This is a genomic window from Streptomyces sp. NPDC038200, assembly GCF_055600785.1.
The window spans coordinates 1-112,442 of the sequence record NZ_JBVJYH010000021.1; the positions used below are offsets into that span (position 1 = coordinate 1).

A 112,442-nucleotide genomic window follows, 5' to 3' on the forward strand; every position below is an offset into this window, starting at 1 on the left:
TCCGAGAACCCCTTCTCCTTCATGGAACTCCAGGGCGTCCAGGAACTCACCAACTTCTTCGAACGCCGCCCCTCCGCCTACCAGGTCGCCGTGGAAGGCACGGTCGACCTGGACGAGGACTTCTGAGCGACCCCTGCTCGCGCACCGCGTCCCCGGCCGAGACGACCCGCCAGGTCGTCGTCGTGCCGGGGACGCACCGTTTTCCACGGGGTTCGAGCTCGTCCCTCTGCCGGGGCGACCGCGTCGCCGTCAGGCGGGACGGGCCGCGCCGTGGCGCCTCCGGGCGGGCTTGCGCTCTTCCGCCGGCTCGGGGGACGTCCGGGACCGTCGGGCCTCCCTGATCTGCCGGTCGATGCGCCGCTCGCGCACGGCGCCGAGCACGGACGGGAGGACCAGGAGGACCAGGATCCCGAAGGTGGCGAGCATTCCGATCAGTCCTTCGATCTCGTTTCCGTTCATGGACACCACTGTCCCGCTGGATACTCCTTACCGTGAGTGGCAGTACTGCCGTAGACCCTCGAATTGCTGCCATCCCTGAGGCACACTGGCGGCATGCTGAAGAACGTGGCCGCCGTCCTGCTGGACGGAGTGCATCCCTTCGAGCTGGGTGTCGTGTGCGAGGTGTTCGGCATCGACCGCAGCGACGACGGACTGCCCGTGTACGACTTCGCCGTGGTCTCGGCCGAGGGGCCTTCCCTCGGCACCCACTGCGGATTCACGGTGTCCACTCCGTACGGCCTGGAGCGGCTGGAGGAGGCCGATCTGATCGCCGTCCCGGCCGGCGAGACCTATGCCCACCGCGAGTATCCGCACGAGCTGCTGGCCGCGCTGCGGCGGGCCGTCGACCGGGGCTCACGGGTGCTCAGCGTCTGCTCCGGGGTCTTCGTGCTGGCCGCGGCGGGGCTGCTGGACGGGCGGCGGTGCGCGGTGCACTGGCACCACGCCGATCAGCTCGCCCTGCGCTACCCACGGCTCACGGTCGAGCCGGACGTGCTGTACGTGGACGAGGATCCCGTCATCACCTCCGCCGGCACCGCCGCCGGGATCGACGCCTGTCTGCACCTCGTGCGCAAGGAGCAGGGCCCGGAGGTGGCCAACAAGATCGCCCGCCGGATGGTGGTGCCGCCGCACCGGGACGGCGGGCAGGCGCAGTTCATCGAACGGCCGCTGCCGAAGGCACCCTGCGACACGGTCGGTGAGGTGCTGGCCTGGATGGAGGCGCACCTCGACCGGGAGGTCACGGTCGAGCAGCTGGCCGCCCGCGCCCATATGGCACCGCGCACCTTCGCCCGGCGTTTCCAGCAGGAGACGGGGACCACTCCCTACCGCTGGATCCTGCGGCAACGGGTGCTGCTGGCACAGGAGTTGCTGGAGGGAACGGACGAGACCATGGACGCCATCGCCTGGCGTACCGGGTTCGGTACGGCCGCCGCGCTGCGCCACCAGTTCGTCCGGGCGCTGGGCACGACGCCGAACGCCTACCGGCGCGCGTTCCGGGGCCCGCAGGCCGCCTGAGCGCGCGCCGGTACCAGGTGACCTACCAGGGCAGCGCCCGCAGCAGCAGGTTGTGCGGGCGGAGCGTGATACCCACCCGGGTGGTGTCGTCGGACCCGCCGACCTGCTCGAAGCGGTACTTCGCCGAGATCGCCGCGGTGATCAGGCTCAGCTGGGTCATGGAGAAGTGGTCGCTGGGGCACTTGCGGTTGCCCACGCTGAACGGGCTCATGGCGTACTTCGGCACGTCCTTGACGCGTTCGGGCAGCCAGCGGTCGGGGTCGAAGTCGAGGTGCCGGGCGTAGGAGCGGCCGTCGCGCTGGATGGCGTACGGGCTGTAGACGATGTCCGCCCCGGCCGGAATGCGATAGCCGCCGAGGGCGGTGTCGCTCACCGCCCGCCGTGTCAATATCCATACGGCCGGCCTGAGCCGCATGGCCTCGACGACGACATTGTTGGTGTGCGTGAGTGAGCGGACATGCTCGAATCCGACCGGTCGACCACCCGTCACGGATTCGACCTCGGTCCGTACCTTCTCCGCGTGTTCCGGGTGTTCGGCGAGGACCTGGAGCAGCCACATGATCGTGGACGCGACTGTTTCGCTGCCAGGGGTGAGTATCGCGACGACCTGGTCGTGGATCTCCTGTTCCCCGATGGGGTCGCCATTGTCGTCCTTCGCCTCCAGCAATGCCGTCAGCAAATCGTCCGGCTTTTGACCAGATGCCCTGCGCTCGGCGACGATCTCGTCCACCAGCAGATGCAAATCGGCCAATGCCCGGTTGAATTCGCGGTTGGCCGGAAACGGCAGCCGGTAGAGCGGGCCGAGCGGGATGACCATCCTGCGGTACATACCACGGAAGACGGTGGCGAGGTCGATGCTGAGCCGTTCCGCGCGCTCGTCCATGTAGTCGCCGCGCAGCAGACAGCGGGCGGCGATGCGGACGGCGACGCGGAAGGACTCGGAGGTGCAGTCGACGGTGTCGCCGGGTTTCCAGCGCTCGGTCAGCGCGTGCGCCTCCTCCTCCATGACCGGGCCGTAGCCGGGGATCGCGTCCAGCCGGAACGCGGGCTGGATGGTGCGCCGCTGGCGGCGGTGGCGGGGGCCGTTCGCGGTGGCCACGCCCTCCTTGCCGAGCAGTCCTTCGAGGGACTCCCACAGCGGGCCGTCGATCGTGAAGTCGGGGCTCAGTGCCAGTGCTCCGGTGAGCGCCGGCGTGGTGACGGCGTACACCGTCTTGGGGCCGAGCTTCAGCCGCACGACCTCGCCGTGCTCGCGCAGCGCGGACATGAAGGCGAGCGGGTCGCGGACCAGTCTCAGGCCGTGCCCGAGGACGGGTACGGCACCCCCGGCCAGGGGCGGTTCGCGCAGTTCGAGCGTGTCAGGGGTCCCGGGGACCTGGGGCTGCACCGACTCGACGGTCATTTCTCACCTGCCGCTTCGTTCGTGACGTACGGGGGCGTGGACCGGTCGTCCCAGCTGTCGACCATGTACCGGCCGGACTCGTGGTGGAACCAGTAGACGGAGCTGAACCAGTTGCGCATGGTGCCGACGCAGGCCCGGACCGCGGCGCTCAGTTCCTTGCCGCGGACCGTTCCGTCGTCGATTTCACGAGCGAACCTCAGGGCGTTCCGTTCGGCTTCGAGAAATTCACTGACGCACTCCTCGACACGTCGCCTTACTTCGTCCACCGCCTCTTCCAGGGTCAGCCCGGCATGAGTGATGAGACTGATTCCCAGATTGTGCACCTCGTCGCCCGCTATTTCCTTCGGCAGCGAACAGAGGTCGTTGTACCAGGCGGCGAATTCCTGACTGAGGAGCGCCGCCCGGCGGTACGCCGGGTTTTTCCTCACGCCGTCCGGGAGTTCGCATCCGACACTGGGTTCGAGGAGGTCGGTCCACACCCAGTGCGCGAAGGTGAGGCGGCGCAGGGCGAGGTACTCCTCGACGCCGGGTATGCAGCCCTGCGTGCGATTACGGAATTCCCGGTCGTATGCCTCGATCACCGCATGGAAGTGCCGGGCGAACCGCTGGTTCCAGGTGTGCGGCAGAAAGCCGTACAGCCGCAGCACGCTGTCCGCGAACCCCGCCACCAGTGGGTCGGGATGGTGCAGGTGGTGCCTGGGCGCGTCGAGAGCCGTGTGCAGCCGGTACCGCAGCTGTCGCCAGTCGCCCGCCCGGCCGTGCACGATGTCGCGGTCGTGGCGGTCGTCCCAGACGAAGAACCAGGCGCTGAAGTCGGCGATGGCCTGCAGGACCTCGTCGGGGGCCGCCGTGTAGTAGCCCGCCATGAGATCGGTGTAGCAAAGTCCGTCGGCATATTCCTGCACCTTGACCGGCGGCATGAGCCGCTTTTCCAGGAGCCAGAGGCGGGTCTTCTCCTGGAGTCTCGGCCAATAGGGATGCAGTTGCCGGGGAAAGGCGGACTCGATCACCGGGAGTGCCAGTGAGGGTGGGACTACGACCGCCGTCGGCGCCGCTGTGGTGCTGCGTGGGAAAGCTTGCACGAACAAACCCCTCTCAGCCGCCAGGAGCGCACACCCCTCCCGTTGTGCCGGGCGTGCGCCGTTGCGTATCCCCGCACTTCCATTCAGCACCACAACTGACCGCCGTGGGAACGGATTTGCTTCACTCACTACCCCAAGGTGCCGAGAATCCCCCCTTGTGTGACTGATTAAGGATCACCAGAAGCGCACAAGGGATCGGTTGTACGACGCACGCATGAGCGAAGAAGGGCAACGCGAAGGCGCCCGGCCAGGAAGGATCCCGGCCGGGCGCCCCAAGTGACCCGTGCGGATCAGTCGTTGGCGACCACGGGGTAGCGTGGCTCGTTCTCGGCCATCTGCCGCAGCGCGTCCTTGCGCTCCCGCTTCGACAGCCGGTCGATGTAGAGGTAGCCGTAGAGGTGGTCGGTCTCGTGCTGCAAACAGCGCGCGAAGTAGCCGGTGCCCCGGACCTTGATCGGGTTGCCCTGCTCGTCCTGGCCGGTCACCTCGGCGTAGTCCGGACGCGCGAGCGACGCGTACGCCGTCGGCACGGACAGGCAGCCCTCGTTGCTGTCGTCCAGCCGGCGCCGCTCCGCGGGCAGGTCGACCAGCTTCGGGTTGCACACCACGCCCACGTGCCGGACGCCCTCGTCGTCCTGGCAGTCGTAGACGAAGACCTTCAGGTCGACACCGATCTGGTTCGCGGCCAGGCCCACGCCCTCGGCGGTGCGCTGGCTGGCGAACATGTCGGCGACCAGCTGCTGCAGCTCCTCGCCGAACTCGGTGACGTCCTTGCACTCCTTGTGCAGCACCGGGTTGCCGACGACCGTGATGGGCCGGGAGGTGCCGCGCTCACGCCAGGCGGTCTCGCGCTCCTCGCAGTCCTCCGTGTCGACGACGAAGCCCTCGTCGTCGACGGGGAGCACGCCCGCGTGCTGCTGATCGGTGTCCTGCTGCGCCATGACCGACGTACGCCTTCCTGCAAGCCTGGAATATTCTGCGAGTACAGCCTAAAGGTGGCCGGTCACCGGTGGCTCAGCAAACCTCTTCCAGATCCCGCCAGTCCCGCGAGTCCGGGCTGTCGGCGACCCAGCCGTCCAGCAGACCTCGCACCAGCGACGCCGGCGCGGCCACCCCGCACTCCCGCTCGGGCACCCACAGCTGCCCGTCCGTCCGGTGCCCCAGCGGCCCGGGGTGACCGGGCTCGCTGTGGTCGTGGGGGTCGAGGTGGACCCCCTCCCCCTCGTCGGACGGCATCCGGGACTCGCTGCACATGCGGCACAGCAGCCGCACCGACGACGACCAGTCCTCCGCGGCGAACCCGGCGTCCGCGGCCAGCTGCTCCAGCGCGTCCCGGTCGGCCTCGGTGGCCGCCTCCAGCAGCACCACCCAGGTGGGGACGGGGGACGGCGCCCACAGCTCGATCTCGTCGAAGACCGGGTAGGAGTGCCCGGTGGAGGTGGTGCGCTCGCCGTGCGGGACGCCGTCGTGCAGCACGACCTCGCCCCAGCGCCGCCCCGACGAGGGAAGCGGGATGGACAGCACCTCTATCCGCGCGGGGTCCAGCCTGCGGCCCCAGACCACCTCGGCCTCGCCCTCCGGGGAGAGCCGTACGGCCGCGCTGCCCAGCTCCATGCCGAGCGGTTCACCGGACGCGTGGGGACCCGCCCCGGCCTTCGGGCGGGAGCCGCCGCCCGGCACCTTCAGCCCGTACGCCTGCCAGGCGCGGCGGGCCAGCGGCCAGTCCTGCAGGGCGGTCGCGGCGATGCCGACGTTCCACCAGTCGGGCGCCCCGGTCTCCCGGTCGAGCAGGGCGACCGCACGCAGTCCGGCCGCGCGCGCCTGCTCCCAGTCGTGCCGGAACTTGTGCAGCAGAGCGAGGTTGAACCAGGACTCCGACAGCCACGGTTCCAGATCGGCGGCGCGGGTCAGCAGCTCGCCCGCGTCCTCGTACCGGCCGTCGCCGATGAGCGTGAATGCCCGGTCGGTGGCCTGCCGCCAGGAGGCGGAGGGCCGGTGTCGTCCCTTGCCGAAGATCCTCACGATTCCCGCCTGCCAGTTCCAGTTCCGCTCAGTGGGCTGGCTTGTGCCCCCGGACACCCTCTCCCTCGCATCCAACCACGTGCGGTGGGAAAGGCGCTCATTACCCATGGGTTACCCAGCCGGGAGCAGGGTCAGACAGTCCTGTTCGCCGCGTCGACACGCGCTCCCGGACCGCCCAGGGCTGGGCCAGCACCCGGGCGAGCGACTCCACGACTTCCGGAGCGTAGTCCCCGGCGGTGCCGAGCCGCAGTTCCTCCAGCGCACGGAGGGGGCCCTCGGGGCCGGCGTCCCGGGACTTCTCCTCGTAGGCGTTCACGGCCCGGACGATCCGGGCGGCGAGCGGCTGCTCCGGACAGGGGTCGGCCTGCCGCTCCACGACGACGGCGACGGCCGGGTCGACCCCGGTCTGCCGGACGACGGCCCCGCCGAGCAGGGCGATGCGCCGCTGCTCCGCCGCGGGCAGGGCGGCGGTGGCACCGGCCGGGACCGGGTCGACCAGGCTGAGCTGGCCGATGTCGTGCATCAGGGCCGCGTACTCCAGGACGGTCAGTTCCGGGCCGGTCAGGCCGAGGTCCCGGCCGACGGCGAGGCCGAGCGCGGCGACCCGATGGGCGTGCCCCGGAGGGGTGCAGCCGGCGATCTCGGTGGCGCGGGCGAGGGAGGCGATGGTCTGCCGGTAGGTGGCACGGATCGCCGCGTACCGCCGCACGGACAGCTGGACCAGCAGCAGGGGCAGGCAGAACACGGGCAGCGCCCACAGACCGGCGACGGCGACCGCGAGCGCCATCACGGCACCGGTCGCGCAGACGGCGGAGCCGATGCCGAGCAGCCCGCGCAGCTCCTCGCGCAGCAGCGGTCCGAACGGTCGGCCGGTGCGGCAGTGGGCCAGCGCGGCGGCCAGGACGGCACCGCACAGGGAGGTGAGGGCCAGCAGGACGAGCAGCAGCAGGGCGTAGGCGGAGCCGTCCCAGGAGGCGAAGACGCCCCTGTTGTACAGGGGTTGGAAGCAGACGGCGGCGAAGCCGACGGTGAGGACGCGCCGGGCCAGGTGGTCGACGGTGGGGGCGGTGCCGGACCAGATGTGCGGGACGGCGCCGAGCAGGGCGGCGACGAGGACGACGGTGACGACCTGGGCGGCGTCGTGCTGGCTGGGGCGTCCGGCGTCGGCGCCCAGCAGGGCGTACGACAGGGAGCCGGCGGCGCCCAGGGGAGCGGCCTGGCGGTCCTGGGCGTCGCTCCACCGGGTCAGTTCGCCGACGGCTATGAGCACCCCGAAGGCGAGCGCGTCGCCCCGGTCGGCCAGGCCGCTCCACAGGGTGAGGGCGAGGGAACCGGCCGCGACGAGCGCAGCGGTGCCGTGGATGAGCCGCAGGACGGTCATCGGCGCGCTCCGGTGCCGGAGGCACGCTCGGTGGCCGGGGTGCCGTGGGCCGGTTCGTCGGCGGTGACCGCCGGATGCCAGCCGGAGCGGCGCACGGCGCGGACGAGCGCGGTGACCATGCGGGGGTCGAAGTGCGCGCCGGCGCAGCGCTCCAGTTCGGCGACGGCCGCCGCGACCGGGCGGGCCCTGCTGTAGGAGCGGGTGGAGGTCATGGCGTCGAAGGCGTCGGCGACGGCGACGATCCGGGCGCACTCCGGGATCTGGCTGCCGGCCAGGCCGTACGGGTAGCCGCTGCCGTCGAGCCGCTCGTGGTGGTGGAGGATGGCCGCGCGGGCCTCGCCGAGGAAGGAGATCCCGCGGACCATCTCGTGGCCGTACTCGGGGTGCAGCTCGATGATCCGCCGCTCCTCGGGGGTGAGCGGGCCGTCCTTGCGCAGCAGCCGGGTGGGGACGCCCAGCTTGCCGACGTCGTGCAGGATGCCGGCGAAGCGCAGCGTCTCGACGCGTTCGTCGTCCATGCCGAGTTCGCGGGCGATCAGCACGGAGGCCTGTCCGACGCGTTCGCTGTGGCCGCGGGTGTAGCCGTCCTTGATGTCGACGGCCTGGACGAGGGCGCGGATGGTGGCCTGGTGGGCCGCGCGTTCGCGGTGGTACTGGGCGAACACCCACCCGGAGACGCACATCGGCAGCAGCACGAGCAGCGCGGACGCGGGGCCGTACGGGCTGCGCCACAGGACGGCCGTCATCAGCCCGGCGAGTCCGTGCACCGCGACCGGGGCGAGGGAGCGCGCCAGCAGGCCGCGCCAGGCCCGGCGCAGCGGCACCAGCCCGGTCGCGGCGCGCAGGCCGCCGTCGAGCGCGGTGAGCACCAGGCAGCAGGCGAGGACGGCTGCGCCGGTGGGCAGCAGGACGTAGGGGAAGTCGGATTCGGTGACGGCGTCCCCGCCGCCGAGCGCCTCGTGCACCCGGGCGGCGCCCCACACGGCGAGCGCGGGCTGCGCGGCCCGCCACAGGCGCCGGGGCAGCGCGGGCCGGTCCTCGACCGGGGAGAACAGGGCGGCGGGCACCGGGACGAGCGCGGCGGCCGACGCGGGCAGCAGGAACGCGCCGGCGAGCAGGACGGGGTAGAAGGGGCCGCAGGAACGGCGGCGTACCACGTGCTCACAGGCCGCGTGGAGCGCGGCGAGCAGGGCCAGGGCCGACCAGGGGGTGGGGGTGGCCGGCAGGGGCAGGAGAGTGAGCGCGGCCAACAGGGCGACGGCGGCGGCGTAGCCGCGTGCCCTCGCCGGTACCACGTCCATCGGTCCCCTCCCCGATCGTGCCTGTCCAGGCTCGGAGCCTAGGACGGGGATCGGGGGATGCGGGGCTTATGACCTGAGGATTAGCACGTTCGGGTGATATGCCCCGGCGTGTCAGGACTCCTGCGTGGCCCTCGGGGCCTTGGTCACCTCGTGCTCGGGCACGGTCTGCCCGGAGCGGATCAGGTCGATCCGTCCCATGACCTTGGCCCGCAGGTCGGCGGGCACGTCGTCATGGCCGCAGCACCGCTTCACCAGCTTCTTCACGGCCTGCTCCAGGCCGTACTTCTCCAGGCACGGCGAGCATTCCTCGAAGTGGTGCTGGAACTTGTCGCGGTCGACGTCCGGCATCTCGCTGTCGAGGAACTCGTACAGGTGGTCGAGGACCTCACTGCAGTCCGTCTCATGCGGCTCTCCGCAGCTCATGAGCCCGAGCCTTTCGCTTCGTTCGACTCTCCGGCGCCCGCCGGGACCAGCCCGCGCTCCCGGGCGTAGTCCTCCAGCATGCCGCGCAGCTGACGGCGGCCCCGGTGCAGCCGGGACATCACCGTACCGATGGGTGTCCCCATGATGTCCGCGATCTCCTTGTACGCAAAGCCCTCGACGTCCGCGAGATAGACGGCGATGCGGAACTCCTCGGGGATCGCCTGCAGCGCTTCCTTCACGTCCGAGTCGGGCAGGTGGTCGAGCGCCTGCGACTCGGCGGAGCGCAGGCCCGTCGACATGTGCGACTCGGCACGCGCGAGCTGCCAGTCCTCGATCTCCTCCGCGGCGGAGCGCTGCGGCTCGCGCTGCTTCTTGCGGTAGGAGTTGATGAAGGTGTTGGTGAGAATCCGGTACAGCCACGCCTTGAGGTTGGTGCCCTCGCGGAACTGGTGGAAGGACGCGTACGCCTTGGCGTAGGTCTCCTGCACCAGGTCCTCGGCGTCGGCCGGGTTGCGCGTCATGCGCAGCGCGGCGGAGTACATCTGATCGAGGTATTCGAGCGCGTCCCGCTCGAAGCGCGCGCTGCGCTCCGTGGTCGTCTCATCGGACGATTCCGCGCTGACGCCCTGGCCCTCGGGCAGCTCCGCCTGGCCGTTGTCGGTCCCTGCGTCGGTCCCAGTGACCGGACCCACCTCCTCAAGATCCCGGGCAGGACCAAAACCGATCCCACTCGTTTCGGAGGATAGAACACGACCCGTGCCTGCCGCCGCTCGAATAGGAGCGGTCTTCGCCGCGTGCAGCACCGACCAGTCCAGGTCGGCACGGCGCTCACGGCTCGGGCAGATGGTCGAACCCATGCGGCGGACTTCCTCTCCTACGACGTCGGTGCCGAGGCCTTCAGCACTTCTGTCCGCCTCAACAGCGGGCCGCCGCGGGACATTCCCGGGTCATCCGAGTGACGCGATCCACTCCGCGACCGCGCCGGTGACGGTCTCCAGCGCCCGTTCCGGGGTGGTCTCGGCGCGCTTGGGGACGGCGAACCCGTGATCGCCGTACGGCACCTCGACGAGCCGGTAGGAGCCTTCGGGGAACTCCTGCGGCCTGCCGAAGGGGTCGTTGCCGCCCTGGACGACCAGCGTGGGCACGCCGGCCCCCAGCAGTTCCTCCGCCCGGGACTTCTCCGGCCTGCCCGGCGGGTGCAGCGGGAAGCTCAGCGCGAGTACGGCGTGCGCGCCCAGCTCGGCCGCGGTGCGGCAGGCGACCCGGGCGCCGGCGCTGCGCCCGCCGGAGATCACCGGCAGGCCGGGTGCGGCCAGCGCGGGCCACACGCCCCGCCACCCGGTGTCCAGGGTCTTCGGCGCGGGTGCGACCTTCTTGCCGGCGACCCGCCAGGGCTGTTCGACGAGGGCGACGCTCACTCCGCGCGCGGGGAGGGTCTCGGCGAGTGCCCGGAGGTCGCGGGCCTCGATGCCGCCGCCGGCCCCGTGGCTCACGGCCAGCACCAGCCGGGCCCGCCGCGCCGGGTGCCAGGTGATCCGGGCGTCCCCGGCATCCGTGGCGACCGTCTCTGTAGTAACGCCAGTCACATCAGTCACGTCAGAAGAGTGTGCCCTCTTCCGGTGCCGTCAGTTCCTTCAGCAGCTCCGCGCCGTTGTTGCGGACGTTGCTGACGGCGGTGGAGACCGGGTAGGCGCGCATCAGGCCGGCCGGGGGCGGGGTGAGCAGCTCGCGCAGGTCGTCGGGGTCGGTGCGGGAGGGGTCGAGCCAGGCGTCCCAGCGGTCCGGGGTGAGCATCAGCGGCATCCGGGGGTGGATGTCGGCGAGGGAGTGCGGGCCGTCGGCGGGGGCGACGGCGAGGGGGGTCGTCTCCGCCTCGGTGGTGATCACCGAGCAGGTGACCCACCAGGCCCGGGGGTGGTCGTCGGGCAGGGTGCGGTCGCGCCAGAACTCGTACAGCCCGGCCATCGCGAAGACCGAGCCGTCGGCGGGCAGCACGAAGTACGGCTGCTTGCGCGGCCGCTTCTTCTTCCCCTCGACCTCCAGCTCGCGCTCCTGGCTGCCGGTGACCCACTCGTAGTAGCCGTCGGCCGGCACGATGCAGCGGCGGGCGGCGAAGGCGCGGCGGTAGGAGGGCTTCTCGTGCACGGTCTCCGCGCGGGCGTTGATCATCCGGGCGCCGCCCTCGGGCGTCTTGGACCAGGACGGGACCAGACCCCACTTCAGCTTGCGCAGCTGGCGAACCGGACGCGGGGAGTCCGCGTCTTTCAGCGGACGGTCCAGGACGGCGTAGACCTCCTTGGTCGGCGCCACGTTGTAGTCCGGCTCCAAGGTCTCCTCGGGCTCCCACTTCTCGACCTCGAAGATTCCCGCGAGATCCTCGGGCCCACGACTCGATGCATACCGTCCGCACATACGTGCAACACTGCCAGACTCCGTACTACTGCAGGGAGCCACCGCGAGATATGAGCAGCCTCGCCGCCACCGCGCTGCCCGACCTGTGGGACCGGCTCACCGGCACCCAGCCCGATCCCGACCTGTGGGTGGTGCTGGCCACCGTGGCCGCCGCCCTCGCCGTCGTCGTCCCGCATCCGCTGTGGCGGATATCCCGCAACGCGATCACCATCGCGCACGAGGGCGGCCACGGCCTGATCGCCCTCGTCACGGGCCGGCAGCTGACCGGTATCCGGCTGCACTCCGACACCAGCGGGCTGACCGTGAGCCGGGGCAAGCCGTACGGGGTCGGGATGATCCTGACGGCCGCCGCGGGATACACGGCCCCCTCGCTGCTGGGCCTGGGCGGGGCCGCGCTGCTGGCCGCCGGCCGCATCACCCTGCTGCTGTGGGTGGCCACCGCGCTGCTGGTGGCGATGCTGGTGATGATCCGCAACGCGTACGGCGTACTGACGGTGGTCCTCGCGGGCGGGGCGTTCCTGCTGGTGTCCTGGCTGGCGGGACCGCAGGTGCAGGCGGCGTTCGCGTACGCGGTGGTGTGGTTCCTGCTGTTCGGCGGGGTCCGGCCGCCGTTCGAGCTGCAGGCCAAGCGGTCGCGCGGCGGGGCCGGGGACTCGGACGCGGACCAGCTGTCCCGGCTGACCCACGTACCGGCCGGCCTGTGGCTGTTCCTGTTCCACGCGGTGTCCCTGTGCTCGCTGATCGGCGGAGGCCGCTGGCTGCTGGAGGGATGAGGGTGCGCCCCGAAGGCGCGGGCTTCCGGGGCCCGGCGTCCCCGGAACCGGGCGGGCGGCCGGCCTCCACTCAGCCGCGGGCGAAATACGACCCCACGGCCCTCCTTATAAAGTGGCCCCATGGCCGCGAACAGCTCCTCCCCCGCCCTCTGGCCCGCCCCGTCCGCGAGCGGGGCCGTCGACGCGACGGTCCACGTGCCGGGCTCCAAGTCGGTCACCAACCGCGCACTGGTCCTCGCCGCCCTGGCCTCCGAGCCCGGCTGGCTGCGCCGCCCGCTGCGGTCCCGGGACACCCTGCTGATGGCCGGGGCCCTGCGGGCCATGGGCGTGGAGATCGAGGAAGGCGTCGGCCCCGACGGCACCGGTGAGGCCTGGCGGGTGCTGCCCACGGAGCTGCGCGGCCCGGCCGCGGTCGACGTCGGCAACGCGGGCACGGTGATGCGGTTCCTGCCGCCGGTGGCCGCGCTGGCCGACGGTCCGGTCCGGTTCGACGGCGACCCGCGCTCGTACGAACGTCCTCTCCACGGGGTGATCGACGCGCTGCGGGCGCTCGGTGCCCGGATCGACGACGACGGCCGGGGCGCGCTGCCGCTGACCGTGCACGGCGGCGGGGCGCTGGACGGCGGCCCGGTGTCGGTCGACGCCTCGTCGTCGTCCCAGTTCGTGTCGGCGCTGCTGCTGTCCGGGCCGCGCTTCAACCAGGGCGTCGAGGTCCGGCACACCGGCGCGTCCCTGCCTTCCCTGCCGCACATCCGGATGACGGTGGACATGCTGCGCGCGGTCGGCGCGCAGGTGGACACCCCGGAGTCGGGCGGTGAGCCCAACGTGTGGCGGGTGACGCCGGGCGCGCTGCTCGGCCGGGACCTGACGATCGAGCCGGATCTGTCCAACGCGCAGCCGTTCCTGGCGGCGGCGCTGGTGACCGGCGGCAAGGTGCTGATCCCGGACTGGCCGGCCCGTACCACCCAGCCGGGTGACCGGCTGCGGGAGATCTTCACCGAGATGGGCGGTTCCTGCGAACTCACCGAGTACGGACTGGAGTTCACCGGTTCGGGTGCCATCCACGGTATCGACGTGGACCTGGGCGACGTGGGCGAGCTGACGCCGGGCATCGCGGCGGTGGCCGCGCTCGCCGACTCGCCGTCCACGCTGCGGGGCGTGGCCCATCTGCGGCTGCACGAGACGGACCGGCTGGCCGCGCTCACCAAGGAGATCAACGAGCTGGGCGGTGACGTCACGGAGACGGCCGACGGCCTGCACATCCGCCCGCGGGCGCTGCACGGCGGGATCTTCCACACCTACGAGGACCACCGCATGGCGACCGCCGGTGCGATCATCGGCCTGGCGGTCGACGGCGTGCAGATCGAGAACGTGGCGACGACGGCCAAGACCTTGCCGGACTTCCCCGGGTTGTGGACCGGGATGCTCGGGCAGTAGGGACGTACGCCATGCGCCGCTACGGCAAGCACACCGACGAGGACGACATCCGCAGCCGTCCCAACCGCAAGGGCAACCGGCCGCGGACGAACATCCGGCCCAAGCACGAGGACGCGGCCGAGGGGATGGTCCTCACCGTCGACCGGGGACGGCTGACCTGCCTGGTGGAGGACCGGGCCGTGACGGCGATGAAGGCCCGCGAGCTGGGCCGCAAGGCGGCCGTGGTCGGCGACCGGGTGGCCCTGGTCGGTGATCTGTCCGGCAAGAAGGACACCCTCGCGCGGATCGTCCGCATCGAGGAGCGGTCGTCGGTGCTGAGGCGCACGGCCGACGACGACGATCCGTTCGAGCGGGTGGTGGTCGCCAACGCCGACCAGCTGGCGATCGTGACGGCCCTGGCCGACCCCGAGCCCCGGCCCCGGCTGATCGACCGCTGTCTGGTCGCGGCCTACGACGGCGGGCTGGAGCCGCTGCTGGTGATGACCAAGTCGGACCTGGCCCCGCCCGACAAGCTGCTGGAGCTGTACGGCGCCCTGGACATCCCGTACGTCGTCACCAGCCGGGAGGAACTGGAGAGCGGGGACGCGGCGGACCGGGTGCGCGCGCTTCTGGACGGCAAGATCACCGCGTTCGTGGGCCACTCCGGCGTCGGCAAGACGACCCTGGTCAACGCGCTGGTCCCGGAGGAGCGCCGTCGTACGACGGGACATGTGAACGCGGTGACGGGCCGCGGCCGGCACACCACCACGTCGGCGCTCGCGCTCCCGTTGTCCGGCGAGGCCGGCTGGGTCGTGGACACTCCGGGCGTCCGCTCCTTCGGGCTCGCGCACATCGACCCGTCCCGGGTGATCCACGCCTTCCCCGATCTCGAACCCGGCACGGAGGGCTGCCCGCGCGCGTGCAGTCACGACGAGCCGGACTGCGCGCTGGACGCGTGGGTGGCGGACGGGCACGCGGACCCGGCGCGGCTCTACTCCCTGCGCCGGCTGCTGGCCACGAGGGAGCGCAAGGAAGGCGACTGAGCCTGGCGTTGTTTGCCCGGGCTCGAGTCCGGCAAGTGCATAATCGCACCGAGCCGGAGATCCGGACCCAACGGGAGGACCGCACATGGCGTGGCTGCTGGTCATAGTGGCCGGGATTCTGGAGACCGGTTTCGCCGTGTGCCTGAAGCTCTCCCACGGGTTCACGCGCTTGTGGCCGACGATCGCCTTCGCGTCGTTCGCGCTGGGCAGCTTCGGGCTGCTGACCCTGTCCCTGAAGAAGCTGGACGTCGGCCCCGCCTATGCCGTGTGGACCGGGATCGGCGCGGCGGGTACCGCCATCTACGGCATGGTCTTCCTCGGCGACCTGGTGTCCACCTTGAAGATCGTCTCCATCAGCCTGGTCATCGTCGGCGTGATCGGGCTTCAGCTGTCGGGCTCCGCCCATTAGGAGTTGGCGCCGGTCTCCGGGGGGAACAGCCGGCTGGGGGTTCCCCGCAGGGCGTGAGCACGGCTGCTCGGGCCTGGTACGACGACAGTGACCACGGCGAAGCGGTCCGGCGGGCCGAACGAGCGACACGGTTCGGCTGGGCGGCGATCGCCGGGACCGCCGGCGTGCTCGGCTGTGCGCTGATCGTCCTGGCCGTCTTCTGTGCGGCCGTGCCGCTCGCGTGCCGTGACGTCGTGGTGGCGACGGATCACTAGGACGCGGGCCCCCGCCTCCCGCGCCGCGTCCGCGCGGGCCCGCTCACCACACCGTCCGCGGACGGGGGAAGTGGCAGGCGGCGCCGTCTTCCTCGAAGCCGGGGACGTCGTGGGCGCACCGCTTCTGTTCGTCCACGGTCAGCTCGGTGTAGAGCGGGCAGCGGGTCCGGAAGCGGCAGCCGTCGTAGCGGCGGGTGGGGCTCGGCGGGTCGCCGGCGAGCAGGATGCGTGAGCGTTGCCGCTCCCGCTCGCGCTCCGGGTCGGGCAGCGGCACGGCGGACAGCAGGGCCTGGGTGTAGGGGTGCCGGGGGCGGGCGAAGACCTCGTCGACCGGGCCGGCCTCGACCGTGCGGCCGAGGTAGACCACGCTGACGCGGTCGGCGATGTTCCGGACCACGGACAGGTCGTGGGAGACGAAGAGGTAGGCGAGCCCCAGTTCCTCCTTCAGCCGTCGGAGCAGGTCGAGCACCTCGGCCTGCACGGAGACGTCGAGGGCGGAGACGGGTTCGTCCAGGACGAGCAGTTCGGGGGCGACGGACAGGGCGCGGGCGATGCCGATGCGCTGGCGCTGGCCGCCGGAGAACTGGTGCGGGAAGCGGTCGGCGTGGGCCGGGTCCAGGCCGACCTGGGTGAGGAGTTCGGGCACGCGGCGGGCGATCGCGGCCCGGTCGGCGCCCTGGGTGCGCAGCGGCTCGGCGATGATGTCGCCGACCGGCATCCGGGGGTCGAGGGAGGCCATCGGGTCCTGGAAGACGATCTGGACGCGGCGGCGCAGGGCCTTCGCCTCCGCCGGGGTGAGGCCGCCGAGCCGCTGCCCGAACAGCTCGACGGTGCCGCCCTCCGGCGCGGCGAGTTCGAGCAGTTCGAAGAGGGTGGTGGACTTGCCGGACCCGGACTCCCCGACCAGGGCGAGGGTCTCGCCGCGGCGTACGTCGAGGTCGACGCCGTCGACGGCGTACACCGTGCCGGTGCGGCGCTTGACGACGGTGCCCTTCAGGACGGGGAAGGTGCGGGTGAGGCCGCGGACCTTCAGCACGGTGCCGCCCGTCGGCGGCCGGGGTTCGCGCGGGGTGTCGATGCGCGGGACGGCGGCGAGGAGCTGCCGGGTGTAGGGCTCGCGCGGCCGGTGGAAGACCTCCGTGGCCGTGCCCTGCTCGACGATCCGTCCGTCCCGCATGACGACGACCCGGTCGGCCGTGCCGGCGATGACCCCGAGGTCGTGGCTGACCAGCAGGACGGCCGCGCCGGTCTCCCGCTGGGCGGTGCGCAGCACGTCGAGGATCTGGGCCTGGATGGTGACGTCCAGGGCGGTGGTGGGCTCGTCGGCGAGGATGAGGTCGGGTTCGCCCGCCATCGCCATGGCGATCATGGCGCGCTGGCGCATGCCACCGGAGAACTCGTGCGGGAACGCCCGGGCGCGCAGGGCGGGTTCGGGGATGCCGACGAGGTCGAGCAGTTCGACGGCGCGGGCCCGGGCCTGTTCGCGGCCGATGTCCCGGTGGGCGCGGACGGCCTCGGCGATCTGGTCGCCGATGCGGTAGACCGGGGTGAACGCGGACAGGGGGTCCTGGAAGACCATGGCCACGCGGTTGCCGCGCACCCGGGTCAGTGCCCGTTCGCCCGCGCCGAGGAGTTCGGTGCCGTCGAGCCGGATCGAGCCGCGCGCGGTGGCGTTGCGGGGCAGCAGCCCGAGCACGGAGAGGGCGGTGACGGACTTGCCGGACCCGGACTCGCCGACCAGCCCGAGGACTTCACCGCGTTCCAGCGTCAGACTCACGTCCCGTACGGCCGCTTCGCCGCCGAAGTCGACGTCGAGCGAGGTGACTTCGAGCAGCGGGCTCACCGGGCGGCTCCCTCGGCGGTGGGGTCCAGGGCGTCGCGCAGGCCGTCGCCGACGAGGTTGACGGCGAGGACGAACACGACCAGCAGTCCGGCCGCGAAGAAGAACATCCACGGGTAGGTGATCGCCGCGCCGGTGCCGGAGGCGATCAGCGTGCCCAGGGACACGTCGGGCGGTTGCACGCCGAAGCCGAAGTAGGACAGCGCGGTCTCGCTCATCACCGCGCCGCCGACCTGGATGGTCGCGTCGATGATGAGGAAGGAGGCCACGTTCGGCAGCACGTGCCGCCAGATGATCCGGAACGGTCCGACGCCCATGTAGCGGGCGGCGCGCACGAATTCACGCTCCTTGAGGGACAGGGTCATCGAGCGGACCACCCGCGCGGTGATCATCCAGGCGAAGACGGTGAGCAGCGCGACGAAGGCGAACCAGCCGCCGGAGCGCAGCCGGGGCGAGACGATCGCGATGATGAGGAAGGACGGGAAGACGAGGAGCAGGTCGACGCAGAACATCAGCAGCCGGTCGGTCCAGCCGCCGAAGTACCCGGCGCAGGCCCCCACGAGCGAGGCCATCCCGGTGGCCAGCACGGCCACCAGCAACCCGATGAGCAGCGATTTCTGCAGCCCGCGCACGGTCTGGGCGAAGACGTCCTGCCCGATCCGGTTGGTGCCCCACCAGTGGTCGGGGCCGGGCGCGGAGCGCAGGGCGCCGTAGTCGATGTGGCTGTAGGACCAGGGGGTGAGGTACGGCCCGAGGAAGGCGAGCAGGAAGAGCAGCACGAGGACGACGGCTCCGCCGAGCGCCGATCTGTTGCGCAGGAAGCGGCGCAGGACGAGGGCGGAGCGGCCGGTCGGGGTGGCGGCCGGCGCCGGGCGGGTGGCCGTGGTCATGAGGTCTTCCGGATGCGCGGGTCGAGGGCGGCGTGCAGCAGGTCGGCGAGGAAGCCGGAGAGCAGCACGGTGACGGCGGCGAAGATGTTGACGGCGACGACCGAGTTGACGTCGTTCTTGCCGATGGAGTTCACGAACCACTCGCCCATGCCGTGCCAGCCGAAGATCGTCTCGGTGAAGGTGGCGCCGGTGAACAGGGCGAGGAAGCCGTACGAGAAGTACGTCGACATGGGGATGAGGGCGGTGCGCAGCCCGTGCCGGAGCAGGACGGCGCGGCGGCCGAGGCCCTTGGCGCGGGCGGTGCGCAGATAGTCGGAACCGAGGACGTCGAGCATGCTGCTGCGCTGGTAGCGGCTGTAGCCGGCGATGGCGAACAGGGCCACGGAGAGCGTGGGCAGCAGCAGATGCACGGACCGGTCTTTCAGGACCGCCCAGAATCCGCCGTCCACGCCCGGGCTCTTCTCGCCGGTGAACCGGATCAGTTCGGTGCCCGTGGTCTGGTTGAACCAGATCGCGCCCGTCTTGAGCAGGATCGCCAGCAGGAACACCGGCGTGGACAGCAGCGCGAAGGAGATGACGGTGACCGCCCGGTCGCTGAAGCGGTACTGCCGGACGGCCGTCCAGGCGCCGGCGAGGACACCGGCGACGGTGCCGAGGACGGTGCCCGCGAGCAGCAGCCGCAGGCTGACGCCGATGCGCCGGCCGAACTCGGCGTCCACGGAGGTGCCGTCGATGGTCCGGCCGAGGTCGCCGTGGAGGAGCGCCCGGTCCGCCCAGTGCAGGAAGCGCTCGCGCAGGGGCTGGTGGTCGTTGACGCCGAGCGCGGTGAGGTGGTGGTCCACGGCGGCCGGCGACAGGGGCGGCTGCCGGCCCTCGTAGTAGGACCGCGGATCGAGCGCGAGCGAGGCCAGCAGGTACGACAGGCAGACGGCGGCCAGCAGCAGCACGGCGTGGTAGCCGAGGCGTTTGACCAGGTAGGAGGGCACGAGAGAAATGGTCCAGTCCTCTTGTTGCAGCAATATGAAGAGAACATGTCAGTAGCCCGGTAGTCCTCCCGCGACCGTCGTGGGCCGTTCTACGTTCGGCGCATCCACCGTCGACCGTGCAAAGGACATCGACATGCGTCAGACCACCACCGCAGCCTGGATCGCCGCCACCGCGGCCACCGCGTTGCTGGTGACCGGCTGCGGCTCCTCCGGCTCGGACAACGAGCCGAAGAAAGCGGCGGCACCCCGGGTCGACGGCCAGGACATCAACGCGCGCCCGCTCACCGACCTCCGGCAGGGCGGCACGCTCAAGGTGGCGATCAGCCAGTGGATCACCCAGTACAACATCAACACCGTCGACGGTGCCCAGGGTGACGCCCAGGAGATCGCCAGGACCGTGCTGCCCGACCTGTTCGACTCCGACGCCAAGGGCGCCCACCACGTCAACCCGGACTTCCTGCTCTCGGCGAAGGTGACGTCCACCAGCCCGCAGATCGTCGAGTACCGGCTCAACCCCAAGGCCAGATGGTCCGACGGCAGGGCGCTCGGCTGGCGCGACTTCCAGGCCCAGTGGCAGGCGCTGAACGGCACCGACAAGGCGTACGAGGCCGCCGACACCTCCGGCTACGACCAGATCACCAAGGTCGAGCAGGGCGGCGACGCCCACTCGGTCAAGATCACCTTCAAGTCGCCGTACGCCGACTGGCAGCGGCTGTTCGACCCCCTGTACCCGGCGCGGTACATCGACAGCCCGGAGAAGTTCGGCACGAGCTGGGCCGAGAAGGTGCCGGTCAGCGGCAACGCGTTCCGGATCGGCCGGTACGACAAGACCGCCCAGACCATCACCCTCGTCCCCGACCCGAAGTGGTGGGGTGCCAAGCCCCGGCTGGACTCGGTCACCTACCGCGTCCTGGACTTCCCCGCGCGCACCGACGCCTACCTCAACAAGGAGATCGACTACACCACCGCGCTGCTGCCCGAGGACTACAAGCGGCTGGTCAAGGCGCCGGACACGGACATCCGGCGGGGCGCGCGCTGGGACGAGGTGCACATCACGCTCAACGGCGGCCGGGGGCCGCTGAAGGACCTGCGGGTGCGGCAGGCGATCCAGCACGCCATCGACCGCAAGGGCATCAACCAGGCGTTCGCCCAGGACCTGTCCTTCGAACTGAAGCCGCTCGACAACCACTTCTTCATGCCCAACCAGCAGGGGTACGAGGACACCACCGGCGGATACGCCGCCTACGACCCCGACGCGGCGAAGAAGCTGCTCGACGCGGCCGGCTGGAAGGACAACGGCGAGGGCAAGCCGCGCACCAAGGGCGGCAAGCAGCTCACCGTCGACTACGTCCTCAGCTCCGGCAGCACCAGCGCCCAGCTCGACCAGGCCGAACTCGTGCAGCAGCAGCTGGGCCTCGCCGGGGTGAAGGTCGAGCTGAAGAAGGTGCCCGCGAACGACTACTTCAACGAGTTCGTCAACAAGGGCAACTTCGACCTGACGAGCTTCCGCAACGTCGACGCGGTCTACCAGACCATGCTGAGCTCGACCTTCCGGCAGCCCAAGGCGGGCAACCTCTTCCAGAACTTCGGCTCGGTCGGCTCCCCGAAGATCGACGCGCTGCTGAAGAAGGCCGGCGGGACCACGGACGCGGCGGCCGCCGCCAAGCTCTACAACGAGGCCGACCGGGAGATCTGGCGGCTCGGCCACTCCGTCGAGCTGTATCAGCGCCCGGAGATCCTCGCCGTCCGCACGGGTCTGGCGAACTACGGCGCGGAGGGGCTGGCCGACGTGGACTACACGAAGGTGGGCTGGCTGAAGAAGTAGGCCCGTCCGGCGGCGCTCACACCAGGTGCCGCGGGAGCACCGCCCGCACCAGCTCCGCCATCCCGCCCTCCCCCGGCGGCGCCGCGACACAGGACAGGGCGAGCCGCACGACCAGCTCGCAGGAGCGCAGCAGTTCGGCGGTGTCGGCGGGGGCGGCGCCGGGACCGGCCAGCGCGGTCGCGGCGCGGTCCCGGACGATCCGCACGAAGTCACGGGGCGCCGGCAGCGGCCCGTCGGCCATGCGCTGCGCCGGCACCGTGGAGGTGGAGGGGAGGGCGGTGAGCCGCGGGGCCGGCAGCCGCTCGGTCCAGCAGCCGGTGAGCAGGGCCCGGACCAGCGCGTTGTCCCGGGCGGCGGCGGCCGTCCACTCGGCGGTGGCGGTGAGCCGCTCCCGGGCCTCGGCGGCGCCGGCCAGGGCCCGCTCGACACCGGCGAGATATCCGTCGGCCTCCCGCCGCACCAGCGCCCGGGCCAGCCCGTCCTTGCCGCCGAACTCGTTGTACAAGGTCTGCCGGGACACCCCGGCCGACGCGGCAACGTCGACCATCCGCACCGCGGACCACGGTCGGCGCACGAGCGCCGTGTAAGCGGCGTCCAACAACGATTCCCGGGCAGCAGGCATCCTCGCCTCCCTGGGCCACAGCGGCTCTGCGCCCAGATTTGACGCGCTCGTACGCACTGTCAAGGGGGCGCGGGGAAGCACGGGGTGGTGTTCCGGCCGTCCGCCGGCTGCGGGTGCGCGGTGCCGGGTGTCCCGGAGATCCGCCGCGCCACGCACGCGCCGAGACCGCACCTGCTGGCCCCGTACCGACCATGGCGGATACCGTTCCCTCCATGCCGGACTATCTCGACGACCTCCGTCTCGCCCATGTCCTCGCGGACGCGGCCGACGCCGCCACCATGGCCCGTTTCAAGGCCCTCGACCTGAAGGTGGAGACGAAGCCGGACATGACGCCGGTGAGCGAAGCGGACAAGGCGGCGGAAGAACTCATCCGCGGCCAGCTTCAGCGCGCCCGCCCCCGGGACGCCGTCCTCGGCGAGGAGTACGGCACCGAGGGCACCGGCCCGCGCCGCTGGGTCGTCGACCCGATCGACGGCACCAAGAACTACGTCCGCGGCGTCCCCGTCTGGGCCACCCTCATCGCCCTGATGGAGGCGGAGGACGGGAGCACCTCCCGCTCGGGCGAGACCGAGAGCGCGGCGAGCTACCAGCCCGTCGTCGGCCTCGTCTCCGCCCCCGCCCTCGGCCGCCGCTGGTGGGCCGCGAAGGGCCACGGCGCCTTCACCGGCCGCAACCTCACCTCCGCGTCCCGTATGCGCGCCTCGCGCGTCAGCCGGCTCGCGGACGCCTCCTTCGCCTACTCCTCGCTCTCCGGCTGGGAGGAGCAGGGCCGCCTGAACGGCTTCCTCGACCTCACCCGCCAGGTGTGGCGCACGCGCGCGTACGGCGACTTCTGGCCGTACATGATGGTCGCGGAGGGGTCCGTGGACATCTGCGCCGAACCGGAGCTGTCCCTGTGGGACATGGCCGCCAACGCGATCATCGTCACCGAGGCGGGCGGCACCTTCACCGGCCTCGACGGCCGCCCCGGCCCGCACAGCGGCAACGCGGCGGCGTCCAACGGCCTGCTCCACGACGAGCTGCTGGGGTATCTCGACCAGCGCGGCTAGGAACGACGAACACCCCCGGCACGCCCTCAACTGGCGCTGCGCGCCCTCTTGTTGACCCTCCCTTTACCTGGCACTCTGGGCCCACCCCACTTGTGAACTTGTGAATCCCTGTTCGGTCAGGGATTCCTAGGAGGTGGCCCATCCATGCTCGTCCGAGACGCCATGAGCACGGTGATCCTCACCCTCGGCCCCGCTCACACCCTGCGCCAGGCAGCCGCCCTGATGTCCGCCCGCCGCATCGGCGCCGCCGTCGTCCTCGACCCGGACGCCGGCGGCACGGGCATCCTCACCGAACGCGACATCCTCGATTCCGTCGGCCTCGGCCAGAACCCGGACACGGAACGCGTCCACGCCCACACCACGAACAACGTCGTCTTCGCCGCCCCGGCCTGGACGCTGGAGGAGGCCGCGCGCGCCATGACGCACGGCGGCTTCCGGCACCTGGTCGTGCTCGACCGCGGCGAGGTGGCCGGGATCGTCTCGGTCCGCGACATCATCCGCTGCTGGATACCGGTCCGCGAACCCACGCCCGTGCCCTGACACACGAAGCGGGCCGGACCCCGGAGCACCGCGGGGTCCGGCCCGCCCGGCCGCGACGGCGACCGGCTCAGCCGCGCAGCGCCCGCACCGCCTCCTCCAGCCGCTTGCCGAAGTCGGCGTCGGCGTTGCGGAAGTTGCCGATCGCGCGCTCGGCGATGTCCTCGCGGGAGACCTGGGAGATCGCCCCCGCCAGATTGGCGACCAGACGCTCCTTCTCCTCCTCCGACATCAGCCGGTAGAGGTTGCCCGCCTGCACGAAGTCGTCGTCCTCGGCGTGCGCCGGCGTGGGGTGGCCGCCGGTTCCGCCGGTGAAGCCGTCGACCGGCTGCCACAGCGCGCGGCCGGTCTGCCGCGGCCCGCCGAAGCTGTTCGGCTCGTAGTTCTTCGCGCCGCCGTGCCGGCCGTCGTAGAGGAAGCCGTCACGGGAGTGGGTGCGTGCCCCGGCGGCGTGCGGGCGGTTCACCGGCAGGTGGTCGGCGTTGATGCCGACGCGGTACCGGTGCGCGTCGCCGTAGGCGAAGAGCCGGCCCTGGAGCATCTTGTCCGGGGACGGGCCGATGCCGGGCACGAAGTGCGCCGGGGAGAAGACCGACTGCTCGACCTCGGCGAAGACGTTGCGCGGGTTGCGGTTCAGCTCCAGCTTGCCGATCTCGACGACCGGGTAGTCCGCGTGCGGCCACACCTTGGTCAGGTCGAACGGGTTGAAGCGGTACGTCGCCGCGTCCGCCGCCGGCATGATCTGCACGCCCACGGTCCAGCTCGGGAACTCGCCCCGCTCGATCGCCTCGCGCAGATCGCGCTGGTGCGAGTCGGGGTCCTTGCCCGCGAGGACCTCGGCCGCCTCGGCGGTGAGGTTCTCGATCCCCTGGTCGGTCTTGAAGTGGTACTTGACCCAGAAGACCTCGCCGGCCTCGTTGTTCCACTGGAAGGTGTGCGAGCCGAAGCCGTCCATGTGGCGGTACGACGCCGGGATGCCGCGGTCGCCGAACAGCCAGGTCACCTGGTGGGTCGACTCGGGGCTGAGCCCCCAGAAGTCCCAGACGTTGTCCGCTTCCGTGGAGCCCGTGTACGGGTCGCGCTTCTGGGTGTGGATGAAGTCCGGGAACTTGATCGCGTCCCGGATGAAGAAGACCGGGGTGTTGTTGCCGACGAGGTCGTAGTTGCCCTCCTCGGTGTAGAACTTCAGCGCGAAGCCACGCGGGTCGCGGACCGCGTCCGGCGCGCCGAGGTTGCCGGCCACGGTCGAGAACCGCAGGAAGACCTCGGTCTGCTTGCCGACCTCGGAGAGGAACGCGGCACGGGTGTACGGCGTGACGTCGGCGGTCACGGTGAAGGTGCCGTACGCGCCGGCGCCCCGGGCGTGCACCACCCGCTCCGGGATGCGCTCCCGGTTGAAGTGGGCCAGCTTCTCCAGCAGGAGCTGGTCCTGGACCAGGACCGGTCCGCCGACACCCGCCGTCTCGCTGTTCTGGTTGTCGGCGACCGGAGCGCCGGCCTCCGTGGTGAGCGGTCCCTGCGTCACGTGCGCCTCCTGCGTCATCCCTGACTGGTCCTGTCCTGTAGCCAAATCCGGTCTCGATCCTACAATGGACATTGTCTAAGTCAAGCGACGATCCAAACTCACACCCATTCCCAATCTGGGACCTCTTCCTGTTAGGCTGGTGGCCATGAGCGACCTTCTGGAACGGCTGCGTGGACGCGGATGGCGGATGACCGCGCAGCGACGCGTGGTGGCCGAGGTCCTGAACGGCGAGCACGTCCATCTGACGGCCGACGAGGTCCATGCGCGGGCCGTCTCGAAGCTGCCGGAGATCTCCCGGGCGACCGTCTACAACACGCTGGGCGAGCTGGTCTCCCTCGGCGAGGTGCTGGAAGTCACGACGGACAAGCGCGCCAAGCGGTACGACCCCAACGCGCACCAGCCGCACCACCACCTGGTCTGCGCTCGGTGCGGCGCGATCCGCGACGTCCACCCGACCGGCAACCCCCTCTCCGACCTCCCCGACTCCGAGCGCTTCGGCTTCACGGTGTCGGACGTCGAGGTGACGTACCGGGGGCTGTGCCCGGACTGCGCGGGCGCGTAGCGCATCCCCTTCCGAAGAGCCCCGGCATCCGCCGGGGCTCTTTCGCGTGTGCGCGCGGAAATCGCAAAAACGCCGAGGGCCGGAATCCATCTCTGGATTCCGGCCCTCGGCCTTCAGTAGCGGGGACAGGATTTGAACCTGCGACCTCTGGGTTATGAGCCCAGCGAGCTACCGAGCTGCTCCACCCCGCGTCGGTGAACACGACATTACGCGAGGCCGGTGCCGGGATGCAAATCCATGGGCGGCGACGTGGCGCGGGTCACCTTCCGGCGACGAGCGAGCCGGGTGGGCGCACGGGCCGGGACCGTCGAAGCCCGGCGCGGCGCCCCGCACCGTCCCGCCGACAGCCCTACCCGCGGCGCGCCCCCGAGCATCACGCCGACAGTTCTTCCCGCGGCGCGCCCCCGGCGTCACACCGACAGCGTCTCCCTCAGCCTCACGCCGACAGTTCTTCTCGCAGCGCGTCCCGCAGCCGCCCAGCTCGTTCGGCCACCTCGGCGGGCCCCAGCGCCACCGCGCGGTCGGCCCACCGCTGCCCCTCCGCCAGCTCGCCGCGACGCGCGTAGACCAGGGCCAGCCGCAGCGCCGCCCGTCCATGGCCGGCATCGGCGGCCCGGGTCCACCACACCGCGGCCTCCGGCTCGCTCCCCTCGCGCGCGAGCAGCAGACCCAGGTTGAAGGCGCCGTTGCGGGACCCGGCCTCGGCCGCCGCGCGGTACCACCGGGCCGCCTCCACCACGTCGCCCCGGGCCGCCGCGAGCATGCCGACCCGCACCTGGGCCCTCCGGTGCCCCTGCGAGGCGGCACGCTCGTACCACTCCTCGCACTCGGTCTTCTCCTGCACGATCTCCCCCAGCTCGTGCGCGGGCTCCGGCGGCCGGCGCGCGTCGAGCAGGGCGGCCAGCCGGTACGCGCCCTCCGGGCTGCCGGCGCCCGCCGCACAGCGCAGATGCCGTTCGGCCGCCGGCTCGTCCCCCTCGCGCAGCCGGGCGATCCCGACCTGGAGCGCGGCCTCGGCGTGCCCGGCGGCGGCCGCCCGCTCGTACCAGCGCAGCGCCATCACCTCCTCGCCGCGGCCGGCGTAGAGGATGCCGAGGTTGAACGCGGCGTCCACGCTGCCGGCCTCGGCGGCCTTGGAGAACCAGGGCTCGGCCCCGGTCGTGTCGCCGCCCTGGAGCAGCAGGATGGCCAGCGCGTTCGCGGCCTCCCGGTGTCCGGCGTAGGCGGCCTGCCGGTACCACTGCTCGGCCTGCGCGGTGCGGCCCTGCTCGGCGCAGAGCAGCCCGAGGTTGTAGGCGCCGTTGTCGTCACCGGCGGTCAGCGCGGCCCGGTACCAGCGCTCGGCGGTCTGGGTCTCGCCGCGTTCGGCGTGCAGCGCGCCCAGCGCGTTGGCCGCGTTGCCGTCGCCGTCCTGGGCGGCGCGCAGCCACCAGACGGCCGCGCTCTCGGTGTCGCCGGCGTCGCGCAGCAGGAAGCCGAGCGCGCAGGCGGCCCGCGGCTCGCCGTCCTTCGCGGAGGTCAGGTACCAGCGCCCGGCCTCTTTCAGCTCCCCGCGCCTCTCCAGGATCGCCCCGAGGTGCAGCGCGGCCCGCCGGTGTCCGCGCGCGGCGGCCTGCCGGTACCACTGCTCGGCCTCGGCGACAGCGTTGTCGGACCCGTTCTCGTCCCCGGCTCCGGCCGTGCGGTCGAGCGCGCGGGCCAGCCGGTAGGCGGCCTCCCGGTGTCCTCGCTCGGCGGCGGCGCGCATCCAGTGCTCGGCGCCGACGTCGCCGCGGTGCTCCAGCAGGTCGGCGAGCGCGTAGGCACCCAGGACGTGGCCCTGCTCGGCGGACTGGCGCAGCCAGTACTCGGCGGCCGGCTCGTCCCCGCGCTCCCGGTGGTACCGGCCGAGCGCGTGCGCGGCGGCGGCGGAACCGGCCACGGCGGCGATCCGCCACCAGCCGGCCGCTTCCTCGGGGTAACCGCGCTGGTGCAGCAGGACACCGAGGTTGTTGGCGGCGGCCCGGTCGCCGGCCGCGGTGGCGGCCCGCAGGTGGTGTTCGGCTCCGTCGAGGTCGCCGCGGCGCAGCAGCATGGCCCCGAGGACGCTCGCCGCTTCGGCGTCACCGCTCTGTGCCACGAGCGCGAGGCGCGTCTCCTCGGTGTCCTCCCCCATGTCCGTCATCTCGTCGCGGGCCGGCTCCGTATCGGAAGGCTGCACAAATCGCCCTGTCTCACACAGAGTTGCCTTGTCCCCCATAACGTCCATCGTCGCACCACCTGCAACCTGGGTACACCCGGTATACCGCAGCCCGTGAGGTCACTTCAGCGTTTTGTCGACATGCCCACAGGGAGACAAGTCAAACACAAGGCGCCCAACTCCCCACGGCGGCGCGGCCGTCCCTCCCCCCAGTACATGAGTTCGCACACCACGAAGGCCCGGATCCGTGTTGGATCCGGGCCTTCGACTTCAGTAGCGGGGACAGGATTTGAACCTGCGACCTCTGGGTTATGAGCCCAGCGAGCTACCGAGCTGCTCCACCCCGCGCCGTTGCAGGTCAACCGTACCACGGCGCGCAGGCGTCTTGATCAACTCTTGTCCGTTTCGCCGCTCTTGTCTGTTTTCTTGTCGGTGTTCTTGTCTGCGGCCTTGTCGCCGTTCTTGCCGCCGTCGGCCTTGGACTGGGCTTCCTCGGCCTGCTTCAGCGCGTCCTTCAGGTCCTTCTGCGCCTTCGCGTACGCGTCCCAGTCCGGCCCGTCCTTCAGTGCCTGCTGCCCCGCGTCGAAGGCCTTCTGGGCGTCCTTCAGAGCCTGGTCGACCGTCGGGTTGCCGGTGCCGGGCGGGTTGGTGGTGCCCGTGTCCGGCGGCGGGGTGGTCGTCGGGCCCTTCGTACCGAAGACCTTGTCGAGCGCCTCGCCGAGCGTGTTCTCGAACGCCGTCTCGCCCTCGTAGGTGACCAGCACCTTGCGCAGCAGCGGGTACTTCAGTCCACCACCGCGTACATAGACGGGCTCCACGTACAGCAGTCCGCCGTCCAGTGGCACCGTCAGCAGGTTGCCGTACTCGATGTCGGAGTCGCCGCCCTTGAGGAGCTTGATCGCGGCGGCGATGTCCTGTTCGGAGTTGAACTTGCTCTGTACCTGTTTGGGCCCGTCGACCGTCGTACTGGTCGGCAGTTTCAGGATTCTGATCTTGCCGTAGTCACCGGTGCCGGCCTCCGCGTCGACGGTCATGAACGCGCTGAGGTTGTCCCGCCCGTTGGGCGTGAACGTCGTCGACAGCGAGAACGCCTGCTGCGCCTGGTCCGGCATCTTCATGCTCAGGTAGTACGGCGGCACCGCGTTGCCCGACTTGTTGGTCGGGTCGTCCGGCACCTGCCACACCTCGCTGCCGGTCAGGAAGGTCTCGGCGTCGGTCACGTGGTAGCGGGTGAGCAGCTCGCGCTGGACCTTGAACAGGTCCTGCGGATAGCGCAGATGGGCCATCAGGTCCTCGGAGATGGCGCCCCTCGGCTCCACCGTGCCGGGGAAGGCCTTCATCCAGGTCTTCAGCACCGGGTCCTTGGTGTCCCACTCGTAGAGCTTGACGTCGCCGGTGTACGCGTCGACGGTCGCCTTCACCGAGTTGCGGATGTAGTTGACCTGGTTCTGCTGGGCCACCACCGCGCGCGAGTTGTTCGTCGCCGTCAGCGAGTCGGCCGTCGTGTCACCGAGGGTCGTGCGGGAGGAGTACGGGTAGCCGTTCGACGTCGTGTACGCGTCGACGATCCACTGGATGCGGCCCTTCACGACCGCCGGGTACGCGTCGCCGTCGATGGTCAGCCAGGGGGCGACCGCCTCCACGCGCTCCTTGGGCGTGCGGTTGTACAGGATCCGCGAGCCCTTGCCGATCGCGCCGGAGTAGAGGATCTGCGGCTCGTTGAACGCCACCGCGTACGCGGCCCGGTTGACCGGGTTGTCGAGGTTGACCCCGCTCTTGCCCTCGTAACTGGTGGTCTTCTCCCGGTCGTTGTCGGAGTAGTCGATCTCCTTCTGGGGACCGCCGACGATCGAGTAGGTGGTGGTCTTCTCGCCGTAGTAGATCTGCTGCTGGTACGTGCCGAGGTCGCCCCTGGAGGGCAGGTCGTACTCGGTGAAGACCGGCTCTCCGTCCTTCGCCTCGGTGCCCTTGGCGGCGACCACGCCGTAGCCGTGCGTGTAGCGGAAGTGGTCGTTGATCCAGTTGTTCTTCGGCACGCCGTCCAGGTTCAGCTCGCGCAGCCCGAGGACCGTGTCCTGTTCCTTGCCGTCCTTGGTGGGGTACCGGTCGACGTCCAGGTTGGTCGGGAAGCCGTAGTAGTTCTTCATCTGCTGGAGCTGCTGGAACGTCGGCGAGACGATGTTCGGGTCCATGATCCGGATGCTGGCCGCGTCGTTCGCGTCGCTGCGCAGCTCGGTCTTGTCCGAGGTCGTGGACCGGCCCGAGTACGCGCTGACCTTGGCGTCGTCGATGCCGTAGGCCTCGCGGGTCGCCTTCAGGTTCTTCTGGACGTACGGCGCCTCCTTGGCCTGCTCGTTCGGCTGCACCTGGAACTTCTGCACGATCGCCGGGTACAGGCCGCCGATCAGGATCGCCGACAGGACCATCAGGCCGAAGCCGATGACCGGCAGCTGCCAGGTGCGCCGCCACAGGGTGGCGAAGAACAGCAGGGCGCAGATGACGGCGATGCAGAACAGGATCGTCTTGGCCGGCAGATAGGCGTTGGCGTCGACGTAGCGCAGGCCGGTCCAGTTGCCGGTCGCCTTGAAGTCGCTGGACTTCACCGCGAGGCCGTACCGGTCGAGCCAGTAGGCGACCGCCTTGAGGGCGACGAAGATCCCGAGCAGCACCGACAGGTGGCCGGTCGCGGCCGCGGTGGCGCGGGCGCCCGGGCTGGTGACCCGCAGGCCGCCGTACAGGTAGTGGGTCAGCGCGGCGGCGATCAGGCACAGGATGGCGGCGGCGAAGCCGAAGCCCAGCAGGAACCGGTACCAGGGCAGATCGAAGGCGTAGAAGGAGATGTCGAGGTGGAACTGCGGGTCCTTCTCGTGGAAGGGCACGCCGTTCACCCACATCAGCCAGGTCCGCCACTGGCTCGACGCCGAGGCACCCGCGATCAGCCCGACCAGCGAGGTGACGGCGAGCAGCAGCCACTTCTTGTAGGGCGCGATGCCCATGCGGTAGCGGTCGAGGCTCTGCTGCTCCATCGACATGGCGCTGAGCGGGGGCCGCAGCCGGTGCGCGAGCCAGATGTTGAAGCCCACGGCGAGAGCCATCAGCAGACCGAAGACGAAGAACAGCCCGATCTTGGTCGACAGGGTGGTGGTGAACACGGACGAGTAGTGCACCGACCGGTACCACAGCCAGTCCGTCCAGAAGCCCGCGAACATGGTGAACGCCATGCCGAGAACGGAAAGGACGCCCAGTGTCACGAGCAGGGTCCTCACCCGCCGGGACGGGCGGCCCGCTCTGATCCGTGGCCCCGTCGGGCCTCCGCCGCGGTCCGGCATCTGGAAAGCCAAGGTGCGCACCTCGAAGTTCGCTGTCGATCCGTCAGACCCTCGGGTTCGCGGGCCCGCCGTGGCCCCCCGTGATCGCGGGCCCACACATATGCAACTTACTCACCGTTTACTCGGTTCCCGATTCCGGCCGGGAACGAGGCAGGATTGTGACCATGTCCAACACTCCCATGGCAGCGAGCCCGCTCACCCGGGCCGTACTCGAGATCGACGAGTACGTCTCCGGCCTCGGCTGGGACCAGCCCGCTCGCCTCTTCGCCCTTGTAGACACCGCACGACTGCGGGCTCAGGAACCATCGCTCGCGGCTCAGCTGGGCCTGCAGGACGAGTCCGAGACCACCGGTCTCACCCCGATCGAGCAGGACGAGATCCCGTCCGGCAAGCCGCTGGACGAGTTCCTCGGAACCATCGCCTGGCCCGACGCGGTCGTCGGCTGCGCGCTCACCGTGGAGCGCCTGATGCTGCCGCCGTCCGCCGAGGCCCAGGTCCCCTCCGGTCTGAGCGAGGCCGGCCTGGCGAAGTGGGTGGCCCAGCACCCCGAGCGCCAGGAGGTCCGCATGACGGTGGCCGTGCTGCGCGACGGCAGCCGCGACTCGGCGGTGCGGCTGCGCGAGAAGGACTCCCCCACGGAGGTCCTGACCGGCCCGGACCTGGTGCCGGGCCTGGCGGAGGCTCTGACGGCGACGTTCGCGGACTGATCCCGTCCGCCGTGGTACGGCACCGGGGGCGCCCCCTGCCGCGCAGGGAGCGCCCCCGGCCGTGTCACGGCCGGCTCAGCCCTTGGTGGTGCACTTCGGCAGGGCGGCAATATCCCCGCCGCGGATGTCCTTCAGCGCGCCGAGCGCGTCGCCGATGGTCTTGACCTTGACCAGGGTGAGCCCGTCCGGGGTGTCCTTGGCGGCTGCCGCGCAGTTGTCGGCGGGCGTCAGGAAGTACCGGGCGCCCTTGTCGCGGGCCCCGACCGTCTTCATCTCGATGCCGCCGATCGGGCCGACCGTGCCCTCGTCGTCGATGGTGCCGGTGCCGGCGACGAACGTGCCGCCGGTGAGGTCGCCCGGGGTGAGCTTGTCGTAGATGCCGAGCGCGAACATCAGGCCGGCGCTGGGCCCGCCCACGTCGGCGAGCTTGATGTCGATGGTGAACGGGAACGTGTGGTCGGTCCCGGCGGAGATGCCGACGATGGCCCGCTCGGCCGCGCTGTCGTCGGAGGTCGTCGTGGTGATCGTGATGTCCCGCGTCCCGGTCGCCGTCTTGTGGGCCTTCTCGGCGGCGGCCTGGTCCTTGGCGGGGACGACCGTGAAGACGACGTTCTGACCGGGCTTGTGCTTGGTGACCAGCTTGGCGACATCGGCCGGCTGCTTGACCGCCGTGCCGTCGACGGCCTTGATCACGTCACCGGCGTGCAGCTTGCCCTCGGCCGGGGAGTCCTTGACGACGGTGGAGACGATCACCCAGGACCGGACCGGGATGCCCAGCTTCTTCAGGGCGGCGACCTTGGCGCTCTCCTGGGACTGGCTGAACTCCTCGGCGTTCTCCTGGGTGGACTGCTCCTCCGTCTTGCCGTCGGGGTAGAGCGTGTCGTGCGGGACGATCTTGCTGTCGTGCGCCAGCCAGCCGTAGACGGCCTCGACGAGGTTCATCCGGTAGTCGGCGCTGGTGACCCGGACGGTGGTCATGTTCAGATGGCCGTCCGCCGGATAGGTCTTGTGCCCGGCGATCTGCAGCACCGGCTCGCCGTCGTGGTCCCCGAGCGTGTTCACGGTCGGGCCGGGGGACATCTCCGCGTACGGCACGGGGATGAGCACTCCCGCGCACAGGAGCGCGATCAGCATCAGGGTCGAGGCGAGCATCGTCGCGGTGCGGCGTGGCATGCCTCGACAGTACGGGACGCGTCTGTCAGCGCACCGTCAGGGCACCCCCGTCACCCGCCCGGCGTACCCGAGCGGGGCTTTTCCATGGCCGCCCGGAAGCGCGCGTATCCGTCCAGCTCGGGCCCGTCACCGCGTACCTTCCGGGTCCGGTTGGCCCAACTGCCCCACAGTCCACCGCCGATCGCAGCCATAAGCGGAATCAGCAGCCAGACAAGCACCCCCATGCCGACCTCCCTACGCCATGAGCGTCCGCAACTGACTGATCAGCAGATTAACCATCCGCACGGACAACGCTCACGCGAGGGTGCCGGTTACGCAACCGGAGGGCCACGGTTGGCCGAACGTGAACAGAGATGCGACGGAGGCGGCGGGCCCAGGCCGAGGCAGGCAGGCACCGGCGGGGGCCCGCACGGGCGCCGAACGGGGGCAGAACCGACGAGGGCAGCAGGCGCCGGCCTGGGTCAGGCGGGCGCCAGCCCGGGTCAGCAGGCGCCGGTCTGATCAGCATCAGGCAGGCGCCGGCCCGGGTCAGCAGGCGCCGACCCACTCCTCGGTGCCGTCGGAGAACTTCTGGTGCTTCCAGATGGGCACCTCGTGCTTGAGGTCGTCGATCAGCTTGCGGCAGGCGTCGAAGGCCTCCGCGCGGTGCGGACAGGCCACGGCGACGACGACCGCGAGGTCCCCGACCCGGAGGTCCCCCACCCGGTGGACGGCGGCCAGCGCCCGCACGGGGTGGTCCGCGACGACCTTCTCCGCGATCCGCCGCATCTCGGCCTCGGCACTCGGGTGACAGGAGTACCCGAGCGCGTCCACGTCGGCACCCCCGTCGTGGTTCCGCACCGTCCCCACGAACAGGGCGATGCCCCCGGCCGCGTCGTCCCCGACCGCCCGGAACACCTCGTCCACGGAGAGCGGGGTCTCCCGGACGGCGATCAGCTTGATGGGCTCCTGGGCCGCCTGCTCACCGGGGTGCTCGTTCGTCTGTGCCATGCCCCCCATCGTGCCGCATGCGTGTGACACCACGGAATACGAGTTTCACCAGGCACGCGCGAGGAACGTTTTGGATGCTTCTACAGCGGACGCGGCGCGCCCGCCCCGCCGCCCCGCGGCTCAGACGCGCCGCCGGGCCTTCCGGGCCCGCCGTACGACGGCCGCCGCGCCCAGCAGGGCCACGGTCGCCCCCGCCGCACCGGCCGCCGTGGCGTCCTTGCGCCCCAGCCGCCGCCCGGCCACCGTGTGCCGCCCGGACACCTCCTCCAGCAGCTCGGCCAGCACCTCCTCGTTGGTCCACTGCGGCCGCCACCCGGCATCGTGCAGCCGGCTCCCGCTGACCACCCAGGGGTACATCGTGTACGCCAGGTCCCCGGCCGGCGACGGAGTGAGCCCGATCCGGTGCAGCCGGGCCGCCGCGCCGAGCGCGACCGCCGACGGCAGCTCCATCCGCCGGATCCCGCTCAGCTCCTCGACCTCCTCCTGCTCCAGCCACCCGTCACAGCCGACGGCCAGCTCCCCGTCGACCTTCTCCAGCACGGCGTACTCCAGGGCGCTGCACAGATCCTCGACATGGCAGAACTGCCACGCGGGCCGCGAGCCGGCCACGACGAGCAGCCGCGGCGACTCGAAATACCTGGTCAGCGCGGTGTCCGTGCCGCCGCCCACGAGCACGGCGGGCCGTACCACGGTGACGTTCAGCCCGGGATGCGCCCGGGGCGCGCGCCGCGCCAGCCGCTCGATCTCCAGCAGGTCCCCGACCCCGGTGGCCTCGGCGGTGGCGCGCAGCTCGGCGTCCTCCGACAGGGGCAGCTCGTTGTCCGGCAGGGCGCCGTAGACCATCGCCGAGGTGCACAGCACCACCCGGTGCACGCCGGCCGCCGCGGCGGCGGTCAGCACGGTCTGCGTCCCCCGGACGTTGTAAGCCGTGCGCGCCGCGGGATCGGTCTCCAGGTCGAGGTCGAGCGCGAGGTGGACGACCACGTCGACGCCCCGCAGCTTCTCCGCGATCGCGGGGTCGCGGACGTCGAGGATGTGCCACTGCGCGCCGGCGCACTCGCCTCGCCGCTCGTCGAGGGCCACGACCTGTTTGACCTCGTCGGACGCGGCCAGCCGCTCGGTGAGCAGGGCACCGACCCCGGTGGCGGCTCCGGTCACCGCGACGACGGGCCCGCGCACGGCGGGATGGGTTGACGGGTTTCGCGCTGCGCGAACCTGTGGATCTGGGGAACTCACCGGGCGTCTCCAGCGGTTGTCTTCAGTACGGGCGCGAGTGACGCGTACGTACCAGGTGCATCCATCCTGCCGCAGGCCTTCCGCGGGCGGAGCACCGAGGCCCGATCGGGTCCGGGTGTCTACGCTGGGTGGTGTTGTCGGGCAGCCGCGCCGCCGGAGCGAAACCGGTGGCCTTACCAGCCGAGGATTCCCGTGAGTAACACCCCATTCGGTTTCGGCCTTCCGCCGGAGGAGCCGGAGGACGGCGACGAGGGCAAGAAGAAGGACCAGCAGAGCGGTGGTGGGCAGGGACCGGCCAATCCGTTCGGTTTCGGCGATCTGCCCGGAGCCGGCGGCTTTGGCGGCCCCGGCGCCGACAACCCGCTCGCAGCCATGTTCGGATCCCTGAACCCCACCGACCTGGGCGCCGCCTTCCAGCAGCTGGGCCAGATGCTCTCGTACGAGGGCGGCCCGGTGAACTGGGACATGGCCAAGCAGATCGCCCGCCAGACGGTCGCCCAGGGCACCGCGGACGGCACCAAGGACGCCAGCGTGGGCGCCGCCGAGCGCAAGGCGGTGGAGGACGCCGTCCGCCTGGCCGACCTGTGGCTGGACGACGCGACGTCCCTGCCGTCGGGCTCCGGCACGGCGGTGGCCTGGTCGCGCGCGGAGTGGGTCGAGGCGACCCTGCCCGCCTGGCAGGAGCTGGTCGACCCGGTCGCCGAGCGGGTCGGCGCGGCCATGGGTGACGTCCTGCCGGAGGAGATGCAGGCCATGGCGGGCCCGCTGATCGGCATGATGCGCTCGATGGGCGGTGCCATGTTCGGCACGCAGATCGGGCAGGCCGTGGGCGTGCTCGCGGGCGAGGTCGTCGGCTCGACCGACATCGGTCTGCCGCTGGGCCCGGCCGGCAAGGCCGCGCTGCTCCCGGCCAACGTGGAGACGTTCGGCAAGGACCTGGGCGTGCCGCAGGACGAGGTGCGGCTCTACCTGGCCCTGCGCGAGGCCGCCCACCAGCGTCTGTTCGCCCACGTGCCGTGGCTGCGCTCGCACCTGTTCGGCGCGGTCGACGGCTACGCCCGCGGGATCAAGGTCGACACGGCCAAGCTGGAGGACGTGGTCGGCCAGTTCGACCCGCAGAATCCCGAGCAGCTGCAGGACGCGCTCCAGCAGGGCATGTTCCAGCCCGAGGACACGCCCGAGCAGAAGGCCGCGCTGGCCCGTCTGGAGACCGCTCTGGCGCTCGTGGAGGGCTGGGTGGACGCGGTGGTCCACACCGCCGCGAAGCCGCGCCTGGCGTCCGCGGACGCCCTGCGCGAGACGCTGCGCCGGCGCCGCGCCACCGGCGGCCCGGCGGAGCAGACGTTCGCCACGCTGATCGGACTGGAGCTGCGCCCGCGCCGGCTGCGCGACGCCTCCCGCCTGTGGGCCTCGCTCACGGACGCGCGCGGGGTCGACGGCCGGGACGGCCTGTGGGCCCACCCGGACATGCTGCCGACCGCGACCGACCTGGACGACCCGGACGGCTTCGTCCACCGCGAGCACATGGACTTCTCCGAGCTGGACAAGTTGCTCGGCGAGGCGGCGGGCGGCCAGGAGGGCAAGCCGGACCTGCGCAAGAAGGACGACGACGCCGAGGGCGACGACGCCGAGTGAGCCTGTACGACGACGCGGTCCTCGTCCTGAAGGGGTACGAGGACCAGGAGAAGCTGCGCCAGGCATACCTGGACCACCTGGCGGCCCATCCGGACGGCATGTGGAAGGCCTGTCCGGCGGGCCATCTCACGGCCAGCGCCCTGGTGATCGATCCCGAGCACGGCCGGGTGCTGCTCACGCTGCACAGGAAGCTGCGGATGTGGCTGCAGATGGGCGGTCACTGCGAGCCGGGTGATCCCACGCTGGAGGCGGCGGCCCTGCGCGAGGCGACCGAGGAGTCCGGCATCGCCGGGCTGACACTGCTGCCCGGCGGCCCGGTGCGGCTGGACCGGCATCCGATCCCGGCGCCGTGCCACTGGCACTTCGACGTCCAGTACGCGGTCCTGGCGCCGCCCGGCGCGGTGCAGGAGATCAGCGACGAGTCGCTCGACCTGCGCTGGTACGCGTACGACGAGGTCGCGGACGTGGCGGACGAGTCGGTCGTACGCCTGCTGGAGGCCACGCGCTCCCGGCTCTGACCGAGTCGCGCCCGGCTTCGACAAGGTGAGGGGGTGGCCGCCCGGGCGGCCACCCCCTCACGTGCGCCTTCTCGTCCCGTTCGGGCCGTGGCGCCGGCTCAGCTCCAGACGTTGCCCTGGTTCTGACCGCGTGCCCCCTGCTGCCCCATGCCGAACTGGGCGGCGAGGCCCTGCCCGATCTGCGCGTTCTGCGGCGGCAGCAGCTCGCTGGGCTGCACGAGCGCGAACCCGGAGCCCATGAAGCTCAGCTCCCAGCCCTCGCCGGTGCTGCCGCGCCGGCGCCACACGCCGGACGAATGGGTCTGGGCCTGCATCTGCACGCGCAGTCCGGTGGACCAGGCGACGATCGCGTCGGCGTCGCAGTTGACGTACTTGTCGGGTGTGACCTGCATCAGCAGCGGCGCGCCCGAGGTCATCAGGGCGACCCGGCCGCGTCCGGTGATGTTCAGCTGGTACTTCCCGGAGCCGGAGATGCCGTAGAGGCTGTCGACGGCGATGACCTCGTGGTGCAGCGAGGAGTCCATGGCGAGGACGTAGGAGCTGTCGACGGTCAGCCCGTCCTGCTCGACGTCCATGATGTGCACGCGCTGGGCGAGGTTGGCCAGGTAGACGGTGCCCTGTCCGTGACAGCGCATCAGGTCCAGGCCCTCGCCGGTGTGCGCACGCGCGCGTGCCTGGCCGTTGCTGCGGTACTCGGCGTCGAACTCGACGAGGCCCTGGTAGGCGACCATGGTGCCCTTGCGGGCGAGGATGTCGTCGTGGCCCTCCAGGGTGACCCGGAGCATCTGCGCGTTCTGCAGACTCCAGCGCTCCTGGGTCTGGAGGTCGTTGTGCGCGAAAAGCGGGCTCTGCATGGTGTTCTGGCTCCCCCTCAGCCCCGGAACCGGAGGCGGTCGGTGCTGTCCTCGCTGGGCTGGACGACGACGATGCCCTGTCCGGAGAAGGCCATCTGGTAGGCCTCGCCGCTGCCCCGGCCGATCAGCGACTGGGCCTTGAAGCTGCGCTTGCCCTTCACCTTCAGGTTCGGCGACCAGGCGACGAGCGCGTCGGGGTCGACGTACGTCTCGTCCTCGCCGCCGCCGCAGTCCACGACGATCGGCTTGCCCCGGGAGGTCAGCGCGACCCAGCCCTGCCCGGAGATCTTCGTGTTCCACAGGCCCTGTCCGGCGAACTTCGCGAGTCCCTTGACACGCTCCACGCCCCAGCTGAGGTGGGCGTCGAAGGCGAGCAGGTTGGTGGCGTTGACGGAGATGCCGTCGCCGTTGAGGTTGATCACGACGACGTCGGCGCCGTAGTCGGCGAGGTAGAGCAGGCCGTCGCCGGAGCACTTCATCAGCGGCGCCCCCTCGCCGGTCACCCAGTCGCGGGCGATCTGCCGGACGGCCGGCGGGTTGGGCTCGTACTGGATGAAGCCTTCGTAGGCGACCATCGAGCCCACGCGCGCGAGGAGGTCGTTCCCGGTCTGCATGGCGACCTTCAGCATGTGGTTGCCGTGGTTCTCCATGCGGGCGGTGACGGGTGCGGGGGCGAAGCCCGCGAGCGGCTGGTTCATGACGGGCTCCCTCTAGACCTCGTAGGGCTGGACGACGATGAAGTTGCCGGGCGCGCCCCGGAACTGGAGGTTGACGCTCTCGCCGGTGTCGCCCGGGTAGGCGTTGCGGCGCATGCGGACCTGGCTGGACACGATCACCTGGGAGGCGGCCGACCAGGCGACGACGGCGTTGCAGTCGGCGAAGGTGGTCGGCGTGACCGGCAGCACCACGGGCGTGCCGTGCGTCTTGACGACGATCGTGCCCGTGCCCTGGAACTGCATGGTGAACAGCGCGCCGCCCGGGATCCCGTGCCCCTCGATCCGGCGGACCTCGTACTGGAGGCTCTCGTCGAAGGCGAGGACGTTCTCCGCGGACACGCAGATCGCGTCGCCCTGCAGCTCGACCGGGTGCAGATGGGTGGAGTCCTCGGCGAGGAACACCTGGCCCTGGCCGGTGCAGCGCATCAGCTGCATCTCCTGGCCGGTGGCGTTGCCCACGACCCGGCCCATGAAGCCGGCGCCCTTGTAGCCGAAGTCGACCTTGCCCTGGTAGAGCACCATGCTGCCCTGCCGGGCCAGCACCGGCTGGCCGCCGATGCCGAGGTCGACACGGATCAGCTTCTTGTTCTGCTGCGTCCAGCGCTGGCCGGTCGGCGTCTCCTTGAACGCCTGGAGCGCGGCCGTCACACCGGCACCGCCCTGGGGCGCGCCCTGCGGGACTCCGTAGGACGCGGGCGGCTGGCCGGGGACCTGTCCGTAGCCCGGGGGCATGGGCGGGGTCGGCTGGCCGCCGTAGGACGGCGGCTGCTGGCCGTATCCGGGGGGCATCGGCGCGCCGGGCTGGCCGCCGTAGGACGGCTGCTGGGGCGGCTGGCCGTAAGGCGCGGGGGCCGGGGGCGCGGCCGGCGGCGGGACGGTGCCTCCGGCAGGCGGGGCCAGAGGCGCGACGACCGTGGGCGCGCCGTGCACGTTCGGCGCGGACGCCGGGGGCGGGGTGTGGCCGGGCGGCGGGGCGAAGCCCTGCGGTGCCGGAGCGGGCTGCGGTGCGGGAGCCGGGGCGGGTGCCGGGGCGGGTGCCGGAGCCGGGGCGGGTGCGGCCGGGGCGCCGAACGCGGGCGCCGGGGCGGTCTGGGCGGGCGGGGCGAAGCCGGGGGCCGCGCCGGGCTGCGGCTGCTGCGGGGCCGCGGGCGCCTCCTCCTGCACCTCGCCGCCGAAGTTCTTCAGCAGCGCCTCCAGACCGCCGTCGAAGCCCTGTCCGACCGCGGCGAAGCGCCACACGTCCTTGAAGTAGAAGTCACCGAGCATCACGGCCCGCTCGGTGGAGAACTCCGAGCCGTCGAAGGAGTACCGCGCGACCTCCTCGCCGCCCGCGACGATGCGGAGGTATCCGGGAGCGATCTGCGACATCTGGCCGGCGCCGTCGACGGTCGCGGTGAAGGACAGTTTGCGGATGTGCGAGGGGATCCGGTCGAGCGTGACCCGGAACGACTCCGTGTCACCCGCCTGGGCACCCAGCAGCTGGACGGACTCCTCCGGGGACTTCGGCTGGTTGAAGAAGACGAAGTACCGGTCGTCCGAGAGACGCTCGTCGGCGTCCAGACCGAAGCAGCTGATGTCGAAGGTCAGCCCGGGGGCGGAGATCTGCACGCCTACGTACAGATCGGTGCCCGCCGTGAGGTCACTGATCCTGGCCTTGTGGCCGCGTTGGAATTGCCTGGCCATGCGTTACGACCGTCCCCCATCCCGAATGTGAGTGCGTCGCGCCAGGCTAACGGCAAAGACCGGCATCGGCCCCGACAGGGCGTGGTCGGTACAGAGCCGGTACACAACCGCACCCGGCCGCTCACACGCGACGACGCACGGCCACGCCGCCGCGCGGCACCCCGGACACGCGTGGGCGCGCGGTGACGGACGCGCCGCCGGGCGGCACCCCGCACGCGTGGGCGCACGGTGAGGACCCGTTCGGGCGCGCGGACCGGCGCTCAGTCCTCCCGGTCGTCGTGGGCGCCCGGGAGATGCGGCAGCCGTGCGGCGGCGACCACCCCTTCGAGGTAGCCGCGGGCCCGCTCGGTGCGCGGATAGGCCTCCAACAGCCGCCAGAAGTCGGCGCCGTGGCCGGGGACCAGGAGATGGGCCAGCTCATGGCAGAGGACATAGTCGATGACGTACTCGGGCATCCCCTGCAGCCGGTGCGAGAGCCGGATGCTGCCCTCGGCCGGGGTGCACGAACCCCAGCGGGTGTTCTGGTTGGTGACCCAGCGCACGGTGGCGGGGCGGGCCCGGCCGTCGAAGTACTGGGCCGACAGCCGCTCGGCGCGCTCGATCAGCTCGGCGTCGCCCGGCACCCGCTTGCTCTCTTGGGCGGCGAGCTTGGCGAGCATGACGCTCACCCAGCGCTGCTCCTCCGCCTTCGACATCCGGGCGGGGATCAGCACGACGGTGCGATCGCCCTCGCGGTACGCGGAGACCGTCCGGCGGCGCCGGGCACTTCTGCGGACCTCGATCGCGCTCGCCCCCGAGGCGCCGGGCGGCGGCTGACTCGTCGTGCTGCGCTGTGATGCACCGGCGCGGTGCAGAGGGTCGGCGGGCACGCCCCGACGTTACCCGGTGGGCCCGGGCAAAGTCCCGGCCCCCGGACGGTTCACCGCCGATCCCCCACCATGTGTGGGATTCGTACGACCGATCCCGCGCTCGGATATGCGTGGATTCTCCTGACCGGTTGGTGTTTGACGTGCCCTCGGTTTGTACGACGAATTCCTCAGCCTGTGGACAACTTTCGGCGCGCGGCGCACGGGCCGGGCATGCTGGCAGGCGTCGGGCGGAACGCAACGGGTTCCGCCGTCCGACATACGGGGTGTATCAGGCGTTCAGGACGTCTCGCCGGACGTCTGCAGGGATTCGGGGGCTCAGTCATGCATCCGGTGGTGAAGCCCGCGCTGCGGCGCGGCTGGCGGGACCGCAACACCGTGCAGTTCGGGATGACTCCGGCGCACGCACTGACGCTGGGGCCCGTGGACACGGCCTCGGGCAGCTTCCTGGACCTGCTCGACGGCACCCGGGGGCTGCCGCTGCTGCGCGAGGAGGGCCGCCGGATGGACGTGCCGCCCGACCGTGTCGACGCGCTGGTGGCGCGGCTGGCCCGCGCGGGTCTCGTCGACGACGCGCGCGGTGGCGGACCGGCCGCGGACGCGCTGCGGGAGAAGCCGGACGTCCTCGACCGGCTGCGCCCCGACCTCGCCTCGCTGTCCCTCGTCACCCACGAGCCGGGCGACGCACCGGCCCGGCTCGCGGCCCGGCGTGCGCTGCGGGTGCGGGTGCGGGGAGCGGGCCGGGTCGGCGCCCTGCTGGCGTCGGTCCTGTCGGGTGCCGGCGTGGGCGAGGTCGACGTCCGCGACGTGGGCCGCGTGGAGCCGTGGGACGTGGCGCCGGGCGGTCTGCCGGCCGAGTCGCTCGGGGACCGCCGGGACGCGGCGGCGCGGGCCGCCGCCCGCCGCGCCGCGCCGGACCGCCCGCCGCGCCGCGATCACTCCCCCGGGTCCGGCACCGACGACCCCGGCCTCTCCCTGGTGATCCTCGCGCCCCGGGACGACGTCGCCGTGCACGCCCCGGATCCGTTCACCGCCGAACCGCTCATGGCCTCCGGCACGCCCCATCTGTATGCCGGTGTCGTGGAGGGCACGGGAGTCGTCGGCCCGCTGGTCCTGCCCGGCGAGACCGGCTGCGCCGGCTGTCTGGACCGGGAGCGCGCGGAGCGGGACCCCGTCTGGCCCCGGCTGGTCACCCAGTGGCGTTCCGGCCGGGCCCGCCGGGTGGGGGCCTGCGATCTCGCGCTGGCCACGGCGGTGGCCGGTCTCGCGGCTGCCCACGCCCTGACCTTCCTCGACGGGGAGCCACCGTCCAGCTCGGGAGCCCGCTGGGAGGTGTCCCTGCCCGGCCTGACCTGGCGCGCCCGGCCGGTCCCGGCGCATCCGGAGTGCGACTGCGGGGCCGCGGAGAGAGGTAAAAGGGAGCACTCCTCAACCAGCGGGGAGCCACGCGCGACAATGGCGGTGCAACGGCCGTCGACTGAGCGAGGACGCGAAGCAGGCGCTGCGCGGCCGACTGGGACCTGGAGGGCGCATGTCTGATCTTCCCCGGAAGGCGGTCACCCGTACCGCCAAGCTCGCCGCGCTCCCGCTCGGCTTCGCCGGGCGGGCGACCTGGGGGCTGGGCAAACGAATCGTGGGCGAGTCCGCGGAGATCGTCGGCCGCGAGCTGCAGCAGCGCACGGCGGAGCAATTGTTCAAGGTGCTCGGCGAGCTGAAGGGCGGCGCGATGAAGTTCGGGCAGGCCCTGTCCGTCTTCGAGTCGGCGCTGCCGGAGGAGATCGCCGGTCCCTACCGCGCGGCTCTGACCAAGCTGCAGGAAGCGGCCCCGCCGATGCCGACCCGTACGGTGCACGGGGTGCTCCAGGAGCGACTGGGGCCGGACTGGCGCGAGCTGTTCGAGGAGTTCGAGGACAAGCCGGCCGCCGCGGCCTCGATCGGCCAGGTGCACCGGGCGGTGTGGCACGACGGCCGTGAGGTGGCGGTCAAGGTGCAGTATCCGGGCGCCGGGGAGGCACTGCTCTCCGACCTCGGTCAACTGAGCCGTTTCGCCCGGCTGTTGGGGCCGCTCATTCCGGGCATGGACATCAAGCCGCTGATCACGGAGCTGCGGGACCGCGTCTCCGAGGAGCTGGACTACGGCCTGGAGGCCCAGGCCCAGAGCGTGCACGCGGAGGAGTTCGCGGACGATCCGGACGTGGTCGTCCCGGCGGTGGTGCACCAGTGCGATCAGGTGCTGGTCACCGAATGGATCGACGGCGTCCCGCTGTCCGAGATCATCGCGGACGGCACCCAGGAGCAGCGTGACCGGGCCGGTCAGCTCCTGGCCCGCTTCCTGTTCTCGGGGCCGGCCCGCACCGGCCTGCTGCACGCCGACCCGCACCCGGGCAACTTCCGTCTGCTGCCCGGCGGCCCGGCCGGTGAGGACGACTGGCGCCTGGGCGTCCTGGACTTCGGCACGGTCGACCGGCTCCCCGGCGGCCTGCCGACCCCGATCGGCGTCTCCCTGCGGATGACGCTGGACGGCGACGCCGAGACGGTCTACGAGCTGCTCTGCGCGGAGGGGTTCGTCAAGGAGAGCATCGAGCTGGACCCCGAGGCGGTCCTCGACTATCTGCTGCCGATCATCGAGCCGGCCCGGGTGGACGCGTTCACCTTCACCCGCTCCTGGATGCGCAGCCAGGCCGCCCGCATCGGCGACCCCCGCTCACCCGCATACCAGCTGGCCAAGCGGCTCAATCTGCCGCCGGCCTATCTGCTGATACACCGGGTGACCCTGAGCACCATCGGGGTCCTGTGCCAGCTGGGCGCCACGGTACGGCTGCGGGAGGAGCTGGAGGAGTGGCTGCCGGGCTTCGTGGCCGGCCTCGCCGACGACGTCGGCGGGGAGGAGGAGGCGGCGGAGGGGTGAGCGGCCGCCGGTGCGTGCGGTCGCCGTTGCCGTCGGCTATCGGCGAGGCGTCCGAGGCCGTCATCGGCACGGGTGCCTGTCACCACCAGGCCGAGTCCAGCCGTCCCTCGATCGCCCGGAGATTCTCCCGCGAACAGGCGTCGCAGAAGTACTGACGGAGACCGTTCTCCACGGAACAGGTCCACGTGACCGGCGGCGGGCCGTCGGCGGGGGTGCCGCAGCGGGCGCACACGAGACGGTGGCGCTCCGCGGTGGAGCCGCCCTGATCACTTTCTCCGGGAAGACTCGTCACCCGGCGACGATAACCCCGTGAGCGTGGATCGGCGTGCGCAACGCACCGCGGGGGCCGGTCCGTTCGGACGGACCGGCCCCCGCGGGGAGAGTTCGCCTCCCTCGTCCGGGAGGCCACCGCTGCTCAGGTGTGATCGTTACTGCATGACGGCCATGGCGAGCGCGCGGCGGGCGCGCAGCGAGGCGCGCTCGGCCCGGCGCTGCATCCGCTGGGCGACCACCAGGCGCATGGCCCGGCGTTCGCGCACGGCGTCATGAAGCCGTTCGTGCATATGCGCACGAGCCAGGGCTTCTTGCATGAGTTGCATCTCTCGGTTCCTGTTCTGACGCGCTTCGGTCGCGCCGGTGGTGGTGAAGTCTGAGGTCGCGGAGCCGGCGGGCTCGCTGGTGGACGGCTTCATCGGGGCCTGCTTCTTGGGGTCGTGCGTGAGGGGGCGATCGATCGTTCCTGCGGTGTTCATGCCGTGACCGGGTTCTTCCGCGGGCGACCACGCGGCCGCTTCCGGGCGACGACGACACCCTGGACGAACAGCTCGCCGCCCCACACGCCCCAGGGCTCGCGTCGCTCCTTGGCGCCGGCGAGGCAGGCCTCGATCAGCGGGCAGGTGCGGCAGAGGGACTTGGCGTACTCCACGTCCGCGGGCGACTCGGCGAAGAAGACCTCCGGGTCGTAGGAGCGGCAGGGGACGGGTACGCCGAGGTTCTCGATGGCGTCGTCGAGCGCGGTGAGCGCGGTGAGGGGGATCAAGGTGGAGTCCTCCGTGAGGCCGGGCGGGGGGATCGTTTGCGAAGGCGGTACGGACGGGGCGTGCGCTTCGAGTTGCACGGTTGGTTTTCCTCGTCTGGTCGTTCCGGCCGGTTGACCGGGTGTCGGCTGGGTACCGGGTTCTCTTCCTGTCCCGAGGCCCCTTCGCTCCGTCGTCCCCGTTCGGGGCAAACAGAAGGGCCGCGGATCCCGGATGGGGTTCCGCGGCCCTGAAGGCGCCGGCCTGATCGGCGATCAGGCTGGATCACTCCAGGGTTCTGGCCCACGGAAGGCCCACATCAGGTGGTGCTGCGTCGTCTGCTTCCGGAATCCGGCACCGGCCGCCGCAAAGGCATAGGCATGTGCCTGTGCCGCTACCGCTTCCAGTGCCTTGGTCGGTCGCTCATTGCCCTCACGGACAAGACCCGCGAGGGCAGGGGAGGACGCCGGACGCACGGCACGGATGCCGGACAGACCGGTGCCCTGGTTCGAGGCGCCGAGAATGCACGTGGAGACGGTCGAGCGATCGGTCAGTTTGGCCGTGCTGATGGTGCTGATGTTGATGCTGATCACTGGACTCGCCTCCTCTCGGCGTCTCTGGGACCGGGGTGAACCAGTCCGTTCGGATATGCAAGTACAACACGGAACCTGGGCCTTGGAGAAGGCCGCTGCTTCCGTGCCTAGAACCTATGGGGATTGCCGGGGCATGCGCAAACTATTTTTTCGACGAGTTCGCATCAGTCGCTCCCGGCCTCTCCGCCAGGCTCCTGGCCTGCACAGATAGCGAGAACATCGGCTCCGTAACTGCGCAGCTTGCGGCTGAGGACGCCGGGGATGCGGGCGAGTTCCGCGGAACTGTCCGGGCATGTCTCGGCGATGGCCATCAGCGTGCGGTCGGTGAAGACGCAGAAGTCCGGCTGGCCGCTGCGCTCGGCCTGGGCCGCCCGCCACTCCCGGAGCCGCTCGTAGAGCCCTTCGTCCATGTCCGAGGGGCAGTCGGCGCAGCGCATCAGCTTCATCTCGCCCGCCTCGGTGAGCGTGCGCCCGCAGACCCGGCAGCGTGCGGGGGTGCGCTGGGCGCGACGCGGGGTGGCGGTGACGCTCCCGACGGTCCCCCGCTCGACGCCTCCGCCCGTGCCGGCGCCGGTACGGCCGACGGTGGAGGTGGTGCCGGGGCGCAGGCCGTCGAGGAAACGGCTCGCTCTGCGGCTCGGGCGGCCACCGGGTGAGCGGGACAGGGCCCAGGAGACATGGAGGCGTTCCCGCGCACGGGTGACGCCGACGTAGAGAAGGCGGCGTTCCTCCTCGACCTGCTCGTCGGTCCGGGCGTAGGTGATGGGCAGCATGCCCTCGGCGACGCCGACCAGGAAGACGACGTCCCACTCCAGTCCCTTGGCGGCGTGCAGGGAGGCGAGGGTGACGCCCTGGACGGTCGGGGCGTGCTGGGCGTTCGCCCGCTCGTCCAGTTCCGTCACGAAGTCGGCGAGGGTCACTCCGGGTCTGGCGGCGGCGAGGTCGTGGGCGAGGTTGACCAGGGCGGCCAGGGATTCCCAGCGCTCTCTGACGGCGCCGGACCCGGCCGGGGGCTCGCTGGTCCAGCCCTCGCCGGAGAGGACGGCACGCACCTGGGAGGGCAGGTCCACGACGTCGTCCAGGAGGGAGTCGTTGCCGCCGAAGCGGGCCGCGCCGCGCAGGGCGATGCCGGCCTTGCGGACCTCGGGCCGGTCGAAGAAGCGCTCGGCACCGCGCAGCTGGTAGGGGACGCCGGCGTCGGCGAGCGCCTGTTCGTAGGTCTCGGACTGGGAGTTCGTGCGGAACAGCACCGCGATCTCGGCGGCCGGGACGCCCGCGTCGATCAGCTCCCGGATGCGGCGGGCGGCGCCCTCGGCCTCGGCGGGCTCGTCGGTGTACTCCGTGTAGACGGGTTCGGGTCCCTGGGGACGCTGGGAGACGAGTTCCAGCCGGTGGTCGGCGGCGCGGCCCCGGGCCTGGGCGAGCAGGCCGTTGGCGAGGTGGACGACCTGGGGGGTCGAGCGGTAGTCGCGGACCAGTTTCACGACCGTGGCACCGGGGTGCCGGGCACGGAAGTCGAGGAGGTGGTCGGGCGTTGCTCCCGTGAAGGAGTAGATGGTCTGGCTGGCGTCACCGACGACGCACAGGTTGTCCCGCTCGCCGAGCCACAGGTCCAGCAGCCGCTGCTGGAGGGGGCTGACGTCCTGGTACTCGTCCACGACGAAGTGCTGGTACTGCGCGCGGACCTGTTCTGCGATGTCGTGCCGGTCCTGGAGGACGGCGACGGTCAGCAGCAGGACGTCCTCGAAGTCGATCACCGCACGGTTGCGCTTGAGGTCCTCGTAGGCCGCGTAGAGGTGGGCGATCTCGGCCGGGTCGCGCGGGGTCTCGCGGCCGGCCTTCGCAGCCGCGTACGCGTAGTCGGCGGGGACTGTCTGCGTGACCTTGCACCATTCGATCTCGGCCGTCACGTCCCGCAGCTCGTTCCGGTCGAGCCGGGTGCCCAGGCCGGCGGCCGCGTCGGCGACGAGCTGGATCTTGCGGTCGATGAGCCGGGGCAGGGAACCGCCGATCGCTTTCGGCCAGAAATACTGGAGCTGGCGCAGGGCGGCGGAGTGGAAGGTGCGGGCCTGGACCCCCTGGGCGCCGAGCTGGCGCAGTCGGCCGCGCATCTCTCCGGCGGCGCGGTTGGTGAAGGTGACGGCGAGCACGCTGGAGGGGTGCAGGATGCCGGCGCGGACGCCGTAGGCGATGCGGTGGGTGATCGCCCGGGTCTTGCCCGTCCCCGCTCCGGCCAGGACGCACACCGGTCCGTGCAGGGCGGTGGCCACCTCGCGCTGCTCGGGGTCGAGCCCTTCGAGCACCGCGTCGGCAGAGTCCGGTACCTGCGGGACGAGGGGGAAGTGCGTTGCTGCTGTCACACCGCCATGCTGCCAGGTCGTCCGGGACGGCTGCGGCGGTTGTCCACAGGCAGGGGCTCGCAGTCGTACTAATGCGGCAGGCATCACAGCTCATGCGGTGGCCATCACGGGCCGGAGCCCGGCGCCCCGGGCATACCCCGGGCGGGAATGGCCGGCCCCTCACGTACGTTCTCCCCGTGGACGACTTCTTCCGAGCTGCCTGAGGAGAGCGAGAGACATGCAGGGCACTGTGACGATGTACAGCACGACGTGGTGCGGCTACTGCCGGCGGCTGAAGAGCCAGATGGACCGGGAGGGCATCGCCTACACCGAGATCAACATCGAGCAGGACCCCGAGTCCGCTGCTTTCGTGGAGAAGGCGAACGACGGCAACCAGACCGTCCCCACCGTGCTCTTCGCGGACGGCTCCACGCTGACCAACCCGTCGTTGGCCCAGGTCAAGCAGAAGCTCGCCGCGTAATCGCGAGCTGCGCCGAACGGCGGCTCCCGAGTCCGAACCGGCTCGGCAGCCGCCGTTCGCCGTCTCAGACGAAGCCGCGGGTCGGCAGGGGCTTGCCGTACCACATCTCGATCAGGCGGGCCGCGATGGAGATGCCGTAGGGCGGCAGCACCTCGCCGGACTCGAAGGCCGCGTGCAGCTCCTCGCGGGAGAACCAGCGGGCCTCGTGGATCTCGTCCCCGTCGACGTCGATCTCGGTGGACGTGGCGCGGGCCATGAAGCCGAGCATCAGGCTGGACGGGAAGGGCCAGGGCTGGCTGGCGACGTACTCGACCGGGCCGACGGTGACACCGACCTCCTCGCACACCTCGCGGCGCACCGCGTGCTCGATGGACTCGCCGGGCTCGACGAATCCGGCGAGCGTGGAGAAGCGGCCCTCCGGCCAGTGGACCTGGCGGCCGAGCAGGATGCGGTCCTCCTCGTCGGTGACCGCCATGATCACGGCCGGGTCGGTGCGCGGGTAGTGCTCCGCGCCACAGGCCGGGCAGCGGCGGATGTGGCCGGCCGCGGCGATCACCGTGCGCTCGCCGCAGCGGGAGCAGAAGCGGTGGGTGCGCTGCCAGTTCTCCAGGCCGACCGCGTGCACCATGAGCCCGGCGTCGCGCGGCGACAGGAGCAGGCCGGCCTCCCGCAGCCCCGCGGGGCGCGCGGACTGGTCGATGCGGCCGGGCAGCGAGTCCTTCTGGAGCGCGAAGTAGCTGACGCCGTCCTCGTCGATGCCGAGGAAGTAGCGGTGGGCCTCGGTGAGCGGCGCCTCGAAGGAGGGGGTCATGACGAGTTCGGTCCGGCCGTCCGGGGTCTCGTCGATGAGCACCTGGCCGCCGGAGACCACGAAGCAACGGGTCGTGGGGTGGCTCCACGCCGCCGCGAGCCAGGCCTCGTCCAGCCGGTGGTGGGCGGCGCGGTCGATGCCGCTCGGGGCGGTCAGCGAGATGGGTCGGTCGGCTGTGTGGTCGGTCCAGGTGGTCACGGGTGCTTCCAACTCCCCCAGTGCGGTGATTCTTTCGGCGGTCGTTCGGCGGGACGTACGGCATGAGGGCACCGGGTCGGGCGCGGGCGGTGCGGGCGGGGCGGTGCCTCCAGTGTGCCCCGCGCCCTTGCGTAGGGCGCCGGCGGTCACGATGCGGAACGCCAGGTGCGGGCCAGGTCACCCCACAGGTAGGCGCTGGTCTCGACGCCCTTGAGGAGGAGGTCCAGCTCGACCTTCTCGTCGGGAGCGTGCCAGCCGTCGGACGGGACGGAGATGCCCAGGAAGAGCACGGGGGCGCCGAGGACTTCCTGGAGGTCGGCGGCGGGTCCGGAGCCGCCCTCGCGGGTGAAGCGGACCGGCCCCTGGAAGGCGCGGCCCATGGCGCGGACCACGGACTGCAGCGCGGGGTGGTCGAGCGGGGTCAGGCACGGGCGCGTGGCCGAACCGAAGTCGATCTCGTACCGGATCCCGGCGGGCACCTGTTCGGCGGCCCAGGCACGGACGGCCTTCTCGATGTGGTCGGGGTCCTGGCCGGCGACCAGCCGGAACGACAGCTTCACCATGGCCGCGGACGGGATGATCGTCTTGCTGCCGGGGCCCTGGTAGCCGCCGCCGATGCCGTTGACCTCGGCGGTCGGGCGGGCCCAGATGCGCTCCAGGGTGGAGTGCCCGGCCTCGCCGTGGGTGGCGTACGACTTGGCCGTGCGCAGCCAGCGCTCCTCGTCGAAGGGCAGTTCGGCGAACAGCGCGCGCTCGCGGTCGGTCAGCTCGACTATGCCGTCGTAGAAGCCGGGGATCGCCACGCGCGCGTGGTCGTCGTGCAGGGCGGCGACCAGGCGGGCGGCAACGGTGGCCGGGTTGGGCACGGCGCCGCCGAAGGAGCCGGAGTGGATGTCCTGGTCGGGGCCGTAGAGCCGGATCTCGCACTCGGCCAGGCCCCGCATGCCGGTGCACACGGTCGGGGTGTCCTCGGCCCACATGCCGGTGTCGGAGACGATCACGGCGTCGGCGGCGAGCCGCCCGGCCCGCTCCTCCACCAGGGCCCGGAAGTGCGGGGAGCCGGATTCCTCCTCGCCCTCGATCAGCAGCTTGAGGTTGACCGCCGGGGCGGTGCGGCCGGTGGCGGCGAGGTGGGCGCGGACGCCGAGTGTGTGGAAGAACACCTGGCCCTTGTCGTCGGCGGCCCCCCGCGCGTAGAGGCGGTTCTCCCGGACGACCGGCTCGAAGGGGTCGCTGTTCCAGCCGTCCTCGCGGGCGGCGGGCTGTACGTCGTGGTGGCCGTAGACCAGGACGGTGGGCGCCTCGGGGTCGCCCGAGGGCCACTCGGCGAAGACGGCGGGGGCTCCCGGGGTCTGCCACACCTCGGCCGTGGGAAAGCCGGTCTCCCGGAGTTTGGCGGCGAGCCAGTCGGCGCTGCGCCGCACGTCGGGCGCGTGGTCGGGCTGGGCCGACACGGAGGGGATGCGCAGCCACGCGGTGAGGTCGTCGAGGAAGGCGGCGCGGTGCTGCTCGATGTACGTGCGGACGGCGCTGTCCGGGGTCTGGCTCATGCTCCCGAGCCTATCCGCCCGCGCCGACATCCTCGGAGGGCGGTTCGTCACACTCAGGTGCGCTCCGGTGACCGATCCGTCGCACCGGTGAGCAGCCGCTCCAGCGCGGCCCGGTCCGGCAGGCCCGCGGGCCGTACGACCTCACCGCTGCGCACGTACAGGAAGGCGGCCGTGACGGACTCGGGCGGCACACCCTGCTGCTCGGCCCAGGCGAGCCGGTACACGGCGAGCTGGAGCGGATCGGCGGTGCCGGTGCGGCCGGTCTTCCAGTCGACGATCTCGTACGTCGCCTCGTCGCCGTCGCCGTGCCGGTAGACGGCGTCGATGCGGCCCCGGACGACGCGGCCGGCGAGGGTGAGCTGGACGGGGACCTCGACCCGGTACGGGGTGCGCCGGGCGTACTCGGTGCGTTCGAAGGCCTCCTTGAGGGCTTCGAGGTCGCGTTCGTCGGCGATCTCGGCATCGCTGCCGGGCAGCTCGTCCGGCTCCAGCAGGGGCAGCGTCAGCTCTTCGAAACGGGTTTCGATCCAGGCGTGGAACCGGGTGCCCCGGCGTGCGGCGGGCTGCGGGGGGCGCGGCATGGGGCGCGCGAGTTCCTGCGCGAGACCGTCCGGGTCCTCGGCGAGGCGCAGCAGCTGGGTCGCCGTGAGCGTGGCGGGCAGGGGGACGTCGGTGACGGTCTGCCGGGCGCGCAGCAGTTCTCCGGTGAGCGCGTCGAGGTCGCGGTCCCAGGAGGCGACGGTACGGGCCTCCTCGGGGGTGAGCGAGGCCGGGGCCGAGGGCTCCGCGCGCCGGTGGCCGCTCTGGGGGGCGGACGCCTGGTGGGGGACGGTGGGCCGCTCGGCGTGCCAGGCGTCCCGGGCGCCGCGGGCGTCCGGGACGGGGACGGGGCCGGCCGTGTCCTCCGGGGGCGCCTCGTCGAAGAGGTCCTCGTCGTGGGGGAAGCCGTCCGCGGAGGCGTCGTCCTCGCCATGGCGGGCGAGGTGCTCGGCGTAGGCGTCGTCCTCTCCGGGACCGAGGTGCTCGGCGTAGGCGTCGTCCTCGTCGTGGGGGACGTCCTCCTCGTACGGGAGGCTCTCCTCGCCGGTCTCGCCGGGGAAGTCCTCGTACGGCTCTTCGCCGTACGGGTCCTCGTCCGGTGGCGCGGGCCAGTCCGGGTGCTCGTCGCCGGCGGGGTCGTGCAGGGCGGGGCGGTGGCCGTCGGGGCGGGCGGCGAGGGCGTCCAGGTGGGCGAGGACGGTCTCGGCGGCGGCGCGGCGGCGGGCCAGGGCGGCGGCGTCCAGCGGCAGCGGCCACACCTGGTCGGCGGTGGCCGCGTGCAGGGCCGGGTTCTCCTCGTCCTCCGCAGGTTCGTCCGCCCACGCCTCGATCTCGCCGTATCCGGCGGCGCAGTGGTCGTACAGGGCCCGGAGGAAGTCGGAGGGGCCCCGCGGCTTCTTCTGGCTGGGTCCCCACCAGTGGCCGGAGCCGAGCAGGAGCGAGCGGGGGCGGGTGAAGGTGACGTAGCCGAGACGGAGTTCCTCGGTGTGCTGGTGGTCCTTCATGGCCTCGTGGAAGGCCTTCATGCCGCGCGAGTCCCAGCTGTCGGCGTCGGGCAGGGTGTCGGCATCGCCGCGCAGGGCGTGCGGCAGCACCTTGGCCTGCGCGGTCCACTTCTCGCGGCCCTGGGCGCTGGGGAAGGTGCCGGTCACCAGTCCGGGGACGGCCACGACGTCCCACTCCAGGCCCTTGGACTTGTGCGCGGTGAGCACCTTGACGGTGTTCTCGCCGCCGGGCAGGGCGTTGTCCAGCCCCTTCTCGTACTGGGCGGCGGTCCGCAGGAAGCCGAGGAAGGCCAGCAGGGTGGCCTCGCCGTCGCTCGCGGCGAAGGACGCGGCGACGTCCAGGAAGTTGGACAGGGTCTCCCGGCGGCGGGCGGCGAGCGCGTGCGGGGACGCCGACAGCTCCACCTCCAGGCCGGTGACGGCGAGGACCCGGTGCAGGACGTCCATCAGCGGGTCGGACAGCGAGCGCCGCAGGTCGCGCAGCTCGGCGGCGAGCCGGGCGAAGCGCACGCGCGCGTCCGGGGAGAACGGCAGCCCGTCGTCCCCGCCTTCCGCGAAGCCCCCCTCCGCCGGCGTTTCCAGGAACGTGTCGAGGGCGTCGGCGAGCGATATCACCTCGGCCGGGTCGACCCCCTCCACGGCCGCGGCGAGCCTGCGGTCGGGGTCGTCGGCGCCGTCCACGCGCGCGTGGGTCACCAGCAGGCGGGCGCGGCGGCCCAGCAGGGCGAGGTCGCGGGGGCCGATGCGCCAGCGCGGTCCGGTCAGCAGGCGCACCAGGGCGGCGTTGGCCCCGGGGTCCTGGAGGACCTCGCAGACGGCGACGAGGTCGGCGATCTCGGGCAGATGCAGCAGCCCGGAGAGGCCGACCACCTCGACCGGGAGGTCACGGGCGACGAGGGCGCCCTGGATCTCGGCGAAGTCGGTCGCGGTCCGGCACAGGACGGCGATCTCGCCGGGTGGTGTGCCGGTGCGCACGAGGTGGGCCAGGGAGTCGGCGATCCAGTCGATCTCCTCGGCATGCGTGGACAGCAGGGCGCAGCGGACCGTGCCGTCGTGCTCGGCGCCGGGGGCCGGGCGGAGGGCCTCCACGCCCGCGTGCAGGGCGCGCAGGGGTGTGGCGAGGCCGTTGGCGAGGTCGAGCAGCCGCCCGCCGCTGCGGCGGTTCTCGCTGAGCGACTGCCGGGTGGCGGGCCTGCCGTCGGCGTGGGCGAAGTGGTCGGGGAAGTCGTCCAGGTTGGCGACGGAGGCGCCGCGCCAGCCGTAGATGGCCTGACAGGGGTCGCCGACGGCGGTCACCGGGTGGCCGGTGCCGTCGCCGAACAGACCCGCCAGCAGGACGCGCTGGGCCACCGAGGTGTCCTGGTACTCGTCCAGGAGCACCACCCGGAACTCCTCGCGCAGCAGGCGGCCCACCTCGGGGATGCGGGCGAGGCGGGCCGACAGGGCGATCTGGTCGCCGAAGTCGAGCAGGTCCCGTTGGCGTTTGGCGGCCCGGTAGCGGTGGACGAGGCCGGCGAGTTCCCGGCGGGCCGCGGCCGTCTCGGGAACCTTGCGCAGGTCGGCGTTGGTGAGCTTGGCGCCTTCCAGGGTGCGCAGCAGGTCGGCGTCCCAGGCGCGCAGGTCTTCGGGGTCGACGAGGTGTTCGGCGAGTTCGGAGTCGAGGGCGAGCAGGTCGCTGACGAGGTCGGCGAAGGAGCGGGTCAGCGCCGGGTACGGGCCGGGGGCCTCGCGCAGCACCCGCGCGGCGAGCTGGTAGCGGGTGGCGTCGGCCAGGAGACGTGAGGTGGGCTCCAGGCCGAGGCGCAGGCCGTGGTCGGTGAGCAGACGGCCGGCGAAGGAGTGGTACGTCGAGATGACGGGCTCGCCGGCCGGATGGTCCGGGTCCGGCCGGCCGGGTTCGGCGCGGGAGGCCGTCGGCGAGGTGGGCGGGTCGGACGGGGGAAGGGCGTCGGGGTCGGTGACGCCGGCCTTGATCAGTGCCTTGCGGACCCGTTCGGCCAGCTCGCCGGCGGCCTTGTTGGTGAAGGTCAGGCCGAGGACCTGTTCGGGGGCGACCTGTCCGGTGCCGACCAGCCACACCACGCGGGCCGCCATCACGGTGGTCTTGCCCGACCCGGCGCCGGCCACGATCACCTGCGGGGCGGGCGGCGCGGTGATGCAGGCCGTCTGCTCCGGGGTGAACGGGATGCCGAGGAGCTCCTTGAGCTGCTCAGGATCGGTGATACGGGCGGGCATGTCGGAAAAGGCTAGCGGCGGGGACTGACAATCGGGGCCGGCCGGACCGTCCGGGGAGGAAGAGACGCAGGTCAGCGCCCGGGGTGCGGTACGTCACCCCGTCGCCCGCACCCGCCCGGGGTGCGCTACGTCACCTCCGTCGTCCGCACCTCACTCCACCACGTGCCGGCCCTCGGGCCGCGCGCTGCACGAGGCGCGGAAGGCGCAGTGCGTGCAGTGCTGGCCGGTGCTCGGTGTGAACCGCTCGTCGAGGACCTTCCCGGCCGCGTTGGCCAGCAGATCGCCGACCCACTCGCCCGCCGGCGGCTCCTGGGTCTGCACCTTGGGCAGGGCCTCGCCCCCGTCCCGCTTGGCGGCGCCCTGCCTGAGGTGGACGAGTTCCGCGCCGCCGGGTTCGGGGCGTACGCCGTCGAAGGCCGTGTCCACGGCGCCCTCGCGGACGGCGAGCTGATAGACGGCGAGCTGGGGGTGCCGCTCCACCTCGCGCGCGGTGGGCGCCTGCTTCCCGGTCTTGAAGTCGACCACGTAGGCCCGGCCCTCGGCGTCGGTCTCCACGCGGTCCATCTGGCCGCGGATACGGACCTGGTAGTCGCCCGCTTCGAGGGTGACGTCGAAGTCCTGCTCGCTCGTCACCGGCCTGCGGCCGGTGCGGTCCAGCACGTGCCAGTTGAGGAAGCGTTCGAGCGCCGCGCGCGCGTTGTCCTTCTCCTGCCGCGACTTCCAGGGCGCGTCGAAGGCGAGCGCGTTCCACACCGAGTCCAGGCGTTCCATGAGGACGTCGAGGTCGGCGGGGCTGCGGCCGGAGGCGACCTCGTCGGCGAGGACGTGGACCACGTTGCCGAAGCCCTGCGCGGTGGTGGCGGGGGCGTCGGCCTTCACCTCGCGGCCCAGGAACCACTGCAGCGCGCAGGTGTTGGCGAGCTGGTCGAGAGCGCTGCCGGAGAGCACCACGGGCTGGTCGCGGTGGCGCAGCGGCACCTTGCTCTCGGTCGGTTCGAACATGCCCCACCAGCGGTAGGGGTGCGCGGACGGCGCCAGGGGGCGGCCGTCCTCGTCGGCGAGTGCGGCGAGCCGGGCGAGCCGGCGTGCGGCGGCCTCCCGGAGGGCTGCCGAGACGCGCGGGTCGACCGTGGTGGCGCGCAGCTCGGCGACGAGCGCGGCGACGGACAGCGGGCGGCGGGGGCGCGCGGTGACGTCCCTGGGCTCCACGCCCAGCTCGGTCAGGAACCGGGACGGCTGGTCGCCGTCGTCGGCCGGTGCCTTCACGGCGGTGACGACGAGGCGCTCACGCGCGCGCGTGGCGGCGACATAGAACAGGCGGCGCTCCTCGGCGAGCAGCGCCCCCGGGGTCAGCGGCTCGGCGAGGCCGTCCCGGCCGATGCGGTCGGCCTCCAGCAGCGAACCGCGGCGCCGCAGATCGGGCCACAGGCCCTCCTGGACCCCGGCGACGACGACCAGCCGCCACTCCAGTCCCTTGGAGCGGTGCGCGGTCATCACACGGACGGCGTCGGGGCGGACCGCGCGGCGTGCGAGGGTGTCGGCGGCTATGTCCTGGGCCTCGATCTCCTCCAGGAAGTTCAGGGCGCCGCGGCCGCCGGTGCGCTCCTCCGCGCGCGCGGCGGTGGCGAACAGGGCGCACACGGCGTCGAGGTCCCGGTCGGCGTTGCGGCCGGCCGCGCCGCCGCGCCGGGCGGCCCGCTCCAGGCGCGCGGGCCACGGCGTGCCCTCCCACAGGTCCCACAGCGCCTCCTCGGCCGTACCGCCGCCCGCGAGGCGCTCGCGGGCCTTGCGGAGCAGCGCGCCGAGCCGCTGGGCACCGCGCGCGTACGCCGGGTCGTGCACGGCCAGGCGCTCGGGCTCGGCGAGCGCTCGCGCGAGCAGTTCGTCGGACGGGGGCGGCAGGGGGTCGCCGGCGGCCCGCTCCTCCTCGCGCAGGGCACGTCCGAGGCGGCGCAGGTCGGCGCTGTCCATGCCGGCGAGCGGAGAGGCGAGCAGAGTGAGGGCGGTTTCGGTGTCGAGCCAGGTGGAGACGTCCGCGGTCCGGTCCCCGGCGTCTTCGTCGACACCCTCGGCTTCACCGGCTGCGACGTCGGCGCCCTCGGCGACACCCCCGGCTTCACCGGCTGCGACGTCGGCGTCTCCGGCGACACCCTCGGCTTCACCGGCTGCAACTTCGGCGTCTCCGTCGACACCCTCGGCTTCACCGGCTGCAGCTTCGGCTTCACCGGCCTCGGTGGCGTCCTGAACGGCGGTGGCGGCGGGCGTGTCACCCTCCGCGGCGTGGCTCTCCTCGCGGTGCCGCGCCTCCGCCGTGGCCACCGCGCGGAGGGCCGTGAGCAGCGGCGTCACGGCCGGCTCGTGCCGCAGGGGAAGGTCGTCACCGTCGATGTCCACGGGGACACCGGCCGAGGTGAGGGCCCGGCGGAGGGTCGGGAGGGTGCGGGAGCCGGCACGCACCAGGACGGCCATGTCGCGCCAGGGGACGCCGTCCTCCAGGTGTGCGCGGCGCAGGATGTCCGCGATGTTGTCCAGTTCCGCACCGGACGTCGGGTACGTGTGGACCTCGACCCGGCCGCCGTCCCGTACGGGGGCCGGCTCGCGGTGAGCGCGGACCTTGTCGGCGGGCAGCCGGGGCAGCGGCATGCGCTGGGTGATCAGCCGGGTGGCGGCCAGCAGGGCGGCGCCGGAGCGCCGGGAGGTGCGCAGCACCTCGACGGGGGCGGGACGGCCGTCCGCGCGGGTGAAGGCGGCCGGGAAGTCCAGGATGCCGTTCACGTCGGCGCCCCGGAAGGCGTAGATCGACTGGTCGGGGTCGCCGAAGGCGACCAGGGTGCGGCCCCCGCCCGCCAGGGCGTGCAGGAGCCGGACCTGGGCGGGGTCGGTGTCCTGGTACTCGTCGACGTACACGGCGTCGTAGCGGGCCGCGAGCTGTGCGGCGGTCTCCGGACGGCGGGCGAGCAGCACCGCGCGGTGGACCAGCTCCGCGTAGTCGATCACGCCCTGGAGGTCGAGCGTGTCGAGGTAGTCGGCGAGGAACGCCGCCGCCGCCCGCCAGTCGGGGCGGCCGATGCGGCGCGCGAAGGCGTCCAGGGCCTCCGGGCCGAGGCCCAGCTCACGACTGCGGGCGAGGACGGCACGGACCTCGTCGGCGAAGCCGCGCGTGGTCAGGCAGGCGCGCAGTTCGTCCGGCCAGCGCACATGGGTCAGGCCGAGCCGCTCCAGCTCGGGCTGGCCGGCGAGCAGCTCCCGGACGGCGACGTCCTGCTCGGGGCCGGAGAGCAGACGCAGCGGCTCGGTGAACCGGGCGCTGTCCTGGTGGGCGCGGACCAGTGCGTAGCAGTACGAGTGGAACGTGGTCGCCCGGGGCGCGCGGGCCGCTCCCATCCGCAGCGCCATGCGGTCGCGCAGATCGACGGCGGACTTGCGGCTGAACGTCAGCACCAGGATCCGCTCGGGATCGCCGCCCCGGGCGATCCGCGCGGCCACGGACTCGACCAGGGTGGTGGTCTTGCCGGTGCCGGGACCTGCGAGGACGAGCAGCGGTCCGGTCCTGTGGTCAACCACGGCCCGCTGCGCCGCGTCCAGACGAGGGGGATCCACGACGGCCGGCGGGGTACGGACCAGTCGGTAAGCGCCACGGCTCCCCTGCCGCACCGAGGGGTGCGGCAGGCGCCTGGTGGAGGAAGAGGAGCTCACGTGATGGGCCGGTCCTGGTGGTTGTGCTGGTGGGCAGGCGGTCACACGGGCGAGGCGGTGGCCGCGGGGTGAGGGGGACACGTGCTGCCGACGCTACGCCGCCGCTCCGGACGGAAGCAGGGCTTCCGATTCTTCCCTCGCGGCGCTCGCGCCACGCGCGTCCCCCGTCTCACGAACGTACGCCATGCCACGGACGTCCCCCGTGTCCCTCGAACGGATCACACGTCCGCCCCGGCGGCATCCGATGGCGGAAGCTGTCAGATGTGACCCCCCGCGCCCGCGTCGCCGTCCCATCGGGCCCGTCGCATGTCGAGCCGCGGCAGATGGCCCTCCGCACTCCTGCCCGCCTGCTTCAGCGGTGTGCCCTCCGCTCGGTAGCGGTCGAGCGCGCGCAGTTCGTGTCCGGGCAGCAGCACGCCGTCGGCGCGTACGACGCGCCACCACGGCACGGCACCTCCGTAGAGCGCCATCACCCGGCCCACCTGACGCGGGCCTCCTTCGGCAAGCCACTCGGCGACGTCGCCGTACGTCATGACCCGGCCCGGGGGAATCCGCTCGGCGACGTCGAGAACCCGCTCGGCGTACTCCGGCAGCGCGTCCGCGTACTCTTCGCGGGCGTCTTCGGAAGGGCTCTGCTCGCTCATTCACCCCATCCTGCCGCACTCCGCCGACATCCCCGCGGGCCTGTGAGGAACGGTCCTCTCGCCCCCGGGCGGTCCTTCGGGCAGACTGTGCGCCCGCGCATCCACACCCTGATGCCCGTGTGTGTCGGTGGGGCATGCCACCATCGTGCGGGCGGTGACTGGTGATACGAGACCAAGAAGAGACCATGAAGGAGCAGGGCGTGCACCCCGAAGGAGCGGCGGGCACCCCTGACGCCTCCGCGCGCCGCGACACCGCCCGCGCGGACGCGGGCGGCACCGACGCGCACCGAGAAGACACCGGTCCGCGCAAGGACGACGGCCCGCGCGCGGAGGGACCTCCCGACGTCCCGCGCGGGGAGGGACATCCTCCCGACGCCCCCGGTGCCGGCGGCACGTCCGCGCGGGGTGACGAACCCGACACCCGCGAGAACGACGACCCACACGCGCGTGACGGCGGCACAGGCGCACATGCCGACGGCTCGGACGCGCGTGACGGCGGCACCGGCGCGCGTCGTGACGGTGCGGACGCCGCCGGAGGGGCGCCCGGATCCAGGAGAGCGGCCCCGGACCACCGTCCGTGCGCCGAAGGCGACCCCCACGCCGAGCAGGTGGAGGGCGACGAACCGCTGCTCCCCGCGCGCGTGCACCGTCCCTCCGACCTCATGCGGCTCCTGGTGGGCGTGCTCGCCATCGTGGTGCTGCTCGCGATCGCCGCGTTCGCGCACGGCACCACCTCGGGCCTCGAACAGGACATCAACAAGGGCACCGGGCAGGCCCCGGACCTGTTGATCAAGATCGCGGGGCTGGCCTCCAGCATCGCGATCCTGCTGGTGCCGGTCGCCTTCGCGATCGAACGGCTGATCAAACGGGACGGGCTGCGCATCGCCGACGGCGTCCTCGCGGCCGTCCTGGCGCACGGAGTGACGCTCGCCACCGACCTGTGGGTCGCCCGGGCGGCCCCGGACTCGATCCAGGAGGCGCTCACCCAGCCCTCGCCGGGCGACATCCACGCGCTGACCGACCCGGTGCACGGCTATCTCGCACCCGTGATCGCCTACATGACGGCCGTCGGCATGTCCCGCAGGCCCCGATGGCGCGCGGTGCTGTGGATCGTGCTGCTGCTCGACGCGTTCTCGATGCTGGTCACCGGCTACACGACCCCCTTCTCGATCATCCTGACGGTCCTGATCGGCTGGACCGTCGCCTACGGCACCCTGTATGCAGTGGGCTCCCCCAACGTCCGCCCGACCGGCCAGACCCTGATGGCGCGCCTCAGGCACGTCGGCTTCCACCCCGTCAGCTCGGCCCGTGAGGAAGCCGTGGAGACGGAGAACGGCGACCGCGGCCGGCGCTACTTCGTCACCCTGGAGGACGGCCCTCCGCTGGACGTCACGGTCGTCGACCGGGAACAGCAGGCACAGGGCTTCTTCTACCGCGCGTGGCGCAATCTGACCCTGCGCGGCTTCGCCACCCGCTCCAGCCTCCAGTCGCTGCGCCAGGCGCTGGAACAGGAGGCGCTGCTGGCGTACGCGGCGATCGCGGCGGGCGCCAACGCGCCCAAGCTGATCGCCACCTCCGAACTCGGTCCCGACGCCGTCATGCTCGTCTACGAGCACACCGGCGGGCGCACGCTGGACTCGCTGGCCGACGAGGAGATCACCGACGAGCTGCTGCGCAACACCTGGCACCAGGTGCAGGCACTGCAGTCGCGGCGCATCGCGCACCGCAGGCTGGCCGGTGACGCGATCCTGGTGGATCGTTCCGGCAAGGTGATCCTCACCGAGCTGCGCGGCGGCGAGATCGCGGCCGGTGAGCTGCTGCTGCGCATGGACGTCGCCCAGCTGGTCACCACGCTCGGCCTGCGGGTCGGCGCCGAGCGGGCCGTCGCCTCGGCGGTCGGGGTGCTCGGCCCGGACGCGGTGGCCGACTGCCTGCCGATGCTCCAGCCGATCGCGCTGACCCGCTCCACCCGCTCCACGCTCCGCCGGCTGGCCCGGGAGCGAGCCCAGCGCGAGCGCGAGGCGGTGCTCGAAGCCTCCCGGCAGGCCAAACCCGCCCGCCAGGAGGAGGCCGCCGCGACGGCCCCGCTCGAAAAGCCCGACAAGAAGGCGGTCCGTGCCGAGCAGCGCGCGGAGAAACGGGCCATCGACGAGGCCCTGGACGAGGCTCGCGAGGAGGATCTGCTCACCCAGATCCGGCACGAGGTGCTGCGGATCAGGCCCCAGGCGCCGGTGGAACCGGCCCGGCTCGAACGGGTCCGGCCGCGCACGCTGATCAGCTTCATCGCCGGTGCGATCGGCGCCTACTACCTGCTGACGCAGCTCACCCACATCGAGTTCGGCACGCTGTTCGCACAGGCCCAATGGGGCTGGGTGGTCGCCGCGGTGCTGTTCTCCGCGCTCAGCTACGTCGCCGCGGCGATGGCCCTGCTGGGGTTCGTGCCGGAACGGGTGCCGTTCCCGCGGACCGTCGCGGCACAGGTCGCCGGATCGTTCGTGAAGATCGTGGCGCCGGCCGCGGTCGGCGGTGTGGCCCTCAACACGCGCTTCCTCCAGCGCGCCGGCGTCCGCCCGGGGCTCGCGGTGGCGAGCGTCGGCGCGTCGCAGCTGTTCGGGCTCGGCTGCCACATCCTGATGCTGCTCTCCTTCGGCTACCTGACCGGCACCGAGAAGACGCCGTCGCTGTCTCCGTCCCGCACCGTCATCGCGGGCCTGCTGACCGTGGCCGTGCTGCTCCTCGTGGTCACCTCGGTGCCGTTCCTGCGGAAATTCGTCGTCACGCGCGTGAGGTCGCTCTTCGCCGGTGTCGTACCGCGCATGCTCGACGTCCTCCAGCGGCCCCAGAAGCTCGTCACCGGCATCGGCGGCATGCTCCTGCTGACCGCCTGCTTCGTGATGTGCCTGGACGCCTCCATCCGGGCCTTCGGCGACGGCTCGGTGTCGCTCAGCATCGCCAGCGTCGCCGTCGTCTTCCTCGCCGGCAACGCGCTCGGCTCCGCCGCGCCCACCCCGGGCGGCGTGGGCGCGGTCGAGGCGACCCTCACCGTGGGGCTGATCGCCGTCGGCCTGCCCAAGGAGGTCGCCGCCCCGGCCGTCCTGCTGTTCCGGCTGCTGACCCTGTGGCTGCCCGTGCTGCCGGGCTGGCTGGCCTTCAACCACCTCTCCCGCAAGGGAGCCCTGTGAGCGCCCTCGCCCGGTGACGTACCTCGGACGGCCCGCGCCCGGCGCGCGCCCCCGCGTGCACGCCGCCACGATGGGGGTATGGCGAACCCCCTCCGGCTGCGCGCCGCCGCGCTGACCACCACCGCTGTGCTGCTCTCCGCTGTGCTGGCCGGATGCGGCGGCAGCTCCACCGGCGGGGACGTCACGACGCAGAAGCTGGACTGGAAGGACTGCCCGGCCCCGTCCGAGGCGGAGGGCGGCGGCAGCGCGCCGTCCCCGCTGCCGAACGGCACCGACTGGCAGTGCGCCACCATGAAGGCGCCCCTGGACTGGAGCGACCCGAAGGGCAAGACGATCGACCTCGCCCTGATCCGCGCCCGGACCAGTGGCCCCGCGAGCAAGCGGATCGGCTCGCTCATCTTCAACTTCGGCGGCCCCGGCGGCAGCGGCGTCACCACGCTGCCGGCGTTCGGCTCGGACTACACCACCCTGCGCACCCGCTACGACCTGGTCAGCTTCGACCCGCGCGGGGTCGGCCGCAGCGCACCCGTGAAGTGCGAGAGCGACGCACAGCTGGACGAGTACTTCCAGCAGGACGCGACCCCGGACACCACAGCCGAACGCGCGGAGTTCCTGCAGCGCACCAAGCAGTTCAACGCGGCCTGCGAGACGAACTCCGGGAAGGTCCTGCCGCATGTGCGCACCACGGACGCGGCCCGCGACATGGACCTGATGCGCCAGGTCCTCGGCGACGACAAGCTGTACTACTTCGGCATCTCCTACGGCACCGAACTCGGCGGCGTCTACGCCCACCTGTTCCCCAAGAGGGTCGGCCGGGCCGTCTTCGACGGCGTCGTGGACCCCACGGAGGACCCGGAGCAGAGCGCGCTCGGCCAGGCCGAGGGCTTCCAGCTCGCCCTCGACAACTTCGCGAAGGACTGCACGTCGAAGACCACGGACTGCCCGATCGGCGACACCCCGCAGGACGTGAAGGACCGCATCGCGAAACTCCTCGCCGACCTGGAGAAGAAGCCGATCCCGGGCGTCTTCCCGCGCCAGCTGACCCAGACCGCCGCCACCAACGGCATCGCGCAGTCCCTGTACTCGAAGGACTTCTGGGAGTACCTCACCGAGGGGCTGGAGGAGGCGTACGACGGCGACGGCAAGATCCTCATGCTGCTGTCCGACTCGATGAACGGCCGCGACGCGAACGGGGAGTACAGCAACCTCATGCCGGCGAACATCGCCATCAACTGCGCCGACGACAAGCCCCGGTACACCGCCGACCACGTCCAGCAGCAGCTGCCGCGGTTCCACTCCGCGTCCCCGCTGTTCGGGGACTACATGGCCTGGGGCATGCTCAGCTGCACCGACTGGGCGGTGCCGGGCGCGGCCGATCATCCGGACGTCAGGGCGCCGGGGGCGGCGCCCATCCTCGTCGTCGGCAACACCGGCGACCCGGCCACCCCGTACGCCGGCGCGAAGAGGATGGCGGACGCGCTCGGCAAGGGCGTCGGCGTCGAGCTGACCTACCAGGGTCAGGGGCACGGCGCGTACGACAGCAAGAACAAGTGCGTGCAGAGCGCGGTGGACGGCTACCTGCTGAACGGGAAGGTGCCGAAGGCCGACAAGGTCTGCTCCTAGACAGACTCCGCCGACCTGCCGAAACCGCAGTTCAGAGCGTTATCCACAGGCTCACACAGGCCGGGCAGCGGGCGCCTACCATGGCCTGAACGCCCGGCGCGGCACGAGGCGACGGGCCTGTCAGGGGGGTGCGCATGACGCGATTTCTGCGGTGGACGGCCGCGCTGGCGGCCGGGCTGCTGCTGGCCGGCTGCGGCGGGTCGGGCGGGGACGACGGCAGGGACGGGGTCAAGGAGACCGACTCGGCTCCCCCGTCGGCGCCGGGCTCCACCGCCACGCCGTCCCGGGCGCTCCCCTCCTCCCTCACCTCCCAGCGCCTCGACTGGCGCCGCTGCAAGGCCACCGAGAGCTCCGCCGCGCCGAGCGACACATGGCGGTGCGCGACGCTGAAGGTGCCACTGGACTGGTCCGAGCCGGGCGGCAGAACGATCGGTCTGGCCCTCATCCGCGCGCGAGCGACCGGTGGCGACCGCATCGGGTCACTGCTGTTCAACTTCGGCGGCCCCGGCGGCTCGGGTGTGTCGATGATGCCGTACTACGAGAACTCCGTCTCCGCTCTCCACGAGCGATACGACCTGGTGAGCTGGGACCCGCGCGGGGTCGGCGCGAGTGAGGGCGTCCGCTGCCGCGGCGACCGGGAGATCCAGGCCGCCGAGGACGTGGACGCCACACCGGACACCCCGGCCGAGGAGAAGGCGTACTTCCAGGACGCCACCGACTTCGGCAAGGGCTGCCGGCGGGCCTCCGGCCCCCTGCTGGCCCACGTGTCCACCACCGACACCGCCCGCGACATGGACCTGATGCGCCAGGTCCTCGGCGACGACGAACTCCACTACTTCGGCATCTCCTACGGCACCGAACTCGGCGGCGTCTACGCCCACCTGTTCCCGCGCCGGGTGGGGCGCATGGTGCTCGACGCGGTGGTCGACCCGACCGCGGACACGGTGGGCCACGCCCAGAACCAGGCCCGGGGCTTCCAGCGGGCCCTGGACGACTACCTCGAGTCCACCGGCCGGGACCCCGCTCAGGGCTCCCGGAAGATAGCCGGCCTGCTGACCCGGCTCGACGCCAAGCCGCTGCCGACGTCGTCCGGGCGGAAGCTGACCCAGACGCTCGCGGTCACCGGGATCATCCTGCCGCTGTACAGCGAGTCCAGCTGGCCGAGACTGACCAGCGCGCTCGGGGCGGCGGAGAAGGGCGACGGTTCGCCGTTGCTGGCGCTTGCCGACGAGTACAACGACCGGGACGGGTCCGGGCATTACGGCACCATGTCGCACTCCCAGCGGGCCATATCGTGCCTGGACGAGAAGCAGCGGCCGACGCTCGCCGAGACAAAGCGGCGGCTTGGGGAGTTCGAGCGGATATCTCCGGTGTTCGGGGACTTCCTGGGCTGGGACACGGCCGGCTGGTGCCACGACTGGCCGGTGCCGGGCCAGTACGACACCCCGGAGGTCGGCGCACCGGGCGCGGCGCCGATCCTGCTGGTCGGCAACACGGGCGACCCGGCCACCCCGTACGAGGGCGCCCGCAGAATGGCCGACGAGCTGGGCCACGGCGTGGGCGTCGAACTCACCTGGAAGGGCGAGGGACACGGGGCGTACGGCAGCGGCAGCGACTGCGTCGACTCGACGGTGGACGCCTACCTGCTGAAGGGAACGGTACCGAGGGACGGCACAACCTGCTCCTGACGGAGCTAAGCGCCCGACGACGAGGGGACACACCGGCCGGTCACGAGGTTCACGGCGTCGAGCACCGTCCTCCGGTACACCGAGGGCGCCGACCGGCAACGGCCGAAGCCCACGGCGGCTGAGCTGGTCAGAGCCGTGGGCTTCGTCAGAACCGCTGGTCAGCGAGTCGATGGTCAGCGGGCCGAGGGTCAGTAGACCGGCTTCTGCGGTTCGATCTGGTTGACCCAGCCGATCACGCCGCCGCCGACGTGGACCGCGTCGGCGAAGCCCGCGGACTTCAGGACCGCGAGGACTTCCGCACTGCGGACACCCGTCTTGCAGTGCAGGACGATCTTCTTGTCCTGCGGGAGGCCCTCCAGGGCGGTGCCCATGAGGAACTCGTTCTTCGGGATCAGCTTGGCGCCCGGGATGGAGACGATCTCGTACTCGTTCGGCTCGCGGACGTCGATGATCTCGATGTTCTCGCCGTCGTCGATCCACTCCTTGAGCTGCTTCGGAGTGATCGTCGCGCCGGCGGCCGCCTCCTGGGCCTCCTCGGAGACGACGCCGCAGAAGGCCTCGTAGTCGATGAGCTCGGTGACGGTCGGGTTCTCGCCGCAGACCGCGCAGTTGGGGTCCTTGCGGACCTTGACCTGGCGGTACTGCATCTCGAGGGCGTCGTAGATCATCAGCCGGCCGACCAGCGGCTCGCCGGTGCCGGTGAGGACCTTGATCGCCTCGGTGACCTGGATGGAGCCGATGGACGCGCACAGCACGCCCAGGACGCCGCCCTCGGCGCAGGAGGGGACCATGCCGGGGGGCGGGGGCTCCGGGTAGAGGCAGCGGTAGCAGGGGCCGTGCTCGGACCAGAACACGGACGCCTGGCCGTCGAAGCGGTAGATCGAGCCCCAGACGTACGGCTTGTTCAGCAGCACGCAGGCGTCGTTGACCAGGTAGCGGGTCGCGAAGTTGTCCGTGCCGTCGACGATCAGGTCGTACTGGCTGAAGATGTCCATCACGTTGTCGGCTTCCAGCCGCTCCTCGTGAAGGATCACGTTCACGTACGGGTTGATGCCCTTGACGCTGTCCCGCGCGGACTCGGCCTTGGAGCGGCCGATGTCGGCCTGGCTGTGAATGATCTGGCGCTGCAGGTTCGACTCGTCGACCTCGTCGAACTCCACGATGCCGAGGGTGCCCACGCCCGCGGCGGCCAGGTACATCAGCGCCGGCGAGCCCAGGCCGCCGGCACCCACACAGAGCACCTTGGCGTTCTTCAGCCGCTTCTGCCCGTCCATGCCCACATCGGGGATGATCAGGTGGCGGGAGTACCTGCGGACCTCGTCTACGGTGAGCTCAGAGGCTGGCTCGACCAGGGGTGGCAGCGACACGGGGACTCCGTTGGTCGGTCAATCACTACAGTTGTTCTCCCCGTAACACTGCCACGGCCTTCTTCATTCCGAGACACCCGTTCCGACAAGCGAGACGATGTCGTCCCAGTAGCCGGGCATCGTCTCCCACGGGTCGGTGCGCCCGCCGCCGTCGGTGTGGTCCGTCAGGTAGATCGTCGCCGCGCCCTGCCAGCGGGCTATCCGCAGCGCCTCGTCCAGGTGGCCGCGGGGCACGCTGTGCACGAAGTGGCAGAACCGGTCGGGCGGGTAGTCGGCGGTCCACTCGGCCGCCTGCGACCAGCGGTAGTCGGACCAGGGGCCGCAGAAGGTCACGAGCTGGTCGGCGTTCTCGGCGTAACCGGGGTGCGGATGGCGGCCGTGGCCGAGGACGACATGGGCGGTGTCGCTGATCGCGCGGAGCGTGGTGATCGCGCGGCGGACCTCCGGCAGCGCGGTGCGGTCGGTGGGGCAGCGGTCCAGCAGGAAGCCGTCCACCCGGTACCAGTCGAGATGGCGGTGGGCGTCGGAGAGCAGGTCGCCGAAGGCGCGGGCGCCGTAGGTGAGGTCCAGGTGGCCGAGGAGGCGGACGCCCGCGGCTCGCAGCCGCCCCGCGGCCTGCAGACAGTGCGGGTCGGGACGGCTGCCGGGGCCGGCGGCGACGTCGAGGGCCACCCAGTCCAGCGGGGTGCCGGGGCGGGCGAGTTCGGCCCACTGGGCGGGGGCGACGAGCGGGTGCGCGTAGCCGGGGATGCCGAGACCGGTGCGGACGCCGGTGCCGGTGGCGCCGGCGGTGGTGCTGGTCAGATGCGGCATGCCGCCTCCATCCAGATGTCGGCCAGGGATTCTTCGAGGTTGATGCGGGGACGCCAGCCGAGCCGGTCGCGGGCGGTGCGCACATCGGCCTGCTGCCAGCTGCCGCAGCCGTCCGGGTAGGGGTACGCCGCCGGGGACGCGTGTTCGGAGTCGGCGCGCGGGTGACCGATGGCGGCGCGCAGCGGACCGGGCGGGGCGTCGAGCTCGTGGAGGGCGCCGCCGTATCCGGCCACGCGCGCGAGGACGGCGGCGGCGTCCCTGAGGCGGACGGCCCGGCCGGAACCGATGTTGATCACACCCTGCGCGGCGGAGAGCGAGGCGGCGTGCACGGCTCGCGCGACATCGCGTACGTCGACGAAGTCGCGCTGCACGCCCAGGCCGGCGAGCTTGAGTTCGCCGTCGCCGGACTGCATGGCGCGGCGCATGGCCTCGGCGAGCCGGCCCAGCGGGGAGCCGGCGGGGGTGCCGGGGCCGGCGGGCGAGAAGACCCGCAGGACGACCGCGTCCAGGCCCGAGCCGAGGACGAGTTCGGTCGCGGCGAGCTTGCTGACGCCGTAGGGGCCGCCGGGGCGCGGTACGGCGTCCTCCGCCGTGGAGGAGCCGGGCTGGCTGGGGCCGTACTCCGATCCGCATCCGATCTGCACCAGCCGGGCCCCGCACCCGCTGCGGCGCAGCGCCTCGCAGACGGTGGCGACGGCGACGGTGTTGTGCCGGGTGAGTTCGCGGGCCCCGCCACGGGTGGCGCCCGCGCAGTTGACGACGACCCCGGGGTGGACCGCGTCGAGGAAGCGGGTGAGCGCGCCCGGGCTGCCGCTGGCGAGGTCGAAGCGGACGTCGGCGTCGTCGCCGCGGCCGAGCGCGGTGAGCTGGACGGCCGGGTCGGCGAGCAGGCGGTCGGCGACGAAGCGGCCGATGAAACCGTTGGCTCCGATCAGCAGGACCCTCATCGGGCGGCTCCCGGGGTGTGCGCGGCGGCGGTACCGGCCGTCTCGACGGCTTCTGCGGCTGCTCCGGGCGCTCCGGCGGTTCCGGTGGTTCCGGACGCTCCGGGTCGGGAGGTGGTCATCTGGTGTTCTCCTTCAAACGGGTCGTGCGGGTGCCCGCGGCGGTGGATCGGGCCGACGGGCAGGAGGTTCACTCGGGGGCTCCCGTGGGCGCGTGGGCCGAGGCTCGGGTGAGGGTGCGGCCGGCGTGCCACAGCAGGGCGAGGGCCGCGGTCCCGCAGGCCACGGTGGGTACGGCGGCCTCGCCCCAGGCGTCGGTGAGGGTCTCGACGGGAGTCGCCAGGGAGGCGCAGCCGGGCAGCCGGCCGGCCAGCGGCAGCGTGAGGGCCGCGGCTTCCGTCGCCGTCGCGGCGCCCAGCGCGAGGGCGGGGGCGTGCCGGTGGCGGTGCACGGTGAGCAGTCGGGCCGACAGGAGCAGGGCGCCCAGGGTGAGGGCCTGCGGGTAGGCGGCGGGCTCGTGCAGCACGGTGCCGCACAGCACGAGCAGTGTCCCGAGAGCGGTCAGGAACAGGGTGAGCGCGCCGAACAGCAACGGCTTCGCGGCGGCGGTGAAGTCCTCCAGGCCGCGGCTGCCGACGAGCCTGCGGCGGGCGCCGGCGGTGAGGAGGTGGGCGGACCAGGCCGCCGGGGCGCAGGCCAGCAGAAGGGCCAGGACGGGTGCGGTGGCGGTGGGCCAGGGGCCGTCGGGGGCGCCGGTGGGCAGGGTGTCGGGGCCGCCCGTCATGACGGCGTGGAGGAGGCCGTCGCCGAGGAGGGCGTACCCGAGCAGCCAGAGGGTCCCCGCGCGGGTACCGGCTGCGGTGCGCCGTGCGCGGGTACCGGGCCCGGCTGCGGTGCGCCGTGCGCGGGTACCGGGCGGACCGGCGAGCGGGGCGTGGCGCAGTGCCGTGCGCGTGGCGAGGGCGACGGCGAGGAGACCGCCGAGCGCCACCAGCTGACGGGGGTGTCCGTGGGTGAGGCGCAGTCCGGTCACCGTGGCCGCGCCGAGCGCTCCGGGCAGGAGCGTGAGCAGGATCCAGCCGGCGCGGACGCGGGGCACCGGCAGGGGCCGGGGTTCCGGGCGGGGACCGGCGTTGCGCGGCACGCGCGCGTACAGCTCCTCGGCGAGGGAGAACACGTCCCGGTGCCGGAATCGGGCGGCGGTCCGGTCGGTGACCCCGTGCGCCTCCAGCCCCGCGGCGATCTCCAGCGGGTCCACGGCCCGTTCGCACAGCTCCCGGTGCCGGTGCAGCAGGGCTTTGACCGGGTCACCGGCTCCTCGACGCGGTCCCACGGCATGCCGCCCGCCCGTCCCCCGCTCCCCCGCCGCGTCGGACCGCGGGCGTCCCGCCGGGCCCCGCGCGCCGGACTCCGGCTCGGGCGGCTCGTTCCGGTGCCACCGGTCGGCCACCGGGTCGGCGCTGTCGGTGGTGCGGCTGTGCAGGTCGCTCATCGTGGTCCCTCCGCCGCGGCCAGCGGGGTCGCGCGGACCGGGGTGTTCGTGGCCCAGCCGGGGATGGCGCGGGGCAGCACGCGGGCCGTGGGACGGGTCCAGCGGCCGGGGACGCGGGACTCGGCGGGGGTGGCGAACGGGAGGGGTTCGCCGGACTCGTCCAGGACGACCCGGCGGACCGGGCAGTGCGAGACGATCTCCAGGTAAATGCCGTGAAATGCCGCGATGTTCTGCTCGACGGTGAACAGTTCGAGCGCCCGGGCGCGCGCGGCGGCACCGAGGCGCGCACGACGCTCGGGGTCGCGCAGCAACACCACGCACGCCTCCGCGAGCGCCCTGGGGTTGCGCGGGGGCACGACCAGTCCCGTGCCGCCGATGACCTCCACCACGGCACCGACGTCCGTGGACACGGTGGCCCGCCCGCAGAACATGGCCTCGACGAGGCTGACGGGGAAACCCTCCACGACGCTGGAGAGGAGGACGACCGCACCGGCGGCGTACGCGTCGGGCAGCGTCGGGGCCTCCGGTGCGCCGATCTCCTCGAAGGAGACGGGGTTGTCGCCGACGGCGTGCGCGTCCACCGCCTCGTCCGGGAAGAGCTGCGCGGCGAGCGCCCGGCAGTGGCCGAGGTAGGCCGCGCCCTCGGCGTCGGAGGGCGCGCCCACGATCCGCAGGCGGGCCTCGGGTTCCTCCCTGCGGACCTCGGCGAAGGCGTGCAGCAGGGACACCAGGTCCTTGGCGGGTTCGACCCGGCCGACCCAGACCAGGGTGTGCGGATCCGCGTGGTCGGGGGACTCGCCGGCCTCCGTGAAGCGTGCCGAGTCCATGCCCGGATGCACCGTGCGGATCCGGGCGCGGTCGGCGCCGCACCGTTCCTGCCAGCGGCGGATGTGGGCGTTGCCCGGGGTGAGGATCTCGGCCCTGCGGTAGACCTCGGCGGCGAGGCGGCCGTGGAAGGCGGTGACCAGGGCGCGTACGGCGGGGGGCGCGGTGTCGGGGCCGAGGGTCAGGTAGTGCGAGCGGAGCTGCACGCCGTACTCGGTGACGAGCAGCGGTACGTCGCAGAAGTGCCGGGCGAGCAGCCCGCAGACGGCGGCGGGGCCGGCCGCGGTGGCGTGGCAGAGGTCGGCCGCGCCGAGGCCGTCGTCGCCGTACCAGTCGAGGGAGAGAGGGCGCAGGGCGCGTTCGAGGTGCGCGGTGACGGTGAGGAGGTCGGTGACGCGCGCCTCGCGCGCCGTGCGCAGCGCGTGCGGGGCGCGGCAGGCGCGTTCCAGGGCGCGTACGGCGGTGTCGGAGCGCAGGGCGCCGACGAGTCCGCCCTCCTCGCGGGCGAGGTCGGCGAGTCCGTACAGCGCGTTGCCGAAACGGTCCGCCAGGTCACCGGCGGCGGCTTCGGCCGGGTTCGCGGCTCCGGCACAGACGGCCGCGAGCAGCTCGCCGTAGCACTCCTCGAAGCGCCGGCGCGCGCGCCGTCCGCCGGCCCCGTCGTCCACGGCCGTCCACAGCGGTGCCGTTCGCACGCGCCTCACCTGCGGAGGGAGCGGAACGAAGCCTTCGGCCTCCTGGCGCCGGCTGCGGCTGAGCGCGTAGACGTCGAACTCGTGCCGGTCCAGCCCGCGCACGAGCCGGTCGCACCAGAGCCCGGCGTCACCGGTCACATAGGGATAGCCACCCTCTGTCAGCAGTCCCATGCGCACGTGTGCACCCCCGATCTCCCGTCCGAGGAGCCGCAGTCGTCCTCGCGGCTCGCAGCGGGAAGAACGTAAGGGGACAAGGTGGTGGTGCGGCGGACGGTTGTCCGTCGCACCACCAAAAGGGGTGAACGGTCGTAACTTTCGCGTGCGGGTCGCGTTCTCGCGCGCTATGGGTTCAGACCGTGATCCCGTGGGCGCGAAACGTTACGGCCGCCGGGCGCGGGCCCCGTGGCCCGGGCGTCAGGCCGTCACCGGTTCTCGCCGGGCGGCGCGGCGCCGGGCCGCCAGCTCCGGATCGAGCGCGGGTACGGCGGCCAGGAGCTCCTGGGTGTACGGCTCGCGCGGGCTGTCGTACACCTCGTCGGCGGGCCCGTACTCGACGAGCCGGCCGCGCCGCATCACCGCGACCCGGTCGCTGACCTGGCGGACGACGGCGAGGTCGTGCGCGATGAAGACCAGTGCGAGGCCGAGTTCCCGCTGGAGTTCGCCGAGCAGGGCGACCACCTGCGCCTGGGTGGTGACGTCGAGCGCGGAGACGGGTTCGTCGCAGACGATGGCGCGCGGCTCGGCGGCGAGCGCCCGCGCGATGCCGATGCGCTGGCGCTGTCCGCCGCTGAACTCGTGCGGGTAGCGGTCGTGGTGCGCCGCTTCCAGCCCCACCCGCTCCAGCAGTTCCGTCACGCGCCCCCGGATGCGCTCCTCGTCCCGGTCGCCACGCGCGCGGAGCGGGTCGGCGATGGACGCGCCCACGCTGCGGCGGGGGTTGAGGGAGGAGACGGGGTCCTGGAAGACCATCTGGACGGCCGGGTTCACCCCGTTGTGCGGGCGCCCTTCGTAGCGGATCTCGCCGGCGGTGGGTTCCAGCAGTCCCACGAGCATGCGGCCGAGCGTGGTCTTGCCGCTGCCGCTCTCGCCGACCACGCCGAGGGTCTCTCCGCGCCGGACGGTCACCGAGACGTCGTCCACGGCCGCGACCGCCCGCTTGCCGCGCCCGAACTCGCGCCGCACCCCGGTGGCCTCCAGCACTACCTCGTCGGTGGCCGGGGAACCGGTCCGGCGGGCGTTCACGCGCGGGACGGCGTCGAGGAGTTCGCGGGTGTACGCCTCGGCGGGCGCCGCGAGGACGGAGCCGACCGGGCCGCGCTCGACGGCCCTGCCGTGCCGCATGACGAGGACGTCGTCCACGCTCTCGGCGGCCACGCCCACGTCGTGGGTGACGAGCAGCAGGCCCATGCCGGTCTCCTCGCGCAGCCCGTGCAGCAGATCGAGGATCTGGGCCTGGACGGTGACGTCGAGGGCGGTGGTCGGCTCGTCGGCGATCAGCAGGTCCGGCTCGCAGGCGAGGGCCATGGCGATGAGGGCGCGCTGGCGCATGCCGCCGCTGAACTCGTGCGGCCGGGACCGGGAACGCCGTGCCGCGTCCGGGATCCCCACCCGCTCCAGCACCTCGACGGCACGCGCGCGTGCGGCGCGGCGCGACACGCGCGTGTGGACGCGGTGGACCTCGGCGATCTGGTCGCCGATCGCGTAGTAGGGGTCGAGCGAGGACAGCGGGTCCTGGAAGACCATGGCCGCCTTGGCTCCGCGCAGCCGGCGCAGCTCCTCGTCGGAGGCCGCCTGCACGTCGGTGCCCGCCACCAGGACCGAGCCGCCGACCCGGGCCCCGGTGCCCCGGTGCAGGCCCAGCAGGGCGCTCGCGACCGTGGACTTGCCGGAGCCGGACTCGCCGACCAGCGCGAGGGCGGCGCCCTTCGCCAGGCTGAAGGAGAGCTCGTCGACGGCGCGCAGGGCACCGAACTCGACGGTGAGGCCGGACACCGCCACCAGGCTCGTGTCCGTCGCTTCCACCAGGCTCATGCGAGCACCACCCGTCGGTCGGCCACCGCGTACAGGACGTCCGCGACGGCGTTGGCGAGGACCACGAAGAAGCCGGTGACCAGCACCATGCCGACGACCACCGGCAGGTCGACGACCTTCACCGCGTGCACCAGCTCCTGGCCGATGCCGGGCAGGCCGAAGAGGGTCTCGGTGAGGACGGCACCGCCGACGGCCGAGCCGAAGGTGACGGCGTTGAGCGCGATGACGGAGGCCGTCGCACCGCGCAGCGCGTGCCGGGCGATCACCGCGCGCTCGCTGACGCCGTAGGCCCGGAACGTGCGGATGTGGTCCTCGGCCAGCGTCTCCAGCATCGACGCCCGGGTGAGCCGGGCGAAGTTGGCCGCCTCGATGAGGGCGAGCGAGAGCCACGGCAGGAGCAGGTTCCACGCCCACTGTTCGGGGTCGTCGGTGAAGTTCACGTACTGCGGGAAGGGCAGCAGTTGCAGTTCGCCGCAGACGACGATCATCAGGACCAGGCCGATGACGAAGACGGGCGTGGCCACGCCCGCGAGGGTGACCGCGGTCAGGACGCGTTCGGAGAGCCGGCCGCGCCGCCAGGCGGACAGCACACCGGTGCCGACGCCGAGCAGCAGCCAGATCACCATCGCGCCGAGCACCAGCGAGAAGCTCACCGGGAGCTTGGTCAGGATGATGTCGGTGACCTGCTGGTCGCTCTGGTACGACTGGCCGAGGCAGGGCGCCGAGCAGTGTTCCACGGAGGTGCCCGTGGAGAAGTCCTGGCCGACGAAGAGGCCCTGGAGGAAGTGCCAGTAGCGCACGTACAGCGGGTCGTCGAGATGGAGCTGCTGGGCCACCTGGTGGACCTGGGCCGGGGAGCAGCGCGGTCCGCAGGTGATCTGGGCGACGTTGCCGGGGGTGACGTAGAAGACGACGTAGATGATCACCGAGAGCACGAACAGGGTGACCAGGGCGCCGATGAGCCGGCGCAGGACGAAGCCGGTGAAGCCGTTCACGCCCGCTCCTCCTTCTTCGACACGACCTCGGGCGCGGTGTCCGGCACGGCGTCCGGTACGGCCGCCCCGGGCTTCGGTACGGCCGTCCCCGCGCGGGCCTCCCGCTTGCGGCCGGTGCCGATGCGCAGCCGGGAGGCGGCGCGCGGGTCGAGGGCGACGCGGACGCCGTCGCCGAAGACGGTCATCGCGAACACGGTCAGGAACAGGGCGAGGGCGGGCAGCAGCAGGTACTGCGGGGCCGCCTGGTACCAGACGTCGGCGGAGGTGAGCATCTGGCCCCACGAAGGCGTGGGCGGCTTCACCCCGACGCCGAGGAAGGACAGGGCCGCCTCGGCGCTGATGTTCGCCGGGACCAGCAGCGCCGCGTACGTGATGACGGGCGCGGCGAGGCCCGGGAGCAGTTCGCGCACGGCGGTCCGCCAGGTGCTCCAGCCGCTGAGCCGGGACGCGGAGACGTAGTCGAGGTTCTTCAGGGCGAGGGTCTGCGCCCGCACCATCTTCGCCGTCGTGCTCCACCCGGACACCAGGGAGATGACCAGCGCGACGAGGACGGGCCGCGGGAAGCTGCTCGGCACGACGGCCAGCAGCGCGAGAGCCATGATCATCAGCGGCATCGAGAGGAAGATGTCGGTGACGCGGCTCAGCACCAGGTCGACCCAGCGGTTGCCGAGTCCGGCGGCCACGCCCATGGCGACGCCGACGACGACCTGCACCAGTGTGGCGCCCAGCGACACGCCCAGCGAGACCCGCGCGCCGTAGACCAGCCGGGCGAACATGTCGCGACCGGTCTGCGGTTCGACGCCCAGCCAGTGGTCGGCGCCGATGCCGCCGAGGGAGCCGATGGGCACGCCCCCGCGCGCGGAGTCGATCAGGGTGGGGTGGTACGAGGTGGGGTCCTGGCCCTCCAGCGCGGTGAGCAGCGGCGCGGCGAGCGCGACCAGGACGAGCAGCGCGACGACGACGGCGGCGACCAGGGCGGCGCGCTGCGCCCGCAGCCGCCGCCAGAACTGACGTGCCCCCGAGACCGCCGGGACGGAGGTGCCCGTCCCGGCGGTCTCGACGGCGACAAGTGCCTCGCTCACAGCGCTACTTCACCGAGACCTGGGAGATGTCCAGGACGCCGGTCCAGTCGCTGATGACGACGTTCTTGACGTCCTTGCCGACCAGGCGCTTGTAGACCGGGTGGAACAGCGGTACGACGAGGGCCTTCTCGCCGATCTTCTTGTCCAGTGCGCCCCATCGCGCGGCGGCGGCGTCAAGGTCGGTCAACTTGTTGATCGCGTCAATCTCACCATTGACCGACTTGTCGTTGAGCAGGCCCGTGTTGAAGTTGGCGCCGTCCTTGACGATCTGCCGGCCGTCGAAGATGGGGGCGAGGAAGGGACCGCCGGAGGGCCAGTCGGCACCCCAGTGGGCGAGGAAGAAGCCCGGCTCGGTCTTCACGCTGTGGATCTTGTCCCGGTAGTCGTTGTCCTCCAGGCCCTGGAGCTTGACCGTGATACCGGCCTTCTTGAGCGCGTCCTGGAGAGCGGTGGCGATCTCCGGGCTGGTCTCGAAGTTCTTGTCGTTGGAATGCGTGAGCGTGACGGTCAGGCCGTTCTTGAAGCCGGCCTGCTTCAGCAGTTCCTCGGCCTTCGCCGCGTTGCCGGACTTGCCCGCCGGGAACGGGTCGTACGGCGTGTAGCCGAAGGACTTCTGGTTCGGCAGGAAGGTCGTGGCGGCCTCGGCGAGGGCGCTGCCGCCGGCCGCGTTGACCACGGAGGACCGGTCGATGGCGTAGGAGATCGCCTGGCGCACCTTGGGGTTGTCGAACGGCTTCACGGTCGGGTTGAACGCGATGTAGTTCGTGTAACCGAAGTGGCCGGTGCCCACGCGCGCGGCCAGTTCCTTGTCACCGGTCACCTTGGCGAGTTCGGCCGGGCCCAGGTTGGTGTCCGTGGTGACCGCGGCGGCGTCCGCGCCCGCGGACGCGGACAGCCGCTGGTTGATCACGGAGGAGTCGAGACCGGAGCGCACGTCGATCGTGTCCGGGTACGCCTTGCGCTCGGCGTCGGTCGCCGGGGACCAGTGCGTGTTGCGCTCCAGGACGACGTGCTCGCCGTCGTTCTCGTTCTTGACGACCTTGTAGGGGCCGGACGAGACCGGGTGCGACTCGTACTTGGTGCCCGTGTCCTTGCTCTTGGGCACCGGGGTGAACTGCGTCTGCGTGGCGAGGTACGGGAACTCGCCCTCGGGCTTGTTCAGGTGGAAGACGATGGTCCGGGCGTCCGGCGTCTCGATCGCCGACAGGCCCTTCTTGTCCTTGTAGGGCCCCTGGTAGTCGGCGGCTCCGACCAGCCAGTCACGCAAGTACGGCGCGCCGCCGGAGAGTTCGGGGGCGAAGGAACGCTCGATGCCGTACTTGATGTCGGCCGAGGTGATCGGCGTGCCGTCCTCGTACGTGAGGCCCTTCTTCAGGGTGTACGTCCACACGGTCGCGTCCTTGTTGGGGCGCCCGGTGTCGGTGGCCAGGTCCGGTACGACCTCGGCGCCGGCGGCGCCGTTCTCGCGGTTGCGCGTGGTGAGGGTGCGGAAGACGAGCGAGGGCACGTTGCCACCGCCGGAGGTGTACAGCCGCGCGGGGTCGAAGTCGGTCTGGGGCTCGGAGTTCAGAACCGTGAGCGTGCCGCCCTTGTGGGGCGCGGAGTCGCCACCGGAGCCCTTGGCATCGCTGTCCTCCGGGCCGCAGGCGGCGGCGCCCGCTGCCACGACCAGGCTGACGGATGCCGCTGCCACACGGCGCGCTATGACGGACGGTTGACGCATCGGAATGACGACCTCTCGGGGTGACGTGTCGGGGTGTGATCGAGGAATTCTCGAATAATGAGACATGTGGACGAGGAGTGAGACGACTGCGGGCAGACGTCGGCCCCGGCGTCGGGTCGTCGAAAAGTCCGTGACCCGGTCACGGACGAAGGAGAGAGAAAGAAGCGCGACGCTGACGCCGGGGAGGCGGTGTCAGCGACAGTGGATGTCGGCCACGCAGAGTGCGGTCACACCGATGAGCGCCAGCTCGATGGCGGCGCTGGTGGAGACGGCATGACTAGACCACATGCGCAGAAATATGAACGACCATATGGGCTCATGTCAATGTGACAGAAGCGGTGCCTGTCAACTCCCGGGGTAGGGCCAAGGGTTGGGCCGGCAGTGGATTCCGTCGTGGTCCAGGAACTTCGTCTGCTGCTGCATGACGGGAGCCAGTTCGCCGTCCTTCTCGCAGGTGACGTGCCCGTGGCCGAGCCGGTGGCCGACTTCGTGGTTGATCAGCATCTGCCGGTAGGCGTGGATCCGGTCACCGTACGTCTTGCTGCCCTGTGCCCACCGGTACGCGTTGATCATGACGCGTTCGGTCGCGGCCGAGTCGCAGGAAACGTTGTCCTCCGTGGTGTCCAGTCCGGACTTCGCGCACCAGGTGCCGGTGGTGCCGGGACTGGCCAGCGTGATCACGAAGTCGGGTTTGCCGGAGGAGACGCGCTCGAAGGTACGGGCGCCGCCGTGGGCCCAGCTGCGCTTGTCGTTCAGGGTCTTCTGCACGGCCTCGGCGAACAGCGCGCCGTCCAGCCCGAGCCCCTGCTCGACGTCGACGCGGTACCGGTACTTCTGCCCGGTGCCGGGCGCCTTGTCGAAACCGGGCACGGCGTCGAACTTCCCCGATCCGGTCAGCGTGGCACCGAGCGGGTACTTCTTGCTCATCTTCTGGTCGTACGTCAGCGTCACCGCGCTCGGCGCGGCGGAGGGCGTCGGCTCGGCGGAGCCCCGCGCGTCCCCGGCCCGGCCGGCGGCGGCCTGCGACTGCACGTCGCCGCCGTCCTGTCCCTTGGTCACCTGCCCGGCGACGATCACCGCGAGCACGGTGGTGACGGCGGCCGCCGCGATACCGGTGAAGGCCCACCCCTTGTGCCCGCCGCGCTGCGCGGGAACGGCGGCGCCGTCCGCCGCGCCGGCGGACGCCTGCGCGGCCTCGGCCGACCGGTCACCCCCGCCGCGCCCCCGGCCCGCACCGGCGGCGAGGACACCGGTGCCCTCGCCGTCCACGGTGTCCTGAGCGCCGTCGAAGACGTCGAGGTAGTCCTGCCGGGGCCCACGGCCGCGCCCCGGTCCGCCGGGTTCCCCCTTCCGCTGCCGGGGCAGCACCACACCGGGTCCGCCGGCACCGGCCGTCCGTCCGCCCAGCTCACCCCAGCCGCCGCCGGCTTCCCGCTGCTCCGGATGCCCGCCCCGGGTGCCGGCACCGTCGCGGAACCCCGGCACACCGCGCGCGGGAGTGCCCTCGGGGCGTCCGGGCGTGCCGCGCGCGGGAGTGCCGTCGGGCGCCTTCGGCATCCCCCGGGCGGGCGTGCCGTCCGGCAGTCTGGGCGCTCCCTGCGCGGGCGTGCCGTCGGGCAGCCGGGGCACGCCGTCGGGGTGCGCGTCGGGGCGGGTGCCCCGCTGGTCTTCCCGCCTCGCGCTCAGATCCGTGGACTCGCCCTTCGGAACCGGTCCGCGGCGGCTGTGACGTCCCACCCCGGCCCTCAGCTCCCCGCGCCCGCGCGGGCGGCGTCGGCGCCCTCGCCGGAGTCGGCCGAGTGCGCCAGGAGTTCCCGGAAGGCGTCGGCCACCACGTCGGGGTACTCCATCATCGCCACGTGCCCGGCGTCCGGCAGGGACAGCAGCCGGGAGCGGCGGAAGGAGCGGGCGGCCTTGTGGGCCATGCGGAAGCCGACCAGCTGGTCCCGCCCGCCGTAGACCAGCAGGGTCGGGGCCAGCACGCGCTCGGCCTGGCGCCAGAGCCCGTGCTGCCCGCCGAGCGTGTAGGCGTTGACGATCCCGCGCGCGGAGCGGGCCATCGCGTCCCAGAAGTAGGGCAGCCGCAGCCGCCGCTCCAGCTCCTCCACGGCGTGCTGGAACGCCTCCGGCGAGACCCGGCCGGGATCGCCGTAGCAGAGCGCCATGACGCCGCGCACCCGCTGCTCGGGCGTCCACTCCTTGGTGAGCCGGGTGAACAGGGCGGCGATGCCGGGCACGCCCAGCAGCCCCGTCGGTACCGCGCTGCGCTGCACGCGCAGCTCGGGCAGGGCGGGCGAGACGAGCGTGAGCGTGCGGACGAGGTCGGGGCGTACGGCGGCCACGCGGGTGGTGACCGCGCCGCCCAGCGAGTTGCCGAAGAGGTGGACCGGGCCGCGGCCGGCCGCGTCGAGGTGGCGGATCACCGCGCGCGCGTGCCCGGTGACGGAGTAGTCGCCGTCGTCCGGGGGCGGTGAGTCGCCGAAGCCGGGCAGGTCGACCGCCTCGCTGTCGACGACTCCGTCCAGCTCGGCCATGAGCGCCGACCAGTTCTGCGAGGAACCGCCGAGGCCGTGCACGTACAGCGCGGGCGGCAGGCCCTCGCGCGCGGGGGGCCGGGAACGGATCGTCAGGGTGACGCCGGGCAGACCGACGGACCGCAGCCGCTCGCCCTCGCCGACCCGGACGGGCGCCACCCTGGGGAGCACACTGGCGGCCGGCACGGACGGCGACTCGGTCGAAGACATGCGGCAATGTTACGAGGTGATCACGTCGAGATCGGTGTGTTCGCCGTCACAGCGTGAATCGTGCGCGGGCGGAGAACCGGGGCGGCGAACGGGGCCTGATGCATGGCGTCCGGATCAGCCGTCTCCTAGGCTCGTACACAGGGCACCCGCGGTGGCCCCTGCCGCTTCCAGGGACGTTCGTAGGAAGGGAGCCCACCATGGCCCATGACCCCACCGAGCCCGACGCGATCGAGGACGTCGAGGACCTGACGGCCGACGCGGCGGAGATCGACGTCGAGGCACCCGAGGTGGACGCCGCCGAGCAGCAGGCGGACATCTCGCCGGACCGTGACGACCCCCTGACGGCCGTGGACCCGGACCGCGGGAACGAGGCCGATCTCATCGAACAGGCACGCGTGGTCTCGCTCGACGAGGACGACTACCGCTGACCTACCGGGTCCGCGCGGGACGCGGCCGGCCGCACCAGGTGGCCCGCACGGCTTTCGCCGTCGTCCGCCACGTGAAATTCTGCGCTCGCACCGCGCACACCGGGGTTACCGAAAAGTACGATGGCCGCGCGGCCGACACCGCATGTGGACGACTTTGGGAGGCGGCGTGACAGCCATCGAGCAAACTGAGGCGGCACGCCCGCGTGGCACCCGTCTGCCGCGCCGAGCCCGACGGAACCAGCTGCTGGGCGCCGCCCAGGAAGTTTTCGTCGCACAGGGCTATCACGCGGCGGCGATGGACGACATCGCCGAGCGCGCGGGCGTGAGCAAGCCGGTGCTGTACCAGCACTTCCCCGGCAAGCTCGACCTCTACCTCGCCCTGCTGGACCAGCACTGCGAGTCGCTCATCCAGGCCGTGCGCAGCGCGCTGGCCTCGACGACCGACAACAAGCAGCGCGTCCGGGCGACGATGGACGCGTACTTCGCCTACGTGGAGGACGACGGCGGGGCCTTCCGGCTGGTCTTCGAGTCGGACCTGACGAACGAGCCCGCGGTGCGCGAGCGCGTGGACAAGGTCACCAACGACTGCGCCGAGGCGATCTGCGACGTCATCGCCGAGGACACGGGGCTGTCGCGCGCGGAGTCGATGCTGCTCGCCTCCGGGCTCGGCGGACTCGCCCAGGTGGTGGCCCGCTCCTGGCTGCACAGCGACCGCAGTGTCCCGCGCGACCAGGCGGTGCAGCTGCTGACCTCGCTGGCCTGGCGGGGCATCGCCGGTTTCCCGCTGCACGGCACCGAGCATCACTGACGGCCGTACGTTCTCGTTCTGTTCCCGCGCGGTGTTCGCTCCTGGCGTTCCCGCCCGCAGCGTGTACGTCCCCTCACCGGGCTAATGTGTGCGGAGTACAGCGCGGAAGATCGCGCACATCACTGACCGTCGGAGGGACATAGCCGTGGAGGTCAAGATCGGCGTGCAGCACGCGCCCCGCGAGATCGTTCTGGAGAGCGGTCAGAGCGTCGAGGAGGTCGAGCGTCTGGTCAGCGAGGCGCTGTCCGGCAAGACGCAGCTGCTGAGCCTCCAGGACGAGAAGGGCCGCAAGGTCCTGGTGCCGACGGATCGTCTGGCGTACGTGGAGATCGGCGAGCCGACCGTGCGCAAGGTGGGTTTCGGCGCGCTGTAGCGCAGGAGTCACGCGGAAGGGCCCGGCGGCCGTGTGCCGCCGGGCCCTTCCGCGTGTGTGCGCGCGAGCGCGCGGGCGTGCGGGCGTGCGGGCGTGCGCGCCCGAGCGCACATATGGAGCACAACTCCTCCACAGCGAAGGATTGCAATCCGCAGGTCACGGGTATGACGGGCTACGAACGTCGAGCCGGACCGGCCGTGGGAGGGACCCCCCGACATGATCTTCGAAGCACTCGGCTCCGCCGCGCTCGGTCTGATCCTCGCCTGGACGGCCGCACACCTGCTCGCCCACCGGATGCCGGCCCGCCCGCTGGTGCTCTCGACCGGCGTCGCCGGAGCCCTTTTCGGCGACTTCGTCACCCACACCGCCCTGGGCCCCGGCAGCGCCCTGCTCAGCCTCCTGGGCGCCGCGGTCATCTCGGTGGCGTCCCTGTCCCTGCTGCTGCGCCCGGCGGGCCGCCTCCGCCGACGATCAGTGACGGCGTAGGCGGGCGCACCGGCGCTCAGGCCGCGAGACCCAGCGCGGCCATCCGCTTGGTGTGCGCCTCCGTGATCCGCGAGAACATCCTTCCGACCTCGGCGAGATCGAACCCGTCGGCGACGCCGCCGACGAGCATCGTCGACAGCGCGTCCCGGTCGGCGACCACCCGCTGGGACTGCGACAGCGCCTCGCCCATCAGCCGCCGCGCCCACAGCGCCAGCCGGCCGCCCACGCGCGGGTCGGCGTCGATGGCGGCGCGCACCTTTTCCACCGCGAACCCGGCGTGCCCGGTGTCGTCGAGCACGGCGAGCACCAGCTCGCGCGTGTCGGAGTCGAGGCGGGCCGCGACCTCACGGTAGAAGTCGCTCGCGATCGAGTCGCCGACATACGCCTTGACCAGACCCTCCAGCCAGTCCGAGGGCGCGGTCTGCCGGTGGAAACCGTCGAGCGCGGCCACGAACGGGTCCATGGCGGCCGTCGGCTCCTCGCCGATCTCGGTCAGCCGGTCCCGCAGCCGCTCGAAGTGATGGAACTCGGCCGACGCCATCTTCGCCAGCTCCGCCTTGTCCGCGAGGGTCGGCGCCAGCTTGGCGTCCTCCGCGAGCCGCTCGAACGCTGCCAGCTCCCCGTACGCGAGCGCTCCGAGCAGGTCCACGACCGCGGCGCGGTACTGCGGATCCGCGGACGCCTGCGTCCAGTCCTGGGCGGCGACACCGGTGGGTTCGGCGGGTTCGGCGGACGCGTTCTCAGGCTTGTCAGAGCTAGTCATGAGGCGCACAATAGCCCGTTCGCGGCAGCCCTCAAGCCCCTTGTCGATCACTGTGACCACGACTACGTGACCAAATCGGCCATCGCATGTGCGCGATTCCGGGGTATGGTGGTAATGCGCCTGCTGAGTGCGTCGACGGTATTCGACGTGTCCCGACAGGCTGCACGCATGAGGATGCCCGGTCGGTGGCCCGATCGGCTCCGACCCGACAGCCCTCCACGGCCGTGCGACTCAGTTCGTACGACGACCGGAGGGACACCCTCAGCGGTACGAGCGCTAGAGCGTCGGCAGAGGTCCCGTGTCATACGGCTTGCCCGATGGGTTCGTCCGTACGGCAGCCGACGTCCCCGGCACGGTCAGTCATGACCCCCGCGCTCGCCTCGCACCGCGCACACAGAAGAGGCAGCACCCTGACTACGACGTTTCGAGAACTCGGAATCCTCCCCGAGACCGCCGAGGCCCTGGAGGCCGTCGGCATCGTCACCCCCTTCCCCATCCAGGAGATGACGCTCCCCGTCGCCCTTTCCGGCACGGACGTCATCGGCCAGGCCAAGACCGGCACCGGCAAGACGCTGGGCTTCGGCCTGCCGCTCCTCGAGCGCGTCACCGTCCCCGCCGACGTCGAGGCCGGACGCGCCACCCCCGAAGCCCTCACCGACGCCCCGCAGGCGCTCGTCGTCGTCCCCACGCGCGAGCTGTGCACCCAGGTCACCAACGACCTGCTCACGGCCGGCAAGGTCCGTAACGTGCGCGTGCTGGCGATCTACGGCGGCCGGGCCTACGAGCCCCAGGTCGAGGCCCTGAAGAAGGGCGTCGACGTGATCGTCGGCACCCCGGGCCGGCTGCTGGACCTCGCGGGCCAGAAGAAGCTGAACCTCGGCCACATCAAGAGCCTGGTCCTCGACGAGGCCGACGAGATGCTCGACCTGGGCTTCCTGCCCGACGTCGAGAAGATCATCAACCTGCTGCCGGCCAGGCGCCAGACCATGCTGTTCTCGGCCACCATGCCGGGCGCGGTCATCGGCCTCGCGCGCCGGTACATGTCGCAGCCCACGCACATCCGCGCCACCGCGCCGGACGACGAGGGCGTGACGGTCGCGAACATCAAGCAGTTCGTCTACCGCGCGCACTCCATGGACAAGCCGGAGATGGTCGCCCGCATCCTGCAGGCCGAGGGCCGCGGACTGGCGATGATCTTCTGCCGCACCAAGCGCACGGCGGCCGACATCGCCGAGCAGCTCCAGCGCCGCGGCTTCGCCTCCGGCGCCGTCCACGGCGACCTCGGCCAGGGCGCCCGCGAGCAGGCGCTGCGCGCCTTCCGCAACGGCAAGGTCGACGTCCTCGTCTGCACCGACGTCGCCGCGCGCGGCATCGACGTCGAGGGCGTGACCCACGTCATCAACTACCAGTCCCCCGAGGACGAGAAGACGTACCTGCACCGCGTCGGCCGTACCGGCCGGGCGGGCGCCAAGGGTACGGCGATCACCTTCGTCGACTGGGACGACATCCCGCGCTGGCAGCTGATCAACAAGGCGCTGGAGCTGGACTTCAACGACCCGGCGGAGACGTACTCGAGTTCCCCGCACCTGTTCTCCGACCTCGGCATCCCCAAGGGCACGAAGGGCATACTGCCGCGCTCGGAGCGGACCCGTGCGGGTCTGGGCGCGGAGGAGCTGGAGGACCTGGGCGAGACCGGTGGACGGGGCGCGCGCGGCGGCCGTGGCCGTGGTGGCCGTGCCGAATCGGCCCCGGCCGAGCGTGAGGAGCGCCCGGCCCGTACGCCGCGCCGCCGTCGCCGCACGCGCGGCGGAGCGGCGCTGGACGCCTCCCCGGCCACGTCGGCGCCGGCCACGTCGGCGCCGGCCGCCGAGACCGCCGGTGCGGAGGAGACCCCCGCCGCGACGCGCACCCCGCGCCGCCGTCGCCGTACGCGCGGTGGAGCACCGGCGCAGCCGGTGACGGCCGCCGCGACGCCCACGACGACCGAGGAGGCCCCCGTCGAGACGGTGGCCACGGCGGAGGTCCCGGCCGTCCTGGACACCCAGGACAAGCCGCGCCGCCGCCGCACGCGGAAGTCGGCTGCGACCGAGCCCGCCACGGCGCCCGCGGCGGTGGCGGAGCCGACGGCAGCCGCGTCCCCGGCCACGGCCGTGACCGAGCCCGCGATCGCGGACACCCCGGTGACGGAGCCCGCGCCCGAGGCCGTGCCGGTCACGGAGACCAAGCCGCGCCGCCGCACCAGGAAGACCGCGGCGACCGCACCGGAGGCCGCCGAGACCGCGGCCGCCGCACCGGAGACGGTGGAGTCGGAGGCCGAGGCCAAGCCCCGCCGCACGCGCAAGACCGCCGCCGCCGCACCGGAGACGGTGGAGTCGGAGGCGGAGGTCAAGCCGCGCCGTACACGGAAGACCACGGCCGCCGCACCGGAGACGGTGGAGGCAGAGGCCGAGGTCAAGCCTCGCCGTACACGGAAGACCGCCGCCGCCGCACCGGAGACGGTGGAGGCAGAGGCCGAGGCCAAGCCGCGCCGCACGCGCAAGACCGCCGCAGCCGCCGAGGCCGCCGTGGACACCGCCGAAGGCACGGAGACCAAGCCCCGCCGCACCCGCAAGACCGCCGCCGCCGCACCGGAGACGGTGGAGGCAGAGGCCGAGGTCAAGCCCCGCCGCACGCGGAAGACCGCCGCCGCACCGGAAACGGTGGAGGCAGAGGTTGAGGCCAAGCCGCGCCGCACGCGCAAGGCGGCTGCCGCTGCCGTGGACGCGGTCGACGGGGAAGCCGTCGCCGCTCCGAAGGCGCGACGGACACGTAAGGCCGTTGCCGAGGCGGTTGCCCCGGAGATTCCGGCGCAGGCCACCGAGGAGCCGGAGGTCAAGCCGCGGCGCCGGACCCGCAAGACGGCGGCGTCCGCTGCCGAGGCGGCCGGTGAGAGCACCGAAACGGCGCCCAAGCCGCGCCGGGCCCGCAAGGCCACGGCTGCGGTGGAGGCTCCCGAGGCCTGACCTGGCGCCGCGTCCGCGGCGTGAGGCGTGAGGCGTAAGCCGGTCCGATGGCCGGGTTCACGACAGTGGACCCGGCCATCGGCGTTTCCCCGACCGCCGACCCCCGACACCGACCGCCGCCCCCCGACACCGGGCGCCGCCGCCCTTCCCCGACCGCCGCCCCTCGACACCGACCGCCGCCGCCTGCTCCCACTCCCTCCCCCCGGCATCGACCGCCGCCCCTGCTCCCACTCCCCCCGGCCTCCCACCCCCGCACCCCCGCCACCCGCCCGATAACCTCTCCCCATGAGCAGGCCCGCCTCCTTCGTCCCGCCCCCTGGGGCCCGTGCCTACCCCCTTCGGACGGCTCGCGGTGAGTTCGCCGTGGTGGACGCTCCCGTGGCCGACGGGGTGGAGGCCAAGGGGGTCGCGCTGTTGCTGCCGGGGTTCACCGGGAGCAAGGAGGACTTCAACCCCCTGCACGTGCCGCTCGCCGAGCGCGGATACCGGACCGTGGCCGTGGACGGCCGGGGCCAGTTCGAGTCGGACGGGCCGGTGACGGACGAGTCCGCCTACGCGCAGGAGGAGTTGGCGCGGGACGTGCTCGCGCAGGCAGCGGCGATCGGCGGCCCCGTGCATCTGCTGGGCCACTCCCTGGGCGGCCAGATCACCCGCGCGGCGGTCCTGCTCGACCACTCGCCCTTCCGGTCGCTCACCCTGATGTCCTCCGGTCCGGCACAGATCTCGACGCCCCAGCAGGAGCGCGTGAAGCTGCTGCGGGACGCGCTCTCGGTGCTGACCATGGCGGAGGTGTGGGAGGCGATTCAGGGGATGGAGCCGCCGGAGGAGACGGACACCCCCTCGCTCGACGGCGGCCTGGACGACCGGGACGATCTGCGGCGCCGCTGGCTGAGCACCAAGCCCGCCCAACTCCTCGCGACCGGGCGCCAGTTGTGTACGGAATCGGACCGGGTCGCGGAACTGGCCGCCGTGCCGCTGCCGTTCCACGTGCTGTCGGGCGCGCAGGACGACACCTGGCCGCTGCCGCTGCTCGACGAGATGGCGGTACGGCTGAAAGCACGCCGGACGGTCGTCGAGGGCGCCGAGCACTCCCCCAACACCGACCGCCCGCAGGAGACCGCCCGCGCGCTCGCCGACTTCTGGGACGCCGCCGCGCGGGTGTCGTAGGCGCCGCCGCGGATCGTGAGAGTCGTCGGCGGGAGAGTCGGCGGCGAAGAGCGCGGTCCGTGAGGATCGTGGGCGAGAGCGTGGGCCGCGGGAGGCGCGGTGGGTCGGGCAGCTAGTACTGCGCCTGCAGGTGCTCCCAGAAGCCGTCCCTGAGCGAGCGGCGCAGGTCCGCCTGGCCGCGCAGGGAGTACTGGAGCAGTTCCTCGGCCTCGACCAGCAGGTCCTGGTCGACGGAGCCGGGCAGGTAGGGGTGGCCGGGGAACAGTTCGACCAGCGCTTCACGCCCCCGGGAGGCGAGCCACCGCGCCGCGATCTGGGCACCGACGAAGCGCACGTCCTCCCTGGTGGGGCGGCCGGCGCTGGTGGCGTCGTACGCGGCGGCCGTGCGCCGGGAGACGTACGGCTTGAAGAACTCCAGGTCGAACGTGCGCTGGCTGTCGACCTCCCAGAGCAGCGGCTCGGCCTGGTTGCGACCCTCGGGCGCCTCGATGCCCCAGAGGTGGACGCGGGCGCCGTAGCCCTGGGCCGCCTCGACCGCCGAGACCAGGTCCTCGTCGCCGCCGAGCAGGGCCGCGTCGCTGATCGCGCGGTGGCGTGCGAGCGACTCCAGGTCCGTCCGGATCAGCGAGTCGACGCCCTTCTGCTGGTTGTTGGCGTTGAGGTTGCCGAGGCGGACCTTGACGTCGGGCAGCTCGGCGATGACCTGCTGCTCGGCGGTGTGGATACGGCGCCGGGCACCGTCGTACCAGTAGACGCGCAGCAGCCGGCTGTCCGCGAAGATCGTGCGGGCCCTGTCGATCAGCGCCTCGATCAAGCCCTCGGCATCCAGGTCGAAGGCCCGGCGGTCCTCGGTCCCGGCGACCAGCCGGCCTGCGGCTGCGTACAGATAGCCCGCGTCGACGAAGATCGCGTGGGTGGAGGGCGTCTTCGCCACCTCGGCGAGCATGCGTTCCAGCAGCTCGTTCGTGCGGTCGATACGGGCGCCGAGGGCGGCCAGGTCGTCGTTCATCGCCCCCATTGTCCCGGTGGTCACACTGCGGAGACAACCGGTCCCGATCGGTTCCTCCCTCGCCGCTTACCGGTCAGTAATTAGTTGTTCGAAAAATTTCTTTAGCGTAGGGAATGTTCGTAACGTGCGACGTGTTGACTTGGGTACGACGCTGGATACACCAGACGTCACATCAAGTAGTTCTCCGCAGGAGGATGACCAGACGAAGGGAGAAGCCCATGCGCTTCGAAATCATGCGACTCGACGAGGTCGACGGCACCACCGTGGACAGCACCGTCGTGGACGCCGCCTCCGTCAACCGGATCGTTCAGCAGGCCGCCGCCATCGGACAGCGCCTGTGGATTCGTCCGGCCGAGACCACCCCGGCCTCGTAACCCGCACACGGGCGTTCGCCACTCAAGCTTTCCGGGGGAGCCGAGCCGACGAGGGCTCAGCTCCCCCGGATCACCTGAGTGACCCCGTTGATGATCTGCTGCACCGCGATCGCGGAGAGCATCATGCCCGCGAGCCGCGTCACCAGGACGACTCCGCCGTCCTTGATGACCCGGATGATCAGCAGCGAGTAACGCATCACCAGCCACAGCACGACGTGGATCGCGAGGATCGCGGACCACACCGAGATCTGCGTGCTCACGCTGTCGGCCTTCTGCACGGCCAGGATCACGGACACGATCGCACCGGGGCCGGCCAGCAGCGGCATGCCCAGCGGCACCAGGGCGACGTTGACGTCCTTGGTCTGCTTCGGCTCGTCGGTCTTGCCGGTGAGCAGGTCCAGCGCGATGAGCAGAAGCAGCAGCCCGCCCGCGATCATCAGCGCGGGGACGGAGACGTGCAGGTAGTCGAGGATCTGATGGCCCAGGACGCCGAAGGTGGCGATGACCCCGCCGGCCACGCAGACGGCCTGGAAAGCCATGCGCTTCTGCACCTTGGCGGGGCGGCCGGCGGTGAGGGCCAGGAAGATCGGGGTGATCCCAGGGGGATCCATGATGACAAAAAGGGTCAGGAACAGAGAGCCGAAGACGGCGATGTCGAACATGGGGGAAGTACAGGCCTTGCGGGAGTGAACGAACGGGAGTGAACCGGCGCGGGGATGATCCCCGGGGATGTCAGACCCCGCCGGCGCCCGGGACGGGGAACGCGCCGGTGGCCCGCCGGATGATCTCCCCGTACACCTCGGGGTCGGTCGTGTACGCGCCGAGCGCCACGGTCTTGCGGCTGCCGTGGTAGTCCGAGGAGCCGGTGGCCAGCAGCCCCAGCTCCTTCGCCAGGCCGCGCAGCCGGTCCCGGGCGTCGAGGTCGTGGTCCATGTGGTCGACCTCGATGCCGTCCAGACCGGCTTCGGCCAGTTCGGCGATGCGGACCTCGGGCACGGTGCGGCCACGCTTGGCGGCGGCCGGGTGCGCGAACACACAGACCCCGCCCGCGGCCTTGACCAGCCGGATCGCCTCGAAGGGGTCGGTCTCGTGCTTCTCCACGAAGGCCCGCCCGCCGTCGGCCAGCCATTCCTCGGTGAACGCGTCGCTCACCGTCGGCACGACACCCAGCTCGACCAGCGCGGTCGCGACATGCGGGCGCCCGACGGAGCCCCCGGCGGCGATCCGCTCGACCTGGTCCCAGGTGACCGGCACACCCAGCTCGTTCAGCTTGGCGACCATGCCCCGGGCCCGCGGCACCCGGTCGTCCCGGATCAGCTCGCGCTCGGCGAGCAGGGCGGGCTCCTCGGGGTCGAAGAGGTAGGCCAGCAGGTGCATCGAGACGCCGTCGATCCGGCAGGACAGCTCGGCACCGGTGACCAGCGTCAGCCCCTCGGGCAGCGCGGCGGTCGCCTCGGCGTGTCCGCGGGTGGTGTCGTGGTCGGTCAGCGCGACGACGTCCAGTCCGGCCGCGGCGGCCTTGCGCACCAGCTCGGCCGGGGTGTCCGTGCCGTCGGAGGCCGTGGAGTGACAGTGCAGATCGATGCGCACGCGAACTCCAGGCGGACGGACGGAAGGGGACACCCAAGGATAGCGGGGTTTTCAAGCCCCCCTGTCACACCCGCGCCCGGCCGGCACCCCCTACCGCATCCCCGTGCTGAACCCGGGAACATCACACGAGCGGCCCACCGAGCAAGGCATCACCGCGGGAGCAAGCACCACCCGCCCCGCAGGACGTCACCCCGGCGGCAAGCACACCACCCCGCGGGACATCACAGCCGGAGCAAGCGCAGCCCACGCCGCGCTCCACGGCCGGAGCAAGCACATCCCACACCGCGCGTCACGGCCGGAGCAAGCGCAGCCCACACCGCGCTCCACGACCGGAGCAAAGGCAGCCCACACCGCGCGTCACGGCCGGAGCAAGCGCGGCGACAGGGCTCCGCAGGGGACCAGGTCTATCTCCGCCCCCGCGTCCCGCAGATCGGTCAGCACCAGCTCGTCGTACATGAGCAGGCCCGCCTGCTCGGGCCACATCACCGCCCACAGCCACATCCCGAGGGCCTCGCCGGCGAAGACGGCGCGGTCGTCGGGGGTGCGGTAGACGTGCCAGAGCGGGGTCGGGCGGCCCGCGGCCAGCACCTTGGCCTGCGGCGGCTTCTCCACGTTCATGTACGACCCGGGGTCCGGGCCGTCGATGCCGGCGTAGCGCGCGCCGAGACCGACGCCCAGCTCCTCGGCGATCAGGATCATCTCCCCGGGGCCGCCGAGCGGCCCGGGGCCCGAGCAGGCCACCGCGGTCGCCCGGCCGCCGCTGCGGTCGTCCCCGGCGTACCCGACGCCCGTGAACAGCCACCCGACCGGGAGCGGCCACGGCATCCACACCGGCACCTGCGTGCGATGCACGACGACACTGAGCCCCTCGACGCTGGGCGGGATCACGGGCTGCAGCGGATACACCGTGCCGTGCACATCGCACTGCCACGCATCGGCGAAGAGTCCGGGAGCCCTGACCCGGCCACCACACCTCGGGCAACTGGGTTCGCCCCTCATAGGGCTCCACGGTCCTACCCCGGCCCGCCCACGTCAAGGACGATCACCCGTCCGGACGGAAGACCCGACCATATGCCGGACCGACCGGGATAGATGCATCTTGCATTAATTAGGTGCGCTAACTTACTATGTGTAAAACGCAACCACTTACGCGAGAGGGGAGAAGCACATGGACTCCTTCGATGCGGGGGCCGGCGGCCTCCTGCGCCAGCCCAAGGCGGTCTGGGCCACGGCCGGCGCCTCCGTCGTCGCCTTCATGGGCATCGGCCTCGTCGACCCGATCCTGCCGTCGATCGCGCGGGGCCTGGACGCCACCCCCAGCCAGGTCTCCCTGCTCTTCACCTCGTACTTCCTGATCACCGCCGTCGCGATGCTGCTGACCGGCTTCGTCTCCAGCCGTATCGGCGGCCGCAAGACCCTGCTGCTCGGTCTCGCCTTCGTGATCGTCTTCGCGGGCCTGGCCGGCACCTCCGGCTCGGTCGGCCAGCTCGTCGGGTTCCGGGCCGGCTGGGGCCTCGGCAACGCGCTCTTCGTCTCCACCGCCCTCGCGGTCATCGTCGGCGCGGCGGCCGGCGGCAGCGCGGCGGCGATCCTGCTGTACGAGTCCGCGCTCGGCCTCGGCATGGCCTGCGGCCCGCTGCTCGGCGCGGTCCTCGGCAACATCAGCTGGCGCTACCCCTTCTTCGGCACGGCCACGCTGATGGCGATCGGCTTCCTGTGCATCACCGCGTTCCTGAAGGAGCAGCCGAAGCCGGCCCGGAAGACCTCGGTCCTGGACCCCCTCAAGGCGCTCGGCCACGGCGGCCTGGCCTCGGCGGCGGTCTCGGCGTTCTTCTACAACTACACGTTCTTCACCGTGCTGGCCTTCACGCCGTTCGTGCTGGACATGACGCCCTACCGCTCGGGCGCGGTGTTCTTCGCCTGGGGCCTGCTGCTCGCCGTGTTCTCGGTCATCGTGGCCCCGCGCATGCAGGCCCGGTTCGGCTCGCTGAAGGTGCTCGGCGGCTCGCTGGTACTGCTCGCGGCGGACGTGCTCGTGCTCGGCTACGGCGACCACACCACGGCCGTCGTCTGCACGATCCTGTCCGGCGCGTTCATCGGCGTGAACAACACCGTCTACACCGAACTGGCCCTCGGCGTGTCGGACGCCCCGCGCCCGGTGGCGAGCGCGGGCTACAACTTCGTCCGCTGGTTCGCCGCCGCGGCGGCGCCCTACTTCGCGCCGAAGATCGAGGAGTGGACCGACATCCACATCCCGTTCGTGGTCGCGGCCGTCACCGCCGTACTGGGCGCGCTCGTGGTGCTCGTACGACGCCGGGCCCTCACGCACGAGGCGGAGGAGCTGGAGCCGCGGCATGCCGCCGAGGACGGTGTCACGGCCTTCGCCAACTGACCAGATTCGGCCTTGTGTTGGTGAGATCGGTCACCTGCGTGTCAGTCCAGCGGGACGGTCCCCCGGGCCGGGTCCCTCAGGTCCGTCCCGTTCGCGAGCCAGCGCTCCTGGAGGGCCTGGGCGCCGTGCACGCGCTTCCAGGCGGCCTCGTTCGGGGTCATCGGCAGCAGCGGCAGGAAGCGTACGGGGTCCATCGGATCGTCCAGCTCCAGGTCCTCGACGAGACCGCCGGGCTCACCGACCAGCACCGAGGTGAAGGGGGCGCCGGGCCACAGCGGCTCCCCCACGTCCAGGGAGGCGCCCGGGCTCACCACAAGGCCCTCCACCTGCGGGGTCGCGGCCAGGACGGCGAGCGGGCGGAGCACCTTGTCGGTGTCGGCGCGGCCCGCGCGGACGGACAGGACCAGTTCCGCGCGGGGCCCCTTGACCGGGTCGGCGAGCATCGCCGTGGGGTCCGTCATGGGGTGCTGGGACATGCCGAGGGTGGCGTACCGGACGACGTCCCCCTCGCTGAAGCGGAGCACCTCGATGCGGTCCGTGCCGAGGAAGGTGACCGCGGCGCGCGCGTCCGGTTCGCCCAGCGCGGTGCTCAACCGGGCCTCGACCAGAGGAAGAACATCAGCCATGCGGTGAGCATAGAACTCGTCAGTAGCGGGCAAAGCGGCGCCTTGACACATCGGGCGGCTGCTACGCTGAGCCGGTGGTTCGGGGCAGCACGCTGAAGCGTCGCTATCGGGTCCCGACGCCGACGAGACTCCCTTACGAGGGACCGGCCGGAGGAGGTGGGGCTGTCATGGATCGAAGTCGATCGTGCAGTACCACTCGCTCTTCCGGCTGCTGATGTAACTATCGGCTGGCCGCCGCCTCCCCTGCGCATCGTCGCTCGGAAGAGCACTTCGTCTTGCTCTGCCTGATCTGTCTGATCTGAATCAGTTCTGCATCAGTAGCGAAGTCGCCACCGCGACGGTGCGGTGCTCCCCGCTTTGTGGACGTGCCAAACATCCAGGGTCTGGACGTCCCCATTCCGGGTAGTTCCACCCGTTGCTTCGCGCTCTCGCTGCCCGCCCGCGAAGGAGCCTGCCCATGTCGATGATCCGCGACCTGCGTGCCGTGGTCCGCCCGTCGTCCCGCGTCTCGCTGCGCAAGGACGCGAGCCCGTCGTACGACACCACGCGCGACCCCGCGACGCCGTCGGCCGTCGTCGACTGCGCCGTCTACCGCGACGGCGCCCGGGTGCCCAGTGCCACGCCGCTGACCCCGCAGGAGGCGATGCGGCAGGTGCGCCGCGACGGCGGGTTCGTCTGGATCGGCCTGCACGAGCCGACCGAGTCGGAATTCGCCGGAATCGCCGGGGAGTTCGGACTGCACCCGCTGGCCGTCGAGGACGCGGTGCAGGCACACCAGCGGCCCAAGCTGGAGCGCTACGACGACTCGCTGTTCACCGTCTTCAAGACCATCCACTACGTCGAGCACGACCGGCTCACCGCCAACAGCGAGGTCGTCGAGACCGGCGAGGTCATGTGCTTCACCGGCCGGGACTTCTTCATCACCGTCCGGCACGGCGGCCAGGGCTCGCTGCGCGCCCTGCGGCACCGTCTCCAGGACGACCCGGAGCTGCTCGCCAAGGGCCCCTCGGCCGTGCTGCACGCCATCGCCGACCACGTCGTGGACGGCTACATCGCGGTCGCCGACGCGGTGCAGGACGACATCGACGAGGTGGAGACCGAGGTCTTCTCGCCCGGCCGCCGGGGCGGGGTCTCGCGCGGTGTGGACTCGGCGCGGATCTACCAGCTCAAGCGCGAGGTGCTGGAGTTCAAGCGCGCGGTGGCGCCCCTGCTGCGGCCCATGCAGCTGCTCAGCGAGCGGCCGATGCGGCTGATCGACCCGGACATCCAGAAGTACTTCCGGGACGTCGCCGACCACCTCGCTCGGGTCCAGGAGCAGGTGCTGGGCTTCGACGAACTCCTCAACTCCATCCTCCAGGCCAACCTGGCCCAGGCGTCCGTCGCGCAGAACGAGGACATGCGCAAGATCACGTCCTGGGCCGCGATCGTCGCCGTACCGACGATGGTGTGCGGGGTGTACGGCATGAACTTCGACTACATGCCGGAGACGCACTGGCGGTTCGGCTACCCGGTGATCATGGCCATCACCGGTGTCATCTGCCTCGGCATCCACCGCACGCTGAAGCGCAACGGCTGGCTGTGAGCGGGCGCGGCCGGCCTGGATAGGCTGGGGCGCATGACGAGACAGCTGCTCGACCAGGCCCTCATCGAGGAGGCCTCGAAGAAGTCCGGCCTGGTCTGGGTCCGGGGCGTCGACGCCACGGCCGCGCGTGCGCTGTGGCATGTCTGGCACGAGGGCGCCGTGTGCGTGGTCGGCGGGGGCCCCGGTGAGCAGCCGCTGGAGGGGCTGCCCGACGGCGGCGCCGCCGAGGTGAGCGTGCGCAGCAAGGACAAGGGCGGCCGGCTGGTGACCTTCCCGGTGACCGTGACCGAGCTGGTGTCCGGCTCGGAGGAGTGGGAGGCGGCCGTCGCCGAGCTGAAGGGCAAGCGGCTGAACGCCCCCGACGGCGAGGAGATGCCGGCCCGCTGGGCCCGCGAGTGCCGGGTGCTGCGCCTGGTGCCGACGGGGGCGGTGACCCCGGTACCGGCCGGCAACCTGGCGGAGCGTCCCGTACCGACGCCGGCGACGACCCGCGAACCGGTACCGGCGGGCCTGCCGAAGCTGCTGTTCAAGCGGCGCAAGCGCAAGTGATCCCGCCGGCCTCGCGGCCGTGACGCCCCGGCGGGCGTCCCGGTGGCGCTACGACGCCGGCAGCTGCTTGCCGTAGTCCACCGTCTCCGACTCGGCCGGTTCCCGCACGGTGAAGCTCTTCCCCCAGTCCGAGAAGCGGAGCGTGCCCGCGTCGCCGCCGCGGACCAGGCGCAGGGGGTACGGGCTGCCCTGGAGGGACACGTCCAGCGTGCCGCCGGAGCCCTTGTCGCCGGTGATACGGATCGTGGGGGTACCCGACTGATCGGTGTGGTGGCCGTCCGTCGCCAGCGCGCCGTGCAGTGTCAGCAGACCGTCGAGGAGGACGTCCTTGTCCGTGAAACCGCTGAACTTCTTGTACGCCGGATCCCCCTTCGGCACCTTCACGTACTTGCCGTCCAGCTTGCCCGTGGCGCCGTCGCTGCCGTCGGCGTGGTTCCAGAAGCCGGCGTCGGCCATGAGATACAGCTCCTGACCCACCCGCAGCAGCTTGAAGGTCGCCCCCTGCGAGGTCACCGAACCGGTCCCGCCGTCGTCCTTCAGCCGCATGTCCAGCCGGTACGTACGGCCGCTGGTGACCACGGTCCCGGACAGCCGTACGGCCGACGCCGCGTCCGCGGCGGCCCGCGTCTTCGCCTCGATCCTGCCGGCGGACAGCTTGCCCACCCCGTTCGTCCCCGCGTCCGGGTCCTCGTCCCCGCCGCACCCCGACAGCACCATCGCTCCCGTCACGGCCCACGCGCAGGCCGCGGCGGCCAGCGCGGTACGGCGGGTACGGCCCGGGGGAATCGCAGTCACAGGTGGAGCTGCCTTTCTGACGAGTCCGTGAGCGGCGTACCGCAGCGTACCGGGGCCCCACCGGCCCGGCGGAGCCAGTCCGTACGGACCGCTCACCAGGGCGTATTGGATCGGTACGGGCTAGCCTGAAGCGCACGCGAGTGGGCAGACAACTGCAAACCCCGCACAATGCGAGCAAAGGAAGCACAGCCATGGCAGCCGGTGCCCCCCGGATCTTCGTCTCGCACCTCGCCGGGGTCCCCGTCTTCGATCCGAACGGCGACCAGGTGGGACGCGTGCGCGATCTGGTCGTCATGCTGCGCGTCGGGCGACGGCCCCCGCGCGTCCTCGGCCTGGTGGTCGAACTGTCCACCCGGCGCCGTATCTTCCTGCCCATGACCCGGGTGACCGGCGTCGAGTCCGGCCAGGTCATCACCACCGGCGTGATGAACGTCCGCCGCTTCGAGCAGCGGCCCACCGAGCGGCTGGTCTTCGGCGAGCTGCTGGACCGGCGGGTGACGCTGGTCGAGACCGGCGAGGAGGTCACCGTCCTCGACGTGTCCGTGCAGCAGCTGCCCGCCCGCCGGGACTGGGAGGTCGACCGCGTCTTCCTCCGCAAGGGCAGGAAGGGCAGCGCCTTCCGGCGGGCGAAGGGCGAGACGCTGACCGCCGAGTGGTCGGCCGTCACCGGGTTCTCCCTGGAGGAGCACGGACAGGGCGCCGAGAGCCTGCTCGCCACCTTCGAGCAGCTGCGCCCCGCCGACCTCGCCAACGTCCTGCACCACCTGTCCGCCAAGCGGCGGGCCGAGGTCGCCGCCGCCCTCAACGACGACCGGCTCGCCGACGTGCTCGAAGAGCTGCCGGAGGACGACCAGATCGAGATCCTCGGCAAGCTGAAGGAGGAGCGCGCCGCGGACGTGCTGGAGGCGATGGACCCGGACGACGCGGCCGACCTGCTCTCCGAACTGCCCGAGGAGGACAAGGAGCGGCTGCTGAGCCTGATGCAGCCCGCCGACGCGGCCGAGATGCGCCGTCTGATGTCGTACGAGGAGCACACGGCCGGCGGTCTGATGACGACGGAGCCGATCGTGCTGCGGCCCGACGCCACCGTCGCCGACGCCCTCGCCCGGGTCCGCAACCCGGACCTCTCCCCCGCCCTCGCCGCCCAGGTCTACGTCTGCCGCCCGCCGGACGAGACCCCGACCGGCAAATACCTGGGCACCGTCCACTTCCAGCGGCTGCTGCGCGACCCCCCGTACACCCTGGTCAGCTCGGTCCTGGACGACGATCTCCAGCCCCTGGACCCGGACGCCGCCCTGCCGGTCATCGCCGGGTTCTTCGCCACCTACGACATGGTCGCGGCGCCCGTGGTGGACGAGTCCGGGTCGCTGCTCGGCGCGGTGACCGTGGACGACGTGCTGGACCACATGCTGCCCGACGACTGGCGGGAGACGGAGTTCCATCTGGACGAGGGGGAGGAGGCGCCCACCCATGGCTCCTGAGCGCGAGACCGGGACCCGCGAGCGCCATCCCGCGGGCGCCACGGCCGCCACCCGTCCCCGGGGCCCCCGCCTGGACCAGCCGCGCCCGCCGCGCCGGCGGCTCCTGCCCGAGTGGGACCCGGAGGCCTTCGGCCGGCTGTCGGAGAAGATCGCCCGGTTCCTGGGCACCGGACGCTTCATCGTCTGGATGACGGTCGTCATCATCCTGTGGGTGCTGTGGAACGTCGCCGCGCCGGAGGCGCTGCGCTTCGACCAGTACCCCTTCATCTTCCTGACCCTGATGCTGTCCCTCCAGGCGTCCTACGCGGCCCCGCTGATCCTGCTCGCGCAGAACAGGCAGGACGACCGCGACCGGGTCAACCTGGAGCAGGACCGCAAGCAGAACGAGCGGTCCATCGCCGACACCGAGTACCTGACCCGGGAGATCGCCGCGCTGCGCATGGGCCTGGGCGAGGTGGCCACCCGCGACTGGATCCGCTCGGAGCTTCAGGACCTGGTGAAGGAAGTGGAGGAGCGGCGCCGCCCCGACGGGCACGCCGGTCAGGTGGTATTCCCGGCGGAACGGGCAGAACGCCCCCCGGGACGTGACACAGACGACCGCTGAGGGGCATCCCGGAGGCCCCTCCGAGCGCCGTACCATCGTCCTTATGGCTACGGAAGACGCGGTGCGCGAGGCACTGGCGACGGTGAACGACCCCGAGATCAACCGCCCGATCACCGAACTCGGGATGGTCAAATCGGTGGAGATCGGCGCGGACGGAGCGGTCGCGGTCACCGTGTACCTGACGGTGTCCGGCTGCCCGATGCGCGACACCATCACCCAGCGTGTCACCGAGGCGGTCTCCCGGGTCGAGGGCGTCACCCGCGTCGACGTCACCCTGGACGTGATGAGCGACGAGCAGCGCAAGGAGCTGGCGGCGGCCCTGCGCGGCGGCCAGGCCGAGCGCGAGGTCCCCTTCGCCAAGCCGGGCAACCTCACCCGGGTCTACGCGGTCGCCTCCGGCAAGGGCGGTGTCGGCAAGTCCTCGGTGACGGTGAACCTGGCGGCGGCGATGGCCGCCGACGGTCTGAAGGTCGGTGTCGTGGACGCCGACATCTACGGCCACAGCGTGCCGCGCATGCTCGGCGCCGACGGCCGCCCCACCCAGGTCGAGAACATGATCATGCCGCCGTCGGCGAACGGCGTGAAGGTCATCTCCATCGGCATGTTCACCCCGGGCAACGCCCCGGTCGTCTGGCGCGGCCCCATGCTGCACCGCGCCCTCCAGCAGTTCCTCGCCGACGTCTACTGGGGCGACCTGGACGTCCTGCTGCTGGACCTCCCGCCCGGCACGGGCGACATCGCGATCTCCGTGGCCCAGCTGATCCCGAACGCCGAGATCCTGGTCGTGACGACCCCGCAGCAGGCGGCGGCCGAGGTGGCCGAGCGGGCCGGCTCCATCGCCGTCCAGACCCACCAGAAGATCGTCGGCGTGGTCGAGAACATGTCCGGCCTGCCCTGTCCGCACTGCGGCGAGATGGTCGACGTCTTCGGCACCGGCGGCGGCCAGCTGGTCGCCGACGGCCTGACCCGCACCACCGGCACGACGGTCCCGGTCCTCGGCAACATCCCGATCGACGTCCGCCTCCGCGAGGGCGGCGACGAGGGCAAGCCCGTGGTCCTGTCCGACCCGGACTCCCCGGCCGGCTCGGCCCTGCGCGCCATCGCCGGAAAGCTGGGCGGCCGTCAGCGCGGCCTGTCGGGCCTGTCCCTGGGCATCACCCCGAAGAACAAGTTCTGAGGTTCTGAGGGACCCTCAGCAACCCCTGAGGGGTCTTCAGGGGCTCCTGAGGGACCTTCAGCGCGTTCCGAGAGGTTCTCGGCGGGCGGCGAGGCAGCCGGCCCGGAAGGGGCGCGGGGAACTGCGCGAGCGGCCCCAGCGCACCCGCACGGGCCCGACCGGCACCACGCCCCACGACGACGGGGCACCACGCCCCACGACGACGGGGCACCACGCCCCACGACGACGGGGCGCCGAGAACGATCGGCGCCCCTCTTCGGCCCGGCCCCGTCGGCTAGGCGTACGCGGCGACGTCCTTCACCGCGGCGAATCCCAGCCCGTACGCGCTCATCCCGCGCCCGTACGCCCCGAGGTGGACCCCGGAGCCGGTCGTGCCGGCCAGCACCCAGCCGAACTCCGACTCCCGGTAATAGAAAGTGGCCGCCGCCCCGTCCACCGGAAGGGAGAGCGTGGACCACTCCGGGCCCTCCAGGTCGTCGGCCAGCGCCCACGCCGTCTCCGTCTGCTGGTCCAGCCAGTCGTCGCGCAGACTGTGGTCCATCTGGCCGGGCCAGGTGAACGACAGCAGCCCCACCCCGGCCAGCCAGGCCGCGGAGGACACCGAGGTCGCCTCCAGCAACCCCGTGCCGTCGGCGCTCCGCCGGGACGGCTGCGCGGCGACGGTCACCACGACCGCGAACTTCTCCCGCGGCTCACCGGCGGCGCCGGACTCGCCCCGCACCGAGGGCTCGTCGCCGTGCCCGATCGAACCGTGCTCGACGGCACCGTCGGCGGCCGTGCCGACCTGCATCAGCCAGCGCGGCCCCGTGAACGCCTCGTCAAGCCCGTACCACGGGAAGGACGCCTGGAGATAGGCGTCCACCGTGCGCCGGGCAGAGGGGAGCTGTTCTCCGCCCTCCGCGGCCGGCGCCTGCGCGCCCACCCGACTCGTCGTCTCCATCTGCCCGGACGCCTCCTCGCTCTCGCCGGACCGGGATGGCCCGCCCCCCTTCGGGCGTACGCGTCCGGTCCGCACAACAACTCGGCAGCATATCCACACCGCTGAGGGCGGCAGGGCAGGCGCTGGATGCATGGGTCGCACGAACGGCCTGTTCAGGCCGTGTGCGACGGGCTCGCGCTATGAAACGCGTCACGTGCGCGGCGTGCGCCCGTGTGCGCGTGTCGGTGGGGCGGACGGCGGTCAGGTGGCGTCCGCGTCGAAGGGCGGACGGTCGTCGTCGCCGGGCGTCTCGGGCTTCTTCGTCATGTCGACGCGCCCACCGGACGACGAAGGGGACGACGAGGACGACGACGAGGACGCATCGCTGTCGCGGCTGTGGACCGCGTCCGTGACCTCGGCCATCTCCTTCTTCAGGTCGAAGCCGTTGCGGATCTCCTTCAGCCCCAGCTCGTCGTTGTCCATCTGCTTGCGGAGGAACGTCTTGGGGTTGAGGTCCTCGAACTCGAAGTTCTTGAACTCCGGCCCCAGTTCGTCACGGATGTCCTGCTTGGCGCTCTCCGAGAACTCGCGGATCTTCCGGACCGTGCGCATCACGTCCTGGATGACCTTGGGGAGCTTGTCCGGACCGAAGACGAGCACGGCGAGCACGATGATCGTCACCAGCTCCAGTGGTCCTATGTCATTGAACACCTGACGCTCCTTGCGATGTCCTCGGTCGCTCAACGGTACCCGGCGTTCCTGTCCGACCGGTACCGTCCCGAGGTGAGACTTCTGTCAGTTCTGCTCCGACGCGCCCAGGACGAGTGACACCTCCCGCTCGGTCCCCCCGCGTTCGACCGACAGCCGCAGCCGGTCACCTGGCCGGTGGGCGCGGATCTTGACGATCAGCTCCTGGCCGGTGTGGACGCGCTCCCCCTCCACCTCGGTGATGACGTCGTCCGCCTTGAGGCCGGCCCGCTCGCCGGGGCCGCCGCGGGCGACGGCGGGACCGCCGTTCGCGCTCTTGCCGTCGATACGGGCGCCGTCGCCGCTGTACCCCATGTCCAGGGTGACGCCGATCACCGGATGCGTGGCATGGCCGTCGTTGATCAATTCCTCGGCGACGCGTCTGGCCTGGTTGACGGGGATGGCGAAGCCGAGGCCGATGGAGCCGGCCTGGCCGCCCTCGGAGTCGGATCCGCTGCCGGCCGAGCGGATGGCGGAGTTGATGCCGACGACCCGGGCCCGCGAGTCGAGCAGCGGACCACCGGAGTTGCCCGGGTTGATGGGCGCGTCGGTCTGGAGCGCGTCGACGTACGACACGTCGCTGCCGTCGCTCTTCTGCCCGCCGGCGGTGATCGGCCGTTCCTTGGCGCTGATGATGCCGGAGGTGACCGTGTTGGCCAGGTCGAAGGGGGCGCCGATGGCGACGACGGGGTCGCCCACCTTGACGTCGTCCGAGTTGCCGAGCGGCAGCGGGGTGAGCCCGTGGACGCCGTGCACCTGGACGACGGCGAGGTCGTAGCCGCTGTCCCGGCCGACGACCTTGGCCTTGACGGTGTCGCCGCTGCTGAACGTCACGGATATCTCGCCGCCCGAGCCGGCCGGCTCGACGACATGGTTGTTGGTGAGGATGTGTCCCTGCGCGTCGAGCACGAAGCCGGTGCCGGTGCCCGCCTCGTCGGCCCCCCGGACGTGCAGCGTGACCACGCTGGGCAGGGCGCGGGCGGCGATCCCGGCCACACTGTCCGGCGCCCGGCCGGCCGGCACGCTCCCGGCCTGCGGCAGCTGTATGTCGTCACCGAGTCCCCCGTTCTCCACATAGGCGCCGACGGCTCCGCCGATGCCTGCGGAGACGAGGGCGACGACGAGGGTCCATCCGATGAGGAAGCGCTTCGCGCGCCGGGTGCGCTGCCGGTCCGTCGGTATCGCTTCACCGGTCTGCTGCAACGGCCCCCGGGTGAGGGCCTGCTCCCGGGCGGAGCCGGCGGCCCAGGGGTCGTAGCGCCCCCAGGGGCCGGCGCCTTGCGGCCCGGAGTCGACGGGCTGGACGCCGGCCACGTCCGGCACGGACGCGGGAGGCACGGACGCGGGCGCCGATGCCTGCGCCGGCACGTGGGGCGCGGAAGCGGCCGGCGGTACGGGGGCCGTGGCTGCGGGTGCGGGGGCCGCGGGTACGACGGCCGTGGCCGCGGGTACGGCTGTCGCGGGTGCCGGGACGGGCGCGGGGGCCGTGGGCGCGGGCGTCCCCCGCGCCGGTGTGGCCGCGGGGTGCTGTACCGGCGGCGCGGGTGCCCAGGGGCCGGGCTCGCCGTACGGCGGGGTGCTGTACGGGTCGGGGTCGTGCAGCGGCCTGGGCCGCTCGGCGGGGGCCGTCCAGGCGGTCTCCCCGGTCGCTGCCGCGCCTTCGCTCTCGGCACCGGCGGGCGGAACCGGCGCCGGCTTGGCCAGCTCGAAGTCACCGTCCGGAGCGCTGGTGTCCGGCACGCCGCCCCCGGCGCTCTCCGTCCGGCCGGCCGGTGTCACTCCCGCCGCTCCCTCCGGTTCGGCCACCGGCGGGACACGGTTCCCCTCGTTCATGCTCTCCCCACGGCTGGGCCGCGGCCGCGCGCTGCGACGGCCACGGGACGACGTCTACCGCCCCGGGTCATCGCCGCGGGCACGGCTGCACAGGATTCAACCAGGTTCCCGGGCCGTGGCGCAGTGGCCGGTCAGGGCGACTGCCGGGGCGTGCCGGGAGGAACCGGGGAGGCCGAGGGGACGGAGGGAGCGGCGGGGGTGTCGGGGACGGGGGCGGACAGCAGGCCGGAGCCGGTGACTCCGGGGGTCGTGGCCCCGTCGGTGCGCGGGAGGGCCACGGTCGCGTCGAGCGGGCGTATCAGCGGGGAGACGGCCGCCGCACCGGCGAACACCGGCGTGGTCAGGCCGTGCACCAGGCCGGTCCGGGCCACCCCGGTGTCCGGGGCGGGCACCCCGGGCAGCAGCGGCGCGGACAGGGCGGTCGGCGCCACCGGGACCGGCCCGAGCAGCGCGCCGCCCTGGGCGAGCAGCGGTCCCGCCGGGCGGCGGCGCTGGGTGTCCGGCGTGGCCGCTCCCCCGCCCGCTCCGGTGCCCGCGGTGCGCGCCGGAGTCACGTTGCTGCCGGCGCCGGAGCCGCCGCGGGCGTCCGTGGTCAGGTCGCCGGGGAAGGCGGTGGTCACGCCGCCGAGGGCGACCGCGGCCAGCGACACCGCACCGGCCGCGGCGACCGCGAAGCGCAGCCCGCGGGAGCCGGAGCGGCCGTCGTCCGGGCGGCCGACGGGATGGATGCGGAAGCCGCGGTCCTCGGGCGCGGGAACGCGGTCCTCGGGCGCGGGGACGAAGCCGTGCGGGCCGGCGGGGACGTATCCGAACGGGAGGCGGTCACCGCGCCTCACGCCGAGGACGCCGGAGGCTTCGGCGGCGGGGCCGCTTCCGAGGAGTCCGCCCCCGGGGGGCGGCGTGCCGCCGCCGTCCAGGTCACCTCCCCCGGGCAGCCCCTGGAGCCGGGCCAGGAAGCTCTCCGAGAGCGGGGGCGGGGCCGCCGCCGCGAACACGTTCTTCAGCGCACGCTGGGCGTCCGCCTCCGCCTTGCACCGGGCGCAGGTCGCCAGATGGGCGAGGACGCGCTCTCGCGTCTCATGTCCCAGCTCCCCGTCCACCAGGGCGGAGAGCCGGTCTCCGAGGTGCTGCTCCGCGAGATGCGGCTCCTCGACGGGTTTCGGCCGTGATCCGGTCACGCGGTCGCGCCCCCTCCTCCCAGAGCGGGGACACGGGCCAGGAAGGAGCGCCGCTCGGCCGCGCGGGCCTCCGGGGAGCGGTGCGCGAGGGCCTTGCGGAGCTGGGACCGGCCGCGGTGGATACGGGAGCGGACCGTGCCGAGCTTCACGCCGAGGGTGGCGGCGATCTCCTCGTACGACAGTCCTTCGATGTCGCACAGGACGACGGCGGCACGGAACTCGGGCGCCAGGGTGTCGAGGGCCTGCTGGACGTCGGCGTCGAAGTGGGCGTCGTTGAAGAGCTGCTGCGGGGTGGGTTCGCGGCTGGCCAGGCGCTCGGCCGCGTCCTCCCCGAGGGCGTCGAAGCGGATGCGCTGCTTGCGCCGGACCATGTCCAGGAAGAGGTTCGTGGTGATGCGGTGCAGCCAGCCCTCGAAGGTGCCCGGCGAGTACGTCGACAGGGAGCGGAAGACGCGGACGAAGACCTCCTGGGTGAGGTCCTCGGCGTCGTGCTGGTTGCCCGTCAGGCGGTACGCGAGCCGGTAGACGCGGGCGCTGTGCGTGCTGACGATCTCGTCCCACGTGGGCGGAGTCCACGCCTGCCCGTCCGCGTCGGTGGTGAAGGTCGCGGTCTGGGTCTCGCCTGCGGCGAAACCGGCGGCGTGGTGGTCAGCAGCGGTGTCGGTCACGGATTTCGGCCTACCCGCCGACCCGAGGAAGCGCCGCAGCACTCCGCCCCGGTCCCCGGGCGCAGCCGCACCTCCCCTGTCGGCTCTGGTGGTGTCCAGTGGAGCCCCTACCATAGCCACCTCGCCCGTTAGGACCGGATAAGCGGTTTTACGAGAATTTGATCTGGGCTGATACGGCTCATACGGCTGCGTCAGCATGTGCTCGGCGTCCTGATCCATCTCTTACCCCCCGTCGCGTCCCGGGCCACCGCCCCCACCCCTTAAACGCACGGTCCCATCTGCGGGTTCCCGCCGCCAACGGATACAGTCACGCCCAGGCAACCAGGGGACAGGAGAGGGTCATTACCGGCAACCGGCAGACGAGCTGGGCGTTCGCCGACGCCTTTGTCGCCGAGGACGAAGCGCTGCACTGGGCCCGTGACCGGGCCCGGGAGGCAGGGCTGCGCTCGGTGACGCCCAGCACGGGCGCCGCGCTGCGACTGCTCGCCGCCTCGGTGGACGCGAAGGCCGTCGCGGAGATCGGCACGGGCTGCGGGGTGTCCGGGATCCATCTGCTGCACGGGATGCGGCCGGACGGGGTGCTCACCACGGTGGACCCGGAGCCGGACCACCAGCAGTTCGCCCGGCAGGCCTTCCGCGTCTGCGGTTTCGCCAGCAACCGGGCCCGTTTCATCCCCGGCCGCGCCCTGGACGTGCTGCCGCGGCTCGCGGACGCCGGCTACGACCTCGTCTTCTGCGACGGAGACCGGCTGGAGTACCCGGACTATCTAGCTGAATCGTTGCGTCTGCTGCGGCCGGGCGGACTGGTGGTCTTCGAAGGGGTCTTCGCCAACGGTCGTACGGTCGACTCGGGGCCGCAGCCGACCGAGGTGTTGCGGCTGCGGGAACTGCTGCGCACCGTGCGGGAGAGCCAGGAACTGGTGTCGTCGCTGCTCCCGGTGGGCGACGGGCTGCTGTGCGCCGTCAAGCGGTGACCGCCGGACCCTGCCGAGCGGTGACCGCCGGACCCCGTCGAGCGGTGGCCGGGGCCGTCACGGCCCCCGGAACGCGGCTGCCCCGACACCGCGTACGATGCCGGGGCAGCCGCAAGGACAGGATCGTTGGGACGTCAGACGACGACCTTCTTGAGGGCGTCGCCAAGCGCCTCGGCCTCGTCAGGGGTCAGCTCGACGACGAGTCGACCGCCGCCTTCGAGCGGAACGCGCATGACGATGCCCCGCCCCTCCTTGGTCACCTCGAGCGGGCCATCGCCCGTCCGCGGCTTCATGGCCGCCATGCTCGTTCCCCTTCCTGAAACCAGCTCATCGTCTGCCGACGGCCCCCCAGAGGGCAACCGCCATCCAAAGCGGACACGCGACACCGGCATCGAACACATTGCTTCCCAGCCATTATCCCGCATCGCAGGACCCGATGACCAACATCAGTCGGCATCGCTTGGGCAACGCGCGCGAGCAAAACCACCCAATTCGGCGATGTGACTGCGATACTGCGCCACCGCACGGAGATCCGGCCACCGACTCCGGTCCGGTTTTCTTTGACGCAGGTCACACGTCCCGTCCGGCCGGTGGGCGGCGATCTCCGCCATGCTGTCCTCAGAGAGGGACGTACTGAGCGGTACGTCACCCGCCGCGACCGAAGGGGATGCGCCATGGCCGACACCGTGCTCTACGAGGTGAGCGACGGACTCGCGACGATCACGCTGAACCGCCCCGAGGCGATGAACGCGCTGAACGTCGCGACCAAGGTCGCCCTCCGGGAGGCGGCGGAATCGGCGGCCGGCGACACCGCCGTCCGGGCGATCCTGCTGACCGCCGCCGGGGACCGGGCCTTCTGCGTGGGCCAGGACCTCAAGGAACACATCGGGCTGCTCGCGTCGGACCGGGCCTCCGGATCCGGGCAGACGATGAGCACGGTCAAGGAGCACTACAACCCCATCCTGCGGGCACTCGCCGGGGCGCCGAAGCCGGTGGTCGCGGCGGTGAACGGCGTCGCGGCCGGGGCCGGGTTCGGTTTCGCGCTCGCCGCGGACTACCGGCTGGTGGCCGACACCGCCGCGTTCAACACGTCGTTCGCGGGGGTGGCGCTGACCGCCGACTCGGGCGTCTCCTGGACGCTGCCCCGGGTGATCGGCCCGAGCCGCGCCGCCGACCTGCTGCTCTTCCCGCGCAGCATCACCGCCCAGGACGCGCTGGAACTGGGCATCGCCAACCGGATCGTCCCGTCGGCCGAGCTGCGCGCCGAGGCCGAGAAGGTGGCCCGGGCGCTGGCCGAAGGGCCGACGGTGGCGTACGCGGCGCTCAAGGAGGCGGTGGCGTACGGCTTGACGCACTCCCTGGACGAGACGCTGGAGAAGGAGGACGAGCTGCAGACGCGCGCGGGGCAGTCCGAGGACCACGCGATCGCCGTGCAGGCCTTCGTGAACAAGGAGAAGCCCAAGTACCTGGGGCGGTAGCCCGGCGTACGCCGCCGCGGGCGTCCGCCGGGCGCCCGCGGTCCTACCGGGCGCCGCGGGCCACGCACGTCTCCAAGTGGTCGTCGACCAGTCCGCACGCCTGCATCAACGCGTACGCCGTCGTCGGGCCGACGAATCGGAGACCGCGCTTCTTCAGGGCCTTGGACAGGGCCGTGGACTGCGGGGTGACCGCCGGGACGTCGGCGAGGGTCTTCGGGGCCGGGCGGGTGGCCCGGTCGGGAGCGTGGGACCAGATCAGGTCGTCCAGGTCGCCCTCGGCCCAGTCGGCCAGCACGCGCGCGTTGGCGACGGTGGCGTCGATCTTGGCGCGGTTGCGGATGATGCCCGGGTCGGCCAGCAGGCGCTCGCGGTCGGCGTCCGTGAAAGCGGCGACCTTCTCGATGCGGAACCCGGCGAACGCCGTGCGGAAGCCCGGGCGGCGGCGGAGGATGGTGATCCAGGACAGGCCCGACTGGAAGGCCTCCAGGCTGAGCCGCTCGAAGAGGGCGTCGTCGCCGTGGACCGGACGGCCCCACTCCTCGTCGTGGTACGCCACGTAGTCGTCGGTGGACAGGGCCCAGGGGCAGCGCAGGGCGCCGTCCGGGCCGGCAGTGGCCGCTCCGGTCGTCATCGCTGGTCCTCCGGTCCCTCGCTCTTGTCCGCCCGCGCCTGGTGCACGTGCGCGGCGGCGGCTCTGGCACCGGCCAGCGCCGACTCCAGGTCGGCGATGCGGGCGTCCCGCTCCGCCAGTTCGGCGGCGAGCCGGCCGAGCGCGTCGTCGACGTCCGCCATGCGGTAGCCGCGGGGTGCGAGCGGGAAGCGCAGGCTCTCCACGTCGGCGCGGCCCACCGGGCGGTCCGCGGGCAGGGGGTCCTGGAGCCGTTCGGGCGCCACCTCGGGCAGCGGGGCGTTCTCCCCGCCGCCCACCACGGCCAGGGTCACCGCGGCGACCACGACGGCCAGCGCGACGACCAGGAACAAGAACATCACCATCGCCGTAAGGTCCCCACGCTCGTACCGGTCGCTGTGCCGGAAGCCGAATCTGTCAGGGTCCGATCGTGCCATGCGAGTCTGACAGTTAGGGTCACAGGCGGCCGTACTGCGGGACGTACTAGGAGAGGTCACAGCGGATGCTCAGGCTGGGCAGGCGGGAATTCGGGCCGCACGAGCCGGTGATCATGGCGATCGTGAACCGGACCCCGGATTCCTTCTACGACCAAGGAGCCACCTTCCGCGACGAGCCGGCCCTGGCGCGGGTGGAGCAGGCGGTGGCCGAGGGCGCCGCGATCATCGACATCGGCGGTGTCAAGGCCGGGCCCGGGGAAGAGGTCACGGCCCGGGAGGAGGCGCGCCGGACGGTCGGTTTCGTCGCCGAGGTGCGGCGCCGGTTCCCCGAGGTGATCATCAGCGTCGACACCTGGCGGGCCGAGGTCGGCGAGGCCGTGTGCGAGGCGGGCGCGGATCTGCTGAACGACGCGTGGGGCGGGGTCGACCCGGGGCTCGCGGAGGTCGCGGCGCGGTACGGGGTGGGGCTGGTGTGCACGCACGCGGGTGGCGTGGAGCCGCGCACCCGCCCGCACCGGGTGACGTACGACGACGTCGTGGACGACATCCTGGAGGTGACCCTGGGGCTGGCCGAGCGGGCGGTGGCGCTGGGGGTGCCGCGGGAGTCGGTGCTGATCGACCCCGGGCACGACTTCGGGAAGAACACGCGGCACAGTCTGGAGGCCACGCGGCGGCTGGACGAGATGGTGGCCACGGGGTGGCCGGTGCTGGTGTCGCTGTCCAACAAGGACTTCGTCGGCGAGACGCTGGACCGGCCGGTGAAGGAACGGCTGATCGGCACGCTGGCGACGACCGCCGTTTCCGCGTGGCTCGGGGCGCAGGTATACCGGGTGCACGAGGTGGCGGAGACCCGGCAGGTCCTGGAGATGGTGGCGTCGATCGCGGGACACCGCCCTCCCGCGGTGGCCCGCCGCGGCCTGGCCTGACCCCTGCCTCCTCGCCCGCCCCCACGCGCCCGGGGCGGCCGGGAGCGACGCCCCGGCCGACCGGGCCGGCCGGGGGCAGGTGCGGGGACGGGGAGCCCGTGCCCCGGACTCCCCGGCCGCCTGTGCCGAGCGGGCGGGTCGGGCGGGCGGCGAGGCCGGTCGCGGCCCCGTGCTAGCGGCCCGCCTCCTTCGACACCAGCGCCACCGCCTCCTCCACGTCGTCCGTCAGGTGGAACAGGAGCAGGTCCTTCTCCGCCGCCTTGCCCTGGGCGACCAGCGTGTTCCGCAGCCAGTCCACCAGGCCGCCCCAGTACTCGCTGCCGAACAGGACGATCGGGAAGCGGGTGACCTTCTGCGTCTGGACCAGGGTCAGGGCCTCGAACAGCTCGTCGAGGGTGCCGAGGCCGCCGGGGAGGACCACGAAGCCCTGCGCGTACTTCACGAACATCATCTTCCGGACGAAGAAGTACCGGAAGTTCAGGCCGATGTCGACGTACGGGTTGAGCCCCTGCTCGAAGGGCAGTTCGATGCCGAGGCCGACCGAGGTGCCACCCGCCTCGCACGCCCCCTTGTTGGCCGCCTCCATGGCTCCCGGACCGCCGCCCGTGATGACCGCCCAGCCGGCTTCCACCAGCCCCCGGCCGAGCCGCACCCCCGCGTCGTACTCCGGCGAGTCCACCGTGGTCCGGGCCGAGCCGAACACGCTGATGGCGGGCGGGAGTTCGGCCAGGGTGCCGAAGCCCTCGATGAACTCCGACTGGATGCGCAGCACACGCCAGGGGTCCGTGTGGACCCAGTCCGAGGGACCGCCCGCGTCCAGCAGCCGCTGGTCGGTCGTACTGGCGGTGACCTGGCCCCGCCGTCGGAGGACCGGTCCGAGCCGCTGCTCGTCCGGCGGCTGCTTCTTCCCCTCGGGGTTTCCGGTAGCCATGTGCGCTCCCTCCGCTTGCCGGTAGTTCGATCTCAGACTAGATCCACCCGGGTTACGGAGGGGGGACATGCGCATGTCCGCCACGCATGCGGCGAACGGGCTCCCTACGCGGTGAGCCAGTTCCGCAGGCGCTCCTCGCCGGCGAGGATCTTCGCGGTCTCCACGCGCTCGTCGCGCTTGTGGGCCAAGAGCGGGTTGCCGGGGCCGTAGTTGACGGCGGGGACGCCGAGCGCGGAGAAGCGGGACACGTCCGTCCAGCCGAACTTGGGCCGCGGGGTGCCGCCGACCGCCTCGATGAAGGCCACCGCGGCCGGGTGCGAGAGGCCGGGCAGCGCGCCGGGGCTGTGGTCGTCGACCACGAACTCCTCGACACCGCAGTCCGCGAACACCTCGCGGACGTGTGCGATCGCCTCCTCCTCGGTGCGGTCGGGGGCGTAGCGGAAGTTGACCGTCACCACGCACTCGTCGGGGATGACGTTCCCGGCGACTCCCCCGCCGACGGCCACCGCGTTCAGGCCCTCGCGGTACTCCAGGCCGTCGATGAGCGGCCGGCGCGCCTCGTAGGAGGCCAGACGGGCCAGGATGGGAGCGGCGGCGTGGATGGCGTTGGCGCCCATCCAGCCGCGCGCCGAGTGGGCCCGCTCCCCCTTGGTCCTGAGCAGCACCCGCAGCGTGCCCTGGCAGCCGCCCTCGACCTCCCCGTCGGAGGGCTCCAGCAGGACCGCGAAGTCGCCCGCCAGCCAGTCGGGGTGGGCCTCGGCGACGTGCTTGAGGCCGTTGAGGTCGGCGGCGACCTCCTCGTTGTCGTAGAAGACGAAGGTCAGATCGCGGTTGGGGGCGGGGACCGTGGCCGCGATGCGCAGCTGCACCGCCACGCCCGACTTCATGTCGCAGGTTCCGCAGCCCCACAGCACGCCGTCCTCGTCGAGCCGGGAGGGCACGTTGTCCGCGATCGGGACGGTGTCGATGTGGCCGGCCAGGACGACACGCTCGGCGTGGCCCAGGTTCGTGCGGGCGATCACGTTGTTGCCGTGGCGGTCCACCGTCAGGTGCGGCAGGGCGCGCAGGGCGGCCTCGATCGCGTCCGCGAGGGGCTTCTCGGTGCCGCTCTCGGACGGGAAGTCCACGAGCTGCGCGGTGAGCGCGGCGGCGTCCAGCGTGAGGTCAAGCGAGGTGTCGGCCATGGCCCCGACCCTAGCGCGCCGGTCGGTGGACCGGGCCGTCCCCGGCGTACGGACCCCTCGTGAGGGTCCGGCGGGGCTCCAGTACCTTGTACGCGTGTCAGAGCCGTCCCCCACCCGCCCCAAGCGCCGCGGCCGCCTCTTCCGGTTCGCCGCGGCCCTGTTGGTCCTCTGCGGCGTCGCCGCGTACCTCGTGGTGCAGTACGTCACCGGCGGCGGAGCGCGCGGCTGCACGGTGCTCCCGGCCTCCGGCGAGGGGGCCTCGTACGAGTTCACGCCCGAGCAGGCGGTGAACGCGGCGACGATCGCCGCGGTCGGCACCGCACGCGGGATGCCCGAGCGGGCCGTGACGATCGCGCTGGCGACCGCCCTCCAGGAGTCGGGGCTGCGGAACATCGAGCACGGCGACCGGGATTCGCTGGGCCTGTTCCAGCAGCGCCCCTCGCAGGGCTGGGGCACCGAGCGGCAGATCATGGACCCCGCGTACGCGGCGGGCATCTTCTACGCGCACCTGGACAAGGTGCCGAACTACACCGATCTGCCGCTGACGGTGGCCGCGCAGCGGGTGCAGCGCAGCGGCTACCCGGAGGCGTACGCCAAGCACGAGCCGGACGCCTCGCTGCTGGCCGGCGCGCTGACCGGCCGTGCGGCGGCCGCCTTGACCTGTGACGGGCGTCCGCAGCGCACGGCCGCGGCGACCGGCCCGGACGCGGTACGGGCCGCGCTGGTCCGGGACTTCGGGCGGGACGCGCTGCAGGAGGCCGGGGCGGAGGTGGGCGGGACGCCCGTGCCGTCGCCGTCTCCGTCGCCGAGCGTGACCGCGACCGCGCACGGGCGGACGGTGACCGTTCCGGTGCCCGAGGGCACGAGGACGGACGCGAGCGGGCGCGACGAGCGGGCGCGCGGCTGGCAGCTGGCGCAGTGGGCGGTCGCCAACGCGTCGGCACTGCACATCGACCGCG

100 protein-coding genes, 2 tRNA genes and 1 pseudogene (1 of these 103 running past the window's edge) are annotated in these 112,442 nt (G+C 72.2%); 37 read left to right on the forward strand and 66 right to left on the reverse strand.

What is annotated here, in order from left to right:
• Nucleotides 1-126, forward strand: a pseudogene (locus ACZ7KF_RS32790) (ribonucleotide-diphosphate reductase subunit beta); the annotation flags it as partial.
• A 123-nt stretch (nt 127-249) separates the two neighbouring features.
• On the opposite strand, the gene ACZ7KF_RS32795 reads toward ACZ7KF_RS32790, so the two are convergent.
• Nucleotides 250-459 (reverse strand): hypothetical protein, encoded by a 210-nt coding sequence (locus ACZ7KF_RS32795; RefSeq protein WP_471083270.1) that lies wholly within the window; start codon nt 457-459, stop codon nt 250-252.
• Nucleotides 460-552: 93 nt separating this feature from the next.
• Between ACZ7KF_RS32795 and ACZ7KF_RS32800 the strand changes: the two genes are divergently transcribed.
• Nucleotides 553-1,515: a GlxA family transcriptional regulator gene (locus tag ACZ7KF_RS32800; protein WP_471083273.1), complete on the forward strand. Its 963-nt coding sequence runs from the start codon at nt 553-555 to the stop codon at nt 1,513-1,515.
• Nucleotides 1,516-1,537: 22 nt separating this feature from the next.
• On the opposite strand, the gene ACZ7KF_RS32805 is transcribed toward ACZ7KF_RS32800, so the two are convergent.
• The 10 genes from ACZ7KF_RS32805 to ACZ7KF_RS32850 form a co-directional block, all read right to left on the reverse strand.
• Nucleotides 1,538-2,917 (reverse strand): bifunctional albaflavenone monooxygenase/terpene synthase, encoded by a 1,380-nt coding sequence (locus ACZ7KF_RS32805; protein WP_471083276.1) that lies wholly within the window; start codon nt 2,915-2,917, stop codon nt 1,538-1,540.
• Nucleotides 2,914-3,999 carry an epi-isozizaene synthase gene (gene cyc1, locus ACZ7KF_RS32810; RefSeq protein ID WP_471083655.1) on the reverse strand — a complete coding sequence of 362 codons (1,086 nt, stop codon included), beginning with the start codon at nt 3,997-3,999 and terminating at the stop codon, nt 2,914-2,916. Before cyc1 ends, ACZ7KF_RS32805 begins: the two co-directional genes overlap by 4 nt.
• A gap of 290 nt (nt 4,000-4,289) precedes the next feature.
• The gene (gene def, locus ACZ7KF_RS32815) at nt 4,290-4,940 is read right to left on the reverse strand and encodes a peptide deformylase (protein WP_471083279.1); all 651 of its coding nucleotides are present in this window, start codon (nt 4,938-4,940) and stop codon (nt 4,290-4,292) included.
• A 73-nt stretch (nt 4,941-5,013) separates the two neighbouring features.
• Nucleotides 5,014-6,021 (reverse strand): tetratricopeptide repeat protein, encoded by a 1,008-nt coding sequence (locus ACZ7KF_RS32820; RefSeq protein ID WP_471083282.1) that lies wholly within the window; start codon nt 6,019-6,021, stop codon nt 5,014-5,016.
• Nucleotides 6,022-6,121: 100 nt separating this feature from the next.
• Nucleotides 6,122-7,402, reverse strand: a complete 1,281-nt coding sequence (locus ACZ7KF_RS32825) for an HD-GYP domain-containing protein (protein ID WP_471083285.1) — start codon at nt 7,400-7,402, stop codon at nt 6,122-6,124.
• The gene (locus ACZ7KF_RS32830; RefSeq protein WP_471083288.1) at nt 7,399-8,703 is read right to left on the reverse strand and encodes an HD-GYP domain-containing protein; all 1,305 of its coding nucleotides are present in this window, start codon (nt 8,701-8,703) and stop codon (nt 7,399-7,401) included. Before ACZ7KF_RS32830 ends, ACZ7KF_RS32825 begins: the two co-directional genes overlap by 4 nt.
• Before the next feature lie 111 nt (nt 8,704-8,814).
• Complete coding sequence (gene rsrA, locus ACZ7KF_RS32835) at nt 8,815-9,126, reverse strand: mycothiol system anti-sigma-R factor (RefSeq protein ID WP_471083291.1); 312 nt, start codon at nt 9,124-9,126, stop codon at nt 8,815-8,817.
• On the reverse strand, nt 9,123-9,818 hold the full coding sequence (locus ACZ7KF_RS32840; protein WP_471083294.1) for a sigma-70 family RNA polymerase sigma factor: 696 nt from the start codon (nt 9,816-9,818) through the stop codon (nt 9,123-9,125). The genes rsrA and ACZ7KF_RS32840 overlap by 4 nt, the downstream gene beginning before the upstream one ends.
• A gap of 255 nt (nt 9,819-10,073) precedes the next feature.
• On the reverse strand, nt 10,074-10,712 hold the full coding sequence (locus ACZ7KF_RS32845; protein WP_471083658.1) for an alpha/beta hydrolase family protein: 639 nt from the start codon (nt 10,710-10,712) through the stop codon (nt 10,074-10,076).
• A 10-nt stretch (nt 10,713-10,722) separates the two neighbouring features.
• The gene (locus ACZ7KF_RS32850) at nt 10,723-11,538 is read right to left on the reverse strand and encodes an SOS response-associated peptidase (protein ID WP_471083297.1); all 816 of its coding nucleotides are present in this window, start codon (nt 11,536-11,538) and stop codon (nt 10,723-10,725) included.
• Between the two features lie 50 nt (nt 11,539-11,588).
• On the opposite strand from ACZ7KF_RS32850, the gene ACZ7KF_RS32855 reads away from it, so the two are divergent.
• The 5 genes from ACZ7KF_RS32855 to ACZ7KF_RS32875 all read left to right on the forward strand — a co-directional run bounded on the left by ACZ7KF_RS32855 (nt 11,589) and on the right by ACZ7KF_RS32875 (nt 15,433).
• On the forward strand, nt 11,589-12,311 hold the full coding sequence (locus ACZ7KF_RS32855; RefSeq protein ID WP_471083299.1) for a M50 family metallopeptidase: 723 nt from the start codon (nt 11,589-11,591) through the stop codon (nt 12,309-12,311).
• A gap of 120 nt (nt 12,312-12,431) precedes the next feature.
• Entirely contained in the window at nt 12,432-13,748 is a 1,317-nt protein-coding gene (gene aroA, locus ACZ7KF_RS32860) for a 3-phosphoshikimate 1-carboxyvinyltransferase (RefSeq protein ID WP_471083301.1), read from the forward strand.
• A gap of 11 nt (nt 13,749-13,759) precedes the next feature.
• Nucleotides 13,760-14,770 carry a ribosome small subunit-dependent GTPase A gene (rsgA, locus tag ACZ7KF_RS32865; RefSeq protein ID WP_471083304.1) on the forward strand — a complete coding sequence of 337 codons (1,011 nt, stop codon included), beginning with the start codon at nt 13,760-13,762 and terminating at the stop codon, nt 14,768-14,770.
• Between the two features lie 85 nt (nt 14,771-14,855).
• Nucleotides 14,856-15,179, forward strand: a complete 324-nt coding sequence (locus ACZ7KF_RS32870; protein ID WP_030787784.1) for a DMT family transporter — start codon at nt 14,856-14,858, stop codon at nt 15,177-15,179.
• Nucleotides 15,180-15,232: 53 nt separating this feature from the next.
• On the forward strand, nt 15,233-15,433 hold the full coding sequence (locus ACZ7KF_RS32875) for a hypothetical protein (protein ID WP_471083308.1): 201 nt from the start codon (nt 15,233-15,235) through the stop codon (nt 15,431-15,433).
• Between the two features lie 43 nt (nt 15,434-15,476).
• On the opposite strand, the gene ACZ7KF_RS32880 is transcribed toward ACZ7KF_RS32875, so the two are convergent.
• The 3 genes from ACZ7KF_RS32880 to ACZ7KF_RS32890 are packed head-to-tail and all read right to left on the reverse strand — an operon-like array spanning nt 15,477 to nt 19,149.
• The gene (locus tag ACZ7KF_RS32880; RefSeq protein WP_471083311.1) at nt 15,477-17,276 is read right to left on the reverse strand and encodes a dipeptide ABC transporter ATP-binding protein; all 1,800 of its coding nucleotides are present in this window, start codon (nt 17,274-17,276) and stop codon (nt 15,477-15,479) included.
• The gene (locus ACZ7KF_RS32885) at nt 17,273-18,163 is read right to left on the reverse strand and encodes an ABC transporter permease (protein ID WP_471083314.1); all 891 of its coding nucleotides are present in this window, start codon (nt 18,161-18,163) and stop codon (nt 17,273-17,275) included. The genes ACZ7KF_RS32880 and ACZ7KF_RS32885 overlap by 4 nt, the downstream gene beginning before the upstream one ends.
• Nucleotides 18,160-19,149, reverse strand: a complete 990-nt coding sequence (locus ACZ7KF_RS32890) for an ABC transporter permease (RefSeq protein WP_471083317.1) — start codon at nt 19,147-19,149, stop codon at nt 18,160-18,162. The genes ACZ7KF_RS32885 and ACZ7KF_RS32890 overlap by 4 nt, the downstream gene beginning before the upstream one ends.
• Before the next feature lie 133 nt (nt 19,150-19,282).
• Here ACZ7KF_RS32890 and ACZ7KF_RS32895 point away from each other — a divergent pair, with 133 nt between their 5' ends.
• On the forward strand, nt 19,283-20,974 hold the full coding sequence (locus ACZ7KF_RS32895) for an ABC transporter family substrate-binding protein (RefSeq protein WP_471083320.1): 1,692 nt from the start codon (nt 19,283-19,285) through the stop codon (nt 20,972-20,974).
• A 16-nt stretch (nt 20,975-20,990) separates the two neighbouring features.
• Here ACZ7KF_RS32895 and ACZ7KF_RS32900 read toward each other — a convergent pair whose 3' ends face one another.
• The gene (locus ACZ7KF_RS32900) at nt 20,991-21,596 is read right to left on the reverse strand and encodes a TetR/AcrR family transcriptional regulator (RefSeq protein ID WP_471083323.1); all 606 of its coding nucleotides are present in this window, start codon (nt 21,594-21,596) and stop codon (nt 20,991-20,993) included.
• Nucleotides 21,597-21,808: 212 nt separating this feature from the next.
• Between ACZ7KF_RS32900 and hisN the strand changes: the two genes are divergently transcribed.
• Together hisN and ACZ7KF_RS32910 are read left to right on the forward strand one after the other, a co-directional pair.
• Nucleotides 21,809-22,645 (forward strand): histidinol-phosphatase, encoded by an 837-nt coding sequence (gene hisN / locus ACZ7KF_RS32905; protein WP_471083326.1) that lies wholly within the window; start codon nt 21,809-21,811, stop codon nt 22,643-22,645.
• A gap of 144 nt (nt 22,646-22,789) precedes the next feature.
• Nucleotides 22,790-23,185, forward strand: coding sequence for a CBS domain-containing protein (locus ACZ7KF_RS32910; protein WP_471083329.1), 396 nt, complete (start codon nt 22,790-22,792; stop codon nt 23,183-23,185).
• 67 nt (nt 23,186-23,252) lie between these two features.
• Here ACZ7KF_RS32910 and ACZ7KF_RS32915 read toward each other — a convergent pair whose 3' ends face one another.
• Nucleotides 23,253-24,707: a catalase gene (locus ACZ7KF_RS32915; RefSeq protein WP_471083332.1), complete on the reverse strand. Its 1,455-nt coding sequence runs from the start codon at nt 24,705-24,707 to the stop codon at nt 23,253-23,255.
• Between the two features lie 145 nt (nt 24,708-24,852).
• Here ACZ7KF_RS32915 and ACZ7KF_RS32920 point away from each other — a divergent pair, with 145 nt between their 5' ends.
• Nucleotides 24,853-25,269: a Fur family transcriptional regulator gene (locus ACZ7KF_RS32920; protein WP_471083335.1), complete on the forward strand. Its 417-nt coding sequence runs from the start codon at nt 24,853-24,855 to the stop codon at nt 25,267-25,269.
• Nucleotides 25,270-25,386: 117 nt separating this feature from the next.
• Here the strand turns inward: ACZ7KF_RS32920 and ACZ7KF_RS32925 are convergent.
• From ACZ7KF_RS32925 to ACZ7KF_RS32940, 4 genes are all read right to left on the reverse strand, one after another.
• Nucleotides 25,387-25,460 (reverse strand) — tRNA-Met (locus tag ACZ7KF_RS32925).
• 245 nt (nt 25,461-25,705) lie between these two features.
• Nucleotides 25,706-27,517, reverse strand: coding sequence for a tetratricopeptide repeat protein (locus tag ACZ7KF_RS32930; protein WP_471083338.1), 1,812 nt, complete (start codon nt 27,515-27,517; stop codon nt 25,706-25,708).
• Between the two features lie 205 nt (nt 27,518-27,722).
• Nucleotides 27,723-27,796 (reverse strand) — tRNA-Met (locus ACZ7KF_RS32935).
• Between the two features lie 41 nt (nt 27,797-27,837).
• Nucleotides 27,838-30,777 (reverse strand): UPF0182 family membrane protein, encoded by a 2,940-nt coding sequence (locus ACZ7KF_RS32940; protein WP_471083661.1) that lies wholly within the window; start codon nt 30,775-30,777, stop codon nt 27,838-27,840.
• Between the two features lie 164 nt (nt 30,778-30,941).
• On the opposite strand from ACZ7KF_RS32940, the gene ACZ7KF_RS32945 reads away from it, so the two are divergent.
• On the forward strand, nt 30,942-31,484 hold the full coding sequence (locus ACZ7KF_RS32945; RefSeq protein ID WP_471083341.1) for a PPA1309 family protein: 543 nt from the start codon (nt 30,942-30,944) through the stop codon (nt 31,482-31,484).
• 75 nt (nt 31,485-31,559) lie between these two features.
• Here ACZ7KF_RS32945 and ACZ7KF_RS32950 read toward each other — a convergent pair whose 3' ends face one another.
• The 3 genes from ACZ7KF_RS32950 to ACZ7KF_RS32960 all read right to left on the reverse strand — a co-directional run bounded on the left by ACZ7KF_RS32950 (nt 31,560) and on the right by ACZ7KF_RS32960 (nt 34,883).
• Nucleotides 31,560-32,657 carry a YlbL family protein gene (locus ACZ7KF_RS32950; RefSeq protein WP_471083344.1) on the reverse strand — a complete coding sequence of 366 codons (1,098 nt, stop codon included), beginning with the start codon at nt 32,655-32,657 and terminating at the stop codon, nt 31,560-31,562.
• 528 nt (nt 32,658-33,185) lie between these two features.
• Nucleotides 33,186-33,647, reverse strand: coding sequence for a molybdenum cofactor biosynthesis protein MoaE (locus ACZ7KF_RS32955; RefSeq protein WP_471083347.1), 462 nt, complete (start codon nt 33,645-33,647; stop codon nt 33,186-33,188).
• A gap of 120 nt (nt 33,648-33,767) precedes the next feature.
• On the reverse strand, nt 33,768-34,883 hold the full coding sequence (locus ACZ7KF_RS32960; RefSeq protein WP_471083350.1) for an SDR family oxidoreductase: 1,116 nt from the start codon (nt 34,881-34,883) through the stop codon (nt 33,768-33,770).
• 192 nt (nt 34,884-35,075) lie between these two features.
• On the opposite strand from ACZ7KF_RS32960, the gene ACZ7KF_RS32965 reads away from it, so the two are divergent.
• Nucleotides 35,076-36,518: a zinc-dependent metalloprotease gene (locus tag ACZ7KF_RS32965; RefSeq protein ID WP_471083353.1), complete on the forward strand. Its 1,443-nt coding sequence runs from the start codon at nt 35,076-35,078 to the stop codon at nt 36,516-36,518.
• On the forward strand, nt 36,515-37,036 hold the full coding sequence (locus ACZ7KF_RS32970; RefSeq protein ID WP_471083356.1) for an NUDIX hydrolase: 522 nt from the start codon (nt 36,515-36,517) through the stop codon (nt 37,034-37,036). The genes ACZ7KF_RS32965 and ACZ7KF_RS32970 overlap by 4 nt, the downstream gene beginning before the upstream one ends.
• Before the next feature lie 98 nt (nt 37,037-37,134).
• On the opposite strand, the gene ACZ7KF_RS32975 is transcribed toward ACZ7KF_RS32970, so the two are convergent.
• From ACZ7KF_RS32975 to ACZ7KF_RS32990, 4 genes are all read right to left on the reverse strand, one after another.
• Nucleotides 37,135-37,890: an AIM24 family protein gene (locus ACZ7KF_RS32975; RefSeq protein ID WP_471083359.1), complete on the reverse strand. Its 756-nt coding sequence runs from the start codon at nt 37,888-37,890 to the stop codon at nt 37,135-37,137.
• Between the two features lie 17 nt (nt 37,891-37,907).
• On the reverse strand, nt 37,908-38,588 hold the full coding sequence (locus ACZ7KF_RS32980) for an AIM24 family protein (protein WP_225827999.1): 681 nt from the start codon (nt 38,586-38,588) through the stop codon (nt 37,908-37,910).
• Between the two features lie 12 nt (nt 38,589-38,600).
• Nucleotides 38,601-40,289 (reverse strand): TerD family protein, encoded by a 1,689-nt coding sequence (locus ACZ7KF_RS32985; protein WP_471083363.1) that lies wholly within the window; start codon nt 40,287-40,289, stop codon nt 38,601-38,603.
• Between the two features lie 260 nt (nt 40,290-40,549).
• Complete coding sequence (locus ACZ7KF_RS32990) at nt 40,550-41,158, reverse strand: M48 metallopeptidase family protein (RefSeq protein WP_471083366.1); 609 nt, start codon at nt 41,156-41,158, stop codon at nt 40,550-40,552.
• 321 nt (nt 41,159-41,479) lie between these two features.
• Between ACZ7KF_RS32990 and ACZ7KF_RS32995 the strand changes: the two genes are divergently transcribed.
• Together ACZ7KF_RS32995 and ACZ7KF_RS33000 are read left to right on the forward strand one after the other, a co-directional pair.
• Nucleotides 41,480-42,694 (forward strand): TOMM precursor leader peptide-binding protein, encoded by a 1,215-nt coding sequence (locus ACZ7KF_RS32995; protein WP_471083369.1) that lies wholly within the window; start codon nt 41,480-41,482, stop codon nt 42,692-42,694.
• Entirely contained in the window at nt 42,687-44,063 is a 1,377-nt protein-coding gene (locus ACZ7KF_RS33000; protein WP_471083372.1) for an ABC1 kinase family protein, read from the forward strand. The genes ACZ7KF_RS32995 and ACZ7KF_RS33000 overlap by 8 nt, the downstream gene beginning before the upstream one ends.
• 79 nt (nt 44,064-44,142) lie before the next feature.
• Here ACZ7KF_RS33000 and ACZ7KF_RS33005 read toward each other — a convergent pair whose 3' ends face one another.
• The 5 genes from ACZ7KF_RS33005 to ACZ7KF_RS33025 form a co-directional block, all read right to left on the reverse strand.
• Nucleotides 44,143-44,355, reverse strand: coding sequence for a hypothetical protein (locus tag ACZ7KF_RS33005; protein ID WP_471083375.1), 213 nt, complete (start codon nt 44,353-44,355; stop codon nt 44,143-44,145).
• Nucleotides 44,356-44,491: 136 nt separating this feature from the next.
• Nucleotides 44,492-44,815, reverse strand: a complete 324-nt coding sequence (locus tag ACZ7KF_RS33010) for a hypothetical protein (RefSeq protein WP_356941895.1) — start codon at nt 44,813-44,815, stop codon at nt 44,492-44,494.
• On the reverse strand, nt 44,812-45,180 hold the full coding sequence (locus tag ACZ7KF_RS33015; protein ID WP_053664703.1) for a WhiB family transcriptional regulator: 369 nt from the start codon (nt 45,178-45,180) through the stop codon (nt 44,812-44,814). Before ACZ7KF_RS33015 ends, ACZ7KF_RS33010 begins: the two co-directional genes overlap by 4 nt.
• 174 nt (nt 45,181-45,354) lie before the next feature.
• Nucleotides 45,355-45,672: a hypothetical protein gene (locus tag ACZ7KF_RS33020; RefSeq protein WP_471083378.1), complete on the reverse strand. Its 318-nt coding sequence runs from the start codon at nt 45,670-45,672 to the stop codon at nt 45,355-45,357.
• A gap of 164 nt (nt 45,673-45,836) precedes the next feature.
• Nucleotides 45,837-48,116, reverse strand: coding sequence for an ATP-dependent DNA helicase UvrD2 (locus ACZ7KF_RS33025; protein WP_471083381.1), 2,280 nt, complete (start codon nt 48,114-48,116; stop codon nt 45,837-45,839).
• 133 nt (nt 48,117-48,249) lie between these two features.
• Here ACZ7KF_RS33025 and ACZ7KF_RS33030 point away from each other — a divergent pair, with 133 nt between their 5' ends.
• Nucleotides 48,250-48,492: a mycoredoxin gene (locus ACZ7KF_RS33030; protein WP_225828008.1), complete on the forward strand. Its 243-nt coding sequence runs from the start codon at nt 48,250-48,252 to the stop codon at nt 48,490-48,492.
• A gap of 64 nt (nt 48,493-48,556) precedes the next feature.
• Here ACZ7KF_RS33030 and nudC read toward each other — a convergent pair whose 3' ends face one another.
• The 5 genes from nudC to ACZ7KF_RS33055 form a co-directional block, all read right to left on the reverse strand.
• Nucleotides 48,557-49,501: an NAD(+) diphosphatase gene (gene nudC, locus ACZ7KF_RS33035; protein ID WP_471083384.1), complete on the reverse strand. Its 945-nt coding sequence runs from the start codon at nt 49,499-49,501 to the stop codon at nt 48,557-48,559.
• Nucleotides 49,502-49,647: 146 nt separating this feature from the next.
• Complete coding sequence (locus tag ACZ7KF_RS33040) at nt 49,648-51,051, reverse strand: dipeptidase (protein ID WP_471083387.1); 1,404 nt, start codon at nt 51,049-51,051, stop codon at nt 49,648-49,650.
• Nucleotides 51,052-51,104: 53 nt separating this feature from the next.
• Nucleotides 51,105-54,830, reverse strand: a complete 3,726-nt coding sequence (locus ACZ7KF_RS33045; protein ID WP_471083390.1) for an ATP-dependent helicase — start codon at nt 54,828-54,830, stop codon at nt 51,105-51,107.
• A 150-nt stretch (nt 54,831-54,980) separates the two neighbouring features.
• Nucleotides 54,981-58,526 (reverse strand): ATP-dependent helicase, encoded by a 3,546-nt coding sequence (locus tag ACZ7KF_RS33050; protein ID WP_471083393.1) that lies wholly within the window; start codon nt 58,524-58,526, stop codon nt 54,981-54,983.
• Nucleotides 58,527-58,783: 257 nt separating this feature from the next.
• Entirely contained in the window at nt 58,784-59,170 is a 387-nt protein-coding gene (locus ACZ7KF_RS33055) for an MGMT family protein (RefSeq protein WP_471083396.1), read from the reverse strand.
• Nucleotides 59,171-59,355: 185 nt separating this feature from the next.
• Here ACZ7KF_RS33055 and ACZ7KF_RS33060 point away from each other — a divergent pair, with 185 nt between their 5' ends.
• The 3 genes from ACZ7KF_RS33060 (at nt 59,356) to ACZ7KF_RS33070 (ending at nt 65,663) form a co-directional block, all read left to right on the forward strand.
• The gene (locus tag ACZ7KF_RS33060; protein WP_471083398.1) at nt 59,356-62,352 is read left to right on the forward strand and encodes a lysylphosphatidylglycerol synthase domain-containing protein; all 2,997 of its coding nucleotides are present in this window, start codon (nt 59,356-59,358) and stop codon (nt 62,350-62,352) included.
• Between the two features lie 78 nt (nt 62,353-62,430).
• Nucleotides 62,431-63,975, forward strand: coding sequence for an alpha/beta hydrolase (locus ACZ7KF_RS33065; RefSeq protein WP_471083401.1), 1,545 nt, complete (start codon nt 62,431-62,433; stop codon nt 63,973-63,975).
• Nucleotides 63,976-64,109: 134 nt separating this feature from the next.
• Nucleotides 64,110-65,663, forward strand: a complete 1,554-nt coding sequence (locus ACZ7KF_RS33070; RefSeq protein ID WP_471083403.1) for an alpha/beta hydrolase — start codon at nt 64,110-64,112, stop codon at nt 65,661-65,663.
• Nucleotides 65,664-65,851: 188 nt separating this feature from the next.
• Here ACZ7KF_RS33070 and moeZ read toward each other — a convergent pair whose 3' ends face one another.
• The 12 genes from moeZ to ACZ7KF_RS33130 form a co-directional block, all read right to left on the reverse strand.
• Nucleotides 65,852-67,030: an adenylyltransferase/sulfurtransferase MoeZ gene (moeZ, locus tag ACZ7KF_RS33075; protein WP_471083406.1), complete on the reverse strand. Its 1,179-nt coding sequence runs from the start codon at nt 67,028-67,030 to the stop codon at nt 65,852-65,854.
• Between the two features lie 63 nt (nt 67,031-67,093).
• The gene (locus tag ACZ7KF_RS33080) at nt 67,094-67,843 is read right to left on the reverse strand and encodes a spherulation-specific family 4 protein (protein WP_471083409.1); all 750 of its coding nucleotides are present in this window, start codon (nt 67,841-67,843) and stop codon (nt 67,094-67,096) included.
• Nucleotides 67,831-68,790 carry an NAD-dependent epimerase/dehydratase family protein gene (locus ACZ7KF_RS33085; RefSeq protein WP_471083412.1) on the reverse strand — a complete coding sequence of 320 codons (960 nt, stop codon included), beginning with the start codon at nt 68,788-68,790 and terminating at the stop codon, nt 67,831-67,833. The genes ACZ7KF_RS33080 and ACZ7KF_RS33085 overlap by 13 nt, the downstream gene beginning before the upstream one ends.
• A gap of 187 nt (nt 68,791-68,977) precedes the next feature.
• Nucleotides 68,978-70,279: a hypothetical protein gene (locus ACZ7KF_RS33090; protein ID WP_471083415.1), complete on the reverse strand. Its 1,302-nt coding sequence runs from the start codon at nt 70,277-70,279 to the stop codon at nt 68,978-68,980.
• The gene (locus ACZ7KF_RS33095; RefSeq protein ID WP_471083418.1) at nt 70,276-71,970 is read right to left on the reverse strand and encodes a DUF3492 domain-containing protein; all 1,695 of its coding nucleotides are present in this window, start codon (nt 71,968-71,970) and stop codon (nt 70,276-70,278) included. Before ACZ7KF_RS33095 ends, ACZ7KF_RS33090 begins: the two co-directional genes overlap by 4 nt.
• A 243-nt stretch (nt 71,971-72,213) precedes the next feature.
• A complete protein-coding gene (locus ACZ7KF_RS33100; RefSeq protein ID WP_471083421.1) occupies nt 72,214-73,830 on the reverse strand; it encodes a dipeptide ABC transporter ATP-binding protein in 1,617 nt (538 codons plus the stop codon).
• Nucleotides 73,827-74,825, reverse strand: coding sequence for an ABC transporter permease (locus ACZ7KF_RS33105; protein ID WP_471083423.1), 999 nt, complete (start codon nt 74,823-74,825; stop codon nt 73,827-73,829). The genes ACZ7KF_RS33100 and ACZ7KF_RS33105 overlap by 4 nt, the downstream gene beginning before the upstream one ends.
• Nucleotides 74,822-75,907, reverse strand: coding sequence for an ABC transporter permease (locus tag ACZ7KF_RS33110; RefSeq protein WP_471083426.1), 1,086 nt, complete (start codon nt 75,905-75,907; stop codon nt 74,822-74,824). Before ACZ7KF_RS33110 ends, ACZ7KF_RS33105 begins: the two co-directional genes overlap by 4 nt.
• A gap of 4 nt (nt 75,908-75,911) precedes the next feature.
• A complete protein-coding gene (locus ACZ7KF_RS33115) occupies nt 75,912-77,630 on the reverse strand; it encodes an ABC transporter substrate-binding protein (RefSeq protein WP_471083429.1) in 1,719 nt (572 codons plus the stop codon).
• 192 nt (nt 77,631-77,822) lie between these two features.
• A complete protein-coding gene (locus ACZ7KF_RS33120) occupies nt 77,823-77,918 on the reverse strand; it encodes an Ms4533A family Cys-rich leader peptide (protein WP_311315088.1) in 96 nt (31 codons plus the stop codon).
• Nucleotides 77,919-77,975: 57 nt separating this feature from the next.
• Nucleotides 77,976-79,367, reverse strand: a complete 1,392-nt coding sequence (locus tag ACZ7KF_RS33125) for a DUF3152 domain-containing protein (protein ID WP_471083433.1) — start codon at nt 79,365-79,367, stop codon at nt 77,976-77,978.
• Nucleotides 79,368-79,375: 8 nt separating this feature from the next.
• A complete protein-coding gene (locus tag ACZ7KF_RS33130; RefSeq protein ID WP_471083436.1) occupies nt 79,376-80,374 on the reverse strand; it encodes an alpha/beta fold hydrolase in 999 nt (332 codons plus the stop codon).
• Nucleotides 80,375-80,571: 197 nt separating this feature from the next.
• On the opposite strand from ACZ7KF_RS33130, the gene ACZ7KF_RS33135 reads away from it, so the two are divergent.
• From ACZ7KF_RS33135 to ACZ7KF_RS33150, 4 genes are all read left to right on the forward strand, one after another.
• The gene (locus ACZ7KF_RS33135; protein ID WP_471083439.1) at nt 80,572-80,802 is read left to right on the forward strand and encodes a hypothetical protein; all 231 of its coding nucleotides are present in this window, start codon (nt 80,572-80,574) and stop codon (nt 80,800-80,802) included.
• A gap of 166 nt (nt 80,803-80,968) precedes the next feature.
• Nucleotides 80,969-81,610: a TetR/AcrR family transcriptional regulator gene (locus ACZ7KF_RS33140; protein ID WP_201827720.1), complete on the forward strand. Its 642-nt coding sequence runs from the start codon at nt 80,969-80,971 to the stop codon at nt 81,608-81,610.
• A 145-nt stretch (nt 81,611-81,755) separates the two neighbouring features.
• Nucleotides 81,756-81,983: a DUF3107 domain-containing protein gene (locus ACZ7KF_RS33145; RefSeq protein ID WP_225827234.1), complete on the forward strand. Its 228-nt coding sequence runs from the start codon at nt 81,756-81,758 to the stop codon at nt 81,981-81,983.
• Nucleotides 81,984-82,199: 216 nt separating this feature from the next.
• Nucleotides 82,200-82,469 carry a hypothetical protein gene (locus ACZ7KF_RS33150; protein ID WP_471083442.1) on the forward strand — a complete coding sequence of 90 codons (270 nt, stop codon included), beginning with the start codon at nt 82,200-82,202 and terminating at the stop codon, nt 82,467-82,469.
• A 16-nt stretch (nt 82,470-82,485) separates the two neighbouring features.
• Here the strand turns inward: ACZ7KF_RS33150 and ACZ7KF_RS33155 are convergent, their stop codons facing one another.
• The gene (locus ACZ7KF_RS33155; RefSeq protein ID WP_471083445.1) at nt 82,486-83,232 is read right to left on the reverse strand and encodes a ferritin-like fold-containing protein; all 747 of its coding nucleotides are present in this window, start codon (nt 83,230-83,232) and stop codon (nt 82,486-82,488) included.
• Between the two features lie 362 nt (nt 83,233-83,594).
• Between ACZ7KF_RS33155 and ACZ7KF_RS33160 the strand changes: the two genes are divergently transcribed.
• Nucleotides 83,595-86,234 carry a DEAD/DEAH box helicase gene (locus tag ACZ7KF_RS33160; RefSeq protein WP_471083448.1) on the forward strand — a complete coding sequence of 880 codons (2,640 nt, stop codon included), beginning with the start codon at nt 83,595-83,597 and terminating at the stop codon, nt 86,232-86,234.
• A 285-nt stretch (nt 86,235-86,519) separates the two neighbouring features.
• Nucleotides 86,520-87,401 carry an alpha/beta fold hydrolase gene (locus tag ACZ7KF_RS33165; protein ID WP_471083451.1) on the forward strand — a complete coding sequence of 294 codons (882 nt, stop codon included), beginning with the start codon at nt 86,520-86,522 and terminating at the stop codon, nt 87,399-87,401.
• A gap of 112 nt (nt 87,402-87,513) precedes the next feature.
• Here ACZ7KF_RS33165 and ACZ7KF_RS33170 read toward each other — a convergent pair whose 3' ends face one another.
• Nucleotides 87,514-88,419, reverse strand: a complete 906-nt coding sequence (locus ACZ7KF_RS33170) for an NYN domain-containing protein (RefSeq protein WP_471083664.1) — start codon at nt 88,417-88,419, stop codon at nt 87,514-87,516.
• Nucleotides 88,420-88,628: 209 nt separating this feature from the next.
• Here ACZ7KF_RS33170 and ACZ7KF_RS33175 point away from each other — a divergent pair, with 209 nt between their 5' ends.
• Nucleotides 88,629-88,784: a hypothetical protein gene (locus ACZ7KF_RS33175; protein ID WP_225827238.1), complete on the forward strand. Its 156-nt coding sequence runs from the start codon at nt 88,629-88,631 to the stop codon at nt 88,782-88,784.
• Nucleotides 88,785-88,840: 56 nt separating this feature from the next.
• Here the strand turns inward: ACZ7KF_RS33175 and ACZ7KF_RS33180 are convergent, their stop codons facing one another.
• The 3 genes from ACZ7KF_RS33180 to ACZ7KF_RS33190 all read right to left on the reverse strand — a co-directional run bounded on the left by ACZ7KF_RS33180 (nt 88,841) and on the right by ACZ7KF_RS33190 (nt 91,373).
• A complete protein-coding gene (locus tag ACZ7KF_RS33180; protein WP_471083454.1) occupies nt 88,841-89,446 on the reverse strand; it encodes a MarC family protein in 606 nt (201 codons plus the stop codon).
• 70 nt (nt 89,447-89,516) lie between these two features.
• Entirely contained in the window at nt 89,517-90,374 is an 858-nt protein-coding gene (locus ACZ7KF_RS33185; RefSeq protein ID WP_471083456.1) for a PHP domain-containing protein, read from the reverse strand.
• A 357-nt stretch (nt 90,375-90,731) separates the two neighbouring features.
• On the reverse strand, nt 90,732-91,373 hold the full coding sequence (locus ACZ7KF_RS33190) for a DUF6758 family protein (RefSeq protein WP_471083458.1): 642 nt from the start codon (nt 91,371-91,373) through the stop codon (nt 90,732-90,734).
• A gap of 169 nt (nt 91,374-91,542) precedes the next feature.
• Between ACZ7KF_RS33190 and ACZ7KF_RS33195 the strand changes: the two genes are divergently transcribed.
• Nucleotides 91,543-92,766 carry an MFS transporter gene (locus ACZ7KF_RS33195; RefSeq protein WP_471083460.1) on the forward strand — a complete coding sequence of 408 codons (1,224 nt, stop codon included), beginning with the start codon at nt 91,543-91,545 and terminating at the stop codon, nt 92,764-92,766.
• 41 nt (nt 92,767-92,807) lie between these two features.
• Here ACZ7KF_RS33195 and ACZ7KF_RS33200 read toward each other — a convergent pair whose 3' ends face one another.
• Nucleotides 92,808-93,392: a suppressor of fused domain protein gene (locus tag ACZ7KF_RS33200; RefSeq protein WP_471083461.1), complete on the reverse strand. Its 585-nt coding sequence runs from the start codon at nt 93,390-93,392 to the stop codon at nt 92,808-92,810.
• Nucleotides 93,393-93,849: 457 nt separating this feature from the next.
• Between ACZ7KF_RS33200 and ACZ7KF_RS33205 the strand changes: the two genes are divergently transcribed.
• On the forward strand, nt 93,850-94,974 hold the full coding sequence (locus ACZ7KF_RS33205) for a magnesium and cobalt transport protein CorA (RefSeq protein WP_471083464.1): 1,125 nt from the start codon (nt 93,850-93,852) through the stop codon (nt 94,972-94,974).
• Between the two features lie 33 nt (nt 94,975-95,007).
• A complete protein-coding gene (locus ACZ7KF_RS33210; protein WP_471083467.1) occupies nt 95,008-95,523 on the forward strand; it encodes a hypothetical protein in 516 nt (171 codons plus the stop codon).
• 48 nt (nt 95,524-95,571) lie between these two features.
• On the opposite strand, the gene ACZ7KF_RS33215 is transcribed toward ACZ7KF_RS33210, so the two are convergent.
• Entirely contained in the window at nt 95,572-96,318 is a 747-nt protein-coding gene (locus tag ACZ7KF_RS33215) for a hypothetical protein (RefSeq protein ID WP_471083470.1), read from the reverse strand.
• A 191-nt stretch (nt 96,319-96,509) separates the two neighbouring features.
• On the opposite strand from ACZ7KF_RS33215, the gene ACZ7KF_RS33220 reads away from it, so the two are divergent.
• From ACZ7KF_RS33220 to ACZ7KF_RS33230, 3 genes are read left to right on the forward strand one after another with little or no spacing between them, the layout of a single operon-like run.
• On the forward strand, nt 96,510-97,799 hold the full coding sequence (locus ACZ7KF_RS33220; RefSeq protein WP_471083473.1) for a magnesium transporter MgtE N-terminal domain-containing protein: 1,290 nt from the start codon (nt 96,510-96,512) through the stop codon (nt 97,797-97,799).
• Entirely contained in the window at nt 97,789-98,403 is a 615-nt protein-coding gene (locus ACZ7KF_RS33225; protein ID WP_471083476.1) for a DUF1003 domain-containing protein, read from the forward strand. The genes ACZ7KF_RS33220 and ACZ7KF_RS33225 overlap by 11 nt, the downstream gene beginning before the upstream one ends.
• A gap of 43 nt (nt 98,404-98,446) precedes the next feature.
• Nucleotides 98,447-99,580 (forward strand): Mrp/NBP35 family ATP-binding protein, encoded by a 1,134-nt coding sequence (locus tag ACZ7KF_RS33230; RefSeq protein WP_471083479.1) that lies wholly within the window; start codon nt 98,447-98,449, stop codon nt 99,578-99,580.
• Nucleotides 99,581-99,854: 274 nt separating this feature from the next.
• On the opposite strand, the gene ACZ7KF_RS33235 is transcribed toward ACZ7KF_RS33230, so the two are convergent.
• From ACZ7KF_RS33235 to sigE, 5 genes are all read right to left on the reverse strand, one after another.
• Nucleotides 99,855-100,520, reverse strand: a complete 666-nt coding sequence (locus tag ACZ7KF_RS33235) for a hypothetical protein (protein ID WP_471083482.1) — start codon at nt 100,518-100,520, stop codon at nt 99,855-99,857.
• 240 nt (nt 100,521-100,760) lie between these two features.
• Complete coding sequence (locus tag ACZ7KF_RS33240) at nt 100,761-101,210, reverse strand: sec-independent translocase (protein ID WP_471083485.1); 450 nt, start codon at nt 101,208-101,210, stop codon at nt 100,761-100,763.
• Between the two features lie 84 nt (nt 101,211-101,294).
• Nucleotides 101,295-103,079 (reverse strand): S1C family serine protease, encoded by a 1,785-nt coding sequence (locus ACZ7KF_RS33245; RefSeq protein WP_471083488.1) that lies wholly within the window; start codon nt 103,077-103,079, stop codon nt 101,295-101,297.
• 131 nt (nt 103,080-103,210) lie between these two features.
• Complete coding sequence (locus ACZ7KF_RS33250; RefSeq protein ID WP_471083491.1) at nt 103,211-104,257, reverse strand: anti-sigma factor family protein; 1,047 nt, start codon at nt 104,255-104,257, stop codon at nt 103,211-103,213.
• Nucleotides 104,254-104,967, reverse strand: coding sequence for an RNA polymerase sigma factor SigE (gene sigE, locus ACZ7KF_RS33255; RefSeq protein WP_471083494.1), 714 nt, complete (start codon nt 104,965-104,967; stop codon nt 104,254-104,256). Before sigE ends, ACZ7KF_RS33250 begins: the two co-directional genes overlap by 4 nt.
• Before the next feature lie 236 nt (nt 104,968-105,203).
• On the opposite strand from sigE, the gene ACZ7KF_RS33260 reads away from it, so the two are divergent.
• Nucleotides 105,204-105,899 (forward strand): O-methyltransferase, encoded by a 696-nt coding sequence (locus tag ACZ7KF_RS33260; RefSeq protein ID WP_471083667.1) that lies wholly within the window; start codon nt 105,204-105,206, stop codon nt 105,897-105,899.
• A 134-nt stretch (nt 105,900-106,033) separates the two neighbouring features.
• Here the strand turns inward: ACZ7KF_RS33260 and ACZ7KF_RS33265 are convergent, their stop codons facing one another.
• Nucleotides 106,034-106,201: a DUF3117 domain-containing protein gene (locus ACZ7KF_RS33265; protein WP_018544333.1), complete on the reverse strand. Its 168-nt coding sequence runs from the start codon at nt 106,199-106,201 to the stop codon at nt 106,034-106,036.
• 372 nt (nt 106,202-106,573) lie between these two features.
• On the opposite strand from ACZ7KF_RS33265, the gene chcB reads away from it, so the two are divergent.
• Complete coding sequence (gene chcB / locus ACZ7KF_RS33270; protein WP_471083497.1) at nt 106,574-107,377, forward strand: 2-cyclohexenylcarbonyl CoA isomerase; 804 nt, start codon at nt 106,574-106,576, stop codon at nt 107,375-107,377.
• 43 nt (nt 107,378-107,420) lie between these two features.
• Here chcB and ACZ7KF_RS33275 read toward each other — a convergent pair whose 3' ends face one another.
• Complete coding sequence (locus ACZ7KF_RS33275) at nt 107,421-108,008, reverse strand: DNA-3-methyladenine glycosylase I (protein WP_471083500.1); 588 nt, start codon at nt 108,006-108,008, stop codon at nt 107,421-107,423.
• Nucleotides 108,005-108,370 carry a DivIVA domain-containing protein gene (locus ACZ7KF_RS33280; protein WP_471083503.1) on the reverse strand — a complete coding sequence of 122 codons (366 nt, stop codon included), beginning with the start codon at nt 108,368-108,370 and terminating at the stop codon, nt 108,005-108,007. Before ACZ7KF_RS33280 ends, ACZ7KF_RS33275 begins: the two co-directional genes overlap by 4 nt.
• 137 nt (nt 108,371-108,507) lie before the next feature.
• Here ACZ7KF_RS33280 and folP point away from each other — a divergent pair, with 137 nt between their 5' ends.
• Complete coding sequence (folP, locus tag ACZ7KF_RS33285; protein ID WP_471083506.1) at nt 108,508-109,368, forward strand: dihydropteroate synthase; 861 nt, start codon at nt 108,508-108,510, stop codon at nt 109,366-109,368.
• A 172-nt stretch (nt 109,369-109,540) separates the two neighbouring features.
• Here the strand turns inward: folP and ACZ7KF_RS33290 are convergent, their stop codons facing one another.
• On the reverse strand, nt 109,541-110,299 hold the full coding sequence (locus tag ACZ7KF_RS33290) for an LOG family protein (RefSeq protein WP_471083509.1): 759 nt from the start codon (nt 110,297-110,299) through the stop codon (nt 109,541-109,543).
• A gap of 104 nt (nt 110,300-110,403) precedes the next feature.
• Nucleotides 110,404-111,483, reverse strand: a complete 1,080-nt coding sequence (gene dapE / locus ACZ7KF_RS33295; RefSeq protein ID WP_471083512.1) for a succinyl-diaminopimelate desuccinylase — start codon at nt 111,481-111,483, stop codon at nt 110,404-110,406.
• A 94-nt stretch (nt 111,484-111,577) separates the two neighbouring features.
• Between dapE and ACZ7KF_RS33300 the strand changes: the two genes are divergently transcribed.
• Nucleotides 111,578-112,442 carry the 5' portion of a VldE C-terminal domain-containing protein gene (locus tag ACZ7KF_RS33300; protein ID WP_471083514.1) on the forward strand. Its footprint extends 125 nt past the window's final position, so the window shows 865 of its 990 coding nt (coding positions 1-865); it begins with the start codon at nt 111,578-111,580; its stop codon lies beyond the right edge, outside the window.

Excerpts from the sequence above, each read along its gene's own strand:
- ACZ7KF_RS32940 (WP_471083661.1), bottom strand. The coding sequence starts at position 30,777 with ATGCCGGACCGCGGCGGAGGCCCGACGGGGCCACGGATCAGAGCGGGC.
- ACZ7KF_RS33045 (WP_471083390.1), bottom strand. The coding sequence starts at position 54,830 with ATGCCCGCCCGTATCACCGATCCTGAGCAGCTCAAGGAGCTCCTCGGC.
- ACZ7KF_RS32900 (WP_471083323.1), bottom strand. The coding sequence starts at position 21,596 with ATGCCTGCTGCCCGGGAATCGTTGTTGGACGCCGCTTACACGGCGCTC.
- hisN (WP_471083326.1), top strand. The coding sequence starts at position 21,809 with ATGCCGGACTATCTCGACGACCTCCGTCTCGCCCATGTCCTCGCGGAC.
- ACZ7KF_RS33280 (WP_471083503.1), bottom strand. The coding sequence starts at position 108,370 with ATGGTGATGTTCTTGTTCCTGGTCGTCGCGCTGGCCGTCGTGGTCGCC.
- ACZ7KF_RS33160 (WP_471083448.1), top strand. The coding sequence starts at position 83,595 with ATGACCCCCGCGCTCGCCTCGCACCGCGCACACAGAAGAGGCAGCACC.
- ACZ7KF_RS33230 (WP_471083479.1), top strand. The coding sequence starts at position 98,447 with ATGGCTACGGAAGACGCGGTGCGCGAGGCACTGGCGACGGTGAACGAC.
- ACZ7KF_RS33210 (WP_471083467.1), top strand. The coding sequence starts at position 95,008 with ATGACGAGACAGCTGCTCGACCAGGCCCTCATCGAGGAGGCCTCGAAG.
- aroA (WP_471083301.1), top strand. The coding sequence starts at position 12,432 with ATGGCCGCGAACAGCTCCTCCCCCGCCCTCTGGCCCGCCCCGTCCGCG.
- ACZ7KF_RS33080 (WP_471083409.1), bottom strand. The coding sequence starts at position 67,843 with ATGCCGCATCTGACCAGCACCACCGCCGGCGCCACCGGCACCGGCGTC.
- ACZ7KF_RS33095 (WP_471083418.1), bottom strand. The coding sequence starts at position 71,970 with ATGGGACTGCTGACAGAGGGTGGCTATCCCTATGTGACCGGTGACGCC.
- ACZ7KF_RS32910 (WP_471083329.1), top strand. The coding sequence starts at position 22,790 with ATGCTCGTCCGAGACGCCATGAGCACGGTGATCCTCACCCTCGGCCCC.
- ACZ7KF_RS33115 (WP_471083429.1), bottom strand. The coding sequence starts at position 77,630 with ATGCGTCAACCGTCCGTCATAGCGCGCCGTGTGGCAGCGGCATCCGTC.
- ACZ7KF_RS33040 (WP_471083387.1), bottom strand. The coding sequence starts at position 51,051 with ATGAGCCAGACCCCGGACAGCGCCGTCCGCACGTACATCGAGCAGCAC.
- ACZ7KF_RS33030 (WP_225828008.1), top strand. The coding sequence starts at position 48,250 with ATGCAGGGCACTGTGACGATGTACAGCACGACGTGGTGCGGCTACTGC.
- ACZ7KF_RS33245 (WP_471083488.1), bottom strand. The coding sequence starts at position 103,079 with ATGAACGAGGGGAACCGTGTCCCGCCGGTGGCCGAACCGGAGGGAGCG.
- ACZ7KF_RS32795 (WP_471083270.1), bottom strand. The coding sequence starts at position 459 with ATGAACGGAAACGAGATCGAAGGACTGATCGGAATGCTCGCCACCTTC.
- ACZ7KF_RS32955 (WP_471083347.1), bottom strand. The coding sequence starts at position 33,647 with ATGGCACAGACGAACGAGCACCCCGGTGAGCAGGCGGCCCAGGAGCCC.
- ACZ7KF_RS33200 (WP_471083461.1), bottom strand. The coding sequence starts at position 93,392 with ATGGCTGATGTTCTTCCTCTGGTCGAGGCCCGGTTGAGCACCGCGCTG.
- ACZ7KF_RS32870 (WP_030787784.1), top strand. The coding sequence starts at position 14,856 with ATGGCGTGGCTGCTGGTCATAGTGGCCGGGATTCTGGAGACCGGTTTC.
- ACZ7KF_RS33225 (WP_471083476.1), top strand. The coding sequence starts at position 97,789 with ATGGCTCCTGAGCGCGAGACCGGGACCCGCGAGCGCCATCCCGCGGGC.
- ACZ7KF_RS33180 (WP_471083454.1), bottom strand. The coding sequence starts at position 89,446 with ATGTTCGACATCGCCGTCTTCGGCTCTCTGTTCCTGACCCTTTTTGTC.
- ACZ7KF_RS33000 (WP_471083372.1), top strand. The coding sequence starts at position 42,687 with ATGTCTGATCTTCCCCGGAAGGCGGTCACCCGTACCGCCAAGCTCGCC.
- ACZ7KF_RS33175 (WP_225827238.1), top strand. The coding sequence starts at position 88,629 with ATGCGCTTCGAAATCATGCGACTCGACGAGGTCGACGGCACCACCGTG.
- ACZ7KF_RS33235 (WP_471083482.1), bottom strand. The coding sequence starts at position 100,520 with ATGGAGACGACGAGTCGGGTGGGCGCGCAGGCGCCGGCCGCGGAGGGC.
- folP (WP_471083506.1), top strand. The coding sequence starts at position 108,508 with ATGCTCAGGCTGGGCAGGCGGGAATTCGGGCCGCACGAGCCGGTGATC.
- ACZ7KF_RS33130 (WP_471083436.1), bottom strand. The coding sequence starts at position 80,374 with ATGTCTTCGACCGAGTCGCCGTCCGTGCCGGCCGCCAGTGTGCTCCCC.
- ACZ7KF_RS32930 (WP_471083338.1), bottom strand. The coding sequence starts at position 27,517 with ATGGACGTTATGGGGGACAAGGCAACTCTGTGTGAGACAGGGCGATTT.
- ACZ7KF_RS33090 (WP_471083415.1), bottom strand. The coding sequence starts at position 70,279 with ATGAGCGACCTGCACAGCCGCACCACCGACAGCGCCGACCCGGTGGCC.
- ACZ7KF_RS32975 (WP_471083359.1), bottom strand. The coding sequence starts at position 37,890 with ATGCAGAGCCCGCTTTTCGCGCACAACGACCTCCAGACCCAGGAGCGC.
- ACZ7KF_RS33165 (WP_471083451.1), top strand. The coding sequence starts at position 86,520 with ATGAGCAGGCCCGCCTCCTTCGTCCCGCCCCCTGGGGCCCGTGCCTAC.
- ACZ7KF_RS32855 (WP_471083299.1), top strand. The coding sequence starts at position 11,589 with ATGAGCAGCCTCGCCGCCACCGCGCTGCCCGACCTGTGGGACCGGCTC.
- ACZ7KF_RS33100 (WP_471083421.1), bottom strand. The coding sequence starts at position 73,830 with ATGAGCCTGGTGGAAGCGACGGACACGAGCCTGGTGGCGGTGTCCGGC.
- ACZ7KF_RS33170 (WP_471083664.1), bottom strand. The coding sequence starts at position 88,419 with ATGGGGGCGATGAACGACGACCTGGCCGCCCTCGGCGCCCGTATCGAC.
- ACZ7KF_RS33220 (WP_471083473.1), top strand. The coding sequence starts at position 96,510 with ATGGCAGCCGGTGCCCCCCGGATCTTCGTCTCGCACCTCGCCGGGGTC.
- ACZ7KF_RS32985 (WP_471083363.1), bottom strand. The coding sequence starts at position 40,289 with ATGGCCAGGCAATTCCAACGCGGCCACAAGGCCAGGATCAGTGACCTC.
- ACZ7KF_RS33195 (WP_471083460.1), top strand. The coding sequence starts at position 91,543 with ATGGACTCCTTCGATGCGGGGGCCGGCGGCCTCCTGCGCCAGCCCAAG.
- ACZ7KF_RS32825 (WP_471083285.1), bottom strand. The coding sequence starts at position 7,402 with ATGACCGTCCTGCGGCTCATCCACGGCACCGCTGCGCTCGTCGCGGCC.
- ACZ7KF_RS32950 (WP_471083344.1), bottom strand. The coding sequence starts at position 32,657 with ATGCCACGCCGCACCGCGACGATGCTCGCCTCGACCCTGATGCTGATC.
- ACZ7KF_RS33060 (WP_471083398.1), top strand. The coding sequence starts at position 59,356 with ATGAAGGAGCAGGGCGTGCACCCCGAAGGAGCGGCGGGCACCCCTGAC.
- ACZ7KF_RS32895 (WP_471083320.1), top strand. The coding sequence starts at position 19,283 with ATGCGTCAGACCACCACCGCAGCCTGGATCGCCGCCACCGCGGCCACC.
- ACZ7KF_RS33025 (WP_471083381.1), bottom strand. The coding sequence starts at position 48,116 with ATGCCTGCCGCATTAGTACGACTGCGAGCCCCTGCCTGTGGACAACCG.
- ACZ7KF_RS32995 (WP_471083369.1), top strand. The coding sequence starts at position 41,480 with ATGCATCCGGTGGTGAAGCCCGCGCTGCGGCGCGGCTGGCGGGACCGC.
- ACZ7KF_RS32945 (WP_471083341.1), top strand. The coding sequence starts at position 30,942 with ATGTCCAACACTCCCATGGCAGCGAGCCCGCTCACCCGGGCCGTACTC.
- ACZ7KF_RS33290 (WP_471083509.1), bottom strand. The coding sequence starts at position 110,299 with ATGGCTACCGGAAACCCCGAGGGGAAGAAGCAGCCGCCGGACGAGCAG.
- ACZ7KF_RS33275 (WP_471083500.1), bottom strand. The coding sequence starts at position 108,008 with ATGACGACCGGAGCGGCCACTGCCGGCCCGGACGGCGCCCTGCGCTGC.
- ACZ7KF_RS33055 (WP_471083396.1), bottom strand. The coding sequence starts at position 59,170 with ATGAGCGAGCAGAGCCCTTCCGAAGACGCCCGCGAAGAGTACGCGGAC.
- ACZ7KF_RS32805 (WP_471083276.1), bottom strand. The coding sequence starts at position 2,917 with ATGACCGTCGAGTCGGTGCAGCCCCAGGTCCCCGGGACCCCTGACACG.
- ACZ7KF_RS33070 (WP_471083403.1), top strand. The coding sequence starts at position 64,110 with ATGACGCGATTTCTGCGGTGGACGGCCGCGCTGGCGGCCGGGCTGCTG.
- ACZ7KF_RS32850 (WP_471083297.1), bottom strand. The coding sequence starts at position 11,538 with ATGTGCGGACGGTATGCATCGAGTCGTGGGCCCGAGGATCTCGCGGGA.
- ACZ7KF_RS33205 (WP_471083464.1), top strand. The coding sequence starts at position 93,850 with ATGTCGATGATCCGCGACCTGCGTGCCGTGGTCCGCCCGTCGTCCCGC.
- dapE (WP_471083512.1), bottom strand. The coding sequence starts at position 111,483 with ATGGCCGACACCTCGCTTGACCTCACGCTGGACGCCGCCGCGCTCACC.
- ACZ7KF_RS32980 (WP_225827999.1), bottom strand. The coding sequence starts at position 38,588 with ATGAACCAGCCGCTCGCGGGCTTCGCCCCCGCACCCGTCACCGCCCGC.
- ACZ7KF_RS33135 (WP_471083439.1), top strand. The coding sequence starts at position 80,572 with ATGGCCCATGACCCCACCGAGCCCGACGCGATCGAGGACGTCGAGGAC.
- ACZ7KF_RS32920 (WP_471083335.1), top strand. The coding sequence starts at position 24,853 with ATGAGCGACCTTCTGGAACGGCTGCGTGGACGCGGATGGCGGATGACC.
- ACZ7KF_RS33150 (WP_471083442.1), top strand. The coding sequence starts at position 82,200 with ATGATCTTCGAAGCACTCGGCTCCGCCGCGCTCGGTCTGATCCTCGCC.
- ACZ7KF_RS33065 (WP_471083401.1), top strand. The coding sequence starts at position 62,431 with ATGGCGAACCCCCTCCGGCTGCGCGCCGCCGCGCTGACCACCACCGCT.
- ACZ7KF_RS33120 (WP_311315088.1), bottom strand. The coding sequence starts at position 77,918 with ATGTGGTCTAGTCATGCCGTCTCCACCAGCGCCGCCATCGAGCTGGCG.
- ACZ7KF_RS32830 (WP_471083288.1), bottom strand. The coding sequence starts at position 8,703 with ATGGACGTGGTACCGGCGAGGGCACGCGGCTACGCCGCCGCCGTCGCC.
- ACZ7KF_RS33155 (WP_471083445.1), bottom strand. The coding sequence starts at position 83,232 with ATGACTAGCTCTGACAAGCCTGAGAACGCGTCCGCCGAACCCGCCGAA.
- ACZ7KF_RS33085 (WP_471083412.1), bottom strand. The coding sequence starts at position 68,790 with ATGAGGGTCCTGCTGATCGGAGCCAACGGTTTCATCGGCCGCTTCGTC.
- ACZ7KF_RS32800 (WP_471083273.1), top strand. The coding sequence starts at position 553 with ATGCTGAAGAACGTGGCCGCCGTCCTGCTGGACGGAGTGCATCCCTTC.
- rsgA (WP_471083304.1), top strand. The coding sequence starts at position 13,760 with ATGCGCCGCTACGGCAAGCACACCGACGAGGACGACATCCGCAGCCGT.
- ACZ7KF_RS33010 (WP_356941895.1), bottom strand. The coding sequence starts at position 44,815 with ATGAACACCGCAGGAACGATCGATCGCCCCCTCACGCACGACCCCAAG.
- ACZ7KF_RS33265 (WP_018544333.1), bottom strand. The coding sequence starts at position 106,201 with ATGGCGGCCATGAAGCCGCGGACGGGCGATGGCCCGCTCGAGGTGACC.
- def (WP_471083279.1), bottom strand. The coding sequence starts at position 4,940 with ATGGCGCAGCAGGACACCGATCAGCAGCACGCGGGCGTGCTCCCCGTC.
- ACZ7KF_RS33190 (WP_471083458.1), bottom strand. The coding sequence starts at position 91,373 with ATGAGGGGCGAACCCAGTTGCCCGAGGTGTGGTGGCCGGGTCAGGGCT.
- ACZ7KF_RS32885 (WP_471083314.1), bottom strand. The coding sequence starts at position 18,163 with ATGACCACGGCCACCCGCCCGGCGCCGGCCGCCACCCCGACCGGCCGC.
- rsrA (WP_471083291.1), bottom strand. The coding sequence starts at position 9,126 with ATGAGCTGCGGAGAGCCGCATGAGACGGACTGCAGTGAGGTCCTCGAC.
- chcB (WP_471083497.1), top strand. The coding sequence starts at position 106,574 with ATGGCCGACACCGTGCTCTACGAGGTGAGCGACGGACTCGCGACGATC.